Source organism: Runella sp. (genome assembly GCF_965279615.1).
GTDB lineage: Bacteria > Bacteroidota > Bacteroidia > Cytophagales > Spirosomataceae > Runella.
Genome location: NZ_OZ257252.1, coordinates 4,933,873 through 5,049,215, shown reverse-complemented (window position 1 = coordinate 5,049,215; position 115,343 = coordinate 4,933,873). Strand labels below are relative to the sequence as shown.

Here is a 115,343-nt window from a genome sequence, read left to right as displayed (position 1 = left end):
GTTTCGAGGTTGACTCGTTCGCTCAGACTCCACAACAAACTTCCGCCTACCCAAAGTTGATGAAACCGAAACGGTTTCTGTCCTCGTATCAGTGGTGGATCATGAACAAGGATCTCGGTAACCGCGTTTGCACTTACAAAAGGCGTAAGTTGATAACGTACATTGGCTCGCCCACGCACTCGACCAACGGGTTGAAAGTCATTTGCTTTAAAAAAACGTAATTCCTGCAGGAAGCGTTGCCGAAACGTGAGTTTTTCGTTTACCTCTTGGTTGAACTCCACTCCACCCGCATACCGAATTTCTTTTCCGATGGGAACGTTAAAATCCGCCGGTTTTCCCAACAACTGATTGGAAACCATGTAGCTCAATTGCGCAATATGCACCCATACGGTATTTTGAGTATTCCGATGCGTAATCAACATTTGCCCACCGATCATTAGAGGGTTATTGAGCGGATTGTAGCGGTTTTCATTAAAATTATTTTGTCGCCGCAAAAAAAACGTTCCCACAAAATTCCAGTTAGGATTTGGTTCTTTGGCAATCTGTACCCGCGACCAAAGCGTCAGGTGCGGATAATGTTCCTGTTGTGCCTGCGAACATAAAGGCCATAGCACTGCTGAAAGCAGCAGCAAGAAGAAGAAGCGTTGCAAGGGTAGAGGTGTTAAGGTATAGCTATAGGTTTAGAAAGTTCTCAAAAATACGTTGCCCTACATTTCCGCTGATCTCGGAGTGAAATTGTGCTGCAAAAAAGTTGTCTTTTTGAAGCATTGCCGAATATTCAACAATATAATCAGTTTTGGCGGCCGTTTGGTCGCAAAGCGGTGCATAATATCCGTGATTATAGTACACGTAATCATGCTCATTCACCCCCGCACAAAGCGGATTATCAAGGGCATAAATGTCATTCCAGCCCGTTTGAGGTACTTTAAAGCCATTGGTTCGGGGAAAACGTAACACATCCACGTCAAAGATCCCCATGCAGGTGGTATCATTCTCTTGCGAATAACGGCACATGAGCTGCATTCCCACGCAGGTTCCCAATAAAGGCTGTTTGAGCGATGGTATCAATTTATCCAGTCCACGTTCGCGCAGATACGCCATCGCCGTACTTGCTTCGCCAACGCCGGGAAATATTACTTTGTCAGCTGAGCGAATGGTGTCCGGGTCATCGGTCCATTCGTAATGGGCTCCGATTCGGTCTAAGGCATACATGACCGATTGCACATTGCCCGCGTTGTATTTGATGATTACGGTTTTCATAACCTCACCCCCTGCCCCCTCTCCTTAGGTAAGGAGAGGGGAATTAAGAGGAACTTATTTATTATTTTTATTAATCTTTATTGAAGACCCAGCATTTTGATGGCGGTTATGGCGGCTTCGTCGCCTTTGTTGCCGTGAATGCCACCGGCGCGGTCGAGGGCCTGTTGTAAGGTATTAGGCGTTAAGACGCCGAAAATAACAGGCTTATTGTACTTTAAGGCCACATCGGTAAGGCCATGAGCTACTGCATGATTGATGTAATCGTTGTGCTTGGTTTCTCCCTGAATAACACAGCCGATTGCGATAACAGCGTCGACATCGGGCTTTTGGGCGTATACCTGTGAGCCAAAACTTAACTCAAAACTTCCCGGAACATTGACCCTCAGAACATTTTCGGGTTTGGCTCCGTATTCAAGCAGGGTTTTGTTGGCTCCTTCGTAAAGAGCGCCGGTTACTTCGGCGTTCCATTCAGCCACAACGATTACAAATTTTTTTGCGCTAATATCGGGTAAATTTTCTGTGGAAAATACACTTAGATTTTTGTGAGCAGATGACATTAGTACCGGTCGTTTACAGTTAATCGTCAACAGCATGAAACTATGACAGGAACAAAATTAGGGTATTGATGCGAAGTTTCTATTTTTTCGTACATTCGTTCCTTTCAAATCTCATAAAATCATGCGTTTTTTAACATTTATTTTATTCAGTTTAGTTTCTCTTACCGCTGCAGCGCAAGCCGATTTTCAAAAGAAGCTTCAGCGGCAGCTCATCATGGCCGAAGATGGCGCTACTATTACTATCGAAGCAGGTACTTATACGATCAGTGGCAGCCTATCGCTGGAAGGTAAAAAGAACATCGTCATTCGCGGGGCGGGAATGGACAAAACCATTTTGAGTTTTAAAGGACAAACCGACGGTGCGGAAGGACTGCGGGTAAGTAATGCTGAACATATCGTACTTGAAAACCTGACCGTACAGGACGCTAAAGGGGATGCCATCAAAACCATGAATGTCAATGGAATAACGTTCAAAAACCTTAAAGCTGAATGGACAGGCGAGCCTAAATCTACCAACGGTGCCTACGGATTATATCCTGTCATGTGTCAAAATGTGCTGATCGAAGGTTGTATAGCCATCGGCGCTTCCGACGCAGGCATTTACGTAGGGCAATCCAAAAATATCATTGTGCGTAACTCTAAAGCGTACCATAACGTAGCCGGTATCGAAATTGAGAATTCGCTCATCGCCGACGTATATGACAATGAATCGACCGAAAATACGGGTGGAATTTTGGTCTTTGATTTACCTGACTTGGTCCAGAAAAAGGGCGGGAATGTGCGGGTTTACAATAACAATATTCACCACAACAATTTTCCCAATTTTGCTCCGAAAGGAAACATCGTTGCCGGAGTTCAGCAGGGAACGGGCGTAATGATCCTGGCGACGAACCAAGTCGAAATTTTTAACAATAAGATCATCGGCAACAACAGCATCGGTACAAGCATCATCAGTTTCCTGATGACCGAGCGGCCGATCAAAGACAAAGAATATTATCCTTATCCCACCGGTATTTACATCCACGACAACGTGTACGAACGCGACCGCGTGCGTTATCAGGGACAGGGGCGCATGGGGCAGTTGTTCAAATACAAACTGCGTTTCGGTAAAAAGGTGCCGCACATCATTTACGACGGCATCGTAGACAGTAAAACGTTGGAAAACGGTCAGGTAAAACCGGAAAGTCGGATTTGTGTTCGTAACAATCAAAACGGATCGTTTGTGAATTTGGATGCAGCCAACAATTTCAAAAATGTATCACGGGACGCTTCCGCGTTCGACTGCACTCATTCGGCGTTGAAACAGGCGGTGGTAAGCATGAAATAAAATAACTTATTTCTTAACATGCGATGCCGCATAATGCGCTTTCAGCAGGTCTTCACCCCAGTCATCGGTCAAATCCCGAACTACTGAATGGACATGGTTAGCGCCGTTTTGGGTATTATCGTACTCGATCAAAAACGTTGGCCCGTGGACGCGGAAATAATGTCCATGTCCCGCGCCGCGAAGCGGCTCCCGATCACCCATCCAGGCAAAATATATTTTGTTTATATCCGCTTGGCGAAGGCGGGCAAGTTCCTGATTTTTAAGCGTTACATGGTACTTATTCAAATAAACATTAAGCAATTCCTGAAAAATTTTCTGTTGTGCGGCGGTCATATCGCCCCATGCCAGTCCTTCCTGTTTTTCAAAACCGGCTTTTTTCGTATTGGTTGTCAGCATGTCATTGGGTGCTTTTTCGGAAAGCATTACTTTTTTCAATTGTTGTTCGTCAAACGAACCTAATAATTGAAAAGCGATGTCGGCCTCTTCTTTCAATACCTGCTTGCCTTCCTGAATATATCCGGGCAACACGATACCGGGATTGCTCCCAAAAAAGCTTGGCAAAAATTCCACTTTATTGTCCACAATGGTAAAATGCAACGACAAATGATGCCCTTCTACGCTCCAAGCCCAAGGTTGTTTGGCGTCGGGTGTTCCGAAGATCGCAAAAGCATAATTTTCGGGGTCGCGGTACGTATCATTTTCGGGACGTTTTTCTACTTGACGCAATACATATTCCAACCCAATGATCGATTCCGCTTTCTCAATACCTTTCTCGCTGAGGGATAATTTAACGAGCGTCATGGCCGCTTTTCGTTGCGCATCATTCATTTGTTTAAGCGGAAGCCCCTTGCGCTGACGCGGGGTATAATTCCAATCATAACGCCATTCCGAATCGAAAGGCAAATTGGCCACGCCTTTTTGTTCGACCGAAAGCGTTGCCAAAAACTCTTCTGAAGCTTTTTTTAAATCATTGCCGATACTTTTTTGGGCAAAACCTGACTGCAGCCACAGAAGCAGAAAAAATAAAGTTGAGGCCGTTTTTGAGCCGTTAGAAATTATTCGCGGAGAGAGGAAATATGTTTGCATGTTTGGGGCGAGCTTTAAGGAATAACAATCTGAAAATGATGTTATTGTTAAAATCTACTGCATAAAAAAACCAAAGACAGTCGTCCTCGGCTTTTTTTATAATCTGACACCAATATGAACTCTTTATATCACGGATTTCCCTTTTCAGCGGGCACCCATTCATGTATCTTTTTATCGTAGATCAACGTCGAATCCGGCCATTCTACGTAATGCTTCATGGTCACGTATCTGTCGATATTTCCGTCTTTTACCATTGCCTTAAACAAAAACCCGCCGCGCTCAAGAATCACGCTGTCACTTTTAAAATGCGGCGTACACCATAATTCTTCGTATTCCAAAGGCATTAGGTTGTTTCCCAATTTAAACTTCCCACCCACTCCTCTTCGGTACAAACCACCGCCCCCTACGGGACGGATGATGAAAAAATAATGGGTAGAATCAGCGGTAACGGTATACCCGGCAAATTTGTATTGGGGTAAACGGCTCACGTATTCTTTACGAAATCTCGGCTCAAAACGCGTCGCATTGGTCGCTTCTTTGGCGTATTGGCTCGTATAAGTGATGATATTGACCAGCAGTGTATCTTTCTCATTTTCAGAAAAATAAGTACTGATATCATTTGGGTCGTTTTCTTTACAACTCCAAATACCTACACTTGCTCCAAAGGCAATAAAAAAAAGAAAGAACGCGGTTGAAAATTGTGTTTTCATAAGTTTCGGGAAGCCATTTAAAATATAGCTCCCCGAAAATATTACTATTTACTATAATCCGTTGTACCCGGATTGAAATTTGACCATTTTGAAGTCCAGTCTTCTGAACCAAATGCACCGATAAAGGTAGCTGCGGCAAACCCTGTAGGAACTACACCGCCTGTGGCAAGTGTTCCGCCGTTGGCCAACGTAAAGGTTGGCGTAACTGCCTGGAAAACCGACTGATTTAAGCCCAGACCGGCATAAGTGGCAAGGATTTTATTACCCGGCTGAGCCGCAAACCATTCAGAAGGTTTGGCAGTTCCGACAGTGATCGCAACAGCAGGAGTGGCAGTGTTTACATCACGAACCGAGAAGCCGTTTGGCGCTACTGTTGTACCTTCTCCAAAACCACCTGTTCCCCAACCGGCTACACCGGCTAAAATAACGCGGTTTAAGACCAGTTCACCGGCACTTGCGTTGGTCTGGGTGTTAGTTCCGTCGATGAAAATACCGTTAGGATAACCGGTTACAAGTGTATTGTATACTTTGATTTTGTTATTACGACGCAGGTGCATTCCATTTTGGAATTGAGGGCTGATAGAAGTCGCATTGGTTTCTTTTGGACCGATTAAAGTCGCGTTAGAAATAGTAGGAGATGTGTAAGGAGTGGCAGCAGTTCCCTGACCGTCGTTATCCACTTCAAAGCCGTTCGAACCTGATTGATCGGCAAGAGTTGCACCACGCATACCTACGATAAATTGAAGGTTACCACGGAAACCGAAATCCATGTCGAAATCATCATCCAAACCACGGTAAGCGATCAGGTATTTTCCGTTTACCGTTCCGCCAAACCACTCAAAAGAGTCGTCCAAACCGTAAGAAGCCTGCAAATATTCCATAGTAGTTCCACTTCCTACTGAACCCATTGTGAATGAGTTTACTTCTTGGTTCGGGTTGATAGGTACCCCGGCGTATTCTACCCGTACGTATCTCAATGTACCTGAATTATCGGCATCGTTAGAGCCACCGTGCCAGCCTTTGTAGCTACCTTCCAATTGGATTCCTTTGTCACCCGTTGATTGGTTGTTTACGGCTCTTCCGCAAATAACCAAACCACCCCAGTCACCTGACTCACGCTGACCCGCAGGGCGCTCAGACGTAAATACGATAGGCGCATCTGCTGTACCGATAGCGGTGATTTTGCTACCGCGCTGTACGATCAATGTAGCTTTAGAAGCACGATCACCGATAATAGTCGTTCCGGCTTCAATGGTCAGGTTGCCGGTAGCGGCAGTTGCCGAGAAAGTTTCAACAGTATCAGCACCCAAACGTACAAAACCTATCAACTTGTAAATTTTGTTTTTTGTCCAGGAAATATTTCCCGTAAGAACGCCCGAAACATTTACTACCTCTTTAGCCGGAACAGACGTAACAGTTACTACTTGAGTAGCTACAGTTGACGATTGATTTTTTTGATCCGTGGCCTGAAAGGTAAATACTACCGCTGATCCAACGGGCAGATTTTCTACTGTGTAATCTTTGGTATAGCTATCTGTAGTTTCGCTGCCTGTATAGGTTTTGCTGTCAAACGTCTGACCGTTTTTCAAAACAGTCAATGTTTTCATTCCTTCGGGAGCGTTGATGGTAGCGGTAATTTTTGCGACCGAGCCAACGATGCCGGAAGCAGCGGTGCCGGCTGTGATCGTTGGGGCAGGTCCGATTTCTTCTTCTTTTTTACAGGCATTGAAAATCAATGCCATTGACAGAACTCCTAAAGTCAGGGCTGTCCGGGTTAGACGACGAAAGTTCATCGGTGTTTGTGTTTGGTGAAATTAATTGGAGAATAAAAAATTATAACAATCGATAAGAGAATCCTAAGCTAATTAACTGACCTGTGCGGTATTTCTGAACAAAGAAATCTTTGCCTGATTCAAATTTGTTGTCTTTGTTTGAGTCCTGCATGATTCGCCAAGGCTGGTTCAAAATATCCTGAATTCCACCTTTAAGCGTCCAACGTTGGCCAAGCCCTTTAGAGAACGTCAAATCAACCACGTTGCGGGGCATTTCGTACAAATCCGGGTAGGCTTCGAAACCAACCGCGATAATACGGCGGCCAATGACGTTATAGAGCAAATTGATCTGGAGGTCTTTTTTGGTATCGTTATAATTGATACCCACATTTATGATATAAGGCGACTGGCCCTGCAAGGGACGATTGTCCGACTGCCCTACTCCTTTCGAGCCCAAACTGACACGGCTTTGAATCAGCGCGGTATTGAATAACAAACTTGTTTTTTCGAGGATACGTGAGCCGGGCATCAACGACCCAAGGCCTTTTTTGACTTCAATCTCAACCCCTGCACTGTATGCACTTTGAGCGTTGTTAGTAATGAAGGTTTTAGACCCCAAGCCGGTAGAACCTAAATCTACTGTTGATTCGATAGGAGTGTTGAAATATTTATAAAATGCGGCAACACTGATAACCTCCGAAGGCGTTGGATAATGTTCCCAGCGCAAGTCCATGTTTTGAACGGTTGCTATTTTCAGGTTTGGATTTCCTTCGTATACCACGTTGAAATCAAAATCAAAGAAGGAGAAAGGAGCCAATTCGCGGAATTCAGGACGGTTTACCGTTACACCGTAAGCTGCGCGTAACAATGTCTTTTCCGTAAAGTTGTAGGTCAGGTTGGCGGAAGGAAGTACGCTTGTGATTTTGTTGTCCACTTTGGCAGCAGCGCCTCCCAAGTACGCGCTGTTCATTTGCTGGCGGTTGTTCTCGATCCGTACACCGACAATAGCATTGAATTTCTTGGTAAACGGCAGATTGACCAATCCATATCCTGCGATCAACGTATTCTTAGACGTGTAGGAGTCATTGGGGTTCGTTTGTTCATCGATCCGAATACCTCCGTCGTTGCGAATGTTTTGGAATAACAGATTGATGTCACCGCCCGCCAACGCCGGATTAAAGTTCCCGCCGCGTACATAGCCTAAGTTACGCGCTTTGAATGTCCGATCTTTCAATTCATAAAATCCACCAAATTTCAATTCGATTTCTTTGCCGCCGGCCGACAATTTCTGCGTTAAGTTGGCAGCACCTGTATAACCGTTCTCTTTCATTTCAGAACTGAAACGACCTAAGAAATACGCTTGTGCCTGCCCTACAGGAATATAGATCTCGGTTTTGCCCGTGGTAGGGTCAACTACATCGGAACGATAACGTTTGTAATCAGGTTGGTCGCGGTACGAATTGTTGTAACCGATCACCCAATCTACGGTTGTTTTGTCATCGTTAAATTCGTGCTTACCGGTCAATTGTCCTGAATAAATACCGCGATACACTTGGTCGAAAGAGTGGTTATTTGGGCGGTAGTTTTGGGCGATGTCCTGGCCCGAGCGGAATACATAGCGACCGTTACTGATCTGATTGTAAAGGTTCTTGAATTCAATGGAGTGGTTGCTGTTGAAGCGCGCCGCCCAGTTGTGCAAAATCCCTACACGGTTGTTGCGCGAGTATGCTTTGTCATCGTATTCAAACAACGTTTCAATCTGGTTGTTTGCGCCGATGTTATAGTCATTGCGCTTTGTATCGGTATATTGACGCGTTTCGCTATAGTTCACTGCGGTAATGTTACCGATCTGTACATTACCTAATTTCATTTTAAAATTTCCGGTCAATGACAAACGCTGATCCGGCGAAGCGGTTGAACTTACCGGCGTCCATTCATTGCGTAGTGAACGGCCCGCCAATTCGATCAAAGCAGGATTGTTGCCAACGGCCCGCAGGTCTTTTGGAAAACTTTTAGGAAGATCCAAATACCCGTTGTTAAAGCCGGTCCAGTAGTTTTCGCCCTGTTTTGAGGCCTTAAATTCATTGAAACTTGTTCCCTGACGCACCCCCAGGCTATAATCCAATACGATGCTGTTTTGGTCAGGAATGTTTTTCGTAAATATCTTAACAATCCCACCGGCAAACTCGCCCGGCAAATCAGCTGAAGGCGTTTTGTAGATCAATAAACGATCAATTTGCCCACTCGGAATCACATCAAAAGAAAATGCTTTTACGTCCGTTTCCATCGAAGGAGTAAAAGCATTGTGAAGCATTACGTTGTTGTAACGGGCATTCAAACCGCGAATCGTGATAAAACGGTCGCCGACAATGGTAATTCCCGGTACGCGTTTCACTACCTGCGCAGCGTCACGGTCAAGGGTACGGGCAATTTGTTGCGATGAAATCCCGCTTACAATATTTTGGGACGCTTTGATCTCACTGATCACCGACACTTCTGTGTTGGTTTGACGCGTAGCCACTATTCGTACTTCCTGCAGTGTAGCGGCTTCTTCCAAGAGCGACGTATTTACCTCCGTAACTTTGTCAGCCTCAACGCCTACATTTGGAATCGTTTCCGTTTTATAAGAGACATAGGTAATTTCCAAAGTATATTTACCTACAGGAACCTTGGCCAGAGAGAAAAAACCGTTAATATCAGTAGCGGCTCCCAATTGAGTCCCGGCCACTTTAACGGTAGCTCCAATAAGGGTTTCTTTATTTTTAGCGTCCGTGATCGTACCGCGAATGGTACCGGATTGGGCAAAAGTTGTAATTGAAGATAAAATAATCGCAGCAAACAGTAGTAATCTGCTCATAGATCTGTAATGTTTAAATTTAACTTTCATATCGGTGTTTTGTCGGGCACAAAAGTAGAAGTACAATGTTACGCCAGTGTTAAGCCAATATTATCAGTAGATTATTATTAAACATTACGAATCAACTTACTGAAAATCAAACAATTAAATCATTTTTTGCAAATCTTAAAATAACGGTATAAAATTCTGAGTAAAGCGTCATTGACAAAATACAAAATAGGTTTTGTACAATTTTATAAGAATAGATAACCCTTTTTTTTTATTATTTTTGTCCGCATTTACCAATACCGAATGAAAAATTTATTGATCGGCGCCTCCATTTTGGGGTGTACTCTTGCCTGCCTACTGGGCGTGACAAGCTTTAAAAGTGATACTCCACGGGGCACGTTTGTGTTTGCGGAGAATAAATGGGTAGACAGTGTTTTTAATTCGCTCACGCTCGAACAGAAAATCGGCCAGTTCTTTATGCTTGCCACGCATTCCGACCGCAGCGAGTCGTACTATCGTCATTTTGATGTATTGATTAAAAACCAACAGGTCGGGGGGCTTATTTTCTTTAAAGGAGGGCCGACGCGTCAGGCCGCTCTCATTAATCGGTATCAGGCGTTATCAAAAGTTCCGCTGATGATCGGTATTGACGGTGAATGGGGCTTGGGAATGCGGCTCGACAGTGTTGATGATTTTCCTAAGCAAATGACGTTGGGAGCCATTCAGGACAACAACTATATTTATAAAATGGGCTTGGAGATAGCGCGTCAATGTCAGCGAGTTGGCATAAATGTCAATTTTGCTCCCGTTGCCGATATCAACAGCAACCCTCGCAATCCCATCATTGGGCTACGTTCTTTTGGCGAAAACCGCGACAATGTGACCAACAAAGCGGCGGCTTACATGAAAGGGTTACAGCATCAACACATTATTGCTACCGCTAAGCACTTCCCCGGGCACGGTGATACCGATTCAGACTCTCATTATACATTGCCGGTGCTCTCGCATTCCACTGATCGATTGGACGAAACCGATCTGTACCCTTTTCGAAAACTCATTGCCGACAGCCTGACGGGCATTATTACGGGCCATTTGTACGTACCTGTTCTTGACAATACTCCCCTTTTGGCTTCTTCTCTTTCTGAAAAAGTGGTGACCGATCTGCTTAAAAACAAAATGGGGTTTCAGGGCTTGGTTTTTACCGATGCCATGAATATGCAGGGAGTAATGAAGGGGCGAACTGCCGTTGACGCCAACATCAAAGCCTTGGTGGCAGGAAATGATATTTTACTGTACCCCGAGCAAGTGGCCGAATCCATCAAACGAATCAAGATGGAGGTCGACAAAGGACGTATTTCCAAAGATATTATTGATGAAAAAGCACGAAAGATACTCCGCGCCAAATACTGGATGGGTCTGAACAAATCCCATCCTATTATAATGGAACATCTGAACGGCGATATTCAAAAAGCGGAAGTTCGGGCGCTTTCACGCGAGTTGTGCGAGCAGGCCGTCACACTCGTTCGTAATGAGAATCAACTTTTGCCCATCAGCGCCGAGGATACCTGTTCGTTTGCCTCCATTGCCATTGGCGGCGGCGGGGTCAGTCTCTTTCAGCAGACATTGAGTCGTTATGCTGCCTTTAAGCATATTTCGTATTCAGACAAGCCAACCACCAACGAAGAGGTGGAAGGTTTGCTCTCGCAAGTCGGCAACGCGAATGTGGTAGTGGTAAGCCTGCACGAAACACGCCGAAATTTCAATAAACCTTTTGTCATCACCCCTGCTACGGTCGATCTGATTACGAGACTACAGCAAAAAGCCAAGGTCATTGTCAGTTTGTTCGCCACCCCTTACGCGCTCAAACAACTTCCCGTTACGTCGGCGGTGATTTGTGCGTATGAAAACCTTCCTGATCTGGAAGTAACGGCCGCTCAACAGATCTTTGGCGGACTTCCTTTCAAAGGAAAACTTCCGGTTTCGATTGAAGGCCAATATGAGATAGGTACCGGCTATGAAACCAATACGCTTCATCGTATCGCTTTGGGACTGCCCGAACAAGTGGGTATGAGCACGCTGCTGCTCAATCGGATGGATACTCTGATTCAGAGTTCAATCACTAATCGTGTCTTTCCCGGATGTCAGGTTGTAGTGGCAAGACATGGACGGGTGGTGTACCAAAAAAATTACGGAACGCTCAGTTATGACAATCTCGGCGAGCGAGTACAGAATGAATCGCTCTACGATGTAGCCTCGGTAACGAAGGTAGCGGCCACCCTTCAGGCGGTGATGTACCTACAGGAACAGAATGTGCTTGACCTAAAACAAAAAGCGGCACACTATTTGCCTGAGTTAGTGGGGACAAACAAATCTCAGATCACCTTGGAGGACTTGTTGCTGCACCGTTCGGGAATGGTGGCCTTCTATCCAAAGCTCTGGGAACGTACCAAAACAGGCGGCGGCGGACTGATGACCGAGTATTACAGTTCTATAAAAGACAGTCTTTACTCGATGCAGATCGCCCCTAAGTTGTTTGGCAAACCGGCGCTAAAAGACTCGGTGTGGAAATGGATCATTCAATCGCCGCTGACCAATAAACGCGATCCGGGTGGTCATTATTCGTATGTTTACAGTGATCTTGGAATATTGATGTTGCAAAAGATCGTTGAACGCGTCAGCAATCAACCGTTGGATGAGTTTTTACAGCAAAACTTTTACGAACCGCTCGGCATGATGCAAACGGGATTTAAATCGTTAGAACGCTTTCCGGAGACGCAGATCGCGCCCACCGAAAGTGATTTCTCGTACCGTAATCAACTGTTACGCGGCACGGTGCACGATCAGATGGCAGCGGTTTACGGAGGCGTAGCCGGCCATGCGGGGCTTTTTACCAATGCCTTTGATCTGGCTATATTGATGCAGATGAATTTACAGAAAGGATTGTACGGCGACCGGCGTTATTTTCAGGATGCAACCGTTCCGTTGTTTACCAAATTATACGATACAGCAAACCACCGTGGCCTCGGCTGGGACAAAGCACCAAGCAACCATGAGAGCAGCTATGTGACCCCTTCGGCTTCTGCCGCATCGTTTGGACATTCGGGTTTTACGGGCACAATGGTATGGGTTGACCCAAAATACGATCTCGTTTTTGTGTTCCTTTCCAACCGTGTTCACCCCAGTGCCGAAAACAACGAAATCAATCGCCAAAAGATACGGCGACGGGTGCATGAGTACGTATATCAGGCGATTGTGAGTGACGGGAAATAAATCAAATGGACCGAAAAGTAAACTGTTTTCAATAAAGCACTAATTTTGAGCGTTTTTTAGTAAAAAAACCTATTTCTATTTAAGTTATGTTAAAACAACTACTTACTATTAGCTACGCAACTTTACTGTTTTGTGGGTTGGCATTTACCGGCGTAGCGCAGACCATCAGTGCAGTAGCCGTTACAAATACAGCAGGGACTCCTGCTTCTGATTATTGTACCGGCCAATCTGCCCGAGTATTGTTTACAAGATCAGGATTTGCAGGAACGCCTACATTTTCAGTTCAAATTTCAAATGCAAGCGGCACGTTTTCTGCTTCTTTAAGTGCTGATATCATAGGCTCAGGCACTACCAGTCCTATTTCAGTCACTCTTCCCGGGGTTGCCGGTTCAGGATACAAAGTACGTGTAATATCAGGAGCAGTGGTTTCTGCCGCCAGTACACAAACCTTACAGATAAGTGCTCCGCCATCAGGGCCACCCTCGACAAGTACAGTTGTTAATTTGTGTCAAAACCAATCTCCGTCTACGCTTTCTGCCACAGCAAGTCCGGGAAATACAGTTGTATGGTACCAAAGCGACAATGCAACAAAAATTTCTTCCGGTGCGCCGAGCCCTAACACGAATGTCGGTAGTTTTACCAGTTATACTTACTATGTAACGCAGGCCAATGCTGCAGGCTGTGAATATTCCCCCCGTACACAAATCACGGTAAATGTAAATGTAACGTCCGCTCCTACAGTTTCGCAAAGTACTTTTAACTATTGCCAGGGAGATGGCGCATCAACATTAAGTGCCAATGGAAGTAATTTGCTGTGGTATGGTTCTTCTTCCGGAGGAAGCGGCAGCGGTAGCGCACCCACTCCAAGCACCGGTGGTGCCGGAACTCAGTTGTACTATGTAAGTCAAACAGTCAATGGATGTGAAAGTAACAGTCGGGCACAAATCACCGTAAATGTCAATCAACGGGCGAGTTCCGCTCCTTCTACAGACGCCAACCCAAGCTTTTGCCAAGGACAATTTGCCTCTCCCTTAAGTGCTACGGCTACATCGGGCAATACTGTTCGTTGGTATGCAAGCAACAATTCTACTTTACTTGGAAGCGCTCCTACCCCTAATACCAACGTAGGCAGCACATCGATAAGCGAATATTACGTTACGCAGGCAACCGGTGCCGGGTGCGAATTTTCACCACGAACGAAGGTTACTGTTACGGTAAATTACACCGCGCCTCCCCAAATTTCGGGCGGTCTCCCAATTCTTGCCTGTCAAAACGTACCGGCGGCTCCTTTGTCAGATAATGTCAGCGCCACTTCGGGCAATTCATTACTATGGTACGGTACTTTGTCATCAGGTGGTTCAGGTTCGGGCACTGCAACTGTCCCAAATACTTCCGGTGTAGGACAAGCTACTTATTATGTTACCCAAAAAAACGCAGGAACGGGTTGTGAAAGCACTCCGCGAACCGGTGTCATTGTGCAGACAAACGCAATCCCCAATGCGCCATCGGTTACTTCACCTGTCAACATATGCCTTAATGCAGGTGCAAGTCCCCTTTCGGCCTCCGCTTCCGGTGGGGCAAGCCTGCTTTGGTATGGGACAAATGCATCGGGAGGTTCATCAAGCCCGTCGGCACCTACTCCTTCTACTAACAGCCCCGGTACTACCGTTTATTATGTAAGTCAGAAAAGCAGTAATTGCGAAAGCTCCAGAGCTCCGATTTCGGTTATTATTAACACAATACCGGGAGAGCCAACAGTGCCTTCAAACACAGTTCTTTACTGTAAAGATGCAACGGCCACGCCACTCGCAGCTACTGCCACCGGCGGTAACTCACTTCGTTGGTACAACGGGAATACATTTATTGGAACAACTGCCCCAACGCCTTCTACAGGCGTTGGCGGAACTACGACAACGACCTATAATGTGTCGCAGGTTTCAGGTTCGCCGGCCAATTGTGAAAGCCCTAAGGTTCAAATCACTACGACCGTTTATGTATCTCCGTCTCCGGGTACCTCTTCAGTAGCTTATTGTCAAAATGCCGGGGCAGTGGCGTTGACCGCAAATACCACTTCAGGCGCTTCTGTCAATTGGTATACGGTTCCGTCGGGAGGTTCAGGCAGCGGAGCAGCGCCAACACCTTCTACATCAACGGTTGGTTCTGTCAGCTATTACGTTTCACAGACATTGTTTGCCGGCGGAGGTTTTTCAGGTTGCGAAAGCCCACGGGCAACCCTTACCGTTACTACCAATCCATTGCCTACAGCGCCGGCGGTGATCAACCCCAATCCTTATTGCCAAACATACGGAGCGGGGCCGTTAAACGCATCAGGTTCCTCTCTCAAGTGGTATACAGTTGCCATCGGTGGAACAAGTTCTACCAACACTCCGACCCCAAGTACTGAAAATGCCGGTACAACCAATTACTACGTAAGCCAGACCAATAATTTTAATTGCGAAGGGCCACGGGCGCAAATTACGGTAACCATCAATCCTACCCCCGGAAAACCGGGGGTGAATCCGATCACGTATTGTCAAAATTACTCGGCAGTCGCTTTAAACGCCTCTGCTGATGGAGGTAATACTCTGAAATGGTACGGAACCAGTGCCTCGGGAGGAACATCCAATACCGCATCTCCTACGCCATCTACTTCCAATCCCGGCCAAACGAGTTTTTACGTTTCGCAAACAAACAGTTTTGCGTGCGAAAGTCCACGGGGGCAATTGGTCGTAACGGTCAATCCAACGCCCGGTAATCCCGGCGCAACGACACCGATCTTTTATTGCAATACTTCCAACTCACAACCATTATCTGCCAGTGGTGAGAATTTGAAATGGTACAGTGAACCCAACGGTGGTGTGGCTTCCGGGCTTGCGCCAACTCCCTCCACCGGAAACGTAGGCACTACAAGTTTTTACGTAACTCAAAGCAACCAATTCAATTGCGAAAGCCCACGTACGGAAGTAAAAGTAACCATCAAACCATTGCCTCCTTCACCGAATGTGCCTAAGCAGGAATATTTGCTGTGCCAATTTGATCAGTCTGTTACGTTGGATGCGCAATTGGCCGGTACCGGTCAAAGTTTGGTGTGGACATTACCCAACAACAACGAAACAGGTACTGCACCGACCATCACTACCGAAGCCGGCTTTGTTGGAACATTTACGGTATTGCAGGTTTTGGATGGTTGCCGAGGGCCCCGCACTGAAGTCAAAGTCAATGTACGCACTACGCCACTTCCTACGGTAAGTACGGTTCCGGTAGTAAGTTGCCAAAATTCTACACCGCAACCATTGCAGGCAGCGGGAGAAAAATTAAAATGGTATAATACCAATAAAACGGGCGGTACTCCGCAGGATACCCCCAACATTCCCCCTACCCAAACCCCGGGCACCTATCAGTTCTATGTAACTCAGACCGGTACCAATACCTGCGAAAGTCCACGGGCGGAGATCACGGTCGTTATCCAACCCCTTCCCAGTGCAACACTTACGGGTGGAGGCACTATTACGCAAGGCCAACCCACTAATTTAACGATCGCATTCACCGGTCAGGGGCCTTGGACGTATACACTTTCCAATGGATTAACCCTTACCACAAGCCAAAATCCGGTGACTATTCAAACGTATCCGCTGGAAACGACCGTTTATAACGTCACAAAAATCACCAATAATTGCGGCGAAGGAACCCCCGCCGGTAGTGCTTCGATACAGGTAAAAATAGCAACGATCGATGTGGGCAACCCAAGTGCCACCACAATCTGCGCCAGTCAAGCCTTTACAATTCCGTATTTCTCATCTGACTTTTTCCCTTCGAGCACTCAATTCAGAGTACAGATCTCTAAAACGCAGGATGATGCCGGTTTTCAAACAGTTCCAACGGAAGGAACCGGCAGCCCGATCAAAGCTACACTGCCAAATGCCACTCCGGGAGGTACCTATTATGTAAGAGTAGTGGGGCTGGCTTCGGTAGCAGGTAATAGTTTTACAATAAAAGGTAAATTAAGTCCGGTACAGATCAATGTTCGGGAATTACCGACGGCCACCATTTCAGGCCCGGTGAGAGTATATGAAAATGAGAATGCCAAGTTGGCCATTGCCTTTACAGGAGAAACGCCTTGGAAAATCACCTACCGAGACAGTCTTTCAACCAAAGATACGACGTTCTCTACTTCTGCCACTCCGTATGAGTTTACCGTAAAACCCGGCAAAACAAACACGTACAGTGTGGTCTCTATCAGCAATGGATGTGGCAACGGCCCGGCTACCTCCAAGTTTGTCCTTATTGTAGATCCTGTATTGGGGGTTGAACCTGCGCTCAGCAGCGAATGGATAAAAGTTTATCCGGTGCCGGTGCAGGCACGTTGCACCATTGAGATCGACGGTACAGGCGGGAAAACGGTTTCTATAACCATAACGGATGGCTTGGGGCGCACGGTAGTACGTCAACAGACCTCATCCAACAAAGATGAGATGGATCTGAGCGGGCTCGCACCGGGAATGTATTTCCTGAATGCAGAACGCGAAGGTCAAATTGCTCGACGAAAAATATTAAAAGTACAGTAGAAATCGTACATTCACGTTTTAAATTAGAAATACACAAAACGTTGAAGTTTCCTTTAATATGAAAATACGTATTGCTTTTCAAACCGGCTGCCTTCTATTGGCAGCCGGTTTGATTTTTTCGCTTAATGCCCAAAATACCGGCATGACCCAACTCACCACCGACGGAAACGGACCTTTTCAATTGTCGGGAGAGTGGAAAATTGTTGGTTCGACAACCATGCACCCGGAAAAATCTTCTTTCCTGAAAACCACCCCTACTACCGACAAAAGTGCCGGCATTATCCTGGGAAAAACGGGCGCTAAAGGAGTAGCTACCCTTGGTTTGGGAGATATTGTTCTGAAAATGGATTTTATGCTTGCTCCCGGCAGCAACGCCAATTTGATACTTCCCGGAGGTTATGCCATAAAACTTAATGACAGTTGGAAAAGCACTCGATCGGACGCGAATGCAGTTGGAAGTATCGGCACATTGGCTCCCCTCAAAAATGCCGCTAAAGCTCCGGGGCTTTGGCAAAGCTTAACGGTGCAATTTAAGAGAGCGGGGCAAAATACAGCCGCACAAATTGAACGGTTGACGCTGAATGGCGTGACTGTTCAGGAGAATGCGTTTCTCAGTACGCCTCCAACGACTGACATAGCGTTGTCTTTGAATGTTGTTACGGGAGCTGCGGCTTTCAGAAACATTTTTTACCAATTACTTAACGACACTCATCCGGTAACATTGAGCAATCTTTCCTATACGTTGTACAAAGCCGGCAATGACAAACCCAAGGCACTTGTGGCCGAAAACCTGATCAAAAAAGATACGACGTCGATCCTTACCCGCGAGTGGGGAATGGGAAACAACAGTTATTATTTGATCTATGACGGGCAAATGAACGTAGCGCAGGAAGCCGATTATACTTTCCAACTGGCCTACATGTCCAACGCCGCGCTTGAGATTGACGGTAATACGGTATTGCCTTATCAATGGAATGACTTTCTGCAAAACTACGTGCCTGTCACGGTACATTTAACCAAGGGCACGCACTCGTTTCGTCTGCATCATCATAAGTTTACGTGGCGTCGTAACGGTCTGGGAATGTTTGTCGTTACGCAGGGAGTACGTCAATACCCTCTGCACGTAACCTCTTCACTACCTGAACCTACCCCTATTCCAACCATTGAAGTAACGGCCAACGGGAAAGCCGAATTGGTGCGGTCGTTTATTCAGCGGGATGGTGAAAAAGGAAAGCGCACGCATTGCCTTTCGGTCGGTACACCTGAAGATATCAATTATACGTTAGACCTTAATCGCGGTTCGTTGCTGCAATTTTGGAAGGGTGGATTTGCCAACGTAACCGATATGTGGTACGAGCGCGGCGAGCCTCAACTGCTGGTTCCGATGGGTGCAGCCATTACCACAACGGGTCAAACCGATATCGCCGTTTTGAAAGACCTTAATGCCGCATGGCCTGATTCTACCGCTGATCTGACATTCAAAGGCTACCGCCTCAACGCCGCAGGGATTCCGACCGTTACCTATCGTACGGCCAATGTTGACATTACGGATGAGATAATTCCTGAAAATGGCGGACTTTCGCGTACCATCAACGGAAATCTGCCTAATACGTATGTACGTTTGGTGAGCGGAAAGAACATCACTATGTTGGAAAAAGGCCTTTATGAAATAGATGGACAACGTTATTATGTGCGTGTTGATCCAAACAGTAAGCCCGTTGTCCGTACTGTTAACGGTAAGCAGGAATTGCTCTTAGCGCTCAACGGTCAATTACATTATTCCTTGATTTGGTAAGTTTTGGGCAATGAATAAACCATTTTGCACGAAATTTGCGTTGTAAACTCATAACAATCATTAAAAACACAAATATCTAAACCGATGCAACGCTTCATCTCTGCTTTTGCGGTAGCCCTGATTATGCTGACAGGCATTGCTGCTACTACTCCTAAAGTCACAAAAGCTCCTGCCGCTGCCGGCATTCAGTTTGTTGAGCTGACATGGGCCAATGCCCTTGCAAAAGCCAAAAAAGAGAATAAACTGATCTTTTTTGATGCTTATACCAGTTGGTGCGGTCCCTGCAAAATGCTCCAGAAAAACGTATTTACCCGCAGCGATGTAGGAGAGTATTTCAACGCTAATTTTATCAATGTCAAAAAAGACATGGAAGAAGGCGAAGGCCCTAAATTAGCAACCGTATACCCTATTGAAGGTTATCCTTCGCTGTTTTTCATTAATGGCAACGGGAAAGTTGTTACGATGCATTTAGGTGCAATGGATGGCCCTGAGCTTATCAAGTTGGCCAAGATGGTGGCGAGTAAAAAATAATTTCGCGCAAAGAATCAGTGCGTTCGCCCCTTTGGCTTTAACCAAAGGGGTTTTATTTTACTTTTAAAACCGAAAGCCTTATAGGTCTCGTTATCGGTGACAATCACCTATAAGGTTTGGCGATCAAAACTCAAAACAATCAAATTGAACCTCCAACATTTACTCCTTCTACCTTCTCAGGAATTGTGCACATGGGCGTTGGAAAAAGACCAACAAGACCCATTGCGCCGGTTTAGAGACCGATTTTATCTTCCTCAGCGTAGTGGAGAACCCTTGATCTACCTCTGCGGTAACTCATTGGGCCTCCAGCCGAAGGCCGCGCGAAAAGCCATTGACCAAGAACTTACCACATGGCAAACCCACGGCGTGGAAGGATGGTTTGAAGGTGAAGAATCATGGCTTAGTTATCACCGTTATTGTCAACAATCATTGGCAAAAATAGTGGGGGCACTTCCCGAAGAAGTGTGTCCGATGAATCACTTGACGGTCAACCTGCATTTGATGTGGGCTTCTTTCTACCAACCTACGGCGCAACGTTATAAAGTGTTGACTGTTTCGGGAGATTTTCCGTCCGATCAATATGCCATCGAAACACACCTGAAATTCAGAGGCTACGACCCTGCCGACGCATTGATCGAAGTAGCCCCCAGAGAAGGTGAATTCACCGTTCGCAGTGAAGATTTGCTGCAAGCCATTGAGCAACACGCCCACGAACTGGCATTGGTCTGTACGAGTGGTTTGCATTATTATACGGGACAAGTGTATGATATGAAGTCCATCACGACGTTAGCCCAAAAGCACGGCATTTTGGTTGGATTTGACTTAGCCCACGCCGCAGGAAATATCCCAATGCAATTGCATGATTGGGGAGTGGATTTTGCGGTATGGTGTTCGTACAAATACCTCAATTCAGGCCCGGGAGGAGTATCAGGTGTATTTGTGCACGAAAAACATCATAACGCTTCTTTGCCGCGACTTGCGGGGTGGTGGGGTTATGAAGAAGCGCGTCGTTTTGAAATGACCAAAGGATTTGTGCCCATGCAGGGAGCGGCAGGTTGGCAATTAAGCACGCCAAACATTATGGCGTTGGCCGTCCATCGGGCTTCGCTTGCCATTTTTGAAGAAGCGGGCATCGAAAATTTACGCCGCAAAAGCGAAGAGCTAACAGGATTTTTAGAAATTGTTATCCAACGAATCAATCACCGGGCAGGAATAGAAAAAATCAAATTAATGACGCCAATCTCTCCTTCTCAACGCGGTTGCCAGCTTTCGTTATTGGTTGATCGTGAAGGCAAAGCATTATTCGATGCATTAACGGCAAAGGGAATCATCGGCGATTGGCGTGAACCCAATTGCATCCGCCTTACTCCTGTTCCATTGTATAATACGTTTGAAGAAATATGGAAAGTCGGTCAAGCACTTGAAAATTATTGGCAATTCTCCTCTTAATTGCTTGAGTATGCATTTTAAGCAGTAGGTCGTTCTCTGAATATGTGTCGGGTTGCGAGCAACCCTCTGCACGGTAGTGTGTGTCGGGTTACTCACAACCCGACACATAGAGCAGTATTTTTTGTAAAACCCGGCTACTCAAATACACATAAAAAATGTGCAATTATTCTCGCTCCTAACTTATTACTTGATATCCGCCAACTTATCCAAGTCAATGTCGTCCATAACTGCCTTGATTTTGTCCATATCAACGCTGTTACCTTCTACTTGTACAATGTAGCGATTGGCTACAATGACCGATATCTCACCGTGCTTGGATTGCGTATCGTATTTTTCAAAGGCTTTGTGGCCTTTGTATTCGGTTGTTTTTTCGTAGCCCGTTTCTGTTTCTTTGTCAATGGATGCCATTGACCATGCAGCCATGCCCATAAGCGCTACACCCATTCCTGCCACATCAGAAATATTGACGTCAATATCCTGTCCGTTATCGTCTCTGTACGTGGCTTTGGCTACTGAAACCCCAAATCCCATTACCGCGTTTTTCTCACTTGATGCTTCGCGACGTTTCAATCCATCGGCATCGGCGGGCAACAATTCTTTTAATAATTTGGGATCAACGGTTTCTTTCGGGCCTTCTTTTGACATTTTCTCCGCTTCTTCGCCCAATTTTTGTAAGGCTTCCAGGCCGGTCTTAGGTTCTTCTTTAGCCTCTTCTTCTTCTTTGCTTGCACAGTTCCATGTTACTACGGCCAACGACAGAAAAAGGGCAAGGAGTTTAAGCGTTTTCATATTAAGGGATGTAGTTTAGAATTTTGAATAAAAAAGGGGGAACACATTCATGTTCCCCCGAAATTACATTTTTTATAAACCCTGATGCCGGCTCAGCAGATTAAATTTACTAAGCGGTTATGATTTCGCCGGTTGTGAATCGCTGCGATTTTCTTCTTCTGCGGTTGGGTCGGTAAAAATCTCCTGTTTGGTTCCTTTTACCCGAAAAGCATGGATCAAAAACATTACACCCATTAAAACCGCCGGAATACTTAGTATCTGACCCATATTGTAGGTCAATTCGTTTTCGAAAGCAACTTGATTTTCTTTAAAAAACTCAAATACAAAGCGTAATCCAAAGACCCAAATCAGGAAGATTCCCAACAGCAAACCTTGCGGTGTTTGGGTTTTGCGTTTGTTCCAGATCCAAAACAACAAACCGCACAAAATAAAACATGCGATGGCTTCGTACAACTGCGCCGGGTGACGCGGATACTGGGTAAATTCGAAGTTGCGGGTAAATACAAACGCCCACGGAACATCCGTCACTTTTCCTACGATCTCGGAGTTCATCAAGTTGCCGAGACGAATAAAACATCCTCCCAACGCCACACCGATCACGATACGGTCAACAACCCATAAAAAATTCATTTTCTTGTTACGGGCGTAAATGTACAATCCGAGCAGGATACCGATTGTGGCTCCGTGGCTCGCCAATCCCGCAAAAGGAGGTGTGATGACCTGTAATGGATTTTTGAGCAATACTTCCGGTTCATAAAATAAAAAGTGCCCCAAACGTGCACCTATGACTGTTGCAATGACCATGGTAAGAAGAAGCGAATCCAACAACGATTCTTTGAGTCCTTCCTTGCGAAAAATATGCGTCATGATACGTTGGCCTATCAGAAAACCTGAGGCAAACAACAATCCATACCAACGAACTGAAAAACTACCGATACTGAAAATTTCAGGATTTACATCCCAGATAATATAGCCAAACATAAGTGACCGATTTTGAATGAAGGTGTTAATGAAACTAAAACCTTCACAAAAATCAAGAAAGATTATTAGAAGTACATAATTGTTGGGGGCGAAAAGTTAAAAGTTAATTACAATACATTGATAATCAACGCCTAATCAACTTTTAACTATTTCTGTATTTGCAGGTTAGCCCTAGAATTCCCACTTACCTTTGCGGTAAAAGTCTATTACCTGACGCTGAAGTGCGTATTCATAACGTGACCGAATGGCGTTGGCCTGTGCCCGTGATAAGTTTGTTTTGGCAAGAGTGTATTCAAATATGTTGATCATTCCCGCATTCAAACGACTTTCGGCGGCGGCGAAGTTGGCCTGTAACGATTCGACCTGGCTTTGAGCGGCAGCGTAGCGATCTGTTGATGCATCCAATTGTTGCACCGCTAATTCGATCGATTGACGTAAGAGTTGTTTCACCATATCTACTTGGTTTCTGGCCACTGCTTCCTGTGCCTTAGCAACATCTACGCGTGGTCGAACCTGCCAGCGTCCCATGATGGGGATATTTAAGCCTAAGCTTAACGAACCGTTCCGGGTAGCGTCTAATTGTTTGAAATAGCTGCGTTCTGAGTTAGTAGAAGCGTAAAATGCGGCAAAGTTGCCCGAAAGATTCAAGGAAGGAAGGCTATTTGCTCTTACAGCCCGAATTTGACTTGCAAAACTGGTCAGTCGTAATTCGCTGCTTTTCACTTCCGGAAACATTTTCACGGCGTCGTCATAAATACCTTCTGCCGAAGGTGCATCACTTAATGCCGTGGCTGCATCGGCAATAGGCTCAAGTATTACATCTTTTTCGGGTTGAATATTCATCAATTGAAACAGTGTCAGTTTTGCCAATTGCTCATTATTCCGCGCCGTTACTTCGTCAAACTTATCGTTGGCCAATTGGGCTTTTATTTCATACAACGTATTTTGGCCGACTGTTCCTGCCGATACCTGCTTCTCTACGCGCTCTACCTGTTGTTGCGACGAAGCCACTTGCGCCCGTGCCGCCTCGTACAATGCTTTATTGGCCAACACTTGTACATATGCCTGAAGTACCCGAATGATCTGTTGATTAAGAATCGCTTCTTGGTTTTTCAGGGCGGCATCACGCAGGGCAATTCCCTGTTGTATTTGGTGCTGAATCTGGAACCCCTGAAACAATGGCACTTGAAATCCTAAGCCAATGCCGTTGGTATTGTATAACTGGTCGATATAGGAGTTGGTAAAGCGGTCGATACTGCGGCCGAAGTTCAGATTTTGGCCGGCACTGAACGCAACCTGCGGCAATTGCTGCGAACGTGTTTGCTGCAACTGCGCACCTGTGGTTTGTGCCTGCAATTGACTTTCACGGTAGGTAAGGTTGTTTTTGGTCAATAATTCAACGCACTCGCGCAATGTCAATGTCTTTTGTGCGCTTGCATTAAAAGCAAAAAAGAAAGCACCAATGGCTATTAATCGTATTTTAGATAACTGTAACATGAAAAATTCCTTTTAAAATGACTGACTATTCTGAAACCCAACCATCTTTCAGGCGAATAACCCGGTGTCCATATTCTGCATTTAATTCGGAGTGAGTCACCTGAACAATGGAAACTTTATCTTTCTCATTGAGTTCTTTAAACAATTCCATAATTTCTTTGGCCTGTTCGGAATGTAAATTACCCGTTGGTTCGTCGGCAAAAATGATTTTCGGCTCATGAACAATGGCCCGGGCAATGCCTACCAATTGTTGCTGCCCGCCCGATAACTGGCTGGGAAAAAGGTCTTTTTTAGCTACCATATTGAAACGATCCAACAATTCAGCCACGCGGCTTTTCCGTTCCGACGACGACGTTCCTTTATACAATAAAGGCGTTTCGATGTTTTCATACACCGTCAATTCATCGATCAAATGGTAAGCCTGAAATACAAACCCGATGCGGTGACGGTGCAATTCCGTGCGTTTTTTCTCGCTGAGTTTATCTACTTTCTCGTCCAAGAATAAATATTCACCTTCTGAAGGCTCTTCCAACAACCCCAAAATGTGGAGTAAAGTGGATTTTCCCGAGCCGGAAGGTCCCATAATGGACACAAATTCACCTTCTTTTATTCCCAAATTAATATTTCGCAGTACGTACGTTTTTCCAAAACCCGCAGGATAATATTTTGAAATGCCTTTTAACTGAATCATGAACCTTGTTGCTAAGTGATTTTAAGGATACTGTATTGTATTTTGCACGAGTTATGCCAACTTAATATTTTATTGAAAATCAGCAAGTTAATTTATATTGGCCGATTAAAATCGTCCGAAAACGGACAATATTTGTACGCCTTCGGACGAAGCTTAAAAAAGACGCCGGCGCGATTTTTTAAGCAGTTAATTTACTCATTTATGGGATTTTTTCATTCACACTTATTGCCGCACCATGCTGTTTCATTCCATTATTCCGACCTCAGCTCACACCCCGATCACAACTTTTTCGATCTTCCGTTTTCCGTTGCCTCAACAATGGTGGGCATTTACCCAAATGGGATTGAAATCGTTGTTGAATCCTTTGCCCAAAGGTATACTATTTGGTAAAATGTTGGGCTGTGGACGCCAAGGTTTTAGCCTGTTACCCGACTTTTCGCACTACGCACTCATCGCTCAATGGAAAAACCAAGAGCAAGCAGAACGTTTTTTTGCTTCTGAAAAAACCAAAAGCTATCTGGAGCATACTACTGAATCTTACACCATTCAGATGACTGCGCTTCAATCGCACGGCTTGTGGGACAGACAAAATCCTTTTACCGCGACCGAAACTCCATTGCATTACAGCGGCCCAATTGTGGTACTGACCCGGGCGAGTATCAGAATAAACAAACTCCTTTCTTTTTGGCGCCATGTTCCCCAAACCCAACGTGCTATGCAGGAAGCAGTCGGCCTCCAAATGGCCGTGGGAGTAGGTGAAGTTCCGATTGTCCAACAAGCTACCATAAGTATATGGGAAAATGTGGAAGCCATCAAAAAATTTGCTTATCAAAGTGGTTTTCATAAAGAAGTGGTCAAGAAAACCCGCCAACAAAACTGGTATCAAGAAGAGCTGTTTGCCCGGTTTATTCCCATTGCCACCGCAGGAAGCTATTTCGGAAAAGACCCGGTTGCCATTAATTCTGACATTCATTTGGAAAGCAAATCTCTGCTTAACCACTAAATCAGTTGCCAACCGTTAACTAAATTCATGTTGTATCCTGTTTATAGCCCCTCTACATTTACCTACCTGTTAAAATCAGACAGGATTATTCACACTTTAAAAACATGTACAACCATGAAAAACACTTCTTTTTTCCGCTTGTTGTTGGTGGTATTGGTGATAGCCGGATGTCAGAAAAAAGACGATGCTGAGCCTTTGGACAAATTGTCTAAAATACCGCAGAATTTTCTGAATGATATTAAAAGCCGAGGCATGCTTATCCATGAAGGAAGCGAGCCGCCCGTTATTGAAGGTATATTTTTACTGAGCCCCGACCGTTTGCTCAGTCCTTATGGCTCAGATGATATCTATGAAAAAGGTGAAGTAATTACAGATCATAAGTTTCAATTTACCAATCAGCAAAGCAACCGTTTGACCTGTGAAGACAAAGAAGTGGGTACCGGTATTTTTAACAGTTTTGATGCTTACGTGGAAGGTTCCGGGAATCTGTTTACCCTGTTTGCCGAAATAAATCATAAAACCGAGAGCGTAGAGTATACCACTTTGGAGGTTATATCGGGCGAAATTACGGCTACCGGCATCAAAAATTTTCAAAAAGCAAACGTAGTCATTTCTAAAGGCGCCGATCCTGATGGAGATGTGTTGGACGTAGGCGAAGGACGCATTTGGGAAGATGGGGACGGCATCGCCGGCAAAGTCAGTGCATTTCGTATAGCTGCTCCTGAAACAGCAAGTCAACAGGCCGGTTTGCGCCGGATAACTGCTCAAAATGCTAAATAGTCGATTCCTGTTTATTGCAGCAAAACTCAAAAAGCCCGATTTACGGGCTTTTTTTGATGTTATTATTCAGAAATTCGCAAACCTTATTTCACAAAAAGCCACCAATTACCGGTTGAAATGATCGTTTCCTGCCTAAACCGTGAAACCATTTGAAGGTTCTTGACAAATTTGTCGCGGTTATTGGTTAGTGTTTCCCTGATCTCATTGTTGTGAAGAATATTGTCTGCAATGGAGATCAGTAAATTTTCACTGATACATGGAATGATAAAACGGATACCCCTGAAGTTGTCCTCAAGTGTTTTACAGAGCACAACTTCAAATCCCGTAATGGGACATATAGCGTGGTGTGGTACCATTATTTATGTTTATTAAGTTAGGGTAAAGCACTCAAATATAGCACTTTGGTTTAATTTTCACAATAAAATTTCAGAATTTATGAAACCTGCGGTTCATATCGGTTCGCTAAGGCTTTTAAAAGAAATAGAATAAGAGTGATCATACAATCTGAGAACAGGTCATTTCACGCATGAAACGCGCCATTTAAAGATTTTGCAAAGTCGCCCCAAAGATCACCGTATATTGACCAACTATTTTGATTGGCCCGTTAATTGACCTCGGAAATCAGTTTTTCAGAAAAGTTGACTGATCGTACCTTATTTTTGGGGGTCCGGAACATTTCCGGTTGCGGCTTTTCACTCTCCGGGCATCAAATCACTCTCTTTTATTCATGAATGAAGTAATCATTGATTTCAGCAAGGTTCATCAGATACACGTTTTTGGAATTACCATTTTGGAACCTTCAACCGTTCTATCCAGTCTGGCAATGACGGCGATCTGTATATATGCTTTTTGCCGCCTTAACAAACTGGGGTACGCTCACAGGATGTACAAACAGATACGATATTTCTTCCTTTTTATGGGCATTGCCACTGCGGTCGGCGGTGTGCTGGGGCATGGTTTTTTATACCTGACGGGCCAGGTTGGCAAAATTCCGGGCTGGTTTGCCAGTATGATCGCAGTAGCACTTTTTGAAAGAGCCGCAATCCGGCATATCAAACCACTTTTGCATCGACGAATTGGGTTACTGCTGGGCTGGCTTAACTATGCAGAACTTACTGTTTTCTTCGTCCTGACTTTTTTAACCCTTAACTTTATAGTGGTGGAGATACACGCCTTCTACGGTCTTTTTTTGATGCTTTTTCTAATAGAAATCTACGTTTATAAAAAGAGGAAAGACCCGGGTAGTGTAAACATTTTTATAGCCACTTTCTGGGGAGCAGTGGCGGCGGGCCTTCACGCACTTAAATTCAGTATCGGCCCATGGTTCAATTATAATGACATCAGTCACATTGCTATGTCTACTTCTATTTGGTACTACTACCAAGGCGCTACACACATGACCTATTATGGGGAGGAGATGATTGTTCCCGAGGAAATAATCAAGGACAAGGAATAATTACAGTTGAGGTTTCAATAGTAATCTACTAAATTAATTTCTCCACCTACTGCTATCACGTTGCATACGCTGTCACATAGCATTTATTTGACTTCTCAATGCATTTACTGCTTTTTCCCAAACAAAAACTGTGGTTGCTTTTTTGTTTGCCGCATTCGTAATACCCTTATTATGGAAATTATCCGCCTCGATAATGAAGGGTTCAATTTGTTTTGCCCACTTCTCAAATTGGAAAATTATTTTATTGTTTACGACGAAATTATTTCGAAAATCACTTCCAATGCTATTGTATTCCTGACCAAAACTTACCCATGCCGCCGTTAGCTTGTCGCAAGCAGCCGACCGCTGTTTTTGGCCACTCCAATACGTAAAAGGTTCGCAGTTATTTGATGTTTCTCCCCATTTATCTGCTATACCGGTATATAGATTAGCCCCTGTAATCATTTGCTCGAAAGTGCCGTCCATGTCCCATGGGATGAAGTGCATTTTCCTATTTTTTTTGTCTTCAAACCAATAGAAATTCTTACTTGCACAAGAATTTACCATCTCATCGTCACAATACCAATGAAAAGGGCCATCATCGTGTCTGATCGCTCTATCTACCACAATGTATGACATTATTTCATTGACATTCATGTATTTTCTTACCACATCTTTGCCGGTTGATGCATTAGAAGCAGCAATCGCCTGACCAAATTCTTTGATCAAATTAATATCCTGCTCTTCTTCGTTGGTTTTCAGAGCATCTATAAAAGCTTTATCCGATTGAAGTTCACCGTTGGCTTTTACCGGCCAGACTTCTTTGTAAATATTCCCTTTTCCTTCTTTATAAAAATACTCGGCAAAGCGATTGTCAATTTCTTCAGTAAGACCGTATAAACCCGAATATGTATTATTGATGAGTAACCTTGCATGAACCGAGCGAGGAGAACGAACGCCCATTTCGGCAAAAATCCAATAGGCCAAGCGTTCACGGAGCTGCGATTTATCATAGTTTTGCGAATGGAATTGAAGTTTGTTTAAGTCGAAAAAACGTTCTTTGCGACCATTCCAATTGATTTTTACCTGCATGCTGAGCTTTTCACACGTTTTTTGTCCTGCAGGATGCCCCCAATCAGGGTTCGACAAACAGCCTGCAAAAGCCCCAAGCGAACCTTTGTAGCGCACCCCAACCGGGCTGATGGTATCGCCTTCAAATATCAAAGCGCCTTCTACATATTTTTCTGCGGCGGGATCGGCATTTATTTCTGCCAAGTCTTCGCTTTTAATGATCAACTCATAAGTTCTTATTTTTTCCTGATCGTAGACATAATCAGAATTCTTTTGCAGATACTTTTCGTTGCCTTTGGGTTTGATATTGGGTAGACTTCGATCCGGAATAGTAGAAATTGGAGTCGGCCTGTCTTCTTTTGAGCAGGAAACGATTATCAGTAAGCCCAAAGTGACGAGTTTCAATAATTTATTAAACTTATTTGATCGACTGATATCCATTGATTTGTGTGATTTTATTTAAAAAAACAGTGAGGACCGAAGAGGAATAAATCGTCAATTTACTGTTTTATAAATAAACAAAGATAATTTATTGCCAAAATCATTTTACCAATAAAATAGCTCATCCAATAAGCTCATTATTCAGGCGAAATACTTCATCGGTTAACTACTTCAAATAGCATCGCATATATTGGAATTTGGAGTTAATACTGTACAACTTAAAGTATAGAAGTACATGTTCAAAATTAGTTTAAATTATTGGCGGATTGTTTGACCCCATCCGGGGTCACATGTTTGTAGAAATCGGGCTATTATCTACAAACATATGACCCCGGATGGGGTCAAACAAAATAATGCTATTTTACAAAATCCGGTTTTAAGCAGCGACATATAAAAAAAGCCCTGAAACAGGGCTTTTTTGAATCAACAAGAGAAATTGCTATTAATGCGCTTTCAATTTCTCCTTAAATACCTTTTTAAATTTATCCACTTTAGGCGCTACCACAAACGCGCAGTAGCCTTGGTTGGGGTTATTGGCAAAAAAGTTTTGGTGATATTCTTCGGCGCGGTAAAACTTCTCGGCTTTGGTAACTTCCGTTACGATCGGCTTGCTGAAAGCACCCGAAGCGTTCAGTTCTTTAATGGTTTTTTCGGCCAATGCTTTTTGCTCGGCATCGTGATAGAAAATCACGGAGCGGTATTGCGGACCTACGTCATTGCCCTGACGGTCTTTGGTAGTTGGGTCGTGAACCCGGAAGAATACTTCCAATAATTCGAGATACGTGACTTTTTTTGGATCATATTTGATCTCAACGCATTCGGCATGGCCGGTCGCTTTTCCGCAGACTTGTTCATACGTTGGATTTTCTACGAATCCGCCCTCATAACCCGATACTACGGACTCTACTCCTTCCATTTCCTGATATACTGCTTCGGTACACCAAAAACAGCCGGTACCAAACGTGGCCGTAGCCAGCCCCGTGAGGGTTTTTGCTTTTTCTTCCATTTGTTCAATCTTTTTTGCTGACTGTCCACACGAGGTAAGTGATGACAAAGTCAACGTGCCGAAAATGAGTTTTTTGATGATTGTCTTCATACTGTTTGTAACAAAAAATGTTGCTATAAAATTCTCTTTGCGGGCTTCAATCGTCCTAAAACCGTTTCCAAACGATTCTATTGATATATACGGGAAAAGCCATTCTTTTGACGAACTTTGCACCGAAAAGTTTTGTAATCCAAATTTTCAACTATTACTTTACACCAAATGTCGGGTATCCGACATCTTCCTCAAAATGACTCGAACTGAACTTGCAACATTGGGTGAATTTGGACTGATCGAACGTATAAATCAGCAATTTACGCCTGTTCTTCCCCAAACAATAAAAGGCATTGGCGACGATGCCGCCGTCATTGATACCGCCACAGAAGAGTACTTACTCGTTTCGACCGATATGCTTGTGGAAGGCGTACATTTTGACCTTAGTTACGTACCACTCAAACATTTAGGTTATAAAGCCATCGCAGTCAATGTCTCTGATATTGCGGCGATGAACGGCATTCCCCGTCAGCTGACGGTGAGCATTGGTTTGAGTAATCGTTTTTCCGTTGAAGCCATCGACGAACTTTATGCAGGTATTCAGGCAGCTTGCGAAGCTTACAAAGTAGACTTAGTTGGCGGCGACACCACTTCTTCGCGTTCAGGTCTATTGATCTCAGTAACAGCCGTGGGGGTTGTTGACAAACAAAAAATCTCGTACCGCAACGGCGCCAAACCCAATGACATCATCTGCATCACGGGCGATCTGGGCGCGGCTTACATGGGCCTGCAACTATTGGAAAGAGAAAAACGGGAGTTTTTAGAAAACCCGGATATGCAACCCCAATTGGAAGACAAATCGTATTTGGTAGGTCGTCAACTAAAACCCGAAGCGCGCACCGACATTATTTATGAGCTGTTGGAGGCGGGCGTAGTACCTACATCCATGATCGACATTTCGGACGGGCTGGCTTCTGAGATTTTGCATTTATGCAACCAATCAGGCACAGGAGCGCAGGTTTTCGAAGAAAATGTACCCATTGCAGACGATACGTTCCTGAGTGCCGAAGAGTTTAAGATCAGCCCGTTGACCATTGCCCTTAACGGCGGCGAAGATTACGAATTGTTGTTTACGATTCAACAGACCGATTACGAGAAGATCAAAAATTCTCCACACATCAGCTTTGTCGGTTTTATGACCAACGACCCTTCCAATGTGGAACTTGTAACAAAAGGGGGCAGTCGTTTTCCGATCAAAGCCCAAGGTTGGCAGCATTTGGGGAATGCACAATCCTAAAATTCATTATCCAACCTCTTCCTGTTTTTATTCATTCATATACCAAAACAATTAACTATGGAAATTCTTGTACGTGCCCACTCCGGTCTTCGATACGTAGTTCTTGCGCTGTTGGTCGCCGCGATCTATATCGCCTTTACCAAGCGCAACCAACCCAACGCCCCTTATTCCAAAGTATACTTATTCGCCATGATTTCCACGCATACCCAATTGTTGATCGGGCTTATTCTTTATGCCTTGGCTTGGGGCGTAAAAGTGCGTTTTGATATGATGAGCGATAGGTTCTACCGTTTTTACACCGTTGAACACGTTGTCGGAATGATCATTGCCATTGCACTCATTACCATTGGTCATGCACAGGCTAAGAAACTCAATCACGGCAAAGTGTTCACCTTTTATTTGGTGGCACTATTGCTCATTTTGATCTCTATCCCGTGGCCTTTTCGTAGCCTTGGAGCAAATTGGTTCTAAGGATTTGGCTTTCTGTAAGGGCTGCTTTTCAGCAGCCCTTTTTTCATTTTGGGGTATTCTTTAAATAATACTATGTTTTTTGCGAACTGAATTTCTAAATTCCGTATATTAGCCACACTTTCAGGTCATTAACGCTACCTACCCATGAAACACTGCTACGCGATAGTTGGATTGGTATGTTTGTCTGCATTGTCGGGGTTTGGTCAAAGTAAACTATTCCGCGGCAATTGGTACGTCGGAACAGACATCGGAATCTTCAGTAATTCAACCCGCATGATAGCGGGCGAGCTCACCAAATATAACCCCGGCGGGTCAGGCGTCATGCCAATGTACGGAATAAAAATAGGCAGGGTGGTAAACCCCTTTATGTCTGTCGAAACGGGTATTTATTCTCTACCGCTCAACCTCGTTTATCTTTATCAAACCAACCGTGCCATCGGCACCAATCCCCTGCATTTCATGTCGTTTCCGCTGCGGGCCAATTGGCGTGTACGGGTATTTTATGACAAACTCGAAGCCCATTTAGGAGGCGGATTACAATACGTTTGGGCAAACGGCGAGATTACTCAAAAAACATTTAACGGTGTTATTACAACGCGTGGTCATACATGGACCGATTCCCTCAGTTATTCAGGCACCGTAGGCGTGCTTCGACAACATTCCATCAATGCAGAGTTGGCGGCCAGTTTTAACTGGGCTGTCTCGCGGCGATTTACCGTGAGTCTTTATGCGCGTCAGGTAATGGGCTTAACGAGTATTGCCAACGTAAAGGTGTCCATTCGAAACAATCAGGAGCCGATAGAAAAGGCAGAATTTGTGACTCGTGGTGCAGGTTTTAACGCAGGTATCGGACTACGATACAATATCTCCCCCAAGTGGCGCATCAAATAGCAGTATTTTAATCCATGCCAACCGACCCCCATCTTTTATTAGAACAACTGACTGCTTTCCCTCACCGAGGAACCGCAAGCAAGTCCAACGCAAAAGCTGCTGATATTATCTCAAAAGAGCTGAAAGAAGCAGGTTTTGCCGTCGATTTTCAGACCTTTCGCACTCCACCGACCTATCTTCCCATTGTGTATTGGCTCATTGGGGGGCTTATTTTCGGCCTTATGACTATTCAATGGCTTGGGTGGGCTTCGGTTATTTTGGTCGCTTTTTTTGCTATTAACGGGCTGCTTTATTTTGATTGGCGCCCTTCCGTCTTTCTTTTTCTGCCGCCTTTGGTTCAAGCCAAAAATATCATTGGGCGTCATGCCCGGCCAAATGCAAAACGTAAACTCATTCTGATGGCACATTACGACTCGGCTCCGGTGTCGTCATTGTACAGTCGTCAGTCCAAAGATGGGTTTCGTAATTCCATTCGCGCTTCTATGGTTTTGATGGCGTTGGCGGTACCTATTGTAGGTTTGAGTTACCATTTACCCCAAAATATTTACCTGCTGGTGATTCGAATATTGCTTTCTGTCTATTTTATCGGGCAGGCAGTTTTGGGAACGGCCGGTTTTTGGCAGAAAGGCTACACCAACGGCGCGAGCGACAATGCTACGGGCGTAGTAGCAGCCCTGAAAACGGCAGAGTACCTTAAAACCCGCCTTAAAAATACAGAAATAGAAATCGTACTGACCAACGCCGAAGAAGTGGGAATGGTGGGCGCTTATCATTATTGGAAGTCAGTTAAACATCAATTGAAAGGAAAGAACGACGCTTTCTATCTCATCAATTTTGACACATTGGGCAGTGGTCAATTGAAGGTCATTACCCAAACGGGCAGCATGACGTTGATCGAATATGATAATGCAATAACAAAAACGGCGCTTAACATCATTCAAAATGACCGTCACTTCAGCGAGGTCAATACGGGAAGTTGGCACACGGCCGATTTTGACAGCGCTTGGTTTGTACGCGACGGCATTCCCTGCGTCACGCTCTCGGCATTGGATGAAAACGGGCTTATGCCCCACATTCACCGTCCCGAAGATACCCTTGACCACGTAGACACGCAACCAATGCTCTTAGCCATTGATCTGGCGGAAGCCATTGCCGTATCAATGGACAAAAAAGGTTAGGGATTTTCGAGCAGTTTTTCCACTTGTTTTCGCGCACCGGCAAAACGTTCTTCCCACGTTCCTTCAATCAAGACGTACGGAAGCCGGCGTTTTTGCAATTCATCTTTAAAAACAGCGAACATTTCAGCGCGTCGATGGCCCATGTCCCGCAAAGAATCAGCCACCCAAGGTGTATCAATGTTTAAGAGCAAATACAGATCGTAGGACACTTCCCGTTCCAATTTTTTCAACGCGTCAGTCACATAGCCAAAGTAGTGTCGGCTGTAGATTTGAGTTGTGATCAGATCCGTATCGCAGAAAAGTACTTTATTGGCGGTTTGCAATCGTTGTTTGACCAACGCTGTCTGTAATCTCCCGATCTCAATAATGGTTTCTACCCCAAAATCATTGGATGTCAGCACATCGCGAGCGGTTTCGTGTGCGAAGGTTGTTTGAAAATGGTCGGCAAGTTGTTGCGTCAGCGTAGTTTTCCCCGTGCTTTCGGGGCCATATACGCAGATTTTCTTCGTGAAATAGGGCTTTATCACCTCAGGAATAAAGTCCCAATGCAAATAAGGATTCGCTCGAATAGCCGTGGCCGAAATTGGAACCTGAACGCGGTTCAAGTCAAAAAACAGTACGGGGCAATTCAGATGCTGAGACAAAGGCACGCCATATTCCTCCGAACAAAAAACGCCTTCTATGTCAGGAAACGTCTGATGGATAAACGTCGCCCACAATTTGGTGGCTTCAATCAGCGGCAATTCTTCATCCGGAAAATCATCCAAGGCCTGAAAAAGCTGAATTCGTGGATCGTGATCAAAAAGTTGGTGCAGCCATTGAAACCGAATGTCGGAAGGAATGGGGTCAGTAGGCGTATAACTCATCGAAACGATCACTTTCTCACATTGCGACAATGCAAAGTCAATCAACGCCTTATGTCCTTTGTGAAAAGGCATGAATTTTCCGAAGATCAGCCCTTTTTTCATTTTCCAAGGTAGCTGCGGTACTCTTTGGTCCAATGATAAGCACCAAAGGCCGCAATGAAGCAAAACAGAAAATACAATAACGAGTACAGTTTCACTTCTTTCAAATAATACATATACGTAGCGATGGCATCTACCACCAACCACACATACCACGCTTCGATCTTTTTACGGATCAGCATAAACGTAGCCACAATGCTCATAACGGTGGTGAACGAATCCATATAGGGAAAGGCACTGGGTTTGCTGAACAGCACCGGAAAAAATTCGTGTAAATTTTGGGCAAAACTCCCCATCGCAAACGTAAAAACAAGCCCACCCGCGCCAAGCGTCAGCCATTGTTGCAGGGTCAGTTTACTGATCTTGAGTTCGTTTTTCAGGTTTGCTTCAATGGCTTTCGGGTATTTCCATTGCCACCAACCGATAAGGTTGGTGATGAAGAAGAAAACCTGTAAAAACATATCAGGATAAAGCTGTATCTGATAAAAAAGCACAAAAGCCAAGACCACGTTCAACAGCCCAACGATCCAACTCCACACATTTTCGCGCGCCGATAGCCAAACCGCCACGGCTCCCGTGACGGTAGCCCAAAACTCCAAGTGGCTCATTTTGTAGCCCCATGCTTCAAAAAGAATGGAGTTGATGTCGAAAAAATTCATAATCAAGCGGTTCTTGGTTTTGCGAAAGAGATTTCTGAAAAAAGAAAAAGATTTTTTTAGTGCATATAGTGCAATTTTGGCTCGAAAAAATCTATTTTGCACCGCACAACCTATAATGAATCATCTCCAATCCCAATATTATGGCAAAATCAGCAAAAACTAAAACAGAAGTCGTAGCCGAAACGCCCGTTCCGAAGAAAACCCGTAAAAAAGCCGAACCGGTGGAAGAAACTGTTGCCACAGAAGCTCCATTACAGGCTGTTGAAAACTATTCGCGCTTTTCAGAATTTGATATTTATTTATTTAAATCGGGCAAGCACTTTAAGTTATACGAAAAGCTGGGTTCTCACGTCGCGGAGCATAAAGGGGTTGTAGGTACTTATTTTGCTGTTTGGGCACCCAATGCACACTATGTATCCGTCATTGGGAATTTCAATGGTTGGGAACGCGGCAGTCACCCACTTAGCTCACGTTGGGATGGCTCAGGTATTTGGGAAGGGTTTGTGCCAAACATCGGTCGTGGTGAAGTTTATAAATACTTCATCAAATCCAACAATCACGGCATGGAATTGGAAAAAGCCGATCCATTTGCGCTTTGGTGTGAACTGGCACCCAAAACTGCCTCAATCGTGTGGGATACCTGGTATGAATGGCAGGACGAGGATTGGATGAAAAATCGCCGCAAGAGCAATTCATTAGCCTCTCCGATCTCGGTCTATGAAGTGCATTTGGCCTCATGGATGCGTGATCCGGCCGACCCCGAACGTTTTTTAAGTTACCGCGAAATTGCCGACAGCCTTGTACCGTATCTCAAAGAGATGGGTTTTACGCACGTGGAGTTCATGCCTATTATGGAGGCACCTTATCCGCCTTCATGGGGCTATCAGATCACGGGCTATTTCTCCTGCGCCTCGCGCATGGGGAATCCGCAGGATCTGATGTACCTCATTGAACAGCTTCATAACGAAGGTATCGGTGTGTACATGGATTGGGTTCCTTCCCATTTTCCCGGCGATGCCTACGGTTTATTCAACTTTGACGGTACACATTTATACGAACACGCCGACCCACGCAAAGGCTATCACCCCGACTGGAAAAGCTATATTTTCAATTATGGCCGCAATGAAGTTCGTTCGTTTTTGATCTCAAATGCGCTGTTTTGGTTAGATCGCTACCATGCCGATGGCCTTCGCGTAGATGCGGTAGCTTCGATGCTTTATCTGGATTATTCCCGTAAACACGGAGAATGGATTCCTAACGAATTGGGCGGACGTGAAAACCTTGAGGCCATTTCGTTGATGCGTGAAATGAACGAGGCCGTATACAAAGATTTCCCTGATGTTCAGACAATTGCCGAAGAATCGACTGCCTTTCCGGGCGTATCGCGTCCTACGTATTTAGGCGGACTTGGCTTCGGCATGAAGTGGATGATGGGCTGGATGAACGATACCTTGAAGTATTTCGAAAAAGATCCGATGTACCGTCGTTGGCATCAGGACCAGATCACATTTAGCTTGGTCTATGCCTTTACCGAAAACTTCATGTTGCCGCTTTCTCACGATGAAGTGGTGTACGGAAAAGGCTCCCTTGTAGGAAAAATGCCGGGCGATGAATGGCAACGTTTTGCGAATTTACGGTTGTTGTTTACGTACATGTACACTCATCCCGGTACTAAACTCGTTTTTATGGGTGGAGAATTCGCCCAGATCGGCGAATGGAATTTTAAACAATCGTTGGATTGGCACCTGCTCGACCGCGCTCCTCATCAGGGAATGAAAGAGTGTATGAAAGCACTCAATGCCACTTTACGCAATCAACCTGCCCTGTACGATTATAATTTTTCACCCGAAGGGTTTGAATGGATCGATTCACAGGACCGCGAAAATTGCATTGTTGCGTATATTCGTAAGGGCCTCAATCCCGATGACTCCATCGCAGTGGTTCTGAATTTTACACCTGTGCCGCAATATGGATATCGCATCGGTGTGCCGTCTGCCGGAAGATGGGAAGAAATCTTTAACAGTGATGCTTCTTCTTTTTATGGAAGCGGCGTAGGCAATACACAGGTTATAGAATCTCAACCCGAAAGATGGCAGAATCAGGCACAATCTGTGGTATTGACCTTGCCGCCATTGGCAGGGATCATCTTAAAGAAAAGTGCTAAGTAAAGCCGTTTTTATAGTTTCGTTCTGTTTTTTTTACAATATTCTCTTTTATATCTTATTGATTAAAAGAAACTTGTGTTAAGATTACTTAAATAGTTATTGGTTTCATCTTATTTCGTGAAATTTTTGTGGCTTTTTCGGCGTTAAGAAAAGGTAGATTAATACCTCAACATTAACATACAATGCCATGAAAGAACGTATTTTAACTATTTTAGACGACTTTGGCGTAGAACGCCACGCAGTCAGCGACAATGTTCATTTTGTAAAAGATCTGGGCTTCGACAGCTTAGACACCGTTGATCTGATGATGAAACTTGAACAGGAATTTGGCCTGCGAATTCCCGACGAAGATTATCACAAATTGACTACACTGAACAAGCTGATGCAATATTTGGAAGAAGAACAGAGCGTCGCTTATGCAGCATAAAGTCACTTCTCACAAACCCCTAAAAAGAGGATATAACTAACACAGTTGTATCCTCTTTTGTTATGTATTTTATAACTTTGAATGTCATATCTGTTTCCAAAATTCTACATGAACCGGTAACCCCGCTCAAACGATGAAAACCTTTATTCAACTCTTCTTTTGCATTGGCTTAAGCACGCTCGGCTATTGCACTGTATCCGATGACAAATCAACTTCCGGCAAGCAACCAACAGCCGACGCAGACAATGGCGGCATTACACTCCCTCAGGGATTTGGTGCGGTAACCGTTACGGAAGAATCCGGCAAAGCCCGGCACATTGTGGTCAATTCCAACGGCGATATTTTCATCAAACTCAGTGCGCTCAAAGACGGTAAAGGAATCTTGCTGCTCCGCGACAAAAACAACGATGGCAAAGTAGACGAAACGCAGGCGTTTGGTGACTATATCGGCACCGGTATTGCGATCTCAAACGGTTATTTATATGCTTCTTCCAATCAGGATGTGTATCGTTATAAACTCGTTAACGGAATTCCCGATGAAACCTCCAAACAAACCATTGTAAAGGGTTTGCCCGACAAAGGCCAACACGAATCTAAGTCCATTGCGTTGGATGATAAAGGAAATTTGTACGTCACCGTGGGTGCGCCTTCCAATGTTTGTCAGGAAAAAGATCGTCAGAAAGGCTCACCGGGCATGGACCCTTGTCCACTGCTGGAGCAACACGGCGGCGTTTGGCAATTTAAAGCCGACAAACTTAATCAAACCCAAGCCGATGGAACGCGCTATGCAACAGGCATTCGGAATATTGTAGGTTTGGATTGGAACAAACAAACGGGAGAGCTCTACGCCATGCAGCACGGCCGAGATATGTTTGCGGCCTATTTCCCTGAATTATACCCTCTTCCCAACGGCGACAACCTTCCTTCCGAAGAATTTTTATTGGTCAAAAAAGGGTCCGATTTTGGTTGGCCTTATTGCTATTATGACCACCTGCAAGCCAAAAAACTGATGAATCCTGAGTATGGCGGCGACGCAAAAACCATAGGCCGCTGTGAAGGAAAAGACCTGCCGTTGATGGGCTTTCCGGGCCACTGGGCACCCAATGGTTTATTGATCTACAATGGTAATCAGTTTCCGGAACGTTACAAAAACGGCGCTTTCATTGCTTTTCATGGTTCGTGGAATCGCGGTGCTAAAAACCAAGCGGGTTACTTAGTAGCGTTTGTGCCTTTGGGCAAAGACGGCAAGCCTTCGGGCAATTATGAAATATTTGCCAACGGTTTTGCAGGTACCGACACACCTTCACCGGGCGGTGCTAAATCACGCCCGATGGGTTTGGCCCAAGGCCCCGACGGTTCGCTTTATATTACCGATTCTCAAAAGGGAAAAGTATGGCGCGTAATGTATAAAAAATAGGCTGCTGCTTTCTAAGCAACTTATTAACCCACCAGTTCAATCTCTTATAATTTTCTGATGAAGTCTCTTTTTCTATTCACCTTTCTGATTTCTTTTACCGCATTTTCCCAAACCAAAAAAGCAGCACCGAAAGCATCTGCCGCTCCCGGTGCTGCGCAGTTGGCAAGGGGTAAACAGATTTATGAAAACAACTGTATGGTGTGCCATCAGGAAACCGGCGACGGCGTACCGGGGCTTAATCCTCCGTTGATCAAAACACCGTGGGTACTTGGCGAAAAACCGAAGCTTATCAACGTGATTTTGAAAGGGTTGCAGGAGCCGATAGAAATCAACGGCGAGCGTTACAATAACATCATGCCCGCCAACGATTTCCTCTCCGATCAGGAAATTTCTGACGTATTGACTTTTGTTCGTACCAATTTTGGAAATAACGCTTCCGCCATTTCGGCCGCAGAAGTAAAAGCGGTACGCGATAGGAAATAACGCCATGTACCCTCTTTTTTCTGATGAATACTACATGCAACTGGCGCTTTACGAAGCCCAAGCCGCTGCCGACTCAGGAGAAATTCCGGTGGGAGCGGTCATTGTGTGTCAACATCGTATTATTGCTAAAACCCGTAACCAAACCGAGCAATTGGGTGACGTAACAGCCCACGCCGAAATCCTTGCCATTACTGCCGCCGCCGATTATTTGGGCAGTAAATACCTCAAAGATTGTACGTTGTACGTGACGTTGGAACCCTGTGTAATGTGCGGGGGAGCCTTGTATTGGTCGCAGATCGGGCGTATTGTTTACGGTGCTTCGGACGAAAAGAGAGGCTACTCTTTATTATCCCAAAACATCCTCCATCCTAAAACGACCGTTAAAAAAGGTATATTGGAACCGGAAATTTCCCAACTTTTAAAGATTTTTTTTCTACGGCTGCGAACATAAAACGCGGGGACGGTGTTTTGCTGTCGAGTAACCAGTTAAAACTTAAATAATAACTCTCATGTCTTTTACATTAGATCCCCTGCCCTACGCTTCTGATGCGCTGGAGCCCCATTTCGACAAAACCACCATGGAAATCCACCATGACCGTCACCATAATACCTACGTGACGAACCTCAACAACGCCATTGCAGGCACTCCCAACGAAGGCAAAAGCCTGGAAGAATTGGTAGCAAGCGCAGGCGCTATTTCTCCGGCCGTTCGCAACAACGGTGGCGGACATTGGAATCACACATTCTTCTGGAACATTCTTTCGCCAAACGGTGGCGGTGAGCCGGTAGGTGAATTGGCCGCAGCCATTGATGCTAAGTTTGGTTCATTCACTGCCTTCAAAGACGAATTTAAGAAAGCAGCATTAGGTCGTTTTGGCTCAGGCTGGGCATGGCTTATCAAAACTGACGATGGCGTTGCCATTACTTCTACTCCCAATCAGGACAATCCATTGATGGACATTGCCGACGTAAAAGGCACACCGATCATTGGCCTTGACGTATGGGAACATGCCTATTACCTCAAATATCAAAACAAACGCCCTGACTACGTCGATGCATTCTGGAATGTGGTAGATTGGGAAAAAGCAGACGCTACTTTCAAAGGCTAGATCTATAGACTTTTTTTGAGGCTTGGGCTGCTGATAACCGGTAGCCCAAGCCTTATTTTTTATTCATCAAATCGGATCGAGATCTCAACTATCTTGGGATTAAGCTTCTGCATAGCGGGGTTGGACGACAGAAATGGACCTTCACCCATTACTTTTTCGGCAAACGGAGCCAGTTTTTCATCTTCTGAATTGTAGTCAAATCGAAGCGACATATTCGCTATACCGTTTTTATCTTCCAGTTTTCCTCCCTGCCAGTCGGTAGCAAAACCGCCATAGTCCCAGCCAAAACCGCCGATCTTAAAAGGTTTTCCATTTATTTTTTCCAGTTCTATAAGCGTCATTCCTATCTTGATTCCTCCTTCTACCAGCCATTGATTGGGTTTTCCTTCGGCGGGGCGTATCAGAACGTTATCAGGTTTGGCATAGTTGATTGTATCTTTCCACAAAATTTGGGCTTCTTCGGGCGTGCCTTTAAAAAGCGTCGTTCCCTTTTCATAAAATCCTTCTCCGATATAAACCGAATCACGGATCACATTTTCTGCGCCCAGTAGTTCTTTTAAAGAAGCCTCGCTGCTGTTTGCTTTTACGCTGCCTGCCTTAAGGCCGGGAATACAGTAAAAATTGTTGGGAGAACTTTCAATTTGTGAGGTGTCGGCCGCAGTTGCTGTGCTATCGGCAGAAGCAGCGGTTTGGTCGGAAGTGCCTTTGCAGGCGGCAATTGCAAGAATCAGGAAAAGTAAAAAGAGATTATTTTTCATTAAGGTTTAGGTTAAGAATTACAGCACCGGATTAAAATCAAAGTCACGGTTTTAAAATAACGTACAAATGCCTGAAACGACAAATCATTTCTTTTTTGTAACCTACTTATTTTACGTAAAATATGCTCTTACGACGCAAAAAAACAAGTGTAAATCCTCAAATTCACTCATTTCCAACGCATAATCAATAGCCCATTGCAACAACCCGCGCCGGGGGTGCGTATTCCGTTAGATAAACTAATTGGGGTTTGTTGTTGTTAAAACTTAACTTTGCAACATCAAATTTAAACATTAGGTCACTTTGACTCCTTTCATGGCAGCAATCAATTGTTCTTTTTGTGGCAGACGGAAAAATGAGGTCCAGCTACTGCTCTCGGGTATTGACGCCCACATCTGTAATTTTTGCATTGAGCAAGGCTACGGCGTAGTTCAAGAAGAATTGTATCCTAAAAAGAAAAAGGAAAAACCTTCCACTCCCAAGTTCAATCTCATCAAACCCCTCGAAATGAAGCGCTTTCTTGACCAATACGTGATCGGTCAGGACGAAGCTAAAAAGACGCTTTCGGTGGCGGTTTACAATCACTATAAACGTCTCATGCAGCCTAAATCAAACGATGAGGTCTACATTGAGAAAACCAATATCATCATGGTTGGTGAAACGGGGACGGGTAAAACTTACCTCGCACGCACCATTGCCAAAATGCTGCAAGTGCCTTTTTGCATTGCCGATGCTACCGTGGTGACCGAAGCCGGCTATGTCGGAGAAGACGTGGAAACAATCCTGACGCGACTGCTTCAGGCGGCAGATTACAACGCTGAAGCTGCCGAGCGCGGTATCGTGTTTATTGATGAAATTGATAAAATTGCGCGCAAGAGCGACAACCCATCCATCACGCGTGACGTGAGCGGGGAAGGTGTACAGCAGGCACTTTTGAAGTTGTTGGAAGGATCTGTCGTAAACGTTCCCCCGCAAGGCGGACGTAAACACCCCGACCAAAAACTTATTCCGATCAATACCGAAAACATCCTTTTTATTTGCGGTGGAGCTTTTGACGGCATTGACCGTCACATTGCCAAACGCATTAACTCACGCCCTATCGGCTTTACAAACGACCGTCGTTTGGGTGAGATATTTGATAAAGGCAACTTGTTGCGTTACGTTGCCGCGCAGGATCTGAAATCGTTTGGATTAATTCCCGAGCTAATCGGTCGTTTGCCGGCGTTGACCTATCTTAATCCATTAGACGGTGATGCATTGCGCCAAATTCTGACCGAACCTAAAAATGCTCTTGCCAAACAATACCAAAAATTGTTTACTATGGAAGGCATTAAGTTGACTTTTGACGATGATGTGCTTGAATACATTGTAGAACAGGCATTATCTTATAAATTGGGCGCACGCGGTTTGCGCTCCATTTGCGAAGCCATCATGACCGATGCAATGTTTGATCTGCCTTCTCTAAAGGACGTAACGGAGTTTACGCTCACGTTGGATTATGCCCGCGAGAAATTTGAACGTTCGTCATTATTTGTGCTGAAATCAGTCGCATAAAATATTCTTTTAGTATCTTTGGCAATAGCCTGCAGTATAAGACTGTCAGGCTATTGCCTTTTTTACGGGCTGCATAACCATTTCAACTAACATGAAAACACTCGTTCTGATCCACGGCCACGGCGTAGACGCCTCCATTTGGGAAGATGTAAAGCCTCATCTTGATGCATACCAAGTGCTCACTCCCGATATATCAACTGATACAAAATACAAAAGCATTGAAGACTATGCCGATGGTCTGTATGAGTGGCTGGAAGATGTAGGCGTTAAAAAATGTGTACTGATCGGTCATTCGATGGGCGGGTATCTTACCTTGGCATTTGCCGAAAAATACCCGGAACTTCTCCAAGGATTCGGCCTTTTCCATTCTACGGCTTATGCCGACGACGAAGCAAAAGCGGAACAGCGCAAAAAAACGTTGAAATTCATGGAAACCAACGGTGCAGCAGCCTTCATTAAGCAATCGGGGCCAACCATGTACAGCGAGGATTTTGCCAAAGAAAACCCTGCTATCATCAAAAGCCACATTGAGAAGTATTCTCAATTACCTACCGAAGCTGTCATTGCAGGCTTTAAAGCAATCATGAATCGCCCTGACCGCACCGCAGTCCTCCGAGCTGCCAATGTTCCTGTTTTGTTTATTTTTGGAAAAGAAGACAAGTTGATCTCGTTTGAGAAAAACATTGGCTTATCTGAAGTCCCTTCCAACTCTCATACCTTAATTTTAAAAGAAGCCGGCCACATGGGCATGGTCGAAGACCCTAAAGCTGCTGCTAATGCTATCAAAGAATTCATGGAAACGTTGTAAAAATTAGCCAAAAATCATTTTTTTTGATTTACTCTGCATTACAAAAAATCGGCGAAACAACTTTTAGGCCCGCTTGGGCTCAACCGCAACCATTTGTCATTGTAAAAGAATCTACGGAACTTTGGTAGCTGTTTGAGGCTTATTAGCCAATAACCATTCCCACAATTAACCCACGCGTAAGCGATGATTTCGAACGAAACTCTATTTTTTGGAGCATTTACGGTATTTGTTATTTTCGTGATGCTCATTGACCTTGGCATATTTACCAAGCAAAAAAGCCACATCGTTAGTTTTAAGGAAGCCGGTATTTGGAGTGCTATCTGGGTCGCATTGTCCATTGGATTTTATTTTTTTATTAAGAATTTCGGCTATCTCGTTCACGATGTGTCTGACATGGCGCATCTGGAATCGGTAGTAGAAAAATACGCCAAACACGTAACCCTTATTCCGGGCAATTTTGCGGCCAGTTTGCAGACCTTTCAAAACAACATGGCGCTTGAATACATTACCGGTTATTTGGTTGAATATTCGCTTTCTGCCGATAATATTTTCGTGTTCATTCTTATTTTCAATTCCTTTGGTGTTCATGAAAAATTCTACAAAAAAGTATTGATCTGGGGAATTTCAGGTGCGGTGGTACTTCGCTTTATTTTCATTTTTGTCGGTGCGGCTTTGCTGCAAAAATTTGAATGGATCATTTACATTTTTGGGGCATTTTTAGTCTATACAGGCGGTAAAATTCTTTTTGAAAAAGAAGGCGATGATGAAATTGATACCGACGGACACATTGCCGTACGATTTGCTTCAAAGTACCTGAATGTGTTTAATCGTAATGTAGTTGACCATTTTTTCATTTTTCACAAACGTTACAAAAAATGGTATATCACGCCTATTTTTGTGGTAGTGATCGTAATTTCGGTCACGGATCTGATCTTTGCCGTTGATTCCATTCCTGCCATTTTTTCCATTACCAAAGACCCCTACATTGTCTTTTTCTCCAACGTTTTTGCCATTATGGGGTTACGTTCCATGTTCTTCTTTTTGTCGAGCATTATGGACAAATTCCATTATCTCAAGCCCGGTTTGGGAATTTTGCTTTCGTTCATCGGGCTCAAAATGCTGTTGCATCATTACCTGGAAGCCTGGGGCTTTAAGACCGTCTATTCACTGTATGTTATTGTGGGAATTTTGGGTGTTGCCATCGCAGCTTCTTTATTATTTCCCAAAAAAGCAGAACCTGTTATTACGCCAAGCTGATGATCTATCACATTGTCGCGCCCGACTATTGGGCACAATTTGAGTACGCTCCGGCGTACAAAAGTGAGACGCTGGATGTTGAAACGTTTATTCATTGCAGCACACAATCGCAAATAGCGGGCGTTTTGGAGCGATATTATGGCGGAGTTACCGATTTATTGTTGATCCATATTGATGAATCCAAGCTTACCTCACCGCTCATTTACGAGCCTTCACCTCATAGTACCGAAACCTTTCCACACGTGTACGGGCCTATTAATTCTGAGGCAATTGTGGAAATAAGTTGGATAAAAAAAGGCGGAAAAATAATGTAGTCATTGTAAATAGAGAGCCGCAAAATTTTGCGGCTCTACAATATGATCACAAAGGTTGTTCCTTTTCCTACTTCCGACGTAACACTAAGCTGACCACCGTGCTGTTGCATAATTTGGCGCGAAAGACTTAATCCAATCCCGGAACCTGTTTTTTTGGTGGTATAAAAAGGGATAAAGATCCGCTCCAACGCTTCGGGTTCAATGCCAAGACCATTATCTGCTATTTCGATATAAACACGCTGATTCATATCGGAGTAAGCTCGAATTGTTAACGTTGCATTCGGATGGCCCTGCAAGGCCTCAATGGCATTCTTGATAAGGTTGATAAGTACCTGCTCGATCTGGTCCGCATCTGCTGTAATGACAAGTGTTTCAGGGACAATGGTCAACGTTGTTTTAACAAAAGCCTCCTGCAAACTTTTCTGAAATAATTGAAGTACTCCGCTGAGCAATTCGCGCGCCGGGATCTCTACAAACGTAGGTTTGGGCAACGTGGTAAAATCGCGGTAGGCATTCACAAATTGGATGATACCCGCGCTGCGTTTTTCCAACGTCTGGAGTGCCTCCTTCAAATCCTGAACACCTTCATTGTCAGGCGCAACGGGCGCAATGTCCAGTTGTACGATCTCTTTCATGGTTCCTACCAACGATAATATCGGCGTGAGCGAGTTCATGATCTCGTGTCGCAATACGCGCGTAAGGTTCTGCCAAGCTTCGATCTCTTTCTGTTGAAGTTCAGATTGAATATTTTGAAGCACCAAAATGCGTAATACCTTACCGCGCAGTTGAATCTGCGTTGCCTGCACCGACAATGATTCGTCATCGGAAGTTTGGTACAATTGGCGCACTCCCGTACGAAGCGTAGCGATCAACGTAAAGAGCTGAGGGTGAGGCTCTCGTAAATCATCCAGTTGGCGCAATCGATAAATACCTAACATTTTGAGCGCTGCGCTGTTGACGAGTTCTACCCGTCCATCGCTGCCAAAACTGATCAATCCCGTGCTGATGTGTTGCACAATGGTATTGAGATACTGAAGATTCGCTTCTTTTTCTGCCCGGGCTATGCGAAACGCCTCCAAGACTTCATTAAATTGCTGATTGATCTCGCGAAAACTCTCGCCCATTTTATCATCAGAGCGAAACTTTACGGCAAAATCCGAATAGCGAACAGACTCGAAGAATCGCGCCAATTTTCGGTTAGTGCTCGTGGCATAATAATACAACTGAAACACCGAAATGGCGCTCACAAAAGCCGTCAACGCCGATAAGACCCACTGTTCATCGGGGACAAAGTAGAGCAATGCGCATAGACTTAGGGTCAGTAAAAAAACACGCCACAAAATGCCGATTGAGAAGTGTTTCATAACCCGTATTTTTCCATTCTACGGTACAATGCCTGCCGCGAAAGCCCCAATTCTTTGGCTACTTCAGTGATATTGCCGTTGTATTTTTTCATTGCTTTTACGATCAATTGTTTTTCCATTTCTTCCAATTGATACGTTTCGGTAAACTGCGAGGTTTCCGTAAAGGCATTTTGGAAGAAATCTTCGGGCTGTAACGTGTTTTGATGGGTCAAAATAACGGCACGTTCTACCGCACTGCGCAATTCCCGTACATTGCCCGGCCAGTGATACCGCTGCAACTGTTTGACCAACGCCGCACTGAGCGTAGTCACAACGCGCTTGTACTGATGGCGGTATTGTTTCAGGAAAAGCTCTGCCAACGGCACAATATCTTCGGGGCGCTCCCGCAAAGGCGGAATGCGTAACTCAATCGTATTGATACGATACAGTAAATCCTGACGGAAAGTACGGTCGGCCACCATTTGACCAATGGGCTGATTGGTGGCACAAATGATGCGTACATCAACCTGTTTTGGTTTATTGGAACCTACCCGTGTAACGGTTCTGTTTTGCAGCACCGTCAGGAGTTTGGCCTGCATGGGCAGCGACAAATTGCCGATTTCATCCAAAAACAACGTACCTCCGTGTGCTTCCTCAAATCGTCCTGCCCGATCTTCTTTGGCATCGGTAAAAGCTCCTTTGACGTGACCAAACAGTTCACTTTCAAACAAACTTTCGGGGATTGCTCCCAAATCTACAATGACAAAAGGTTTATCAATACGATTGGATTTTTGGTGAATAAGTTGAGCCAGATCGCTTTTTCCCGTTCCATTTTCTCCCAAAACCAACACCGTTGCGTCCGTCACCGCTACTCGTTCTGCGGTGGCGTACAATTGTTGCATGATGGCACTGGAAGCCACAAAATTGGCTTGCGGCAGGATGCGGCCGGGCACGGGTTTACTGGCCTGAGCAGCTACACTGACACCTGCATTGGCTTTATTGGCTTCTCTTTTGTGCACTGCCGCCTGCATGGTTGCCAGCAATTTGTCGTTTTCCCACGGTTTCAGCACAAAGTCCATCGCACCTGCTTTCATGGCACGTACGGCCATTTCGACGTCGCCAAAGGCGGTAAAAAGCACTACAACCGCCAGTGGATCAATGTCTAAGACACGATCAAGCCAATCGAAGCCTTCTTTTCCGCTGATGACATCGCGGGTAAAGTTCATATCCAACAGGATGGCATCGTAGCTGCCGTTGGTAACCAAAAAGGGAATACGTTGAGGATTTTTTTCAATATCCACTTGACTGAAATGTCGTTTTAGAAGCAACTTAGCGGCACTCAAAACGTCGACATCATCGTCAACAATTAATACTTTGGCTGTGAGCATTTGAAATATTTGTAAATGAGGGAATTAGTAATTTTGGCAAAATACAACTCTTTTGACGGTCTATCTAAATTTACCCAATAAGAGTGCCAAAATACAAAATACCTCATTATCAACCAGTAAGATAAAGCCCTCTTTTTATTCTTGTCCAAAGCCGTACAACCCATGTCCGTTTTCGGACAATTTTAAAATTGATTCACAATACCAATCCATTCATAACCAATAACTTACGTTTCCGGCACGGGTATTGGCAGAATACTGAACAGACACATACAGCCATAAAAAAATTGAAGCAGTAAGGGGTCTGACAAATGTCAATTCCTTACTGCTACCCCAAACCAGTAATTCATCAATTAGTATAAAAAACAATGGAAGTTAAGAATCCAATTATCGGTCAAACCAATAACGCTCATGGTACAATGGACCGCGTACGTAAAAAGAAATTTTGGAATGCCCAACGCTTAGCCATTTTCGCAGGAGGCGGGGCTTTGATCGCTTTTATCGTCTATCAGTTATTTTTCTCCGATAAACGCTCCAAACTGAATGTAGAGGCTGAAAAACTCACAGTATCTGCTGTTTCGACAGGCTCTTTCGACGAATTTATCGTAGTAACCGGCGTTGTGCAACCGCTTAAGATCATACGTTTGGATGCCATCGTTGGGGGATATGTGCGGGAAAAGATCGTAGAAGGCGGCAGCATGGTCAAGCAAGGTCAAGTGCTCTTGAAATTGGAAAACCAAAACCTTAAGCTCAACTTCCTTCAATCAGAAACGGAAGCCAGCCGATTGGTGAACGACCTGCAAAATACGCGTCAGCAATTGAAAGTTGCCCGCTTTAATGTGCAAAGAACCCTCAACGATCTGGAATTTAAGATTGACCAAGCCAAGGATCTGTACGAAAGGAATCAAAAATTATACAAAGATAAAGTTGTTCCCGAATCTGATTTCCTGAAGTCAAAACGTGATTATGAAGTTTTGGTAAAACAAAAAGCAATCGAAACCGAGTCGCAAAACTATCAGGAAGAAAACGCCAAAATGCAGATTACCCAACTTGAAGGAACGCTTGTACGCACGCAACGCAACGTAGATCTGTGGCGTCAGACGCTTGATAACCTGGTCGTTAAAGCGCCGGTTGGCGGCTTGCTTTCATCCATTGATGTAGAGGTAGGATCTAACATCAGCCAAGGCCAAAACATCGGGCAGATAGACGACCTTAACGGTTTCAAAATGCGTGTAGCGATTGACGAACACTACGTATCACGGATATTTGTAGGCCTGGGCGGTAGCTTTGAATTCAACGGAAAAGACAATCCATTGACTATTACCCGCATTTATCCGGAAGTAAAAAACGGTCGTTTTGAAGTAGACATGAGCTTTCCTAAAGGCACTCCCGATGGAATCAAACGCGGACAGTCAACTCCAATTCGCTTAGAATTAGGGAAAGCCGAGAAAGCAGTGCTCTTGCCGGTCGGTGGATTTTTCTCCGATACGGGCGGCAACTGGGTATATGTGCTGGATAACAGCGGTAAAAGAGCCATCAAACGTAACATAACGTTGGGTCGTAAAAACCCTGAATATTACGAAGTATTGGAAGGTCTGCAAACGGGTGAAAAGGTAATTACCAGCAGCTACGCAAACTTCGGAGACAAAGAAGTGCTTGAGTTAAAATAATAAAATGCAATAGACGCAACATACTTTACCCTGCTTGTGTCTATTGCATTATACCTACAGCAAATTACATACAGTCCATCTTTAGAATCCATAATTTTGACTTAACAATGATAAAAACTGCTAACCTCCAAAAGATCTTCACTACTGAAGAAGTTGAAACAACAGCCTTGAACGGAATTGATTTGGAAGTAAAAGACGGCGAGTTTGTTGCCATCATGGGGCCTTCCGGATGCGGCAAATCTACGTTGCTGAATATCCTGGGACTCTTGGACAACCCCAGCGAAGGCAGCTACGATTTTCACGGTACCGAGGTGGCTAAATTATCGGAACGTCAACGGGCGCAATTACGCAAAGGAAACATCGGATTTGTGTTTCAGAGCTTTAACCTCATCGACGAACTCACCGTTTATGAAAACGTTGAACTTCCTTTGCTTTACCTCAAAGTCCCTGCCGATCAACGCAAAGAAATGGTAGAGACTGTATTGACCCGCATGAACATCATGCACCGTCGCAATCACTTCCCTCAACAACTTTCGGGTGGACAGCAGCAGCGTACCGCTATTGCCCGCGCCGTAGTTGCAAAACCAAAACTGATCCTTGCGGATGAGCCTACAGGTAACTTGGACTCCGCCAACGGAGAAGAAGTAATGAAGCTCCTCTCTCAACTCAACGACGAAGGTACCAGCATTATCATGGTAACTCACTCCCCTTACGACGCAGGATTTGCTCACCGAATTATCAACCTTTTTGATGGTAAGGTAGTGACTGAGAAAATGCGCGTATAAGTATATTCAACATTAAACCGGTAAGCGTAAAGGCATAGGGCAACGTTCCTCTGCCTTTTTCGCTATGCCCAAAAATTCGTACAGCCATGTTAAGCAATTACCTCACTATCGCTTTCCGCAATCTGTGGAAAAACAAAGTTTACAGCTTCATCAACATCATGGGTCTGGCCTTGGGAATGGCTTGTAGCCTGATAATCATGCTCTGGGTTCAGGATGAAGCCGCCATGGATGCTTTTCATGAAAACGGCCCGCGTCTTTACCGCGTAATGGAAAATCAATTTTATTCCGGCAAAATTGAAACGTACGCTTCTACGCCGGGAATTTTGGCCGATAATATCGTCAAAGACATTCCTGAGATCGAAAAAGCCAGTCAAATGCTGTGGGAAGAGGAACCGCTTTTTACCGTTGGCAATACTTTTGATAAGGAAAAGGGACGATATGCTCAGGGAGATTTTCTGAACATGTTCAGTTTCAAATTGGAAAAAGGCGATGCTCGCACTGCCTTAAAACGGCCTGAAGGATTGGTTATCTCCAAAAAGTTGGCTCAAAAGTATTTCCCCAACCAAAATCCACTGGGCAAGTCTATCCGAATAGACGGTAAGGATGATATGATGGTAACGGGAGTTTTGCAGGACATTCCTCAAAATTCGTCGTTGAAGTTTGACTTTTTGATGAGTTACGACCGTTGGCTCAAAAACAGCCCCTGGGCCAAAGAATGGGGCAATAACGGGCCGCGTTGCTACGTAATGCTTTCCAAAAATGCTTCGTTGGCAAAGGTAAATGCCAAGATCAAAGGCTACATTAAGACCAAAAATAAAGACAGTAATGTCGAACTGTTTTTGCAATCATATCCGGAATCGTACCTGTATTCCAACTGGGATTCGGGCAAACAAAACGGCGGCAGAATTGATTACGTTCGTATCTTCTCCATCATCGCCATTGTGATCCTGATCATTGCCTGCATCAATTTTATGAATCTGGCCACGGCCCGTTCCGTAAAACGCGCCAAAGAAGTAGGTGTTCGGAAAGTGATCGGGGCGGTCAAAGGCATTTTGATCGGGCAATTTATGGGAGAAGCTATTCTGATCGCCTTCTGTTCACTGCTGTTTTCCATTTTGTTGGTATTTTTACTCTTGCCAACATTTAACCTGTTAACCGAGAAAGAGCTTACGCTCAACTTTTCCGACCCAACTTTCCTATTGGTTTTGCTTGGTTTGACGTTGGCAACGGGTTTGGTGGCCGGTAGCTATCCGGCTTTGTTCATGTCGTCGCTTAATCCGGTAGTGGTACTCAAAGGAGCGTTGAAATTCAAGCCAAGCGCTACGTATTTTCGGAAAGGGCTGGTGGTATTTCAGTTTGCGTTATCAATTACGCTGATCGTGGGAATGATCATCGTTCACCAACAGATCAACTATATCCAAACCAAAAATGCGGGTTTTGACCGTGAGAACCTGCTCTATATGCCGCTTGAAGGCGATCTGCAAAAAACGTTCGCTTCGTTTAAACAAGAGTTGCAACACCAACCCGGCATCAAATCGGTTACAAATTCACAATCCAGTCCGTTGGAAGTGGGTTCTTCTACCCAAGGAGTTCGTTGGCCGGGAAAAGATACGACCCAGCTAATGTTATTTGCCAACAATGCCATCACCTACGATTACATCAAAACGATGGGCATCAAACTCCTCGACGGACGTGATTTCAGCGAACAATACGGAACCGACACCACCAATTACATCATCAACGAGGCCAGCGCCAAGAAGATGGGTTACAAAGATCCCGTTGGCAAAGAAATGACCATGTGGGGACGAAAGGGCACCATTGTGGGTTTGATGAAAGACTTCCATTATAACACGCTCCACTCGGCCATTGAACCGTTGATCCTGCGTTTGCAGCCCAAAACGAACAACTGGGGCGTCGTCATTATTCGTGCCGAAGGCGGCAAAACTCCTCAAGCCATCGCCAATACCGAAAAAATATTTAAGAAATTCAATCCTAATTTTCCATTCAAATACCTGTTTGCCGATCAGGAATACGCCAATCAGTATAAAAGCGAAAATGTGGTCAACAAGCTGTCTAACTTCTTTGCGTTTTTGGCCATCTTTATCTCGTGTCTTGGATTATTTGGATTGGCAGCATTTACCGCTGAACAACGTACCAAAGAAATCGGCGTCCGAAAAGTGTTGGGAGCAAGTGTGACCAATTTGGTAGGAATGCTGTCGTTGGATTTCATTAAATTGGTACTTATCGCTACGCTTATTGCGTTTCCGGTGGCGTGGTATTTCCTTAAAAATTGGCTTGACAAATACGCATATCGCATTGAGATTGAGTGGTGGTATTTTGCCATTGCGGCCGTTGCGGCTGTAGCCATCGCTTTGATGACAGTGAGCTATCAGGCTATTAGAGCATCGTTGATGAATCCGATAAGATCATTAAAAACAGAATAGCATTTAACCATAGAACACTGATTTTTAAGACCTTTATAAAAATCAGCGTTCTATCATTCATTATAAATTTAACAGACCATCCCAACAATGAAAACAATCGCACTTCTCAGTCTCAGTCTTGCCGGCACATTGGCAATGGCGCAACATCGCTCTATCAGCAGCAGCACCAACGACAACGGCAAAAAGATGTCAATCAGCATCCACGGCACCATTGACGGGCGCGCTATTGATTTTGACCGTACGTACGATGTAGCACATATGAGCAAAACAGAACGTAATGAGCTTCGTACCCATATTCTTGATTCATTGGGGCTCGAAGCGCCAAAACCACCCATTCCACCAACTCCTCCAACACCACCAACTCCTCCAATACCACCAACTCCTCCAATACCGCCCGTTCCACCGGTACCACCCACTGAATTGACCCTCGAATCGTCTTCTGACAGGCCGACAATTTCTTCTAAAAGCGGTCACAATCAAACCGAAATAATCGGTGGCGATCAACCTTTTGTCAAAGAAGTAAAATACAGTCCGGAATCGGGGCAGATGTTTGTACGCTATCGTTATATGAAAAACGGCGAAGAAATTCTGTATGAACGTACCCTCAATGCAGCCAACAAGTCAGCGCAGGAAAGGCAAAAAATTGTAGATGGAATTGAAAAAGAGTTGGAACTGCCTACAAAAAAGAAATAGCTCATTTTAAATAGTCAGGCAAAATTTTCAGATTTTACGGTCGGGTTGTGAGCAACCCTTGGCACAGAGAAAATTTCCCCGTGTGGAGGGTTGCTCACAACCCGACCGGCGTCCCCTCCGACCGTTAACAAAAGCTAATCCGGTTTGTGCTCAGGCACTTCACTCAGAAAACAAAAACGGTCCCGAAGCATTTCGGGACCGTTTTTGTTTTTACTGACTAAGAATACTTCCCTTCACTATTGAAGAATCCACATTGTTTGATTATAGTCATCATTGCCGCTGTATTGGGACTTGATGGCATTATTCACGTTTTCCGTGTTATAATCGAGTTCCTTTTGAGGATAAATCCAACGGATAGGGAATTTATCGGAAGGCACGTTCAGGTTCGATTTAGGGTTGATCGGAAAAACGGGAAAACCTGTACGGCGGTTCTCAAAAAAGGCATCATACGGAGCGTGCAACATGAATGTACTTAGGTAGCGTTGATTGATGATCTGCTCCAATTGTACGGCCACACTTTGCGTTGTTTTCAATTTTACTTTATCAGAAGCGATGTACGTTTCGATATAACTGTCCGTCAATTTCCGGTTATGGTGGAAAAGCACATTGTCGGGCGTATTGCCGGCTGTGAACTTCATGCTTGCTCTGATACCGTCTGAGTAGTAGGTACTTGCAGCACCCGTAATCCAACCGCGAACGGATGCTTCAGCCAACATAAATCTCGACATTGCATAGCTAAGTACATAAACAGGCTCGGCATTAGCCAATTCCAAATAACGGCTGTTTACATTCGAATAATCTTTTCCCGCATAAATAACGGTCAGATCCGCATACACCATAGAAGGATCGTATCCGGCATACGCATCCCAACTGTCTACCGCAGCTCCCTTGGCTGTTCTGATGGGTGAAGGGTCGGCATAGTAGAACAAACGATAATCGTCCAATGCTTTCAGTTTATCGACTACAACATTGCTCACCATAGTATAGATACGGGTTGTATTTCCCAATTTATAGAATGGATAACGCTGTCCGGCAAGGTCTGAATAGACTACTTGGAAGTTGTCACTATTGCTGTCGAAGATCGGTTTGCCGGTCACAATGGCGCTGAACCGCTCCTTTACTTTCAGGTCGGTATCTGCGGTTTTACGGTACAAATGAAGAAGAACCTGAAGTTCAAACGTATTTACAAATTTTCTCCATTTTGTAATGTCTCCACCGTAGATAGGATCACCGTCGAACTTGATACCGGCAGCAAAAAGTTTGTCGGCTTCTTCGAGGTCGTTCAGTACACCCACCATTACCTCTTTTTGAGGTGAGTAAGCCGGATTAAGTGTTCCTTTTTCGCCCAACAATGCTTGAGTATAGGGGATGTCACCCAACTGCATTGATAGCCAGAAGAACTTATACGCCTTGACGAATTTACCCAATGCGGTATACGAATTCTTATACGCGCCTTCCGGAGACAGGGCGACCATCTTTTCTATATTGTTCAGTACCGTAAGCCCGTCGAAGCTTGTTCTTCCGAGGTAATTGTACTGCGCGTTTTCGGGAAATTCCATCCGGATAATGGACTTATCGTTCATCATCGGTGAAATGCTTCCGAGAGCATTTTTCGAAATATCGAGAATCAGCGTAGTGGCCAGCATGGAAGCCGACGCTTTGGTCGCTGCATTCGGATTGGTATTGATCTCCTCAAAATTTGAGCAACTGCCCAACGTGAGACCGGTCAATACAAGAAGTAAATATTTTTTCCAACTTGAGTTCATAAATAATACTTTTAGATATGATGGTAGTATATCGATCAAACCTGTGTGCTTAGAACGTCAACGTAATGTTACCGCCCATGTAGCGAACCGACGGAGAGGTAAGCTGCGTATCATCAGCCTTATCAGGGTCAGCAAAGCGGAAAGCTTTGGTCCACATCCAAACGTTTTGACCGGTCACTGAAATGGAACCTGAACGAGCTCCGATAAGCTTCGCAATGGATGCCGGTAGGTTATACCCCAATGAAACTTCTCTCAATTTGAGGAAAGTAGCATTGGTAACTCCCCGGGTTCCATCGCCGTAGGAACGTGAATAATCCTGATAAGATACTTTGGCCTCATTAGGTGCGTATTTCCGGGTATCGGCGGTGATGTTACCATAACTGTCGAATGTTACCGTTCCTGACGTAACAATTACTCCTTTCCCAACGAAAGACTTGTTTTTGTTTACGACCTCATCATATCTCCATTGATTATCCGAATCCGGGTGCGAACCGGTATCCCACATTTTATAAGATGAGTAGTTGTTCAGGTAGCCACCCACACGTCCGTCGAAATTGACCATCAGATTAAATTGCTTATACTTGATCGTATTGGCAAAGCCCCAAAGGAATGTTGGGTCGCTATAACCCCGCAGGTAGCTGTAATCGCTGAGCAGCGGCAAGCCGTTTGCACGGTGGATCAGGTTGCCGTCGGGGTCGGTCAGCCAGATACGGTCAGTGTAGGTATCTACACGGCCGCCGGGGGTTGTCCACGTATTTTTTGCGGAGTTTGCAGCGATATCCTTATAGTATCGGTGGTTAAATGAGTAGTTTGCAATCGCATCCCACTGCCAGTCATTCTTTTTGAGAATCGTAGCATCCAGGCTAACTTCAAGTCCGCGTCGTACAAGCGTTTCGTCCCAGTTGATCAGTGTATTGACAAATCCTGAGGCAGAAGAAATGTTGGCGTTGGTTTGGCGGTTGTAGTTGTACTTATTAAAGTAAGCAATGTCCAGTTTCAATCGTTTTTTCAGGAAGTAAGCCGCCGTTCCGATCTCCCAGGTTCTGTTGGTTTCAGGAAGGATGTTTTCGGCGTTACGAATTGTAGTAGGATAAGCGGCCGAGTTGAATGAATTAAAGGCGCCGATGGTAGTGCTGTACGTCTGATTGGTGGCATAGATACCTAAATCCGACTTAGAGAGCGTCCAAGATCCGCGCAACTTCCAGAAATCAAGCCAGGAAGGCAGACTCGTAAACAATTCACTGACCACGAAGCTTCCTCCCAACGATGGATAGAAGTAAGAGCGCGAGTTTTTGGGCATGGTTGAGCTCCAGTCATTTCTGCCCGTGGCATCCAAAAACAGCATATTTTTGTAAGAAAGCGTCAATTTTCCGTAGACACTGTTCACCTGCTTTGCACTGGCTCCTACTGTCACATTGGGTCTTTCAACGGAATTGTTGAGCGAGTAATAACCGGGAATCAAAATTCCGCTCCGCGTAGAGCTGTACAGGTTGTTGTTGCTCAAGGCATAGATCGCCCCTCCGGCCAATGCGTCGATTCCCAGATCACCGATGGTTTTGTTGTAGGTGATCAAAGCGTCGCCGTTAAAACTCCAACCGGTACTTTTGTTGATAGAATACAAACCGGGGGTATCCCAACCACGATTTGAGAGAATGTTTGGCGGGTTACGTTTGGTTTCGTCGTTGCTGTACATGTCAAAGCCGGGACGAACGATCAGGTTTGCTCCTTCAAAAAGTTTATACGTAGCCGTAAGGTTGGCGTTATATTTGTTTTCATAAACACCCCACAGTTTTTCGTTCGCAATAAGGTATGGGTTATCGTACCAAGCCTTGTAATGCCAGTTTTGCTGCACATCAGGGATCAACCAGTAATTATCTTTGTAATCGGACAATCGGTACTCGGGACCCATCCAAACCAAGATATTATAGATATATCCCTGATCGCTGTAGCCGGCACCGGTTATTTGCGGCGCACTGCGCTTATTATAACCCATTTGGCTGGATAGTTTGAAGCGCTCACCTACTTTCATTTCACCGCTGAGTGTGAAATTGAGTGCATTGGATTTCAGGTTCGGATACTGTCCTTTGTTGTAAATATGGGTCACAGAAGCCCGGAAACTACCATTTTCACCGGTTTGAGCAACGCTGATACTGTTGTTGGATATCACTCCCGGAACCAGAAAATCTCTGAAGTTATCCTTTCCTCTTGAGGTAAGCTCCTGCATTTCCATTTGTTTCGTAATGGGATTCCACTGATTGGCCATGATACCCGCGTCCAACTTTTGGCCCCACACATAATCGGTTGGGTCGTATACACCACCCATACCGACACTATAACCATGCTGCACTTCCGGAAGCATCAGGAAACCTGCATTGGCCATGTTGTTGGTATTAACGGTCACCGTCAGCCCCTTGCTGCTGCTTCCTTTTTTGGTAGTAACGATAACAGCTCCGCTACCTCCGCGTGAACCGTACAAAGCCGAAGCGGTGGGTCCTTTCAGTACGTCGATACTTTCGATGTCATCTTGTGCTATGTTGTTGAGCGAAATGTTATTATAAGGAACCCCGTCAATAACCAATAACGGAGTTTCACCGCGCAACGTCAGGGTTGGCATCTGGTTAAATTCGGTACTGTTGCGTACCCACAAGCCCGCTACTTTGCCGGTAAGTGATGTACCCACACTTACCCCCTTAACGGTTTGCACGGAAGGCCCTGCCACCTTTTGGACGGCATATCCCAACGATCTTTCCTCACGCTTAACGCCAAGCGCCGTAACGATTACTTCATTCAATATTTTAGTATCCGTCGCCAATTTAATGGATATAGACTTTTTGGATCCAACTTCTATATCTTGAGAAATATAACCGATCGAGGAAATGGAAAGGACTGATTTTTCACTCTGTACCTGCAGGCGGAATTTTCCTTCCGCATCGGTGAGTGTTCCATTGGTAGTACCTTTTTCAATCACGTTGACGCCGGGGAGAGAGGCCCCGCTTTCGTCTGTTACAGTACCGGTAACCTCCCGGGCAGTAACCTGAAGATGCCCTTTGTGAATTGGCGGAGTTGAGGCATAAGCTCCCAAAATTCCGGAGCCGGTTAACATAGCGAGGGAAAGCATTGAACCGGTCAACAGCACGAACCGACTCCTGCTTTTCACCAAAGTGCAGGGAAATAGTTGTTTTCGCATTTGTTTTGTGTTAGAATTAGAGAGAGAAATAGGTAAAGGCAAACCCACCGTGGTCTGTAACGATGGTAACGTAGTGCGAGCAAATAGTGCGGGAATAGTGCCGAGTGCCGCAATCAGCGACAGGACGACTGAATTGAGCGTTGAGTTTCAGTTAAACGTGTTGAGGAAAAGGGGGGTTAGAAAATGGACAAGTTTTATTAATAAAAATCGTCATCGCAAGTTATGGCTTCCCTGTTATCGAATTTTGTCGATACTGCAACCGTACTACTGCTATAGCCGTCAGATGTACTACTTGGATAAATACTATTTTTATACCTTTTTAAGATCGCCCAAAATTAGCGGCATTTGATCGGCGTCCAAAAAACACACAGGTAAGTTCCTAAATTTAACGATGAAAAAAAAATTTAAAACGCAAAAAAATAATGATTAAATAACATAGGCTATCTCAATGTTTAGCAGGAATTAACATACACTAAAAATACCCTATTTTATCATTAAATACTTTTTTGGTTTATATCCAGTCAATTGTTATGAATGATATAAAAATAGTTATATAACCGCCGGGCAACGTTGAAGCAGTTTCGAAAAAATGTCCGGTACAATAACCCTTGATTGAAAAAGGGAAAAGGCAATATTAATTTTTTGTAATATCCTACATCGGCACAAATTCGGTCGATTGATACACTGAGGCTGATCATAAAATACCTGAAAGGCAAAATGGTGCAATAACAGGTCATTTATCTACGGCATTTTCGGAATTTGTCTGCAAGGTTCGTACTAAGTTCGAAAGCGTTTCTTCCCGTTTTGCGGGTTTAAGTTCGCATTCATAGACAGTAATAACTTCCCAACCGGCGGCCAGAAGTTTAGTCCTGTTTTCAATATCACGTCGGCGATTGCCACTTATCTTTTCTTCCCACCATTCCGTACGGGTTTGGGGTATAGTAGCGTAGCGGCATCCTTCATGTCCGTGAAAGAAACAACCGTGGACAAAAATCGCGGTTTTGTATTTAGGCAGAACGACATCGGGTTTACCGGGCAATTTTTTATCGTGCAGGCGGTAACGGAAACCGTGCGAAAACAGAAACTTTCGCACCATCAGTTCGGGTTTGGTATTCTTGTTCCGCACCTGTGACATATTGTAGCTGCGCTGTTCGGGGGTGTGTCTATCGGCCATTTTACCAATGGGTTTGCGTTGTCATAATCGTTTTCTTATCGCTATACATTTAGTCCGGTAATAGTTAGCATTAGCCATTAAAATATCATTCCGGCACTTCAAAATGCTTTTATCTCTGTTCAGTTCCGGACATAAAGTGTACGATTTCGGACAATCTATAGCTTCTAAAATAGGTTAATTTACTCAAAAAGGCACTTTTAGGGTGCCGGCAAAGTATTTGTTCTACAAAAGTTAATTATATCTCTTTTTATGAAACGGACGTACTTAGGCGAATTTGAAGAACTTGTACTCTTAACCGTTGCCGTACTTGGCCAAGGTGCTTACGGAGTTGCGATCACCGACGAATTGGATCGTCAGACGGGACGGGCAGTGAGTATCAGTGCCGTACACGCTGCTTTGCATCGCATGGAAGAAAAAGGAATGCTTTCTTCTCACATGGGCGATGCCACCGCCGAACGCGGCGGACGCCGCAAGCGGCTTTTCAGCGTAACAGCCCTCGGCAGCCGAACACTACAGGAAGTCAGAGAACAGCGCAACCGTTTGTGGGATTCTATTTCGCCCCAAGCGTTACCCGCTTTTGGTCTATAAGTGCAAACCGGCAAAAGTGAGCTATGAAACCGATTCAACCGCCCCGCTGGGCCGACAAGTTGCTGAAATTTTTCTGCGCTCCTCACCTATTAGAGGAAGTACAGGGAGATCTGTATGAGCGATTCGAGCGACAGTCGTTGCTTTTTGGAGTAAAAATAGCCCGCCGCCAATACGCATGGAATGTCCTGAGCTTTATTCGTCCTTTTGCCCTCAAACGTAAAAAAGCGGTTCGCCGCACCGTTTCGTATCCAACAACCTTTTTATACAGCCCCACTATGCTACTTAACTATTTAAAAATCGCCTTTCGCAATCTTGTTCGCCACAAGATGTTCAGTTCGCTCAACATTCTCGGCCTGACGGTCGGGACGGTGTGTTGTTTGTATATTTTGGTGTATGTAAAAGACCAATTTGGCTACGACATTCATCACAAAAACGCCGAAAATATCTATCGGCTTCAAACCAATATTGAGTTCAAGAGTGGTGACCAGCCGATCTTTAACAGCGGCACCAGTTCACCCATCATTGCGCCAACCATGAAAAAGGATTTCCCCGAAGTCATGGAGTATACCAGAGTGCTTAGTTTTTTTACGACAAAAAATAACGTTTTGGGAGTAGAAGGAAAAACCGAAACCTTCACTGAAGACAAAGGCTATTTGGTGGATTCTACTTTTTTCAACGTGTTCAATTACCGTTTCGTAGAGGGTTCACCGGAACACTCCCTGGATGCGCCTTATACGGTGGTACTTTCGGCAACAGTTGCCAAAAAGCTGTTTGGCAATGAAAAGGCCATTAATAAACGTATCAAAGTAGGTAATAACGTAAACACCACAACCTACACCGTTACAGGGGTTTATGATGAAAACTTCGGTAAGTCGCACCTTCGCCCCGGCTTTTTGGTGAATTTGAACAGCGGAGGCTTCGGAGAATTTGCCCGCAACAACACCGAATGGGGCGGCAATAATTTTATTTATGCCTATGTAAAGCTCAAACCAAATGCGAATCCTGAAAGTTTGAACGCAAAAATGCCCGCATTGTTGAAGCGCTACGGCGAAAAAAGATTGGCAGAATTGGGGATGAACAAAAAGGTCTCCCTTCAAAAGATCACCGATATTCATTTGCATTCAAAAGGCATTGCCAACCAAGCCGATAAGGTTTCTGACATCTCATTTTTGTATATTTTACTGACCATTGCGGCCTTTATTCAGCTAATTGCCTGTATCAATTTTGTAAATCTTACTACGGCTCGCTCGGTGCGTCGCGCCAAAGAAGTCGGGGTCAGAAAAGCAGTTGGAGCGTTTCGGTCGGTGCTGATCGGGCAGTTTTTGGGCGAGTCAATGCTTATTGCCTTTATTTCGATCTTTTTGGCTTTGCCTATTGTCAAAATTCTTTTGCCTTTCCTCAATTCACTTACCGACAGCACCTTAGAACTCAACATTACCCAAAATCTTGATATTTTATTGATTACGGTGCTCGTGGCTTTATCGACCGGTTTGCTGGCCGGCATTTATCCCGCCCTCTATTTATCAAGTTTCAAGCCGGTAAGTGTCCTGAAAGGCACGTTCAAATTCAATCCTGCGTCCGTTTTTCTTCGCAAAGGCTTGGTCGTTTTTCAGTTTTCGATTGCCATTGTGCTTATCATCGGTGTTTTGGTCATTTCAAAGCAGTTGGATTACATGCAAAACAAAGATCTGGGTTTTGACCAAAAACAAAAGATCGTTGTATCTCTGTCTAATGAAAACGCCAAAAGCCAATTTACGGCGTTGAAAAATGAATTACTGGCCCAAAATCAGATCAAAAGCGTAGGCGGAGCGCGGTATTATCCTTCTGCCCAATTTTTTGAAGATATGCTGGTTTTTAAGTCAGGCGGCAGCATGGACAAAGGCATGTTGATCAAGAATAATTTTGCAGACGAAGGTTTTTTCAAAACACTCGGAATCAAACTCATTGCCGGAAGGAATTTCACACCGGCCGATACCAACCGACAAGTGATTTTGAGCGAAAAAAGCGTAAAAGATTTAAAATTAGCGGTCGAAACAGCAGTGGGAACCCAAGTTTTTACCGGTACCGGAAATGACATCAGGACGTATACAATTATTGGAATTCATAAAGACTACATCAATAATTCGCTGAAAGATGAAATTGTGCCTGTAATGACTCATTATATGTCTCAACCGGATTACATGATTCTCGAAGCGCAAACCAATGATTATGCAGGCTTGTTTGCCAATGCCGAAAAAATCTGGAAAAAGCTCATTCCCGAAACTCCTTTCCAGTATTCATTTTTGGATGAGGATATTCAGAAACAATACGTAGAAGAAAAAACACTTCGCAAGATCATCAACTCTTTCACGTTCATCGCCATTTTGATCAGTTGTTTGGGACTTTTTGGGTTGGCCATGTTCACCGCCCAACAACGTACCAAAGAGATCGGTGTCCGCAAAGTACTGGGAGCAAGCGTGGTGAGTATCACTGCTTTACTCACCAAAGAGTTTCTGAAACCCGTTTTGATCGCCCTTATCATTGCTTCACCGTTGTCCTATTATGCCATGAGCAAATGGTTGGAAGGCTTTGTATATCGCACGGATGTCGGTTGGGAAAATTTCATTTTTGCGGGAATAGCCATTTTTGCAATATCCTTATTTACGGTAAGTTACCAAACCATAAAAGCCGCTTTATTAAATCCGGTAACGACATTGAAAACGGAATAAATGCAACCACATAGGCACATAGGACACATAGGTCTGAGCTTCGTTCAGCATTTTTTCTATGTGCTCTATGTACCTATGTGGTTGCAAAATTGACTTATGAAAAAGCTACACCCGCCCCGCTGGGCCGACAAGTTGCTGGAATTTTTCTGCGCTCCTCACTTATTGGAAGAAGTGCAGGGAGATCTGTATGAGCGATTCAAGCGACAAGCGGTGCTTTTTGGGGTAAAAATAGCGCGACGACAATATGTGTGGAATGTCCTGAGTTTTATTCGCCCCTTTGCCCTTAAACGTAAACCAAGTCCGTACCCAACCACCTTTTTATACAGCCCCACTATGCTACGTAATTATTTCAAAATCGCCCTGCGCAACCTTGCCAAAAACAAGGTGTACTCTTTCATCAACATCGGTGGCTTGGCCGTAGGAATGGCCGTAGCAATGCTTATTGGTCTGTGGATCTACGATGAATTGTCGTACGACAAATACCACCAAAACTACGACCGCCTTGCGCAGGTGATGCAGCATCAAACCTTCAACGGACACAAAGGTACCGAACGCTCTATTCCCATGCCGTTGGTGGCCGAACTCCGCACCAAATACGGCAGCGATTTCAAGCATTTGGCCATGGCTACTTGGCAGGGAGACCGTATTTTGACGTATGGAGAGACAAAAATCACGCGCCCGGGCAATTACATGGATGCAGCTATTCCTAAGATGTTGTCGCTGAAAATGCTGAAAGGAACTCACGAAGGCTTGAACGAACTCAATTCTATTTTGCTTTCCGAATCTACCGCTAAAGCACTTTTCGGAAATGTAGACCCGATGGGCAAACTCATGAAAATTGACAACAGAGAGAATGTTAAAGTAACGGGTGTTTACGAAGATCTGCCATTCAATACGGAGTTTCGTGAGCTGAATTTTATTGCGCCCTGGAAGTTGTACGTTTCTACTCAAAAATGGGTACAACGAGCGCTCGATGAAAATCAATGGGATAACAATTCATTTCAGCTGTATGCTCAGATCGCTGATAATGCCAACATGGATAAAGTGAGCGCCAAAATCAAAAATGCCAAATTGGACAAAGTCAGCGCCGAAGAGAAGAAGTTTAAAGCTGAAATTTTTCTCCAACCGATGAGCGATTGGCATTTACGGTCTAATTGGGAAGAGGGCATTAAAACGGGTGGTTTTATTCAATACATTTGGCTGTTTGCCATTGTCGGCGCATTTGTGTTGTTATTGGCCTGTATCAATTTCATGAATTTAAGTACGGCTCGCAGTGAAAAACGCGCCAAAGAAGTCGGTATTCGTAAAGCCGTAGGTTCGATCCGTGCTCAGTTGATCAATCAATTTTTCAGTGAATCCTTTTTAGTGGTGACGTTTGCGTTTATAGGAGCGGTGGCGCTTATTTTGGCTTTATTGCCGTGGTTCAACGAAGTCAGCGACAAGAAAATGGTTTTTCCTTGGACAGAACCTGTTTTCTGGCTCATCAGTCTTGGGTTTATTTTTATCACCGGTCTATTGGCAGGGAGTTATCCTGCCCTCTATCTTTCTTCTTTTCAACCCATTAGAGTTTTAAAAGGCACATTCAAAGCAGGGCGTTTTGCGGCGGTTCCGCGCAAAGTGTTGGTCGTAATTCAGTTTACCGTTTCCGTTACGTTGATTACAGGCACCATCATTGTTTATCGGCAAATCCAACACTCTAAAAATCGACCTATGGGTTATACTAACGACGGGTTGATCATGATGCAGATGATGTCACCGGAGTTTTATGGTAAATACGACGTATTGAGAACAGAACTTAAGAATAAAGGGGCGATTGTCGAAATGGCCGAGTCTTCCAGTCCGTTAACGGGCGTTTGGTCTAATAATGGCGGTTTTAGCTGGAAAGGAAAAGACCCAAGCCTGCAAGCAGACTTCGCTACTATCTGGGTCACGCATGATTTTGGAAAAACGGTCGGTTGGCAATTCAAGCAAGGGCGGGATTTTTCAAGGGAATTTTCGACCGATACAGCAGCCATCGTCATCAACGAAGCGGCGGTTAAATTTATGGGTATCAGTGATCCTGTCGGCAAGGTGGTACAATGGGGAAGCGGTAAAGATGCCGAACATTTTACCATTGTGGGCGTTATCAAAGACATGCTCATGGAATCGCCTTACGAGCCTGTAAAACAGACGATTTACCTCATGGATTACGAAAATGTCAATTGGATGACACTCAAATTGAATCCCAACAAAAGCGCCACCGAATCCATGGCTACCATTGAGGCAACCTACAAAAAAATCATCCCATCGGCTCCCTTTACGTACAAATTTGTCAATGAAGAATTTGGTAAAAAGTTTGTTTCGGAAGAACGCATCGGTAAACTGGCAGGCGGATTTGCCATTCTGGCTATTCTCATTTCCTGTTTGGGATTGTTTGGTCTAGCTTCCTTTACGGCCGAACAACGCACCAAAGAAATCGGCGTTCGTAAGGTTTTGGGTGCTTCGGTATTCAACTTGTGGGGATTACTTTCCAAAGACTTTGTCGTTTTGGTCATCATTTCCTGCTTCATTGCCACGCCCATTGCCTACTATTATTTGAACGACTGGTTGCAGGATTATAAATACCATACCGAGATCTCGTGGTGTATTTTTGCAATGGCCGGCGTGGGTGCTCTGATGATCACGCTGTTGACCGTCAGCTACCAATCCATCAAAGCGGCATTGATGAACCCGGTGAAGAGCTTGAAAACGGAATAAGTAACCACATAGGCACATAGGACACATAGCCGTTGAGCTTCGCTCAATGCTATAATTCATTTTTCTCTATGTGTCCTATGTGCCTATGCGGTTGCAAAATTGACTATGAAAAAACCTCCTCAATTTGCCGAGCGCTTACTGGAATTCTTTTGCGCGCCTCATTTATTGGAAGAGATTCAGGGCGATCTGCACGAACGTTTTGAGCGACATGTATTACTCTTTGGGGAGAAAATCGCCCGGCGGCAATACGTGTGGAATGTCCTGAGTTTTATTCGTCCTTTTGCCCTCAAACGTAAAAAATCTGAGTTCCCAACCCCTAATTCATTCAGCCCTGATATGATACGCAACTATTTTAAGATCGCCTTCCGAAATCTTGTTAAAAACAAGGTTTATTCATTTATTAATATTGCCGGTTTATCGGCCGGTATGGCCGTGGCGATACTCATCGGTCTTTGGATATGGGACGAAGTATCGTTTAACAAATACCATCAAAATTACGACCGCATCGTACGGGTTATGCAACACGTAACCAACAACGGCGAAGTGCAAACGTGGCCCAATACGCCACTTCCTTTGGCCGAAGAACTCCGCAAAAGCTACGGCAGCGACTTTAAATACGTGACTGTGGAACAAGATGGATACAGTATTCTGTCATATGGTGAGAAGAAATTCAGTAAGAAAGGGTCCTATTTTGAACCTCAAATCACCGAAATGCTGACACTGAAAATGCTGAAAGGCACGAGAAACGGCCTCAAAAACCCCAACTCTATTCTACTTTCTGCATCTGTAGCCAAGACCTTTTTCGGAGATGCCGATCCGCTGGATAAAATCATGAAAATGGATAACCAAACGGATGTAAAAGTAACGGGAGTGTATGAAGATCTGCCTGCTAATTCTGAATTTCATGACATAACATTTATAGCTCCGTGGCAATTATATTACAATAACAATGAATGGGTACGGACAATGGAAAACCCATGGCGACCCAATGCGTTTCATATTTATGCTCAACTCATTCCAAACGCTGACGTAGCCACCGTTTCTCACAAAATCAAAGACGCTAAGCTGAATAAAGTCAGTAAAGAATTGGCCAAGAAAAAACCGGAGGTTTTTCTGCATCCGATGAGCAAATGGCATTTGTATTCTGACTTTAAGAATGGTGTAAATGTGGGCGGCAAAATCCAATATGTGTGGCTGTTTGGCATTAGTGGGGTATTTGTGTTGCTGTTGGCCTGCATTAATTTCATGAATTTGAGTACGGCTCGGAGTGAAAAACGTGCCAAAGAAGTGGGAATCCGCAAAGCCGTAGGCTCGGTTCGCGCCCAAATCGTTTACCAGTTCTTTTTTGAATCCCTTTTAATGGTGTTCTTTTCCTTTGTTTTCGCTTTGCTTTTAGCGCAACTCATTCTGCCTTTTTTCAACAGCGTAGCCGACAAAAGCATGTCTATTCCGTGGGGCAACCCTTTGTTTTGGCTGACAGGTTTAGGCTTCAGTTTACTTTGCGGATTGGTGGCGGGAAGCTATCCGGCGTTTTATTTATCTTCATTTCAGCCCATAAAAATCCTGAAAGGTACCTTCAAAGTAGGGAAATGGGCATCGATACCGCGTAAGGTGTTGGTCACCATCCAATTTACTGTTTCGGTAACGCTGATCATCGGTACCATCATTGTATTTCGTCAAATTAAGTTTGCGCAAAATCGTCCTATGGGTTATGACAGTAACGGCTTAGTTGTGCTTCCAATGTATACAGCCGAAATTCATACCCATTTTGACGCCGTAAAAAGAGAATTGACCAAATCAGGAACAATTTCAGAAATGGCCGAAGCGGGAAGCCCTCCAACGGAGAATTATTCAAGCACCAGCACAATAGAATGGAAAGACAAAGACCCGAATTTATCCGTCGATTTTCAGACAATTTCTATTTCATTTGACTATGGAAAAACTATCGGTTGGTCGTTTAAAGAAGGACGTGATTTCTCCAAGGAATTTTCCACAGATTCTTCGGGGTTGATTTTGAATGAAGCGGCGGTAAAATTCATGGGCTTAAAGAACCCGGTAGGCGAAATCATTAAGTGGTATGGAACTTCCAACAAAGTAATCGGCGTGGTGAAAGACCTAATTATACAATCTCCTTATCAACAGGTAAAGCCTTCTATTTATCATTTGGCTACGGAGCCGGGAGGAGTTATGATCGTAAAAATCAATCCTTTGGCAAGTGCGAGAAAAGCATTGAGCGAGGCAGAAACGATTTTCAAAAAGTTTAATCCTGCCCAACCATTTGAGTATCAATTTGTGGATGAGGAATATGCCAAAAAATTCGACAACGAAGAGCGTATCGGCAAACTGGCAACTTTCTTTGCCATTCTTGCTATCTTTATCAGTTGTTTAGGAATTTTCGGCTTGGCCTCTTTCATCGCCGAACAACGCACCAAAGAAATCGGCATTCGCAAAGTACTGGGTGCTTCGGTGACCAATCTATGGCAAATGCTTTCTAAAGACTTTGTCATTTTGGTCCTGATCTCGTGCGTCATTGCAGCACCTATTGCCTATTATTTCTTACAGGAATGGTTACAGAAATATACCTATCGCACCGAAATTTCGTGGTGGATCTTTGCGGTGGCAGGCATTGGGGCATTGATCATTACACTCTTGACCGTCAGCTTTCAGGCCATTAAAGCGGCTTTGATGAATCCGGTCAAGAGTTTGAAAACAGACTGAAAAAGAGTGTTGGGTAGAAAGTGTAAAGGATAAAGTAAAATGAGTACTTTACACATTAACCTCTACACTTTCTACTCTATTGAAATTTCCTGTCCACGGCAGGACAACGGTTGTCCGTAAACGGACATATTATACACGATAAAATTCACAAAAAATGCCTTCAATCGCCCCTGAAGGCATTTTTTGTGTCTTGGCAAACTATTTGTACGATAAAATAGAAACTAATACCCAAGAGTTATGCGTCGCACTTATTTAGGCGAGTTTGAAGAAGTGGTTTTGATGATGGTAGCCATTTTGGACGGAGAGGCGTACGGTGTCACCGTGAGCCAGGCGTTGGAAGAACATACGGGACGTATTGTCACTTTTGGCACCGTGCACAATACGCTTATTCGTTTGGAAGAAAAAGGGTTTGTCAGTTCTCAACTCGGCGGTGCCACGAATGAACGGGGTGGACGACGCAAGCGAATATTTCAGGTAACAGCTTTAGGGAATCGCGCTTTGCAGGAGATACAACAACTGCGTCAGGAACTTTGGCAGTTAATGCCACCAACCAAACTTCGACTGAGCAGCTTATGAGTTCGCCCAAGCCAAACCAATCTCACGGCTTGCCGCCACGTTGGTTACACAAGCTACTCGTTTGGTTTCATCCCGAAAATACTCTGGAAGAGGTTGAAGGTGACTTGGACGAACTCTATGCCTATTGGTATAAACGGGCAGGAAAACGCGAGGCAAGTGTACGCTATTTACTCAATGTGCTATCGGTTTTACCTCCTTTTGTGCGAAGACGTAAACGAAAAAATGAACACAAACACCCTTCCATTCTACAGCCTACTATGATACGCAATTATGTCACTATCGCCTTCCGCAATCTGATGCGGCACAAATTGAACAGTTCACTGAATCTGGCCGGTCTGGCTATCGGGTTTGCCGCCGGTTTGCTGATCATTCTGCATGTCAGAGAAGAACTTCAGTATGACAAAGGATTTACTAAATCCAACCGAATTTTCCGGCTTAACTCCGAAAACTTTGGGGAAACCACCCGGCGTTGGGCGGCTACGTCGCCCGTTCTGGCGTTGGAAATGCAACGGCAGCTACCGGGCATCAAACAGGTAGCACGTTTTCAGCGCCATCCGTCGGGGCAGATATTGAGTTATACAGAATCCGTTACGGGCGATGTCAAGCGGTTTGAAGAGAAAAAAGGATTCTTTGCCGATTCAACGGTAGTTGATGTATTTGACATTGCATTCGTCAAAGGCAACCCGAAAACAGCATTAGTTCAGCCGAATACCATTGTGCTGACAGAAGCGACCGCAAAACGCTATTTCGGCGATCAGGAGCCGATGGGGAAATTGATACAGGACGATCAAACGAAACGTCAACTAACCGTCAGCGGCGTGATTAAGGCATTTCCTTTTCCTACCCACCTCAATTTCGATTACCTGATTTCCATGACAACGTTGTATCAACTCATGGATAAACAGATGCTCGAGCGCCGCAGCTGGTCGGGGTTTTATAACTATGTTGTATTGGATAGTCCGGAAAGGCGGACGGTCATCGAAGCTGCCCTCCCCGAATTTACCGTTCGCTACTACGATCCGACCGGAGATCACCGAAAAGAAATTTTGGCAGGCAACAAACTTCATCTTCAGCCCATTCCCGACATCCATTTACACTCGCGACTGGAGAAAGAAATGGGTCCGAACAGTGACATCATGTATGTATACATTTTCTCAGCAGCAGCCCTGTTTATTTTGCTGGTTGCCGCCGTCAATTTCATCAATATGGCCACCGCGCAGGCATTCAACCGCATGAAAGAAGTAGGTATTCGCAAGGCGTTAGGAGCACGTAAAGCCGAATTGATCAATCAATTTCTGGGCGAATCGTTCCTGCTCACGTTGGCCGCTTCGGCATTGGCATTGCTGCTGTTTTGGTTTTCCATACCATTTTATAACACACTGGCCGCCAAAAACTTACAGTTCAGCGAATTATTCACTCCTACGAACGTAGTGACCATGTTGCTGCTGACAGGCATCATCAGTTTTCTGGCCGGTGTTTACCCTGCTTGGTTTATCGCCAATTTCGATCCTGTGCAGTCACTGAAAGGGAAGAAAATCACGGTTTCATCCGTTACGTTTGTGCGTAAAAGCCTGATCGTGTTTCAATTTGCAGTATCTGTCTTTATGATTTTCAGTACACTGATCGTTTACAGACAAATGCAGTTTTTTCAGGCTAAAAACCTGGGTTTCAATCAGGAACATTTGGTCGCGGTGAAGCTGTACAATCAGGAGATGGGCGAAAAAGCAAGAACACTCCAAAGCGAATGGCAGAAAAATTCAGCCATCAGCGATATCGCCCTGATCTCGACCCTGCCCGGCGACCGATTCAGCATAGAAGATGTGATTCCGCTGCAAGCTCCGGACAATGCAATGTCCATACGCCATTTGTGGGGCGACGAAAACCTGTTAAAAACCCTTCAGGCCCAAATCAAAGAAGGTCGCAACTTTGTAAAGCAAGCTTACAATGCCCGTCCGGTTTTTATTGTGAACGAAGCCGCCGTTAAAGCACTGAAACTGGCTGATCCGGTCGGGAAGCAACTGGTCGTTCGCGGCGATACCGGTCAGGTAGTAGGAGTTGTAAAAGACTTTAATTTTGCTTCTCTTCACTCCGGCATCGACCCGTTGATCGTCGTTCAGAATCCGCGCGAAACCAATCAGTTTTTGTTAAAAATAAAGGGAGGCAAGATTGCGCAAACCCTCGAATCGATGAAAGCAACGCTCGCGCAGATTTCTCCGTCGAGTTTATTTATTTACACGTTTATTGACGAAAAATTAGCCCTTCTTTACGAATCAGAGCAACGGATGAGCAACGTTCTGAAAGTGTTTGCCATACTTGGCATTCTGATTTCATGTCTGGGTTTATTTGGTTTATCGACCTACGCCATTCAGCTTCGTACCAAAGAGATCGGCATTCGTAAAGTGGTGGGGGCCAATATTGCCGGCATTGTATTTCTACTCTCTAAAGATTTTCTGGGATTGGTTCTTCTGGCGATTGTGTTGGCGTCTCCCTTGGCAGGTTGGGTGATGAATCGCTGGTTACAGAATTTTGCTTATCATGTTTCGTTGGAGTGGTGGATTTTTGTCTTGGCAGGGGTTTTAGCCATTGGAATCTCTCTGCTTACTGTGAGTTATAAGACAATAAAAGCCGCTTTGATGAATCCCGTAAAAACATTACGAAGTGAATAATTCATGAGAGATAATGTATGCTTACCGCCTTATTGGGCAAAGAAATGCCTTATTTGGCTTCATCCCGAAGATACCCTCGAAGAGGTCGAAGGTGACTTGGACGAGCTATATGTGTATTGGTACCGTCGCGCAGGCAAGCGGCAGGCTACGTTTCGGTATTTGCTCAATGTACTTTCGGTATTGCCACCTTTTGTACGCCGTCGCCAACGAAAAAATGATTATACACAACCATCCCTTATTCAGCCATCTATGTTTCGCAACTATCTAACCATCACCCTCCGCACCTTGGCACACAACAAGGTGTATTCAGCCATTAATGTCATTGGACTGAGTATCGGCTTAGCTGCCGCCATGCTGATCATGCTTTATACCAAAGATGAGGTCAGCTATGATCAGTTTCATGCCAATAACCCTCACATTTATCGAATAACGAGCAAATCCATTACGCCTGAAGGTGTGGAAAGTGTTCATGGTAATACAGGGCATTTCCAAGGCCCTAAGTTCAGCGCCGGCGTTCCGGAAATACGTTCCTATGTCCGTTATAAAGGCGACCGCAGCGACATTAAGAAGGGAACAGAAGTCAAAAGCTATGAATCTTTTGCCGCTGACAGCAGTTTCTTTTCCATTTTCTCGTTCTCTCTGGTAAGCGGCGATCCCAACACGGCGCTGAAAGCGCCTAAATCAGTGGTGATCTCCGAAAAAATGGCTAAAAAATATTTCGGAAAAACGAATGCTTTAGGAAAAACCATCCTCGTAAAAGATACGTATGGAGATGAACTTAAATTTGAATCTTATACAGTTACCGGTGTTTCCAAAAATTGCCCTCAAAACTCTTCCATCAAATTTGATCTGCTGTTTCCTAACATCGTGAGTGAGAAAGAAATGGCGACCAACGAAAACTGGTTCAATTTTTTCCAGAACACCTTTGTAGTGCTTCAACCCAATGCCAATCTCACAAAAGTTGAGGCAACAATGAACCGTATTTATCAAAAAGATGCTAAAGAAGCACTCGAAGAAGAGACGAAAAGGTTTGGCCCACAAGGCAAGGTTGAATATAGGTTGCAACCATTTACAGACATGCACTTGAGCAAAGATTTGCCGGCCCAAAACGGTTTGCAAGACAGCAGCAATCCCATGTTTTCGTACATTCTGAGCGGAATTGCCCTCTTCATTTTGCTCATTGCCTGCATCAATTTCGTGAATCTGACCGTAGCGCGCTCACTCAAACGTGCTAAAGAGATCGGCGTTCGTAAAGTAGTGGGCGGTGGAAGGTGGCAGTTGATAATGCAGTTTTTGGGCGAGTCATTCATTTTGTGTTTTGCCGCTTTTGCTTTTTCATTGGCTTTGGTTCAACTGGTATTACCTACGTTTAATGAACTTTCTAACAAAGCGTTGTCATTTTCCTACCTGCTTGATGCAAAGCTGGTGTTGGGATATATAGGAATATTCATCGTTACGGGTTTGCTGGCCGGGTTTTATCCGGCGTTGGTATTATCCAATTACAGTCCTGTACAGACCCTCTACAGTCGCTTTAATCTTTCGGGTAAAAATTACCTGCAAAAAGGCTTGGTCATTATTCAATTTTCGCTGGCCTCATTTTTGATCATTGCGACCCTGACAATCTACTCCCAGTTCAATTACCTGACAAACAAAGACTTGGGATACAACGACAAAAACGTGATCACCATTGGCAAATCACAGATGAATCGCAAGGAGGCAAAACTGTTAAAAGAAGAATTGTTGAAAAGCCCTAATATCGTTGACGTCGCTCCCAAAAACGGAGGGGGTTGGTACACTGTCGGCAAAGTAAACGGCGAAACACAGCAGAGCTTTGCTTACGAAACGGTGGATGCTTCCTATTTCCCACTGTTACAAATTCCCATTGTCAAAGGACGCAATTTCTCGGCTGATTTCCCTTCGGATTCCACCAAAGCCGTATTGGTCAACGAAACATTTGTTAAAAAAGTGGGTTGGAAAAATCCGCTGGGACAAGTGGTAGATTTCTGGTACAACGAGGGAGAAAAATATACGGTTATCGGCGTGGTAAAAGATTATCATTTCGAGTCATTGAACGCCGAAATCAAACCGCAGGTGTTCACCATGAAACCCGGCAACAACTACGGCAAGGCATTCATCAAAATCAAACCCGGGACAGAGACGGCAAGTTTAGCCCACATCGGTAAAGTCTACAAAAAACTGTTTCCCATCAACCCGTATGAATACAAATTCATGGATGAAGAAAACATCAAACGGTATGAGTCAGAAGCCAAATGGAAGCAAATCATGTTGTTTGGCGCGATTTTGACCATTTTCATTTCCTGCATTGGATTGTTTGGTTTGGCAACTCTTTCGGCCGAGCGACGCACCAAAGAAATCGGGATTCGGAAAGTACTGGGCGCTTCAGTGGCGAGCATTACAACCTTGCTTTCTTCCGATTTTCTGAAACTCGTAAGTTTCTCCTTTATTTTCGCCTTTCCTGCCGCTTACTATGCCATCAAAGAATGGCTGCAAAATTATCCTTATCGCATTGACATCAGCGTGTGGACATTTGTGATAGCGGCCGTTGTGTCTATTTTAATTGCCTTTTTTACCGTGAGTTTCCAATCCATCAAAGCAGCTCTCGGTAATCCTGTAAAATCATTGAAATCGGAGTAAAATTGGAATGAAATTGGAGAAAGGAGCACGAATTTCATGTTCCGTTTTCCTTTCTCCATTTCTTTCCTGTTTCCGATTCTTCTGTTTCCGAAAGAACTTTGAACTTTTCCAACTTTCCGCTTCTCCGGTGCGTCTTTTGAGAAAATGATACTGCCTCATGAAAATCATTTACATCTTCCTTGCGCTTTGTTTTTGTTTTGTTGGGTGTAAAGACAAGACCAATCCAACGGATATGCTTGAAAAAGCACCCATGATCAGTCAAATTAAGGTCAATGGAAAACTTCAAACCGAGTTTGTTTACAACGGCGAAAATAAGCCGGTTGAAATCAGAAAGTATTTTGATGACGGCATAAATATTTGGTAATCAAGACGCTACACTTACACCGGAGATCAAGTTGTACGTCAGGAATTTTGGTCTTCTCATCCGCTCTATTTAAGCTCATGGCCTGCGCCGGGCAAGCCTCTTACGCTACAGTCAGTGACCGGTTATGAATATGTTCCCAATCAGTCTTCTCCGATCAAAGAATTACATTATGCCGCAGATGGTAAACAGTTGGTATCTTACACAATACATACTTATAAATTGGCGGGCGGAAAAATCAAAAGTCAGACGTTTGCACCTGATGGCAGGGAAACGTTGACCTATACCTACGAATACGATACCCGAGGAAATTTGACAAAGTGGGCAAGTTCGTATTGGCAATACGATACACACTCCAATCCCCTTCAGATTCTCCAAATCCCTTATATTGACCCAAGTTGGGGAAGTCCTAACAATGCGACCGAAAATTTCGGCAAAGATGCCAATGGAAATAAGACCAATGTATGGCGCTACGAATACACCTATGACTCAAAATTTGACTTCCCCCTTAGCATGAAAACCTTCGTTGACAATAAGTTAACAAGCCAATCAGAGTTTATCTATCGGTAATTGCCGAACTGATTTTCGTCTGTGTTCATCTCCGAACAATGCCTGTCCATTTTCGGACATTCGTTTACCGGAAAAATTTCACAAACCTCTAAAAATCAGTTCCTTTTATTGCATGGCATGAAGTATGCGGTTAATTTAAATACATCTTTTTAACCTATACTTTCATGCTACGCAACTACCTCAAAATCGCCCTGCGCAATCTCTGGAAAAATCGACTTTTTACGACGATCAATATCGTAGGTATGTCAGTAGGTATGGCTTGCGTGGTAGTGATGGTGCTTTTTGCTCAAAAGTGCCTCACCTTCGACGCTTTTCACGAAAAAGGCGACCGAATTTACTACGTTCAAACCGAATCCAACGGTCGTAAACATAGCCACACCGTCTACCCGATCTTAGACCAACTTCTGAAAGATTATCCCGAAATCGAAACCGGCACGCACATTCAGAATTGGTACAGGCCGTGGATTCATTATGGAACCAAAGATGTACAGGAAAGCACCGTTTTTGTAGATTCCACTTTTTTCCAAGTATTCAGTTTTCCCCTCAAATACGGCAACGCCGCTACCGCCCTTAAAGGGCGAAACTCCTTGGTAGTAAGTGAAAAAATAGCTCAAAATTTGTTCGGCACCATTGATCCCGTTGGCAAGGTCGTCACGCTTGATGATACGGTTCAATTTAAAATCTCGGGCGTATTGGCCGAGATTCCCGCCAACTCATCGCAGCAATTTGACGTAGTGATGCCGGCTGAATTACTTATGTCAAACCGCAACTTTAAAGAAAGCGCCGATTGGTACAATACCTTTGCTTCCGTCTTTGTATTGCTAAAAAAAGGAGCCAATAAAGACGCCCTGGAAGCTAAACTTCCTCAATTGGTCAAAACTCATTTCGCTGCCGAATCTCAGAAGCAGATCATACGCCTGAGTGCCTTCACAAATTTCATTCACGACCAAAATCCTACCTTCAAAGGCCTCATTTACGGAGCTATTGCCATTGCCGTTTTTCTATTGCTCATTATCAGCATCAATCTTGTGAATCTCAACATGGCTTCGGCATTGCCTCGCATCAAGGAAGTGGCCGTAAAACAGGTAGTTGGGGCAACGAAGCGCATTATTCTGAATCAATTTTGGACCGAGTCAGGCCTTGTGATGGTAACTTCATCGCTCTTAGCGGTATTTTTTGCGGTGTATTATCTGATTCCTTCCTTCAATCAGTTGCGCGATGGACGCATGCAGTTGGATATTACGTTTGCCAATGATTATCCTACGATGGCAATCGTTTTCAGTATTTCGTTGTTCGTAGCGCTCATTGCAGGAACGTATCCGGCGTATTACCTCATGCGACTGAAAACCACCGATGCTGTAAAGGGAAAAGTCTCAACAGACCCGCGCCGTGGTCGTTTGCGCCAAAACAGCCTGATTGTATTGCAGTTTGCGTTGGCGATTGTGCTGATCGTAGGCACCATTGGGTTGAGACAACAGATCGATTTCATGAAAACCGCCGATGTTGGGTACGACAAAAACAATGTATTGGTTTTTAAAACCGATCTGGCCTATCGAAACGAAAAAGCGGCCATTTCGGAAGGGAGGGTCATTTTGAATGAACTTCGACAAAACCCGAACGTGGTGTCGTTTGCCGTTTCAGAACTCACTCCGATACAGTATTGGCAAAATTTCAATAACTATTTTCCCGAAGGCAACGAAGCAAAAAAGATAATTCTGCGTCATGTAAGCGCTACTGAAAATTACTTTGAGGCGTACAAAATCCCATTCCTCGAAGGACGCGGCTTCTCCGATAATTCTCCCGATTCGGTCAATCATTCCGTGGTCATCAACGAAGCCGCCATGAAAGCCTTCGGTTGGACTACCGGCGTAGGAAAACGTTTACGTCAAAATAACGATGACCAAATCTATACGGTCATTGGCGTGACTAAAAATTTCCATTATCAAAGCCTCAAAGACGATGTAGAGCCGCTTTTGCACTGGTACGCCGGCAAGCAGCAACTCAGCAGTTTTTTAACGGTTCGTCTGACAGATGAGTCAAAAGGCAAAGCGCTGATAAGCAACATGGAAAAACGGTTTAAAAAGATTCCTTCCCGCAGAGCATTGGGTCATTTTTACCTCAGCGATGAAGTTGCCAAATCGTATCAAGCCATCGACAACATCTGGCGCATGACCGGTTTTGTCACGATCCTCGCTATTTTGATCGCCTGCGCGGGTATTTTCGGCCTGATCTCGCTTGTGGCTAAACAACGCACCAAAGAAATCGGGGTCAGGAAAGTATTGGGGGCGAGCGTAAGCAGCATTGCGGCCCTGCTTTCCGGAGATTTTTTAAAGCTCGTCGGACTCGCTTTGCTCATTGGTTTGCCGATTTCTTATTGGCTGGGCCAAAAGCTGCTGCAAACATTTGCGTACCGCGTCGAGGTCAAATGGTGGTATTTGGGATTAGCGTCTGCCTTTGCCTTGGGCATTGCGTTGTTTTCGGTCAGTTTCCAAGCCATCAGAGCCGCATTAAGCAATCCGGTAGAATCGTTGAAAACGGAATAACAACCCCTATCCCCAGCCCTTTCCCCAGTAAGGGAAAGGGGGTTTCTATCCCCCTCCCTCACAGGGGAGGGGTTAGGGGTTAGGGGTGGGGTTGCCCCTCCGTCCATCACCGTACGCAATCTGTCCGTTTTTGGACATTCAGATTTTATAGTTTTTCCAAAAAGAGGCGATTTCTCACTGAAATCGCCTCTTTTATTTTCCGGCAAGGTATTTTATATACAGAAATAGATATAATAAAAATAACCTTCGAAACAACCACTAAACCCATGCGACGAAGTGATCTGGGCGAATTTGAAGAGGTAGTGCTGCTGACTGTAGCTGTGCTGGCTCCTACAGCTTATTCAGTATCGGTAGCTGAAGAATTGGAAAAAGAAACCAACCAAACTGTGAGTACCGGGGCGGTTCATGCCGCGCTGCAACGTTTGGAGCAAAAAGGCTATGTTACTTCCCATTTGGGGGAAGCTACCGCCGAGCGGGGAGGCCGCCGCAAACGCCTTTTTGCGGTTACGGCACTGGGTGGACGGGTGTTGAATGAAGTACGTCAGGTACGGAATGGGCTTTGGGATCGTATTGTTCCCCAAACCATCTTGAAGTGGAGTTAAAACGGCCATTTTATGAATCATAATGAATCTAAAAAATCAACCCCACCCACCACATGGCTTGACAAGTTCATAACGTGCCTCATCGCTCCACACCTGCGCGAGGAGGTATTGGGCGATTTGCATGAGCGCTTCGCTTTGCGGGCCCGGCGTTTGGGTGAAAGCAAAGCCCGGCAACATTATTGGCGAGATGTACTGACGTATCTGCGCCCTTCCAACATAAAACGTAAACCAACAGTCCAAGAATTTCCAAACACCTATTCATACAGCCCTCTTATGATACGCAATTATTTTAAAATCGCCTTTAGAAATCTTCAACGCAACAAAGCTTATGCCTTCATCAACGTGTTGGGTTTGGCATTGAGCATGACGTGTGGCATCCTCATTTTTACGTTGGTCAACTATCACCTGAATTTTGACAATTTTCACAAAAACTCAGACAGGATATACCGCATCGTCACTGAAATGCACCGTGAAAACGTTTCTTATGACCGAAGTGTACCGGCTCCTCTGGGAAAAGTGTTTAGAGATGAACACTCTTTTGGTGAAAAAACGGCCCGAATAGCTACTTTTACCAACCGCCTCATTACCCTAAAAAAAGGAAACGAACTCATAAAGTTAAAGGAAACGGAAGGGATTGCTTTTACGGAGCCAAGTTTCTTTGATATTTTCAATTACCCTTTGCTTCAGGGAAACAAAAACACCGTATTAGCTGAGCCAAATACGGCTATTTTGACCGAAAAATTGGCAAAAAAGTATTTTGGAGACGAAAATCCGATCGGTAAGGAATTTTGGTTGGGAAATAGAATTGTGTTTACCGTAACCGGAATCCTCAAAGATTTACCTCCCAATACGGATAGAAAAACCGAGATCTATGTTTCGTATCCTACCCTAAAATCATACAATTCGTGGTTGGCAAGTGATGATTCATGGGGAGGGATTGACGATGCGATGCAATGTTTTACACTGCTTCGCCCTAACGTTTCGGCAACACAGGCAGAAAATGCGATGGCTCCTTATCCAAAAAAATACCGTCCCAACAGCAAAAACGTCCACCATTACAAATTACAACCTTTAGCTGACATCCATTTCAGCGCACTTTATGATGGCTCAATGGATAAACAAAATCTCTGGATATTATCCATCATCGGCTTTTTTTTAATCATAACCGCTTGCGTAAATTTCATCAATTTAGCCACCGCCCAAGCACTTAAAAGGTCAAAAGAAGTGGGCGTACGGAAAGTACTGGGAGGATTTAAAGGACAGCTTTTCGGGCAATTTATTACAGAAACCGCCATTATTTCGGCGGTTAGCATTGTGATGGCGATTTTGCTTTCATTTTTGATCTTGCCTTATGCAAATAATTTTTTTGGCTCTCAAATGTCGCTCAATTTATTCTCTGACAGCCAATCAGCACTGTTCATTATAGCATTGGGAGTCATAGTCACCTTTTTTGCGGGTTCTTATCCCGGGCTTATTCTGGCGGGTTTTCAACCAGTTATTGCCTTAAAAGGAAAACTGTCTCATCAAACCATCGGCGGTTTCAACACACGACGCGCATTGATCGTTACCCAATTTGCCATTTCGCAGGTATTGATTATCGGTATGGTGGTCATTATCAAACAGATGCAATATGCCAAGCAATCAGACTTAGGGTTTGACAAAGATGCCATTGTCATGGTTCAGGTAGGGGCTGACTCAACGGACGTAAAAATGAAGTCGTTGAAACATGATCTTTCAACCATTGCCGGTGTAGAAAAAATATCACTTTGCCGGGCAGCGCCTTCTTCCAATAATGTTTGGACCAATAGTATACAATTTGATAATCAGACCGAACAGGTAAATTTCGGAACAAATATGAAAGCGACCGACGAAGCCTATCTTTCTACTTTTGACTTGGAATTGGTTGCCGGCAGAAACCTTTTTCCATCCGATTCAGTAAAGGAATTTTTGGTCAATGAGACTTTTACACGAAAACTCAACTTCAGTTCTCCCGAAAAAGCCATTGGGAAAACAATTGCGGCCAATGGAGGCTCAATGACCGGTCCTATTGTTGGTATTGTCAAAGATTTTCACGATCTGTCTTTTCACGAAGAAATCAATGCGGTAGCACTCACAACTAACAAAGGCGATTATTCAAACTATGCCATTAAATTAAATATGGCAAACGCTAAAACAACGTTAGCCGCTATCGAAAAAGCATGGACAGCCAAATTCCCCGACCAAATTTTTGAGTATGAATTTTTAGATGAAAGCATTGCTCAGTTTTATGAAACAGAGGAACGATTTTTGAGCTTAATGACCCTGTTTTCGTTCATCGCTATTTTTATCGGTTGCTTGGGACTTTACGGTTTGGTGAGTTTTATGGCCGCTCAAAAAACCAAAGAGATCGGTATTCGGAAAGTATTGGGAAGCAGCCTGTCGCAAATACTGTGGATATTCGGAAAAGAATTTGCCCGTCTGATCCTGGTCGCTTTCTTCATTGCAGCACCTATCGCTTGGTGGGCCATGAACAATTGGTTACAGGACTTTGAGTTTCGCATTGAAATGAACGTTTGGATTTTCCTTTCGGCCATTTTGACCACCTTACTCATAGCCGCATTAACGGTAGCGTATCAGGCCATGCAAGCCGCTTTAATGAATCCGGTGAAGAGTTTGAAAACAGAGTAAAAGGGAGTTAAAAGGTTAAAGTGTAGAGTAACTTTTCACTTTAACCTCTACACTCTAATCACAACACCATGAAACCCCAAATCAAACCTCCTCAATGGCTCGACAAACTGCTCAATCGACTCATCGCTCCGCATCTGAGGGAAGAGATAGTGGGCGATTTGCACGAGCGCTTCGCTTTGCGGGCTAAGCGGTTAGGCATAAACAAAGCCCGACAACGCTATTGGCGTGATGTACTGACCTATCTGCGCCTTTCTAACATCAAACGCAAACCTTCTGAATTTCCAACAACCTACATATACAGCCCAATTATGCTACGCAATTATTTCAAAATCGCTTTTCGTAACCTCTTGAAACACAAAGGTTACTCTTTCATCAATATTTTTGGTTTAGCGACCGGGATGGCCGTCGCGATGCTCATTGGTTTGTGGGTATGGGACGAATTGTCGTTCAATAAAAACCACAAAAATTACGACCGTATCGCTCAGGTATGGCAATTTGTGAATTTTGACGGCACCATTTCTTCGTACAATTCCGTGCCTATCCCAATGGCGGAAGAGCTTCGCGCTCATTACCCCGATTTTCAGGCTACCAGCGTTTCTACGTATACCCGCGACGTGATTTTGGCGGCGGGTGACAAGAAATTGACCAAAAGCGGCAATTACGTACAGCCGGACTTCATCGACATGATGTCGTTTAACATACTGGCGGGCAGCCGTGACGGATTGAAAGATGTCCACTCTATTTTGCTTTCAGAGTCGTTGGCTAAAGCCTTTTTCGGCTCCGAAAATCCCCTGAATAAAATCATTAGAATGGGAAACAAAACCGATGTGAAAGTTACGGGTGTGTATGAAGACATGCCTTACAACAGTGCTTTCAGAGAGGTACTTTTTCTGGCACCTTGGGATTTGTTCGTTGCCAATGATGGTTACGCCAAACGAGCATCAGATCAGTGGGATGAAAACTCGTTTCAACTATTTGCTCAATTGAAAGAAGGTCCAAGTGTGGAATCAGCCTCTGCTAAGATCAAAGATATTCGGATGAAAAGGGCAGATCCACCTAAATACAAACCTGCGTTTTTCCTGCATCCCATGAATCAATGGCATTTGTACACCGATTTTAAAGACGGCAAAAATGCAGGCGGAATCGTTTATTTCGTTTGGCTTTTCGGCATCATCGGCGTGTTTGTATTGCTGTTGGCGTGCATCAATTTCATGAATTTGAGTACAGCTCGCTCCGAAAAACGCGCCAAAGAAGTCGGCATTCGTAAAGCCGTTGGTTCGATTCGCGGGCAGTTGGTGTTTCAATTTTTGAGCGAATCGCTGGTCATTACTCTCATCGCTTTTGTATTTGCCTTGATTTTTACCCAACTCGCCCTTCCGCTTTTCAATGAAATCGCGGATAAAAGAGTAGCTATCTTATGGTCAAATCCCTTATTTTGGCTATTTGGGCTCGGTTTTAGTGCCCTTACGGGACTGATTGCCGGCAGCTATCCTGCGCTTTATTTATCTTCTTTTCAACCCATTAAAGTGCTGAAAGGCACCTTTAAAGTGTCTCGCTTAGCTTCAGTTCCCCGGAAGGCGTTAGTAGTTTTCCAATTTACAGTTTCCATCACCTTGATGATTGGCATCATTACCGTTTTTCGCCAAATCCAACACGCCAAGAATCGCCCTGCCGGCTATGAGCAAAGTCGCTTGATTGAAGTAAATATGAATACGCCCGAACTCTACGGGCATTATGAAGCCATGCGCACTGATTTGCTCAATACCGGCGCGGTGGTTGGATTTTCCCAGTCGGGTGGGTCAATCACGAGCCAGTACGGTGGTACAACCAATGTGTCCTGGAAAGGTAAATCTCCTGACTCACAGCCACTACTCATGGCCAGCCAAGTAACGCATGATTATGGCAAAACAGTAGGTTGGAAAGTGATACGGGGGCGCGATTTTTCCAAAGATTTCTCCACGGATTCGTCCGCCTTAATCATCAACGAAGCGGCCTTACAACTCATGGGGCTTAAAGAACCCATCGGCGAAATAGTTAGTCATAATGGAAAAGCCTATAAAGTGATCGGCGTGGTTAAAAACATGATTCGGCAATCTCCCTTTGAACCGGTCAGCCCTTCCTTTTTTACCGTCAACTACAATGCCGTTAATGTCATTAGCCTCAAACTTGCTCCTGCATTGGCTACCCATGAGGCGCTTGACAAAGTAGCCGGCGTATTCAAAAAATATAATCCCGACGCTCCGTTTGAGTATCAATTTGTTGATCAAGTATACGGACGTAAATTCAGCGACGAGGAACGTATCGGTAAATTGTCGGCCTTCTTTGCCATTTTGGCCATTTTTATTTCGTGTTTAGGCTTATTTGGATTGGCCTCTTTTGTGGCCGAGCAACGCACCAAAGAAATCGGTATCCGAAAAGTATTGGGGGCAACGGTTGCCGGGCTTTGGCAAATGCTCTCCAAAGATTTTGTGCTTTTGGTCTTGATTTCCTGCTTTATCGCGGCTCCAATTGCCTATTATTTCCTGAATAATTGGTTGCAACATTACGATTACCGCACCGAACTATCGTGGTGGATTTTTGCCGCCGCAGGCTTGAGCTCTATCGTTATCGCTTTGCTGACCGTCAGTTACCAAGCCATCAAAGCGGCTTTGCTGAATCCGGTGAAGAGCTTGAAAACAGAATAAAAGAACGTAGGGGCGGGGCTTGCCTCCGCCCTCAACTTGCCTCTGTCTTCACCTTTCAACTTAAAAGCCATGAAACCCCATACTGAACCGCCCCGCCTGCTCGACAAGCTCATCAACCGGCTTATCGCTCCGCACCTGCGCGAAGAAGTGCTGGGCGATTTGCATGAACGTTATGCTTTGAGGGTCCGGAGGTTGGGAGTTAACAAAGCCCGACAACGCTATTGGCGAGATGCGCTGACTTATCTGCGCCTTTCCAACATAAAACGTAAACCTGCGGAATATCCAACAATTCATTCATACAGCCCAACTATGCTACGCAACTATTTTAAGATCGGTTTTAGAAACCTTATCAAGTATAAGGCGTTTTCGTTGATCAATATATTCGGACTGGCAGTGGCAATGTCGGTTTGTATGCTGATGATACTTATGTACGCCGATCAGCTTTCTTATGATCAGTTTCATAAGAACAAAGAAAGGGTATATCGTATCAATTCCAGCCCGATGAGCAACAGCAATTTAAGAGCCACGATTCCTTTCCCGGTTGCGGACAAATTGAAGGCCTATCCTTTCATTGAGGAGATTGCACTTCTGAGACGCGGTTTTGGAGGCGATGCCGTTCATAACCTTAATTATTCAGAAATGAGAGGTTTTTTTACCACTTCATCTTTTTTCAAAGTCTTCAGTTATGACCTTGAAGCAGGTAATGCAGCTACTGCCCTTGAAAAACCCAATAGCTTAGTGATTACCCATAAAATGGCGAAGAAATTATTCGGCAAACAGGACCCCATTGGCAAAACAATTCAATTTTCACAAAGAGGTCTGGATACTTGGAGTGAAGAAAGCCATTCACCGGTCGATTGGGGCTTATTTACCGTTACCGGGGTTTTTGCTGACCACGAGTACAAGTCACATCTTAGTTTTGATGCCATCGTATCTGCCTCTACGTTGGAGCACTTGTATAAAGAAAAGAAAATTGAAGACCTTGTCGACGATTGGACCACCGACCATCAGGCATATACGTATATACTTTTAAGTAAAACTGCCGACGAAAATAAGCTTAACGATGCCCTTGCTCAGGTTTCCAAAAATTTTAAACTGAGTAAATATCCCGCTATACAAAAATCAAAATTGGTCTTTCAGTCATTGACCAAAATCAACCCCGGCCCTGTTGTGAACAATAGCCCGACAAACTCGTTGCCACTGTTTGTTTATTACATACTTGGGGGCTTGGTGTTGGTCATTATGTTTGCTGCCTGCTTAAACTATACGAGTCTATCCATTGCCCGCTCAATTACTCGCTCAGGAGAGATCGGTTTGCGGAAGGTCATTGGTGCACAAAGCAAAGACTTAGTACTCCAATTTTTGAGCGAGACTTCCATCACCGTTTTATTTTCATTGGTACTGGCCAATTTCTTTTTACTGTTTCTCAAAACTGCTTTTTTAAATCTTTGGATCAATAAATACCTGAATTTTGATTTGAAATACAACCTCTATGTTTATTTGGCTTTCGTTGGTTTCAGTTTGATCATCAGTTTTATCTCCGGGATTTTCCCCGCCCTCCGATTGTCAAAAGCCAGCCCGATGGCTGCCATGAAAAAATGGAGTTTGGGTTCTGCCAAAAAATGGAGTTTTCGCAGTGTATTGACCGTAAGCCAGTTTACAATATCACTGATCTTTATCATTACTTCCATTGTGATCTATGACCAGTTTAAACATTACAGGCAGTTTGATTACGGCTTTAATCCCAAAAATATTATCAACATCAATTTACAAAGCAATGATTTTCAATTAGTTAAAAACAGATTGAAAGATGTAAAGGGAGTAAAAGAGCTGTCGGGATGCGCCTATCTGCCTGCTACCGGCCGCAATGACAACCTCGAACTGAAAATACCCGGAAAAGAAAAAACATTCAATGCCATTAGCCTCACCACTGACGACAATTTTATTAAAACCTTAGATATTAAACTATTATATGGCAAAAACATAAAATCCACCACAACGGGCAAATCTGATTTAATATTGGTCAATGAAGAAGCTACTCGAAATTTCGGTTTCAAAAACCCAAGCGAAATTCTTGGGCAAACCTATGAATTGAATGGACAATCGGTACAGGTTGCCGGGGTTTTTAAAGACATTACCTTTTACCTGCTTTTTGCCGGCAGACCTACAGGACCCATTGTTTTACACACAAATCCGGAAGAACTGAAATATATTACTGTAAAAATTGAAGGAGGAGCTACCAATGCCGTACTCAAAGAGCTGACTGATAGCTGGAAAACAATTGACCCCATCCACCCCATACAGTACGAATTTTATGAAGATACCTTATCCAACACCAATCAGGGGATTTATGATTTGGCATCTGTGGTCAGCCTCCTCGCATTTTTAGCCATTACGATCGCTTGTTTAGGATTATTAGGAATGGCGATTTATACTACCGAACGTCGAACCAAAGAAATTGGCGTAAGAAAAGTGCTTGGCGCGAGCGAATGGAGTTTAAATTATCAACTGGCGAAGGAGTTTTTAATTATGATCGCAATAGCAGTTTTGATCGCTGCTCCTTCGGCCTATTTTGCAAATAACCTTTGGTTGAATTTCATGGTAGTCAGAGCGGATTTGACCATCGGAACACTGGTACTTGGGTCGCTTATTTTATTGATTCTGGGTTTGCTCACCATTGTGCCGCAAACCTACAAAATTGCCAAACGAAATCCGGTAGAGAGTTTGAAAACAGAATAAAAACGAGTGTAATGTGGAAACGTGGAAAGTGTAAAGACCATTTCACTTTACACTTTCAACCCAAAAGCCATGAAATTCCAAAACAAACCGCCTCGCCTGCTCGACAAGCTGCTTACTCGGGCCAATTGACAAGCAACATTGCCCTTTGCCTGCTTTAACATTTTTTAACGGGACGTTCTTTTCATTCCTCTGTACCTTGTACCTAAAATCCGTTACAGCTTCCGGAAATGCTCAAGAACTACCTGAAAATCGCTCTGCGAAATCTCCGCGCCAAGCGGGTGTATACCACACTGAATATCATTGGTTTATCGGTCGGTATGGCAAGTGGATTGCTTATCTTTCTGTTCATCAATTACCACTTGAGTACCGACCGACACCATCGTAAATTTGACCGTATTTACCGCGCGGTCGTAGACCTTCATCTGGAAGACGGTTCTGTTGAATACTATCCGGAAGCCCCCTTGCCTATGGCAAAAGCCTTTCGAAGCGACTACTCACAAGTAGAACAGGCCGCTTACTTAAAAATGAACCGTGAACTTACGGTCAGCGTTCGGCTTCCCGATCAATCTTCTGCAACGCGTTTTTTGGAGCTTAATACAACCGCCCTTGTTGAAAGAGAACTGTTTGATATTCTGGACTATCAATGGTTGCAGGGCAATTCAAAAACAGCACTTCAGGAGCCTAATACCGTAGCAATTACGCAATCATTGGCAAAAAAATACTTCGGCAGTTTGGACCCTATGGGTCGAACGATCAATTTAAATAATTTGACCGAAGCTAAAATAACAGGCGTTCTGGCCGACCCTCCCAAAACCACCAATATGGACATTCAACTGTTCATCTCCATTGCTACCTTACCTCGACTTATGCCCGATTTCAACGTCAATGATTGGGGATGGTTGAATTCTACCGACCGAGTTTATTTTACTCTCAAAAATCCGCTTTCTGCCCCTCAACTGGAAGCCGCATTGCCGGCACTTTCCAAAAAGCATTTTGGTGAAAATGCCTCTGTTTTTCAGTTTCATGTGCAACGATTAGCCGATGTTCATTTTGATGTCAGACGAGTTGGCGGAAGTCCGACTGTCAGACCTTCACTGCTTTGGTCTTTGGGGGTTATTGGTCTGTTTTTGATTCTGATCGCCTGTATCAATTTCATCAATATGGCAACAGCGCAAGCGCTTAGTCGAGGCAAAGAAATAGGGATTCGCAAGACACTTGGCAGCACCAAACGTCAGGTCATGTTTCAATTTTTGCTCGAAACAGCCCTTATCGTGTTGGCGGCAGCCGTTTTAGCCTTCCTTTTTACGTTGATTTGCATTCCCGTTTTTAATCAATGGCTGCCCAACGATTCGCCCTTTCAATTCAATACACAGGCTATCGTTTTTTTGTTGTTGCTTATCGGGACAGTTACTTTATTGGCAGGCGGTTATCCCGCGTTTGTATTGTCAGGCTTTAGTCCGTGGGCTGCGTTGAAAGGTCAATTGAATAAATCAGGGAAGAATTTGCCGTTGCGAAAACTGCTGATTGTATTTCAGTTTGGCATTTGTCAGGCGCTTTTGGTAGGAACCTTAGTAGTCACCCATCAAGTCCGATATTTACATGAGTCGGACTTGGGTTTTACAAAAGACAATGTTGTAGTTATTAATTTACCCGACCCCTCAAAAACCGCTTTTGAAGCCTTTCGGAATGACTTGCGCCAATCGCCTTCCATAAAATCGGTAAGTGCTGCTTACCGCCCGCCGGCAGCAACGGTCATGAATGGCGGCTCATTCAAATTCGGAGGAAAATCCAGTTGGGAGACGTTTCCGATTCGGGAACGATTAGCCGATTCGGACTATTTGGAAACCTATGGTTTGCACTTGGCAGCGGGGCGAAATATCTCGCCCGGCGACACTATCCGGGAGTATTTGGTCAATGAAGCATTACTCAAAAAACTGAACATTCAGGATCCGCAACAAATTTTGGGTCGTAAAATGGAAACCTACCTCTCGCCCATTGCTTTGCCCATTGTCGGGGTAGTTAAAGATTTTCATCTGCGCTCGTTTCATGAAGAAATCCAACCCTGTTTTATTGCAACCCAATCAGATAGATATAAAAAAGTGGGCGTTAAAATCGCGGGTCAAGGTTCAAAACAAACATTACAGTTTATTCAGCAATCATGGCAAAAACGCTACCCGAATGAGGTTTTTATGTACGAATACTTAAATGACCAATTGGCCAAATTCTACGAAACAGAAACATTGGTATTTCAATTATCCGTTGTTTTTGCCGGAATTGCCATTCTGATCAGTTGTCTTGGTTTGTACGGATTAGTACTGTTTACCATGACGCAGCGCACCAAAGAAATCGGCATTCGCAAAGTGCTGGGCGCTTCGTTGGCGAGTATCATCGCCTTGCTTTCCACTGATTTCCTCCAATTGGTAGCGTTAGCCATTTTCATTGCTTCGCCTTTGGCTTGGTACGCCATGAATCAATGGTTGCAGGATTTTGCGTACCATATTGACGTTGAGTGGTGGATGATTGCCTTGGCGGCAACATTGGCAACAACCATCGCGCTGACAACCGTTAGTTTCCAGAGTGTTAAGGCAGCGCTGATGAATCCGGTGAAATCGTTGAAGGTTGAATAACGTAGGGTAGGGGCGGGGCTTGCCTCCGCCCGATAACCGCGAATCATTTAATCGCAAATGTAAGACGCAAACGACAATTTGTAGAGGCAGGGTTTACCTCCACCCGATAATCGCAAAATATTATACGAAAAAAAGGGCAAAACGCACAAAAAAGGGCAGACGCAAGGCCTGCCCCTACAGGATTTTATTTCGTCCGGCTATAGATTTCTCTAAAATTCTTCACACTTTCAGCGATTTCGGGACCGTTGTTTTCCCAGTGGTATTCGTATTCGACTGAGATAGGGCCTTTAAAATTTTGGCGTTTCATTTCGGCAATGACCTCTGCTACTTTGCAATCGCCGGTGCCCCAAACAACGTCGTGATAGCGGCCTTCAGGTGTGTCTTTTTTTACATCTTTAAAGTGCATTCCCAATACGTGTCCGTTCAGTTTTTTAAGACATTCCACCGGGTCAAGACCGGAACGCACCCAGTGCCCAATGTCGGAGCAGGAACCTACATATTTACTACCGCCAATCGCCGCCAAAACGGTATCCGGATGCCAGTAACGCGAAGGCTTGGGGTGATTGTGCAGTGCCACATTGATCTTGTATTGGTCGGCCAATTTCCGCACCAACGGCATTTGCGCCGGCGAAGGCTCGGTGTTGATGTTCAAAACGCCCATGTCTTTGGCAAACTCAAACAAAGTTGCCCATTCAGCATCCGTTTTAGGGTTGACCACACCGTACGCCACAATCGTTAAGCCTTTGTCTTTTACTAATTTCTTCACTGCCGTACGTGTAGCGGCGTCCATGGTGAAATCCATTTTTCCTTCAATTCCGCCGCCGATGGTTTGGCCGGGGAAGGATTCTACGTATTTGAGGCCGCAGCTGTCAATTTTGCGGATAGCATCAGCAAAAGTAAACAACCGAAATGAATAAGATTGAGAGCCGAGTTTCCAGCCCGCTTTGTCTTCAGGTGTTTTCTGTGCCTGCCCTGAAAAAGCCCCCAATGAAAGCAGGAATCCGCACAGGAGGTATTTGGTGATATGTTTCATAGAATCAATGATTTGTTTTTTGATAAAAGGGCTTGGTTGCCTGCCTTTACCTATACGTCGATTTTTTAACCGCAATAGACGCTATGGAATCGCAAGGGACGCAAGGAAATTTTGACTATTCTCTCTGTCCTAAAGCGTACAAAGTTGTCCGATTATGGACAATCAATACAACTCTTTCTTTTTTATAAAAACTTAATAATCAATTATTTAACAATACTGCTTTTCAATGGCAAACTATTTGCTCAGCAAAAATAGAAATAATGCAAACCGATGAAACGGACGTATCTGGGAGAATTTGAAGAAATCGTTTTACTGACCGTTGCCGTACTGGATGGACAGGCTTACGGCGTAGTGCTCATGCACGAAATCATTGAACAGACGGGCCGCAGCGTGCGTCTGAATCAAGTGCATTCGGCATTGCAACGTCTGGAAGAAAAAGGAATGGTTCGGTCGGAAATGGGCGAACCTACCAACGAACGCGGCGGCCGTCGCAAACGCCTGTTTTCGGTCACGGCTTATGGGCACCGCACGTTGCAGGAAATTCAGGAAGTACGGGTTAGTTTTTGGAGTCGTCTTAACCCATTGAAGTTAACGATGCCTATCTAAAATCCATTGGCATAGACGTCAGGAAACATGAAATTCCAAAACACAAAACCGCCGCGCTTCGCTGACTACCTCCTTCAATGGTTCTGCGCGCCCCACTTGCTGGAGGAAGTGCAGGGCGATTTGCGTGAGGAGTTTGACTACCAAGTGAAACGCATTGGCTTACGACAAGCCCGTTGGCGTTACTGGCGGGACGTAATGGGGTTTATAAAACCAAGATACATGAAAAGGCAACCTACGCACTACGGCACCTATCCGACAACCTATTCATATAGTCCTGATATGTTACAAAACTATTTCAAAATCGCGGTTCGGAACCTATTGAAAAACCGTACCTTCTCGCTCATCAACATCACCGGACTGGCCGTCGGGCTGGTTTGCTGTCTGGCCATCGGGCTGTACGTGTGGGACGAATACCAATACGACCGCGCCGTACCGCAATTGGAGCAAACATATCGCATAACGGAAAGGCAAAAACAGGCCACCGGTCTTTATGACATTGCCGTAACACCCGGCCCGCTGGCGCCCGCACTCAAAAATGATTTTCCCGAAATCACCGAAACGGTTCGAGTCGGGGCGTGGTCGGGATTGCTTCAATACCAACAAACGGCGGTTGAACCCGAAGCCATGCGAGTAGTTGATGCTTCTTTTTTATCCTTTTTTGGGTTTAAACTTTTGAAAGGGGATCCTCAAACCGTTTTATCATCGCCCGACGAAATTGTGATCAGTGAAGCCGTGGCCGAGCGTTTTTTTGGAAAAGACTGGCGAACTCAATCCGTTCTGGGAAAAACCATTCAGTATAATCGGGAACGACCGGTGCGTTTGACAGGCATTGTTGAAAACGCGCCGGCGCGTTCGCACCTTCAGTTTGATGTGTTGTTGCCCTTTAAATATTTTGAATTAAATGATAAATGGAGTTACAATTGGAGCAGTAATAATTATCATACCTATCTCAAAATCAGGCGGGATGCCAACGTGGCCGCTTTCAGTCAGAAGTTGGCAGGACAGTTAAAAAAATACGACAAAGGCAACGAAACGCCGCTCCTGCTGCAACCCCTGCGTGACATTCATTTGTATTCCGACTTCGATTTCGGCACGGATTGGGGCAAACACGGAAACATCCGCTACGTCCGGATTTTTATCATCGTGGGGCTGATCGTACTGCTCATTGCCCTATTTAATTTCATCAATTTATCCACCGCACGGGCTATGCAACGGGCCCGGGAGGTAGGGGTTCGCAAAAGTGTGGGCGCGTTACGCTCAAGCCTGATCGCGCAGTTTTGGGGCGAATCGTTGTTAATGACCGGTTTGGCCTTGGGAGTTGGGTTACTCCTGCTCAACCTGCTGATGCCTTTTTTCAATGAGTTGTCCGGAAAAGTAATGGTCGTGCCTTTTCAACAACCGCTTTTTTGGGCTTCCATGGTCGGTGTACTACTGTTTATCAGCTTTTTAACCGGACTTTATCCTGCTTTCTATCTTTCCTCTTTCCGTCCGGTCAGCGTGTTGAAAGGTGTTTTCGATAAAAAATCAGGCGCGGGTTTTCGGAAAATATTGGTAGTGACCCAGTTTGTGATGTCAATCGTTTTGATCATTGGCACAGTGGGGTTATACCAACAGTTACAATTCATGCAAAACAAAAAATTGGGGTTTGATAAAGAGCAGTTGCTTTATGTACGCCTCAAAGGCGATGTGTGCGAAAAAGCCATGATACTGAAAGAGTTACTGACAAAGCAAGTCAGTATTGCATCGGTATCGGCTACCACGAGTACGTTGGTAGATATGCAAAACACTTCGCAAATAGAATGGGCCGGGAAGACTCCCAAAGACGAGTTTCTGATCACTCAAATGAACGTTGACGCCGATTTTCTGAAAACAACCGGTATGACCTTAGCCGCCGGGCGCAACTTCTCTGCCGCCATTGCAAGCGACACAAGTAACAAGTACGGCACTTATCTTCTCAACGAAACCGCCGCCCGCCGCATGGGTTGGACGCCTCAACAGGCGCTTGGCAAAAAAGTGAATTTTTGGGGTTTGGACGGAGAGATCGTAGGTATATTGCGCGACTTCCATTTCCGTCCGATGAGCGTTAAGATCGAACCGTTCATTGTTCGTTTTCGTCCTAAAGAGAGGTATTTCAACCTGCTGGTCAAAACCCGTCCCCGCCAAACACAGCAAGCGTTAGCCGATATTGCCCGAATTTATAAAAAATTTGAGCCGAATCATCCTTTCAGTTATGGGTTTGTCAATCAGGACTTAGAGCGGCAATACGTCGTTGAGCAACGCACCGGACAACTGCTTTTAAGCTTTTCTATCCTTGCTATCTTGATTGCCTGCTTGGGTTTATTTGGGTTAGCCACTTTTACCGCCGAGCAACGCATCAAAGAAATCGGCATCCGAAAAGTGATGGGGGCTTCCATTGCAAATATCACCGGTTTATTATCCAAAGATTTTGTAAAACTGGTATTGATCGCCAACGGCATCGCGTTTCCCTTAGCTCACTACGGACTGAATCACTGGTTGCAGGATTTTGAGTACCGAATCGGTATCGAATGGTGGATTTTTGTGGTTACGGCCATCTTGGCCGTCAGTATTACTTTATTGACGGTCAGCTTTCAAGCCATTAAAGCGGCGTTGATGAATCCCGTGAAGAGTTTGAAAACAGAGTAAGAAAAACGTAGGGGCGGGCCTCGCGTCCGCCCGCCACTTGCGTCCGTCCACTACCAAGCCTTATCATGAAACCCCGAATTGAACCACCTCGCTCTGCCGACCGTCTCCTTGAATGGTTTTGCGCACCGCATTTGCTGGAAGACATTCAGGGAGATCTGCACGAGGAGTTTGCATACCAAGTCAAGCACATCGGCGAGCGTCGCGCTCGGTGGCTTTATTGGTGGGAAATACTGGGATTTGTACAACCAAGATATATCAAAAGGAAATCGGCACCATATCCTAAAATCTATTTAATCAGCCCGAATATGATACGCAGTTATTTCAAAATCGCCTGGCGTAATTTGGTTGCCGGAAAAAGTTTCTCTTTCATCAATATTGTCGGGTTGGCCATTGGAATGGCGGGTACGTGCCTGATCGTGTTGTGGTTACAGAATGAAATCAGTTTTGACACCTTTCATGCCAACAAAGACCGTATCTATCAGGTATATGGCTTATCAGGCAACGTAGATGGCGAAGCTTTTGCGATTTCGGTCACGTCGCAACCGCTTGGCCCGGCCCTGAAAAAAGACTATCCGGAAGTGGAAGCCGTTGCCCGTGTGAAGGGAATCAGCAGCTTTTTGGTGACCGCCAACGACAAGAGCATTACCGGCATTGAAGGAAATATTGTTGATCCTTCTTTCCTCCAACTATTCAGTTTTCCTTTGTTAAAAGGGGTTGAAAACAAACAATTAGGCAATCTTCATTCTATTGTAATCACTGAAAAGCTCGCAAAAAAACTGTTTGGAGAAGAAGAGGCGTTGAACAAAACCATTCAAATTGATGTAGCGGACAATTTCATTGTGACCGGCATTTTAAAAGACCTGCCCCCCAACACCGATTTTTCCTTTGAGTATTTATTGCCTTGGGATTATCTGAAAAAACGCGGTGAAGGCTACAACAATGAAAGCTGGCTCAGCAACAATACGCCTACCTATGTGCTGTTGAAACCCAATACGAATGCCGCAGCCTTTGAGGCAAAAATCAAAGACATGACGCGCCGCTACGCCGGGCGGGATGACGTATGGACGCATTTCATTTTTCCACTCAGTCAATGGCATTTATATTCCGAATTCGAAAATGGAAAATCGGTGGGAGGACGCATCGAAACGGTTCGGACGTTTGGATTGATCGCGGCCTTTATTTTGCTGATCGCCTGCATCAATTTCATGAACCTAAGCACAGCCAGAAGTGAAAAACGCGCCAAAGAAGTGGGTATTCGGAAAGCGGCGGGCGCGGGCAAAGGATTGCTGATCGGGCAATTTATGATGGAAGCATTTCTGACGGCCGGCATTGCGGGAATCGTTGCGTTGCTCATCGTGCAGTTTGCCTTGCCTTCTTTCAATACGCTCATCAATACCCAACTCGTCGTTCCGTACTCCAACGTGTCTTATTGGCTTTGGGCACTGGCGTTTCTGGTCTTTACGAGTTTATTGGCAGGAAGTTATCCGGCGTTTTATCTGTCGTCTTTTAATCCCATCGGTATTTTCAAAAAGCAATTCAAAAAAAGTCAGGCCGCCGTGTCTCCTCGTAAAGTACTGGTAGTGATACAGTTTACCTTTGCCATTTTACTCATTATCTCTACGGTTGTAGTCAGGAATCAGATACAATATGCGCAGGACCGAGAAATGGGTTATTCCAAAAACAATTTGATTCACGTCGATTTTGTGGGTGATATTGATAAAAATTACTCGCTTATCAAGCAGGAATTGATCAATTCGGGAAGTGTGACCTCGGTGACCAAAACCATGGGCGGAATAACGCAAAACGGATGGCACACGTGGGGACTGAGATGGCCCGGTGAAGCACCGAAAGATACCAATACGACCCTCACGTTATTCAGTTCGGATGCCAATTTTGTAAAAACAGCCGACCTCAAATTAATCGAAGGACGAGATATTGATATTACTAACTACCCGACCGACAGTTTCTCGGTACTTCTCAATGAAACAGCCGTCAAGCTGATGAATTTTAAAAATCCGGTGGGACAACTGATTTTCAGCAAGGATGCTAAAACCAAATGGCAAGTCGTTGGTGTGGTGAAAGATTACGTTTCCGGCTCGCCTTACGAAGACATTCCACCCATCGTGATTCAAGGCCCGGGCGCTTGGTTTAATACCATGCACATAAAATTAAATTCAGCCCATTCCACAGCCGACAATCTTGCCAAAGCCGAGCAGGTTTTCAAGAAATACAACGCCGCTTATCCATTTGATTATCAATTCGTTGATCAAGAATACGCCAATCAGTTTGAAAACGAACAACGTACCAAAACTTTATCAGGGCTATTTGCGACCTTGGCTATCTTTATTTCATGTCTGGGCTTATTTGGCTTGGCTTCGTTTGTGGCTGAGCAACGCACCAAAGAAATCGGTATTCGCAAAGTATTGGGCGCTTCCGTTCCTAATCTTTGGGGGCTATTGTCCAAAGACTTTGTGGTGTTGGTACTCATTTCACTGTTCATTGCCTCGCCCGTTGCGTATTACTTTATGAATGGCTGGCTGCAACAATACAGTTATCGAACCGAAATTTCTTGGTGGATTTTTGCAGCGGCGGGCGTGGGTGCGTTGTCTATAACCTTGTTGACCGTTAGTTTCCAAGCCATTAAAGCGGCGTTGATGAATCCGGTGAAGAGTTTGAAAACGGAATAAGGAAGAGTGTAAGGTGTATTTTTTGGCAATACTTAAATTGACTCTTTATAATTCAAAGATGAAAAGTAGCTTAATCCTATTTTTGTTTTGTTTTTACTCAACGTTTAGTATTGCTCAAACAAAACCTTTAGCAAGTGACAATTTATTTCATACAAAAGCAGATAGTATAACTGACAAATTTGTGAAGGAATTCTTTTTCAATTCTCATTCTGTAGGTCTTTCCATCGGCATTTATTTCGATGGGCAATTTTGCACTTACAATTATGGTGAAACAAATAAGATTACTCATAATTTACCAACTGCAAATACTTTATACAATTTGGCATCAATTACCAAAACAATAACAGGTGTATTACTTGCCCAAGCACAAATTGAAGGTAAACTTAACATTGATGATGATATTCGTAAACACCTAAAAGGCAGTTTTCCAAATCTTGAATACGATGGTCACCCTATAAAAATTTATCAACTTTTAAACCATACATCAGGTCTGCCGTTTTTCCTTCCAAATAAGCCGAATGCTTTTAATGACACCACTATATCACCTAACTTAATTTCAGCTCAGTTACTTAAAAATTACTCAAGGCAGAATTTTTACGAGGATTTACGAAAAGTAAAACTTGATACAATACCGGGCTTAAAAGAACAATATTCAAATGCAGCAGGGCAACTGGCCGGATACATTTTAGAAAATATTTATAGCAAAACTTATGAAAGTTTAGTGAAAATGTATTTAAAAAAACTGGCAAAAATGAATGATACCAAAATCACTATAACCCCATCTGACAAAACCCGTTTTGCATCAGGTTATGATAAGTTTGGAAATGAAACCTCACCCGGTCCAGACCAATTTCAAGCGGCAGGTTCTTTAAAATCTACAGTAAATGATATGTTAAAATATATAAAATGGCAATTGAATGAAAAAAATAAAGTAGTTCAATTAACACATAAACCCACGACCTCAATTAGTAAAGGTGGATTTTCAGTAGGACTTAATTGGAGTATGTATAAAACAACAAAAGATATTAGAGTTATTTGGCAAAATGGTAATGTACCGGGTGCGAGTAGTTGGTGCATATTGTACCCCGAACTAAAAATGGGAATCATTTTATTCACAAATCAAACTGACCAAACCTCATCTCATCGCTTAGCTGTTTTGGGTGAAAGTATTATGATTTCTCTGAATTCGAATGCACCGGAATTTTAAAATGAAGTCAAAAAATTACAGCTAATATGGTATCGCCAATAGTTGGCATTAGGCTTTTTTCATCAGCTTTTGTAAATCCATTGGGATTTTGTTACGGGCTGACGAATTCCAAAATCCCAAACATCAGCAATACATATACGTAAGGTGTAAAGGAAGAAACAGGGCAGCTTCGGCGGTCTCGTTTTCTCCTTCCCCTTTCAACCTAAAAACTATGAGACCCCGAATCGTCGGACCGCCCCGCTTAGCTGACAAATTCCTTCAATGGTTCTGTGCGCCGCATTTGCTGGAAGACATTCAAGGTGACTTGCATGAGGAGTTTGACTACCAAGTCAAACGCATTGGAGAGCGTCGCGCCAAATGGCATTATTGGTGGGAAATAGTGGGATTTATGAAACCAAGATACATCAAACGTCAAAAAATTCTATATCCAAAAACTTATTCATACAGCCCGACTATGCTACGCAACTATTTTAAAATCGCCTGGCGAAATTTGTTGAAAGACCGCCAATTTACCCTTCTTAATTTGATGGGCCTTTCTACTGGTTTGGCCTGTACTTTATTGATCTACCTGTGGGTCAATGATGAATTGCAGGTTGATAAAGACAACGAAAAAGACGCGCAGCTTTTTCAGGTGATGGCCAATCACAAACACGAAGACGGCATTCGCACCATCAACCACACTCCCGGCCTTTTGGCAAAAGCGTTGGCCGCCGAAATCCCGGAGATTGAACATGCGGTTTCGGTCGTTCCTGCTTCTTGGTTTTCCAATAAAGGAGTCATTTCTTTTGGCGAAAACCATCTGAAAGCGGGCGGGCAATTTATCGGACAGGATTATTTCAATGTTTTTACCTGTCCGTTTATTCAGGGAGATGCCAAAGGATTGCTTTCAGATAAAAGCACCGTTGCCGTATCGGAAGACTTGGCTACGAAATTGTTCGGTTCAACCAACGGCGTCGTCGGAAAAGCAATAAAATGGGACAATGGTGAGTTTAGCGGCAACTACACAGTCGGTGGTATTTTTAAAGACAATCCGGCTATTTCCACCAATAAATTTGACGTTTTGTTCAACTTTGATCTGTTTGTTGAAAAGCGTCCGTCCATGAAATCCTGGGGAAACAGCGACCCCAGTACGTTCGTAATTTTAAGAAAAGGTACTAACCTTGACCAATTCAACCAAAAAATCAAACATTACATTTCTTCAAAAGAAAAGGGTCTGACGCATGAATTGTTGGCCATTCGCTATTCGGACAAATACCTGCACGGACAATTTGAGAACGGCGTACAGGCCGGCGGCAGAATTGCGTATGTGAAGCTGTTTTCGATTATAGCGCTGTTTATCCTGGTCATTGCCTGCATCAATTTCATGAACTTATCGACAGCCAAAGCCTCGGGAAGAATCAAAGAAGTGGGCATCAAAAAAGTAGTCGGTGCGCTCCGCAGTTCACTTATTTTTCAGTACTTGGGCGAATCCGTTTTATTGGCATTTTTGTCTTTAGGCTTGGCCGTTCCCCTGCTTTTTTTGCTGCTTCCTGAATTTAACAGCATTACAGGAAAACAAATCAGCCTGCAATTTGAACCTTGGCTTATCCTCTCCATCGTTGGCATCACCTTTATTACCGGCTTGCTTTCAGGAAGTTACCCCGCCCTGTATCTTTCGGGTTTTAATCCTATTGCGGTACTGAAAGGAAAACTCAAAACGTCCATTGGCGAAATTTGGGTGCGAAAAGGGTTAGTGGTGTTTCAATTCACTGTTTCGGTCGTATTTATCGTATTGGTTTTAGTGGTTTATCGGCAAATCGAATACATCCAAACCAAAAATTTGGGCTATAACCGCGACAATATCATCCATTTTGAAATTCCGTTGGAAATGGATTCCGTCAAATTACGAACTGCCGAGGCATTTTTGAATGACGTTAAAGCTATTTCGGGGGTCGTCAGTGCTTCCAGTTATTACCACAACCTAACGGGTGCACACGGAGCTATTTCCGGTTTTGAATGGCCCGGCAAACCTCCCGGTAAAGACATTGAATTCTCAAATTTGGAAGTCGGCTACAATTTCATTGAAACAACGGGAATAAAACTCAAAGAAGGGCGCAATTTTTCCCAAAATCAGAATGCTCAAAATGAAATCATTTTCAACGAAGAGGCTATCAAAAGCATGGGTTTGAAAGACCCGATTGGTAAAACCATCAAATTTTGGGGAAGGGAGCGACAAATTATCGGTGTAGTGAAGAATTTCAATTTTGAATCGCTTTACGAAACGGTCAAACCTTGCTTTTTTCAGGTATATCCCATTATGCCCAACGTAATGGTGAAAATTCAGGGCGGAACGGAGCGACAAACTATCGCTCAGGTGCAGGCGTTGTTTCAAAAATACCACAAAGGGCTGGTATTTGACTATCAGTTTTTGGACGAAAATTACAAAGCCCTTTACGAAGCCGAACACCGGGTTGGTGTTTTATCACGCTATTTTGCCGGACTTGCCATTCTTATTTCCTGCCTCGGCCTGTTTGGTTTGGCGGCGTTTACGGCACAACGACGTCAGAAAGAAATCGGTATCCGAAAAGTTGTGGGCGCTACGGTAGGAAATGTGGCCATCATGCTGTCCATGGATTTTCTGAAACTGGTATTGATCGCTGTTTTCATTGCTTTTCCCTTGGCTTGGTGGGCCGCCGATGAATGGCTTCAGGCGTTTTCGTATCACATTACCGTTGGGTTGGATGTGTACCTAATTACGGGCGCATCCATTATTGCAATCACCTTATTTACCATTGGTTATCAAGCGGTTAAAGCTGCCTTGATGAATCCGGTGAAGACGCTGAAAGCAGAATAAAAAAGTGTAAGCGGGGCCGCCCGTGCGGTGTAAAGGGCGAAAGTGTAACGGCCCGTTTTCCTTTACACTTTTACCCTTCCACTTTACACTTAAGAAGCATGAAATCCCAAATCAAACCGCCTCGCTTAGCTGACCGTCTTCTGGAATGGTTCTGCGCACCTCATTTACTGGAGGATGTGCAGGGCGATTTGCATGAAGAGTTTAACTACCAAGTCAAGCGCATTGGTGAGCGCCGCGCCCGTTGGCTTTATTGGTGGGAAGTGCTGGGGTTTGTCAAGCCGGCTTATATCAGAAGATTACAAAGTGAATTTCCACAAACGTATTTATACAGTCCAAACATGATCCGCAACTATTTTAAAATCGCTTTACGTAACCTATTGAAACACAAAGGCTACTCTTTTATCAACATCTTTGGATTGGCAACCGGGATGGCCGTCGCCATGCTCATCGGTTTGTGGATCTACGATGAATTAGCTTACAACAAAAGCTACCCAAATTACGAACGCATCGCTCAGGTAATGCAACATCAGACGTTTGACGGTGAGATCAATACCCAAACGGCCAATCCGTACCTGATGGGCCCTGAGATATTGGATAAGTACGGCAGTGATTTCAAGCATGTGGTCCAATCCTCATGGATGGGAGATCATCTACTGACTTTTGAAGAGAAGAAACTGACCAAAACCGGTAATTTCTTCGAACCGGCCATTACCGAAATGTTGAGCCTGAAAATGCTTCAGGGAACGCGGTCGGGTTTGAAAGACATGAATTCCATTTTGCTTTCCGAGTCGGTAGCGAAAGCGTATTTCGGCGACGCCGATCCCGTGGGGAAACTCATGAAAGTGGATAACAAACTGAACGTAAAAGTGACGGGCGTGTACGCGGATTTGCCTTACAATTCCGATTTCAGGGATTTATCGTTCATTCTTCCGTGGGAGTTGTACCTTGACAGCAATCCGTGGATCAGGGAAAAAACCAATCCGTGGCGCAGCAATTTTACTCAGACCTATGCACAATTGGCCGACAATGCCGACATGGCACAGGTATCCGCCAAAATCAAAAATGTAAAGTTCAACAAAATCCGCCCCGAAGAAAGACCTTTTAAGCCCGTAGTTTTTCTGCATCCGATGAGCCAATGGCATTTGTACTCCGAATTTAAAAACGGGATAAATACAGGAGGGCGCATTGAATTTGTATGGTTGTTCGGGATTGTTGGGGCATTTGTACTGTTGTTAGCCTGCATTAATTTCATGAATTTGAGTACGGCCAGAAGTGAAAAACGCGCCAAAGAAGTCGGTATTCGCAAAGCGGTAGGCTCAGTGCGCGGACAGTTAATCAACCAATTTTTCAGCGAATCGCTTTTAGTAGTGGTGGTGGCTTTTGTGTTGTCTTTGCTTTTGGTACAACTTATATTACCTGCTTTCAATGAAGTTGCCGACAAGCAAATGTCCATTTTGTGGACAAACCCGCTGTTTTGGCTCTTAGGAATCGGTTTTACGTTATTGACCGGTTTGATTGCAGGCAGCTATCCGGCCTTGTATCTATCTTCCTTTCAACCCATAAAAGTGCTGAAAGGCACTTTCAGAGTGGGGCGTTTTGCAGCGGTGCCTCGTAAAATTTTGGTAGTGGTACAATTTACGGTTTCTGTTACGCTGATTATTGGCACGATTGTAGTATTTCGTCAAATCCAATACGCTAAAAGCCGACCTATCGGCTACAGCCGCGACGGATTACTAACGGTGCCAATCAATACGCCCGATCTGGTGGGCCATTACGATGTGCTTAGAAATGATTTATTGAAAACGGGCGCCGTCACTGAGATGTCGGAATCATCCAGCCCGATCACTTCCATTTGGGCAATTAATAACGGCTACGATTGGCGCGGCAAAGACCCTTCCATTCAGGGCAATTTTGCGGCCGTATCGGTCACGCACGACTTTGGAAAAACCATTGGTTGGGAGTTTAAAGAAGGCCGCGATTTTTCGAGAGAATTTGCATTGGATTCTTCGGGAATTATTTTGAACGAAACGGCCATCAAATTTATGGGGCTTAAAAAGCCGATTGGTGAAATCGTAAAAATCAACGAAAAATCGTTTCACGTCATTGGCGTAGTGAAAGATTTGGTGATGCAGTCTCCGTACAGCCCTGTTTTTCGTACTTCCTTTGTGTTGGATTACAATGATGTCGGTGTCATTAATATCAAAATCAATCCTGCCATCAGTTCGCGCGAGGCATTGGCGAGGCTTGAGGTTGTTTTCAAGAAGCATAACCCTTCAGCCCCTTTTGACTACAAATTTGCGGACGAAGAATACGCTAAAAAATTCAGCGACGAAGAACGCATCGGCAAACTGGCTACCTTCTTCGCCGTTTTGGCCATTTTCATTTCCTGTTTAGGTCTGTTCGGATTGGCCTCTTTCGTGGCCGAGCAACGCACCAAAGAGATCGGCATTCGCAAAGTATTGGGCGCTTCGGTAAGCAATTTGTGGGGTTTGCTTTCCAAAGACTTTGTATTGTTGGTCATCATTTCGTGCCTGATCTCCTCTCCGATTGCTTACTATTTCATGGATAACTGGGTTCAAAAATATGAATACCATACCGACATCAGTTGGTGGGTCTTTGTGCTATCGGCTGTGGGTGCTTTAGCCATTACGCTATTAACCGTTAGTTTTCAAGCCATTAAGGCCGCGTTGATGAATCCGGTGAGAAGTTTGAAAACAGAATAAGTGAGAGGTAAAAGGGTAAAGTAAAATAACCCTTCCACTTTTACCTCTACACTTTCAACCTAAAAATCATGAAACCCGGAATCGTAAGACCGCCTCACTTAGCTGACAAATTCCTTCAATGGTTCTGCGCACCTCATTTACTTGAAGATATACAAGGTGATTTGCACGAGGAGTTTGCTTACCAAGTCAAGCACATCGGAGTGCGCCGCGCCCGTTGGCTGTATTGGTGGGAAGTACTGGGATTTATGAAACCGAGCTATGTTAAAAGAAAGCCATCAATCTATCCAACAACCTACTTATACAGCCCGACCATGTTACAAAACTACTTCAAAATCGCTTTTCGTAATCTGTTGAAACACAGAGGTTACTCGTTCATCAATATCTTCGGATTAGCTACCGGCATGGCCGTGGCGATGCTCATCGGTTTATGGATATATGATGAATTATCCTTCAATACCTACCACAAAAACTATGATCGTATCGCACAGGTAAGGTCGCGTACTTTTGGGGAGCACGGCATTGGTATCAATAGCTCATTGCAGTATCCTTTGGGAACTGAGCTTAAAACCAATTACCAAAATAATTTTAAACACATTGTCATGGCTTCGTGGGAGGTTGATAATGTGCTTTCGGCAGGAGAAAAGAAACTATCACGAAAGGGGCTGTTCATGGAGCCTAACGCGCCCGAAATGCTTACCCTGAAAATGCTCTATGGCTCTCGGGAGGGGTTGCGTGATCCGCACTCTATCCTGATTTCGGCCTCAACTTCCAAAGCACTTTTTGGAGATGCCGACCCCATCAATCAATTTATGAAAATCAATAACAAGATTGATGTCAAGGTGACGGGCGTATACGAGGATATGCCGCTGAATACTCAATTCAACCCTATTAAATTCCTCTCTCCTTTCGACTTATGGGTTTCTGAAAATCCGTGGATCAAAGAACGCGCTATGACAGACTGGGATAATCATTTTTTGAAAATCTACGTTGAAATTAAGCCGGGTACTGACTTTGAAAAGATCTCTGCCAACATCAAAGAGGCCGAACTGAAAAATCTTGCCAATTTTAAAGAGCAGCAAAAATTAAAACCGGAGGTATTTCTGCATCCGATGAGCGATTGGCATTTGCATAATTATAAGCGCGGGCTGTTAGATCCGGAGCCTATGAAAATGGTTCGGCTCATCGGTATCATCGGCGCATTTGTACTGCTGCTGGCGTGCATCAATTTTATGAATTTAAGTACAGCCCGCTCCGAAAAACGCGCCAAAGAAGTAGGTGTTCGTAAGTCTGTTGGTTCGATGCGTGGACAATTGATCGGGCAATTTTTCAGCGAGTCTTATTTAGTGGTCATTTTTGCTTTCCTCTTATCCCTGCTTCTGGTCGCGCTGAGTTTGCCGTGGTTCAATGATTTGTCAGCCAAACAAATGACAATGCCTTATCAGCATCTTTCTTTTTGGCTTATCAGTTTGGGCTTTATTTTCATAACCGGTTTATTGGCAGGAAGTTATCCGGCGCTGTATTTATCTTCTTTTCAGCCGGTAAAAGTATTGAAAGGTACACTTCGAGTGGGGCGTTTTGCTTCCACTCCGCGCAAAGTATTGGTAGTAACTCAGTTTACGGTTTCCGCAACGCTGATCATTTGCACCATTATCGTTTATCGGCAAATTCAGTTTGCTCAAAATAGGCCCGTGGGTTACAGTCGAGATGGATTACTCATGATGGAAATGAAATCCGGTGATTTTTATGGAAAATATGACTTGCTCAGATCTGAATTGAAAAATACGGGAGTGGTTAATGAAATGTCTCAATCCATGGGGAAAGTGACCGAAGTATGGTCAGGAAATGATGGTTTTGAGTGGAAAGGCAAGCACCCATCCGCCGATGAAAGTTTTGGAACGCTGGTCGTGACGCCCGAATACGGGAAAACCGTAGGCTGGCAATTTGTACAGGGAAGAGACTTTTCACGAGCATTTACCTCCGATTCGGCCGGAATGGTCATCAACGAAGCCGCCGTTAAGTACATGGGGCTAAAGCATCCTGTTGGAGAACATGTCAGTTGGAAATTTCAGGACCTTGAAACAAAGCATTTTACTATTTTAGGAGTGGTGAAAGATATGGTTATGGAATCTCCTTATGAGCCCATCAATCCAACCATTTTTATGATAAAAGGCCACGGCGGAGTCAATTGGATAAACATTAAGATCAATCCTAATGTCAGTGTAAGTGAAGCATTGCCAAAAATTGAAGCTGTTTTCAAAAAACTGATTCCATCGGCTCCCTTTGACTATAAATTTGCTGATCAGGAATACGCCTTGAAATTCGCCACCGAAGTACGTTTCGGTAAACTGGCCGCCTTTTTTGCCATACTTGCTATCTTTATTTCATGCCTTGGGCTTTTCGGGTTGGCGTCGTTCGTGGCTGAGCAGCGCACCAAAGAGATCGGAATTCGTAAAGTATTGGGCGCTTCCGTCACTAACCTTTGGAGCCTACTGTCCAAAGATTTTGTGGTCTTGGTGATCATTTCCTGTCTTATCTCGGCTCCCATTGCCTATTACTTTATGAGTGACTGGATACAAAAATACACGTACCGAACGGAAATTTCGTGGTGGATCTTTGTGGGTACGGCCATCTTGGCCGTTAGCATTACCTTACTGACGGTGAGTTTCCAATCCATTAAAGCCGCATTGATGAATCCGGTAAAGAGTTTGAAAACGGAATAAAAGAATGAGTGTAAAGGTGAAAGTAGAAAGTGTAAAGTACCTTTTTACTTCTCACCTTCCACTTTCAACCTGAAAACTATGAAACCGCCCCGCTTAGCTGACAAACTCCTTGAATGGTTCTGCGCACCTCACTTATTGGAAGACATTCAAGGAGATTTGCACGAAGAATTTGACTGCCAAGTCAAGCGAATCGGTGTGCGACGCGCTCGTTGGCTGTATTGGTGGGAAGTCCTGGGATTTATAAAACCGAGATATATCAAACGTAAACCAACGGAATTTCCAACCACCTACTTATACAGCCCGACCATGCTACGCAACTACTTCAAAATTGCATTTCGTAACCTGCTGAAACACAAAGGTCACTCGTTCATCAATATCTTCGGATTGGCTACGGGAATGGCGGTGGCTATCCTGATTGGGCTTTGGGTTTGGGACGAGTTGAGTTTCAATAAATATCACCAAAACTATGAGCGAATAGCCCAAGTGATGATAAAAGAAACAGACGAAGGAAAAGTTGGATATTCGACCTCTGTGCAATATCCGCTGGCAACTGAATTAAAAACAAACTATCAAACTAATTTTAAACACATCGTAACGGCCTCAAATGCAGCGGAATATATATTGACGGCCGGTGAGAATAAATTTACAAGAAAAGGGCAGTTTATGGAAACAGAAGGCCCTGAAATGCTTTCACTAAAAATGGTTTACGGCAATTGGTCCGGCCTTAAAGACCCTCATTCCATTTTAATTTCGGTCTCTACGGCACAAGCACTGTTTGGTGCTGCTGACCCGCTTAATCAGTTGATGAAGATCAACAATAAGTTAGAGGTAAAAGTAACGGGCGTTTATGAAGACTTACCGCTTAACTCAGATTTCAACGACATCAAATTTCTCGCCCCGTTTGATTTATGGGTTTCGGACAATGATTGGGTAAAAAAAGCTATTCAAGATTGGCATAATCATTTCTTAAAAGTTTATACAGAGATTTTACCAACTACTGACTTTGAGAAAGTTTCCAAAACAATCAAAGAGGCCGAACTGAAAAATATCGGCGAACTGAAAGACAAAGTTGCCGAAAACCCGCAGGTATTTTTGCACCCAATGCGGAATTGGCATTTATATCCTTTTAAGAACGGGGCCGTAAATGCTGAACCTACCCAAATGATTTGGCTTATCGGCATTATCGGTGCCTTTGTGCTGCTGCTGGCTTGTATCAATTTTGTGAATTTGAGCACTGCCCGTTCTGAAAAACGCGCCAAAGAAGTAGGCATTCGCAAAGCGATAGGTTCCGTTCGGGGGCAACTGATCAACCAATTTTTCAGTGAATCCTTTTTGGTGGTCTTTATCTCCTTTTTTCTCGCCCTTTTTCTGGTAGCAATTTCGATCAATGGGTTCAACGATTTATCCGCTAAAGCGATAATCGCACCTTGGGGAAATGCCTATTTTTGGTTGCTTTGTCTTCTTTTTATTCTCATAACCGGGCTCTTGGCGGGAAGTTACCCTTCTTTTTATTTGTCTTCTTTCCAGCCTATCAAAGTTCTGAAAGGCATCAACTCAGTCGATCGCTTTGCCTTTAAACCGCGAAAAGTCTTGGTCGTTTTTCAATTTACCATTTCGGTTACCCTCATCATTAGCACCATTGTGGTATATCGTCAGATTCAATTTGCCAAAAATCGTCCCGTGGGCTACACACGCGAGGGCTTGTTGATGCTCGCCATGAAATCAGATGCTTTTGCAGGCAAATACGAAATACTCAGAACCGAACTGAAAAATATGGGTGCGGTAAGTGAAGTATCCGAATCAATGGGGCGAATGACACAAGTGTTTTCAAGTAATGACGGTTGGGAATGGAAAGGGAAAAAGCCTGAGCAGGATAAAAGTTTAGGCACATTGACCGTTACTCACGAACACGGGAAAACCGTAGGCTGGCAGTTTATAAAGGGAAGAGATTTTTCAAGGGAGTACTCCACTGATTCCTCGGGCATCGTCATCAACGAAGCAGCGATGAAATACATGGGATTACAAAACCCGCTTGGCGAAACGATCAGTTGGAAATTCAGAGAAAATACCGCCTATTTTCAAGTGATAGGCGTCATAAAAGATATGGTGATGGAATCGCCTTACGAGCCCATCAAGCCGACTGTTTTTTATATAAAACCCATCAATGGAAAACCCAATTGGGTGAATATCAAGATCAATCCATCTATCAGTATCAGTCAGGCACTACCAAAAATTGAGACTGTTTTTAAGAAAATTGTTCCCTCCGTTCCTTTTGATTACAAATTTGTAGATGAAGAATACAATACGAAGTTTAAAGCCGAAGAGCGCATCGGTAAACTGGCAACCTTCTTCGCTATTCTGGCCATTTTCATTTCCTGTCTGGGCTTATTCGGGTTGGCTTCTTTCGTAGCCGAGCAACGCACCAAGGAAATCGGAATCCGTAAAGTGTTGGGCGCAACGGTAGCCAATCTGTGGCAATTATTATCCAAAGATTTCGTGGTGTTGGTGATTATTTCCTGCCTGCTCGCCGCACCGATTTCTTATTATTTCATGAACGAGTGGTTACAAAAATATACCTACCGAACGGAAATCTCGTGGTGGATTTTTGCTGTATCAGCCGCAGGGGCGCTGACCATTACGTTGCTGACGGTGAGTTTTCAAGCGATTAAAGCCGCCTTAATGAATCCGGTAAAGAGTTTGAAAACAGAATAAGAAGAAGTGTAGAGGTCAAAGGCGAAAGTGTAAAGTACCAATTTTACTCTCGCCTTTAACCTCTTCTACACTTTCAACCTAAAAACCATGAGACCGCCCCGCTTAGCTGACAAATTCCTGAAATTCTTCTGCGCTCCTCACCTGTTGGAAGAGATTCAGGGAGACCTGCACGAGGAGTTTGACTACCAAGTCAAGCGCATCGGCGTGCGCCGCGCCCGTTGGCTGTATTGGTGGGAAGTACTGGGATTTATGAAACCGAGGTACCTTAAAAGAAAACCAACGTCCTATCCAACAACCTACTTATACAGCCCGACCATGTTACAAAACTATTTCAAAATCGCTTTTCGTAACCTATTGAAACACAAAGGTTATTCATTCATTAACATCTTCGGACTGGCTACCGGGATGGCCGTCGCTATACTTATTGGTTTATGGGTTTGGGATGAATTATCCTTCAACACCTACCATAAAAATTACCCTCGAATTGCACAGATAGTGCAAAATCAGGAAATGAACGGAGAGATAAAAACGAATACCTCCGTGCCTTATCCTTTTATTAATGAGTTGAAAACCAATTATGGCGAAAGTTTTAAACACATTGTTACCTCAACGCATACAAGCGAGTATATTTTGACGGCCGGCGAAACGAAACTTTCCGGCAAAGGGCAGTTTATGGGAACCAAAGCCCCCGAGCTTTTCACCTTTGAAATGAAGAAAGGCGATTGGGAAGGATTGACTGATCCGCAATCCATTTTGCTTTCGGCTTCCCTTGCCAAGGCTTTGTTTGGCGATACTGATCCCATGAATAAGCCGCTCAAAATCAGTACTGACCTAAATGTAAAAGTAACGGGTGTGTACGAAGATTTCCCGCAAAACTCTGCGCTTTATGGCCTACAATTTGTGGCTTCCTGGGATTATTTTTTGGCTACGAATCGGTTTATGAAAGAAAAGAAGTGGGATAATCATGCCCTTTGGATGTATGTTGAAATCAAGCCTGAAACGAATTTTGCAAAAGCAACTGCCGTCATTAAAGACTCCGAAATCAACGTAATTAAAGGGCTGGATGACATGCAGGAGGAGGAGGCTACCCATCCGCAAATGTGGCTGCATCCAATGAGCGACTGGCATTTATATTCCACATTCAAAAATGGGTTACTCGATAATGGCCCCGTACAATACGTTTGGCTTACAGGAATGATCGGCTTTTTTGTGTTGCTGTTGGCCTGTATCAATTTTATGAATTTGAGTACCGCCCGTTCCGAAAAGCGAGCCAAAGAAGTCGGTATTCGCAAAGCTGTTGGCTCCTTGCGTGCGCAGTTGATAGGACAGTTTTTTGGCGAATCGTTTCTGGTCGTTATCATCGCCTTTGTCATTGCCTTAACCATGGTTTTGTTATCCTTGACAGGCTTTAATCAACTGGCCGATAAGCAAATGGCGCTGCCATTGACCAATGTATATTTCTGGCTATTCAGTTTGGGCTTCATTTTTCTGACCGGGCTGGTGGCGGGCAGCTACCCGGCATTTTATTTGACTTCTTTTCAACCTGTTAACGTCTTAAAAGGCGCCGGTCTCCAATGGGGACGCATGGCATCGTTACCTCGTAAAGTATTGGTAGTCTTACAGTTCACGGTCTCCGTCACGTTGGTTATTTGTACCGTTATCATCTATCAACAAGTGCAATTTGCCAAAAACCGTCCCATCGGTTACTCACGTGACCGACTGTTGATGGTTCAAATGAAATCCGGTGATTTTTACGGAAAATCAGAAGTCCTGCGCAGTGAATTGAAAAACACGGGCGTTGTGGTGGAAATGGCCGAATCCCAAAGCCCGATCACCGGCGTATGGAGCGCCAACACCGGTTTTAGCCGAAAAGGCCAATCTTTAGATAATGAAAATTTTGCTACACTTTCCATCACTCCCGAATATGCCCAAACGGTAGGATGGGAATTTTTAGCGGGTCGAAATTTCTCCAAAGCCCTTGCTTCCGATTCGGCGGGTTTTATCATCAATGAAACCGCCGCGCGGTTGATGGGTTTTCCGAAAAATACGCCGATGGTTGCCCTCGGGGAAATCGTTCATTGGAAAAGCCAATTTATGACCAATGATGTAGAAAAACCGTTCAAAATTGTAGGCGTTGTGAAAGACATGGTCATGGAATCACCGTTTGAACAAGTGAAGCCTACGGTCTTTCTTATGGCCGGCAACCCTAATTGGTTGAACATCAAAATTAATCCGGAAGTCAGTGCAGCAACGGCGCTTCCCAAAATCGAAGCAGTCTTTAAAAAACTCATTCCGACCGCGCCATTTGATTATACATTTGCCGATGACGAATACAATGCCAAGTTCAGATCGGAAGAACGGGTCGAAAAACTGTCGAGCCTATTTGCGGTGTTGGCCATTTTCATTTCCTGTCTGGGTTTATTCGGATTGGCTTCGTTCGTAGCTGAACAGCGCACTAAGGAAATCGGAATCCGTAAAGTGTTGGGAGCAACGGTGACCAATCTGTGGCAATTGTTATCCAAAGATTTTTTGATATTGATCATTATTTCCTGCCTGTTTGCCGCGCCGATTTCTTATTATTTCATGAACGAGTGGCTACAAAAATATACGTACCGAACCGAGATTTCGTGGTGGATTTTTGCTGCATCCACAGCAGGAGCTTTGATAATAACATTGATGACGGTAAGTTTTCAAGCTATTAAAGCAGCATTGATGAATCCCGTGAAGAGCTTGAAGACGGAATAGGAAAAAGGGAAAGAAAGAATAGGCATTCATGCAACTATTTTGTTGAGTTTATCATCTTGCCGTAAACTTAACGCCATGAAAACATTTTTTCCTTACTTATTTTTATTTGCCGGTTCTGCTGCCCAAGCCCAGGAATCCAAACCAATTCCAACCATTGACGATGCCCTAAAAAAATACGATTTTATACAGGGCCAAGTGGTTGATAACAAGGACACTATCATCTATTATTTGAAGAATTATCAAAAGAAACCAACCAAGCTGGTGGTATATATTCAGGGGACCGATCCAAACCCTATTTTTTCTTATTCACAAAACAAGGGGGAATATTCTGTTTCCAGATGGTTTGGAGACGATTATAAACTCTTAGACTCCAATTACACCTACGCCATCATCCCAAAACCGGGTATAGCAGGTATATTTGATAAAAGTAAACTTTCAGTACCAAAGGAATATCAGGAGAAAAATTACCTCGAATACCGAGTAAAACAAATTGACCTTTCCATCAACGATATAATCAAAAGGCATTTAGCAAAGCCCGAGAAAATAATCGTTTATGGGCACTCGGAGGGAGCCACCATTGCGGCACCATTAGCGTTAAAAAATAAAAGTATAACTCATCTGGGATTTTGGTCAGGAAACGTATTGAATAATTTTTACGAATTTTCGCTCTTTAACAGAATCGAATCATTGGCCGGAAAACAATCGGATTCTCTTGCGCATCAACATATTATGGGAATTATTGATTGGTATAGCTCGGTGATAAAAAACCCAAATTTGACAGATATTGACCAAATGGGGTACACAAATAAGCGTTGGTCTTCCTTTGAAAAAGCGCCCATAGAATATTTGTTGAAGTTGGATATTCCGATTTATGCCTATTTCGCTACAGAAGATGAAAGCACTCCTATTGAAACCGCCTATTTGCTTCCCATACAATTTATGCAAAACAGGAAAAACAATCTGACCTTTAACGTTTGTATAGGCTGTAACCATTCGTATGAGAAAGAGATAAACGGCAAAAAAATAAAACTCTGGCCTAACGTATTTGAAGAATTCCTTCATTGGACCGACCATAAGAAATAGCGAAGTCTCAGCGAATCTGCCTATCACAAGTTATTTTTCTATTTTAACAAGGCAATCTATGCGGGTTGCCTTGTCCGTTTTTACGCTGAAAGGTGTCCAAAAGCGGACACTCCTATTTTCCATTTTTCATAAAAAAGTGCTGTAAATACCGGATTCAATGGGTTTACTTTCGTTGGCACGGCATTTTATCGACATTATCGTATCAAATATAAACAAGACATGAAACGAACCTTTTTGGGAGAGTTTGAAGAGATAGTTTTACTGACCGTTGCCATTCTTGGGGAAGAAGCCTATGGCGTTACCGTAACCCAGGAACTCGAACAAAAAACGGGTCGGGCGGTTGGGTTCAGCAGCATACATACCACGCTGCAACGGCTGGAAGAAAAAGGCTTTTTGTCCTCGAAAATGGGCGGAGCCACGGCCGAGCGAGGTGGACGCCGTAAACGCTTTTTTGAAGTCACCGCGTTGGGGCGAAGAGCGTTGATGGAAGTAAAACAAGTGCGCGAAGAGTTGTGGGGAGCATTGCCTCCTAATATGTTGCAATTGATGGGAGGATAATATGGGCACGAATAAGCCTAAATCCCCTTTACCGCCGCGCTGGGCTTCAAAACTTCTGAGTTGGTGGGCTGACCCCAACACGGCAGAAGAAATACACGGCGACCTGCTGGAACTGTACTACTATTGGATACAAACGGTGGGGAAACAAAAGGCCAATTGGCGGTATGCACTGAGTGCTCTCAAACTGTTAAGACCCTTTGCGAAACCAAAAGAATCGACACATTACCCAACTGACAACTTATACAGCCTTATGATAAATAGTTATTTTAAAATCGCCTGGAGGAATTTATTAAAATATAAGCTCTTTTCCCTGATCAATATCGTGGGGTTAAGCCTTGCCATTCCTTCCGCTTTGATGGCCTTAATTCAAATTGTCAATTATTACGAATACGACAATTTTCACCAAGATGGCGAACGGATAGTGCGCGTAATAACCGACGAAAATCGGAAAGAAGGTGAAATAATAAACTGGGCTTCAAGTCCGGTGCTATTGGCCAAGCATGTCAAAGAAAATCTTGCGGGTATCGAAAACGCAGCAACGGTAGTGCGAGATCCTAAGTGGGTTTTGAGCAATGGGATAAAAACAAAAAACATAAAGGCCATTTATACGGATGCTTCTTTTTTCCAACTCTTTTCTTTTCCATTGGAAAAAGGAACGTATCCCGTTGAACCCAAAACCATTGTTCTCACCCACGAAACTGCCCAATGGTTTTTTAGAGATGCCAATCCCATCGGCAATTTTTTAGAGCATCCAAAGTATGGCGGTTTTAAGATCGTCGGGGTTTTAAAACCATTTAATCAGCAAAAAACGCAGTTCCGTACCGATGTCATCTTACCAATCGTCGATTATTTAACCCTCAATGACAAAAAAACGGATTGGTCAACGCTAACTGCACATACCTTTTTAAAATTAACAAAAGGCAGAACGGCCATCGACCTTGACAAACAGCTTTCAAAAACTTCCACCGAAATCAATAAATTAATCGGAACGACGGCCGGCAAAACCCTGCATTTCAAAGCCCAAAATCTGGCCGACATTTCACCGTCGAAGGAAATATTAGAAAATGACCCCTACATCCAAGACCTCAGAAGCATCTACATAAATTTAGGGTTTCAGCTCATTCTCATTTTACTGGCCTCCTTAAACTACATCAATCTTACCCTTGCCCGCTCCATGAACCGAGGCCGCGAAGTAGGGGTGCGGAAGGTAGTGGGTGCTACAAAACCTCAGCTTATTCTTCAA

77 protein-coding genes (2 of these 77 only partly in view) are annotated in these 115,343 nt (G+C 44.3%); 54 read left to right on the top strand and 23 right to left on the bottom strand.

What is annotated here, in order from left to right:
* The 3 genes from ACQY73_RS21285 to ribH all read right to left on the bottom strand — a co-directional run.
* On the bottom strand, positions 1-650 hold the 5' portion of the coding sequence (locus ACQY73_RS21285) for a DUF2490 domain-containing protein (protein ID WP_428654698.1). 91 nt of this gene lie to the left of the window's left edge; the window shows 650 of its 741 coding nt (coding positions 1-650); its start codon is at positions 648-650; its stop codon lies beyond the left edge, outside the window.
* A 22-nt stretch (positions 651-672) separates the two neighbouring features.
* Positions 673-1,260, bottom strand: coding sequence for an imidazole glycerol phosphate synthase subunit HisH (hisH, locus tag ACQY73_RS21280; protein WP_428654696.1), 588 nt, complete (start codon positions 1,258-1,260; stop codon positions 673-675).
* A 77-nt stretch (positions 1,261-1,337) separates the two neighbouring features.
* Positions 1,338-1,817 carry a 6,7-dimethyl-8-ribityllumazine synthase gene (gene ribH, locus ACQY73_RS21275; protein ID WP_428654694.1) on the bottom strand — a complete coding sequence of 160 codons (480 nt, stop codon included), beginning with the start codon at positions 1,815-1,817 and terminating at the stop codon, positions 1,338-1,340.
* A 121-nt stretch (positions 1,818-1,938) separates the two neighbouring features.
* Here ribH and ACQY73_RS21270 point away from each other — a divergent pair, with 121 nt between their 5' ends.
* Complete coding sequence (locus ACQY73_RS21270; protein ID WP_428654691.1) at positions 1,939-3,144, top strand: parallel beta-helix domain-containing protein; 1,206 nt, start codon at positions 1,939-1,941, stop codon at positions 3,142-3,144.
* Between the two features lie 6 nt (positions 3,145-3,150).
* Here ACQY73_RS21270 and ACQY73_RS21265 read toward each other — a convergent pair whose 3' ends face one another.
* The 4 genes from ACQY73_RS21265 to ACQY73_RS21250 all read right to left on the bottom strand — a co-directional run bounded on the left by ACQY73_RS21265 (position 3,151) and on the right by ACQY73_RS21250 (position 9,569).
* Positions 3,151-4,230: a DUF3500 domain-containing protein gene (locus tag ACQY73_RS21265; protein WP_428654689.1), complete on the bottom strand. Its 1,080-nt coding sequence runs from the start codon at positions 4,228-4,230 to the stop codon at positions 3,151-3,153.
* A gap of 128 nt (positions 4,231-4,358) precedes the next feature.
* The gene (locus ACQY73_RS21260; protein ID WP_428654687.1) at positions 4,359-4,940 is read right to left on the bottom strand and encodes a hypothetical protein; all 582 of its coding nucleotides are present in this window, start codon (positions 4,938-4,940) and stop codon (positions 4,359-4,361) included.
* Between the two features lie 44 nt (positions 4,941-4,984).
* Positions 4,985-6,733, bottom strand: coding sequence for an Ig-like domain repeat protein (locus tag ACQY73_RS21255; protein WP_428654685.1), 1,749 nt, complete (start codon positions 6,731-6,733; stop codon positions 4,985-4,987).
* Positions 6,734-6,773: 40 nt separating this feature from the next.
* Positions 6,774-9,569: a TonB-dependent receptor domain-containing protein gene (locus ACQY73_RS21250; RefSeq protein WP_428654683.1), complete on the bottom strand. Its 2,796-nt coding sequence runs from the start codon at positions 9,567-9,569 to the stop codon at positions 6,774-6,776.
* A gap of 291 nt (positions 9,570-9,860) precedes the next feature.
* Here ACQY73_RS21250 and ACQY73_RS21245 point away from each other — a divergent pair, with 291 nt between their 5' ends.
* From ACQY73_RS21245 to kynU, 5 genes are all read left to right on the top strand, one after another.
* Complete coding sequence (locus ACQY73_RS21245; protein WP_428654681.1) at positions 9,861-12,827, top strand: glycoside hydrolase family 3 N-terminal domain-containing protein; 2,967 nt, start codon at positions 9,861-9,863, stop codon at positions 12,825-12,827.
* Positions 12,828-12,913: 86 nt separating this feature from the next.
* Positions 12,914-17,392: a T9SS type A sorting domain-containing protein gene (locus tag ACQY73_RS21240; RefSeq protein WP_428654679.1), complete on the top strand. Its 4,479-nt coding sequence runs from the start codon at positions 12,914-12,916 to the stop codon at positions 17,390-17,392.
* 58 nt (positions 17,393-17,450) lie between these two features.
* Positions 17,451-19,187 carry a family 16 glycoside hydrolase gene (locus tag ACQY73_RS21235; RefSeq protein ID WP_428654678.1) on the top strand — a complete coding sequence of 579 codons (1,737 nt, stop codon included), beginning with the start codon at positions 17,451-17,453 and terminating at the stop codon, positions 19,185-19,187.
* A gap of 84 nt (positions 19,188-19,271) precedes the next feature.
* Positions 19,272-19,718 carry a thioredoxin family protein gene (locus ACQY73_RS21230; RefSeq protein ID WP_428654675.1) on the top strand — a complete coding sequence of 149 codons (447 nt, stop codon included), beginning with the start codon at positions 19,272-19,274 and terminating at the stop codon, positions 19,716-19,718.
* A 144-nt stretch (positions 19,719-19,862) separates the two neighbouring features.
* Complete coding sequence (kynU, locus tag ACQY73_RS21225) at positions 19,863-21,167, top strand: kynureninase (protein ID WP_428654673.1); 1,305 nt, start codon at positions 19,863-19,865, stop codon at positions 21,165-21,167.
* Positions 21,168-21,350: 183 nt separating this feature from the next.
* Here the strand turns inward: kynU and ACQY73_RS21220 are convergent, their stop codons facing one another.
* The 4 genes from ACQY73_RS21220 to ACQY73_RS21205 all read right to left on the bottom strand — a co-directional run bounded on the left by ACQY73_RS21220 (position 21,351) and on the right by ACQY73_RS21205 (position 25,125).
* Positions 21,351-21,956 carry a transposase gene (locus tag ACQY73_RS21220; protein WP_428654671.1) on the bottom strand — a complete coding sequence of 202 codons (606 nt, stop codon included), beginning with the start codon at positions 21,954-21,956 and terminating at the stop codon, positions 21,351-21,353.
* A gap of 117 nt (positions 21,957-22,073) precedes the next feature.
* Positions 22,074-22,937: a prolipoprotein diacylglyceryl transferase gene (lgt, locus tag ACQY73_RS21215; RefSeq protein ID WP_428654669.1), complete on the bottom strand. Its 864-nt coding sequence runs from the start codon at positions 22,935-22,937 to the stop codon at positions 22,074-22,076.
* A 171-nt stretch (positions 22,938-23,108) separates the two neighbouring features.
* Positions 23,109-24,434: a TolC family protein gene (locus ACQY73_RS21210; protein ID WP_428654667.1), complete on the bottom strand. Its 1,326-nt coding sequence runs from the start codon at positions 24,432-24,434 to the stop codon at positions 23,109-23,111.
* A 25-nt stretch (positions 24,435-24,459) separates the two neighbouring features.
* A complete protein-coding gene (locus ACQY73_RS21205) occupies positions 24,460-25,125 on the bottom strand; it encodes an ABC transporter ATP-binding protein (RefSeq protein WP_428654665.1) in 666 nt (221 codons plus the stop codon).
* A 235-nt stretch (positions 25,126-25,360) separates the two neighbouring features.
* Between ACQY73_RS21205 and ACQY73_RS21200 the strand changes: the two genes are divergently transcribed.
* Together ACQY73_RS21200 and ACQY73_RS21195 are read left to right on the top strand one after the other, a co-directional pair.
* The gene (locus ACQY73_RS21200) at positions 25,361-26,128 is read left to right on the top strand and encodes a spheroidene monooxygenase (RefSeq protein ID WP_428654663.1); all 768 of its coding nucleotides are present in this window, start codon (positions 25,361-25,363) and stop codon (positions 26,126-26,128) included.
* Between the two features lie 114 nt (positions 26,129-26,242).
* Complete coding sequence (locus tag ACQY73_RS21195; RefSeq protein WP_428654661.1) at positions 26,243-26,908, top strand: hypothetical protein; 666 nt, start codon at positions 26,243-26,245, stop codon at positions 26,906-26,908.
* An 83-nt stretch (positions 26,909-26,991) separates the two neighbouring features.
* Here ACQY73_RS21195 and ACQY73_RS21190 read toward each other — a convergent pair whose 3' ends face one another.
* Complete coding sequence (locus tag ACQY73_RS21190; protein ID WP_428654659.1) at positions 26,992-27,264, bottom strand: hypothetical protein; 273 nt, start codon at positions 27,262-27,264, stop codon at positions 26,992-26,994.
* 371 nt (positions 27,265-27,635) lie between these two features.
* On the opposite strand from ACQY73_RS21190, the gene ACQY73_RS21185 reads away from it, so the two are divergent.
* A complete protein-coding gene (locus ACQY73_RS21185; protein WP_428654657.1) occupies positions 27,636-28,364 on the top strand; it encodes a DUF6962 family protein in 729 nt (242 codons plus the stop codon).
* A 72-nt stretch (positions 28,365-28,436) separates the two neighbouring features.
* On the opposite strand, the gene ACQY73_RS21180 is transcribed toward ACQY73_RS21185, so the two are convergent.
* Both ACQY73_RS21180 and msrA read right to left on the bottom strand, forming a co-directional pair.
* Positions 28,437-29,855 (bottom strand): CotH kinase family protein, encoded by a 1,419-nt coding sequence (locus tag ACQY73_RS21180; RefSeq protein ID WP_428654655.1) that lies wholly within the window; start codon positions 29,853-29,855, stop codon positions 28,437-28,439.
* A 442-nt stretch (positions 29,856-30,297) separates the two neighbouring features.
* Complete coding sequence (gene msrA / locus ACQY73_RS21175; RefSeq protein WP_428654652.1) at positions 30,298-30,951, bottom strand: peptide-methionine (S)-S-oxide reductase MsrA; 654 nt, start codon at positions 30,949-30,951, stop codon at positions 30,298-30,300.
* A gap of 196 nt (positions 30,952-31,147) precedes the next feature.
* Here msrA and thiL point away from each other — a divergent pair, with 196 nt between their 5' ends.
* The 4 genes from thiL to ACQY73_RS21155 all read left to right on the top strand — a co-directional run bounded on the left by thiL (position 31,148) and on the right by ACQY73_RS21155 (position 34,728).
* Entirely contained in the window at positions 31,148-32,188 is a 1,041-nt protein-coding gene (gene thiL / locus ACQY73_RS21170) for a thiamine-phosphate kinase (RefSeq protein WP_428654650.1), read from the top strand.
* Positions 32,189-32,245: 57 nt separating this feature from the next.
* Positions 32,246-32,659, top strand: coding sequence for a cytochrome B (locus ACQY73_RS21165; protein WP_428654649.1), 414 nt, complete (start codon positions 32,246-32,248; stop codon positions 32,657-32,659).
* Positions 32,660-32,803: 144 nt separating this feature from the next.
* Positions 32,804-33,550 carry a hypothetical protein gene (locus ACQY73_RS21160; RefSeq protein ID WP_428654647.1) on the top strand — a complete coding sequence of 249 codons (747 nt, stop codon included), beginning with the start codon at positions 32,804-32,806 and terminating at the stop codon, positions 33,548-33,550.
* Positions 33,551-33,564: 14 nt separating this feature from the next.
* Positions 33,565-34,728 (top strand): M20/M25/M40 family metallo-hydrolase, encoded by a 1,164-nt coding sequence (locus tag ACQY73_RS21155; protein ID WP_428654645.1) that lies wholly within the window; start codon positions 33,565-33,567, stop codon positions 34,726-34,728.
* On the opposite strand, the gene ACQY73_RS21150 is transcribed toward ACQY73_RS21155, so the two are convergent.
* Together ACQY73_RS21150 and pnuC are read right to left on the bottom strand one after the other, a co-directional pair.
* Positions 34,725-35,696: an AAA family ATPase gene (locus tag ACQY73_RS21150; RefSeq protein WP_428654643.1), complete on the bottom strand. Its 972-nt coding sequence runs from the start codon at positions 35,694-35,696 to the stop codon at positions 34,725-34,727. The genes ACQY73_RS21155 and ACQY73_RS21150 overlap by 4 nt on opposite strands.
* Positions 35,693-36,352, bottom strand: a complete 660-nt coding sequence (gene pnuC, locus ACQY73_RS21145) for a nicotinamide riboside transporter PnuC (RefSeq protein WP_428654641.1) — start codon at positions 36,350-36,352, stop codon at positions 35,693-35,695. Before pnuC ends, ACQY73_RS21150 begins: the two co-directional genes overlap by 4 nt.
* Positions 36,353-36,492: 140 nt before the next feature.
* Here pnuC and glgB point away from each other — a divergent pair, with 140 nt between their 5' ends.
* From glgB to ACQY73_RS21115, 6 genes are all read left to right on the top strand, one after another.
* Positions 36,493-38,520: a 1,4-alpha-glucan branching protein GlgB gene (gene glgB / locus ACQY73_RS21140; protein WP_428654639.1), complete on the top strand. Its 2,028-nt coding sequence runs from the start codon at positions 36,493-36,495 to the stop codon at positions 38,518-38,520.
* Between the two features lie 184 nt (positions 38,521-38,704).
* The gene (locus ACQY73_RS21135; RefSeq protein ID WP_428654637.1) at positions 38,705-38,944 is read left to right on the top strand and encodes an acyl carrier protein; all 240 of its coding nucleotides are present in this window, start codon (positions 38,705-38,707) and stop codon (positions 38,942-38,944) included.
* Positions 38,945-39,077: 133 nt separating this feature from the next.
* Positions 39,078-40,361: a PQQ-dependent sugar dehydrogenase gene (locus ACQY73_RS21130; RefSeq protein WP_428654635.1), complete on the top strand. Its 1,284-nt coding sequence runs from the start codon at positions 39,078-39,080 to the stop codon at positions 40,359-40,361.
* A gap of 57 nt (positions 40,362-40,418) precedes the next feature.
* Positions 40,419-40,844: a c-type cytochrome gene (locus tag ACQY73_RS21125; protein ID WP_428654633.1), complete on the top strand. Its 426-nt coding sequence runs from the start codon at positions 40,419-40,421 to the stop codon at positions 40,842-40,844.
* 4 nt (positions 40,845-40,848) lie between these two features.
* Entirely contained in the window at positions 40,849-41,295 is a 447-nt protein-coding gene (locus ACQY73_RS21120; RefSeq protein WP_428654632.1) for a nucleoside deaminase, read from the top strand.
* A 58-nt stretch (positions 41,296-41,353) separates the two neighbouring features.
* Positions 41,354-41,953, top strand: a complete 600-nt coding sequence (locus tag ACQY73_RS21115) for a superoxide dismutase (protein WP_428654630.1) — start codon at positions 41,354-41,356, stop codon at positions 41,951-41,953.
* A 59-nt stretch (positions 41,954-42,012) separates the two neighbouring features.
* Here the strand turns inward: ACQY73_RS21115 and ACQY73_RS21110 are convergent, their stop codons facing one another.
* Entirely contained in the window at positions 42,013-42,711 is a 699-nt protein-coding gene (locus tag ACQY73_RS21110; RefSeq protein WP_428654628.1) for a hypothetical protein, read from the bottom strand.
* A gap of 313 nt (positions 42,712-43,024) precedes the next feature.
* Here ACQY73_RS21110 and clpX point away from each other — a divergent pair, with 313 nt between their 5' ends.
* The 4 genes from clpX to ACQY73_RS21090 all read left to right on the top strand — a co-directional run bounded on the left by clpX (position 43,025) and on the right by ACQY73_RS21090 (position 46,642).
* Positions 43,025-44,263, top strand: a complete 1,239-nt coding sequence (clpX, locus tag ACQY73_RS21105) for an ATP-dependent Clp protease ATP-binding subunit ClpX (protein WP_428654625.1) — start codon at positions 43,025-43,027, stop codon at positions 44,261-44,263.
* Between the two features lie 91 nt (positions 44,264-44,354).
* On the top strand, positions 44,355-45,071 hold the full coding sequence (locus ACQY73_RS21100) for an alpha/beta fold hydrolase (protein ID WP_428654623.1): 717 nt from the start codon (positions 44,355-44,357) through the stop codon (positions 45,069-45,071).
* 183 nt (positions 45,072-45,254) lie between these two features.
* A complete protein-coding gene (locus ACQY73_RS21095) occupies positions 45,255-46,328 on the top strand; it encodes a TerC/Alx family metal homeostasis membrane protein (RefSeq protein ID WP_428654620.1) in 1,074 nt (357 codons plus the stop codon).
* Positions 46,328-46,642 carry a DUF952 domain-containing protein gene (locus tag ACQY73_RS21090; protein ID WP_428654618.1) on the top strand — a complete coding sequence of 105 codons (315 nt, stop codon included), beginning with the start codon at positions 46,328-46,330 and terminating at the stop codon, positions 46,640-46,642. Before ACQY73_RS21095 ends, ACQY73_RS21090 begins: the two co-directional genes overlap by 1 nt.
* Positions 46,643-46,677: 35 nt before the next feature.
* On the opposite strand, the gene ACQY73_RS21085 is transcribed toward ACQY73_RS21090, so the two are convergent.
* A complete protein-coding gene (locus tag ACQY73_RS21085) occupies positions 46,678-48,006 on the bottom strand; it encodes a sensor histidine kinase (RefSeq protein ID WP_428654616.1) in 1,329 nt (442 codons plus the stop codon).
* The gene (locus tag ACQY73_RS21080) at positions 48,003-49,373 is read right to left on the bottom strand and encodes a sigma-54-dependent transcriptional regulator (protein ID WP_428654613.1); all 1,371 of its coding nucleotides are present in this window, start codon (positions 49,371-49,373) and stop codon (positions 48,003-48,005) included. Before ACQY73_RS21080 ends, ACQY73_RS21085 begins: the two co-directional genes overlap by 4 nt.
* Positions 49,374-49,789: 416 nt before the next feature.
* On the opposite strand from ACQY73_RS21080, the gene ACQY73_RS21075 reads away from it, so the two are divergent.
* The 4 genes from ACQY73_RS21075 to ACQY73_RS21060 all read left to right on the top strand — a co-directional run bounded on the left by ACQY73_RS21075 (position 49,790) and on the right by ACQY73_RS21060 (position 54,962).
* A complete protein-coding gene (locus tag ACQY73_RS21075; RefSeq protein WP_428668515.1) occupies positions 49,790-51,040 on the top strand; it encodes an efflux RND transporter periplasmic adaptor subunit in 1,251 nt (416 codons plus the stop codon).
* Positions 51,041-51,147: 107 nt separating this feature from the next.
* On the top strand, positions 51,148-51,825 hold the full coding sequence (locus ACQY73_RS21070; RefSeq protein WP_428654611.1) for an ABC transporter ATP-binding protein: 678 nt from the start codon (positions 51,148-51,150) through the stop codon (positions 51,823-51,825).
* Positions 51,826-51,911: 86 nt separating this feature from the next.
* Positions 51,912-54,269, top strand: a complete 2,358-nt coding sequence (locus tag ACQY73_RS21065) for an ABC transporter permease (protein ID WP_428654609.1) — start codon at positions 51,912-51,914, stop codon at positions 54,267-54,269.
* Between the two features lie 87 nt (positions 54,270-54,356).
* Positions 54,357-54,962, top strand: coding sequence for a hypothetical protein (locus tag ACQY73_RS21060; protein WP_428654607.1), 606 nt, complete (start codon positions 54,357-54,359; stop codon positions 54,960-54,962).
* Between the two features lie 236 nt (positions 54,963-55,198).
* On the opposite strand, the gene ACQY73_RS21055 is transcribed toward ACQY73_RS21060, so the two are convergent.
* The 3 genes from ACQY73_RS21055 to ACQY73_RS21045 all read right to left on the bottom strand — a co-directional run bounded on the left by ACQY73_RS21055 (position 55,199) and on the right by ACQY73_RS21045 (position 61,089).
* Positions 55,199-56,728: a SusD/RagB family nutrient-binding outer membrane lipoprotein gene (locus ACQY73_RS21055; RefSeq protein WP_428654605.1), complete on the bottom strand. Its 1,530-nt coding sequence runs from the start codon at positions 56,726-56,728 to the stop codon at positions 55,199-55,201.
* A 49-nt stretch (positions 56,729-56,777) separates the two neighbouring features.
* Positions 56,778-59,915 (bottom strand): SusC/RagA family TonB-linked outer membrane protein, encoded by a 3,138-nt coding sequence (locus ACQY73_RS21050; RefSeq protein ID WP_428654603.1) that lies wholly within the window; start codon positions 59,913-59,915, stop codon positions 56,778-56,780.
* 733 nt (positions 59,916-60,648) lie between these two features.
* On the bottom strand, positions 60,649-61,089 hold the full coding sequence (locus tag ACQY73_RS21045; RefSeq protein ID WP_428654601.1) for a very short patch repair endonuclease: 441 nt from the start codon (positions 61,087-61,089) through the stop codon (positions 60,649-60,651).
* Positions 61,090-61,338: 249 nt separating this feature from the next.
* Here ACQY73_RS21045 and ACQY73_RS21040 point away from each other — a divergent pair, with 249 nt between their 5' ends.
* The 15 genes from ACQY73_RS21040 to ACQY73_RS20970 all read left to right on the top strand — a co-directional run bounded on the left by ACQY73_RS21040 (position 61,339) and on the right by ACQY73_RS20970 (position 90,529).
* Positions 61,339-61,677, top strand: a complete 339-nt coding sequence (locus tag ACQY73_RS21040; RefSeq protein ID WP_428654599.1) for a PadR family transcriptional regulator — start codon at positions 61,339-61,341, stop codon at positions 61,675-61,677.
* A 23-nt stretch (positions 61,678-61,700) separates the two neighbouring features.
* Positions 61,701-64,385 carry an ABC transporter permease gene (locus ACQY73_RS21035; RefSeq protein WP_428654597.1) on the top strand — a complete coding sequence of 895 codons (2,685 nt, stop codon included), beginning with the start codon at positions 61,701-61,703 and terminating at the stop codon, positions 64,383-64,385.
* 96 nt (positions 64,386-64,481) lie between these two features.
* Positions 64,482-67,121 carry an ABC transporter permease gene (locus tag ACQY73_RS21030; protein ID WP_428654595.1) on the top strand — a complete coding sequence of 880 codons (2,640 nt, stop codon included), beginning with the start codon at positions 64,482-64,484 and terminating at the stop codon, positions 67,119-67,121.
* Positions 67,122-67,226: 105 nt separating this feature from the next.
* Positions 67,227-69,839, top strand: coding sequence for an ABC transporter permease (locus tag ACQY73_RS21025; RefSeq protein ID WP_428654593.1), 2,613 nt, complete (start codon positions 67,227-67,229; stop codon positions 69,837-69,839).
* Between the two features lie 237 nt (positions 69,840-70,076).
* Positions 70,077-70,415, top strand: coding sequence for a PadR family transcriptional regulator (locus tag ACQY73_RS21020; RefSeq protein ID WP_428654590.1), 339 nt, complete (start codon positions 70,077-70,079; stop codon positions 70,413-70,415).
* A complete protein-coding gene (locus ACQY73_RS21015; RefSeq protein WP_428654588.1) occupies positions 70,412-73,081 on the top strand; it encodes an ABC transporter permease in 2,670 nt (889 codons plus the stop codon). Before ACQY73_RS21020 ends, ACQY73_RS21015 begins: the two co-directional genes overlap by 4 nt.
* A 3-nt stretch (positions 73,082-73,084) precedes the next feature.
* A complete protein-coding gene (locus ACQY73_RS21010; protein WP_428654585.1) occupies positions 73,085-75,736 on the top strand; it encodes an ABC transporter permease in 2,652 nt (883 codons plus the stop codon).
* Between the two features lie 157 nt (positions 75,737-75,893).
* On the top strand, positions 75,894-76,100 hold the full coding sequence (locus tag ACQY73_RS21005) for a hypothetical protein (RefSeq protein WP_428654583.1): 207 nt from the start codon (positions 75,894-75,896) through the stop codon (positions 76,098-76,100).
* 114 nt (positions 76,101-76,214) lie between these two features.
* On the top strand, positions 76,215-76,667 hold the full coding sequence (locus ACQY73_RS21000) for a hypothetical protein (protein WP_428654581.1): 453 nt from the start codon (positions 76,215-76,217) through the stop codon (positions 76,665-76,667).
* A gap of 164 nt (positions 76,668-76,831) precedes the next feature.
* Positions 76,832-79,210 carry an ABC transporter permease gene (locus ACQY73_RS20995; protein ID WP_428654579.1) on the top strand — a complete coding sequence of 793 codons (2,379 nt, stop codon included), beginning with the start codon at positions 76,832-76,834 and terminating at the stop codon, positions 79,208-79,210.
* Positions 79,211-79,476: 266 nt separating this feature from the next.
* Positions 79,477-79,812, top strand: a complete 336-nt coding sequence (locus tag ACQY73_RS20990) for a PadR family transcriptional regulator (protein WP_428654576.1) — start codon at positions 79,477-79,479, stop codon at positions 79,810-79,812.
* 12 nt (positions 79,813-79,824) lie between these two features.
* Positions 79,825-82,479, top strand: a complete 2,655-nt coding sequence (locus ACQY73_RS20985) for an ABC transporter permease (RefSeq protein ID WP_428654573.1) — start codon at positions 79,825-79,827, stop codon at positions 82,477-82,479.
* A gap of 68 nt (positions 82,480-82,547) precedes the next feature.
* The gene (locus tag ACQY73_RS20980) at positions 82,548-85,163 is read left to right on the top strand and encodes an ABC transporter permease (RefSeq protein WP_428654571.1); all 2,616 of its coding nucleotides are present in this window, start codon (positions 82,548-82,550) and stop codon (positions 85,161-85,163) included.
* Between the two features lie 69 nt (positions 85,164-85,232).
* Positions 85,233-87,902: an ABC transporter permease gene (locus tag ACQY73_RS20975; protein ID WP_428654569.1), complete on the top strand. Its 2,670-nt coding sequence runs from the start codon at positions 85,233-85,235 to the stop codon at positions 87,900-87,902.
* 227 nt (positions 87,903-88,129) lie between these two features.
* The gene (locus ACQY73_RS20970; protein WP_428654567.1) at positions 88,130-90,529 is read left to right on the top strand and encodes an FtsX-like permease family protein; all 2,400 of its coding nucleotides are present in this window, start codon (positions 88,130-88,132) and stop codon (positions 90,527-90,529) included.
* Between the two features lie 184 nt (positions 90,530-90,713).
* Here the strand turns inward: ACQY73_RS20970 and ACQY73_RS20965 are convergent, their stop codons facing one another.
* Positions 90,714-91,562 (bottom strand): sugar phosphate isomerase/epimerase family protein, encoded by an 849-nt coding sequence (locus ACQY73_RS20965; RefSeq protein ID WP_428654565.1) that lies wholly within the window; start codon positions 91,560-91,562, stop codon positions 90,714-90,716.
* Positions 91,563-91,832: 270 nt separating this feature from the next.
* Here ACQY73_RS20965 and ACQY73_RS20960 point away from each other — a divergent pair, with 270 nt between their 5' ends.
* The 12 genes from ACQY73_RS20960 to ACQY73_RS20905 all read left to right on the top strand — a co-directional run.
* Positions 91,833-92,168, top strand: a complete 336-nt coding sequence (locus ACQY73_RS20960) for a PadR family transcriptional regulator (protein WP_428654563.1) — start codon at positions 91,833-91,835, stop codon at positions 92,166-92,168.
* A 27-nt stretch (positions 92,169-92,195) separates the two neighbouring features.
* Complete coding sequence (locus ACQY73_RS20955; RefSeq protein WP_428654561.1) at positions 92,196-94,832, top strand: ABC transporter permease; 2,637 nt, start codon at positions 92,196-92,198, stop codon at positions 94,830-94,832.
* A 65-nt stretch (positions 94,833-94,897) separates the two neighbouring features.
* Positions 94,898-97,519, top strand: coding sequence for an ABC transporter permease (locus tag ACQY73_RS20950; RefSeq protein WP_428654559.1), 2,622 nt, complete (start codon positions 94,898-94,900; stop codon positions 97,517-97,519).
* Between the two features lie 58 nt (positions 97,520-97,577).
* Complete coding sequence (locus ACQY73_RS20945; RefSeq protein ID WP_428654557.1) at positions 97,578-98,726, top strand: serine hydrolase domain-containing protein; 1,149 nt, start codon at positions 97,578-97,580, stop codon at positions 98,724-98,726.
* A 211-nt stretch (positions 98,727-98,937) separates the two neighbouring features.
* Positions 98,938-101,559 (top strand): ABC transporter permease, encoded by a 2,622-nt coding sequence (locus ACQY73_RS20940; RefSeq protein ID WP_428654555.1) that lies wholly within the window; start codon positions 98,938-98,940, stop codon positions 101,557-101,559.
* 98 nt (positions 101,560-101,657) lie between these two features.
* Entirely contained in the window at positions 101,658-104,282 is a 2,625-nt protein-coding gene (locus tag ACQY73_RS20935) for an ABC transporter permease (RefSeq protein WP_428654554.1), read from the top strand.
* A gap of 68 nt (positions 104,283-104,350) precedes the next feature.
* Entirely contained in the window at positions 104,351-107,002 is a 2,652-nt protein-coding gene (locus ACQY73_RS20930; protein ID WP_428654552.1) for a permease prefix domain 2-containing transporter, read from the top strand.
* Between the two features lie 78 nt (positions 107,003-107,080).
* Entirely contained in the window at positions 107,081-109,714 is a 2,634-nt protein-coding gene (locus tag ACQY73_RS20925; RefSeq protein WP_428654550.1) for a permease prefix domain 2-containing transporter, read from the top strand.
* An 87-nt stretch (positions 109,715-109,801) separates the two neighbouring features.
* Positions 109,802-112,459 carry an ABC transporter permease gene (locus ACQY73_RS20920; RefSeq protein ID WP_428654548.1) on the top strand — a complete coding sequence of 886 codons (2,658 nt, stop codon included), beginning with the start codon at positions 109,802-109,804 and terminating at the stop codon, positions 112,457-112,459.
* Between the two features lie 75 nt (positions 112,460-112,534).
* The gene (locus ACQY73_RS20915; protein ID WP_428654546.1) at positions 112,535-113,542 is read left to right on the top strand and encodes a hypothetical protein; all 1,008 of its coding nucleotides are present in this window, start codon (positions 112,535-112,537) and stop codon (positions 113,540-113,542) included.
* 219 nt (positions 113,543-113,761) lie between these two features.
* Positions 113,762-114,100, top strand: coding sequence for a PadR family transcriptional regulator (locus ACQY73_RS20910; protein ID WP_428654544.1), 339 nt, complete (start codon positions 113,762-113,764; stop codon positions 114,098-114,100).
* A 1-nt stretch (position 114,101) separates the two neighbouring features.
* Positions 114,102-115,343 carry the 5' end (the start) of a permease prefix domain 2-containing transporter gene (locus ACQY73_RS20905; RefSeq protein ID WP_428654542.1) on the top strand. 1,368 nt of this gene lie beyond the right edge of the window, so 1,242 of the gene's 2,610 nt are visible here — the first part of the coding sequence; its start codon is at positions 114,102-114,104; the stop codon falls past the right edge of the window.

Bases quoted from the DNA above. Each gene is read 5' to 3' on its own strand.
- ACQY73_RS21080 (WP_428654613.1), bottom strand. From the start codon at position 49,373: ATGCTCACAGCCAAAGTATTAATTGTTGACGATGATGTCGACGTTTTG.
- ACQY73_RS21135 (WP_428654637.1), top strand. From the start codon at position 38,705: ATGAAAGAACGTATTTTAACTATTTTAGACGACTTTGGCGTAGAACGC.
- ACQY73_RS21055 (WP_428654605.1), bottom strand. From the start codon at position 56,728: ATGAACTCAAGTTGGAAAAAATATTTACTTCTTGTATTGACCGGTCTC.
- ACQY73_RS20935 (WP_428654554.1), top strand. From the start codon at position 101,658: ATGAAATCCCAAATCAAACCGCCTCGCTTAGCTGACCGTCTTCTGGAA.
- glgB (WP_428654639.1), top strand. From the start codon at position 36,493: ATGGCAAAATCAGCAAAAACTAAAACAGAAGTCGTAGCCGAAACGCCC.
- ACQY73_RS20990 (WP_428654576.1), top strand. From the start codon at position 79,477: ATGCGACGAAGTGATCTGGGCGAATTTGAAGAGGTAGTGCTGCTGACT.
- ACQY73_RS20960 (WP_428654563.1), top strand. From the start codon at position 91,833: ATGAAACGGACGTATCTGGGAGAATTTGAAGAAATCGTTTTACTGACC.
- thiL (WP_428654650.1), top strand. From the start codon at position 31,148: ATGACTCGAACTGAACTTGCAACATTGGGTGAATTTGGACTGATCGAA.
- ACQY73_RS21210 (WP_428654667.1), bottom strand. From the start codon at position 24,434: ATGTTACAGTTATCTAAAATACGATTAATAGCCATTGGTGCTTTCTTT.
- ACQY73_RS21255 (WP_428654685.1), bottom strand. From the start codon at position 6,733: ATGAACTTTCGTCGTCTAACCCGGACAGCCCTGACTTTAGGAGTTCTG.
- ACQY73_RS20945 (WP_428654557.1), top strand. From the start codon at position 97,578: ATGAAAAGTAGCTTAATCCTATTTTTGTTTTGTTTTTACTCAACGTTT.
- ACQY73_RS21045 (WP_428654601.1), bottom strand. From the start codon at position 61,089: ATGGCCGATAGACACACCCCCGAACAGCGCAGCTACAATATGTCACAG.
- hisH (WP_428654696.1), bottom strand. From the start codon at position 1,260: ATGAAAACCGTAATCATCAAATACAACGCGGGCAATGTGCAATCGGTC.
- ACQY73_RS21160 (WP_428654647.1), top strand. From the start codon at position 32,804: ATGAAACACTGCTACGCGATAGTTGGATTGGTATGTTTGTCTGCATTG.
- ACQY73_RS21220 (WP_428654671.1), bottom strand. From the start codon at position 21,956: ATGAAAACGCTTAAACTCCTTGCCCTTTTTCTGTCGTTGGCCGTAGTA.
- ACQY73_RS20955 (WP_428654561.1), top strand. From the start codon at position 92,196: ATGAAATTCCAAAACACAAAACCGCCGCGCTTCGCTGACTACCTCCTT.
- ACQY73_RS20920 (WP_428654548.1), top strand. From the start codon at position 109,802: ATGAGACCGCCCCGCTTAGCTGACAAATTCCTGAAATTCTTCTGCGCT.
- ACQY73_RS21075 (WP_428668515.1), top strand. From the start codon at position 49,790: ATGGACCGCGTACGTAAAAAGAAATTTTGGAATGCCCAACGCTTAGCC.
- ACQY73_RS21030 (WP_428654595.1), top strand. From the start codon at position 64,482: ATGAAAAAGCTACACCCGCCCCGCTGGGCCGACAAGTTGCTGGAATTT.
- ACQY73_RS21070 (WP_428654611.1), top strand. From the start codon at position 51,148: ATGATAAAAACTGCTAACCTCCAAAAGATCTTCACTACTGAAGAAGTT.
- ACQY73_RS21235 (WP_428654678.1), top strand. From the start codon at position 17,451: ATGAAAATACGTATTGCTTTTCAAACCGGCTGCCTTCTATTGGCAGCC.
- ACQY73_RS21010 (WP_428654585.1), top strand. From the start codon at position 73,085: ATGAGAGATAATGTATGCTTACCGCCTTATTGGGCAAAGAAATGCCTT.
- ACQY73_RS21095 (WP_428654620.1), top strand. From the start codon at position 45,255: ATGATTTCGAACGAAACTCTATTTTTTGGAGCATTTACGGTATTTGTT.
- ACQY73_RS20995 (WP_428654579.1), top strand. From the start codon at position 76,832: ATGCTACGCAACTACCTCAAAATCGCCCTGCGCAATCTCTGGAAAAAT.
- ACQY73_RS21085 (WP_428654616.1), bottom strand. From the start codon at position 48,006: ATGAAACACTTCTCAATCGGCATTTTGTGGCGTGTTTTTTTACTGACC.
- ACQY73_RS21265 (WP_428654689.1), bottom strand. From the start codon at position 4,230: ATGCAAACATATTTCCTCTCTCCGCGAATAATTTCTAACGGCTCAAAA.
- ribH (WP_428654694.1), bottom strand. From the start codon at position 1,817: ATGTCATCTGCTCACAAAAATCTAAGTGTATTTTCCACAGAAAATTTA.
- ACQY73_RS20980 (WP_428654571.1), top strand. From the start codon at position 82,548: ATGAAACCCCAAATCAAACCTCCTCAATGGCTCGACAAACTGCTCAAT.
- msrA (WP_428654652.1), bottom strand. From the start codon at position 30,951: ATGAAGACAATCATCAAAAAACTCATTTTCGGCACGTTGACTTTGTCA.
- ACQY73_RS21270 (WP_428654691.1), top strand. From the start codon at position 1,939: ATGCGTTTTTTAACATTTATTTTATTCAGTTTAGTTTCTCTTACCGCT.
- ACQY73_RS20985 (WP_428654573.1), top strand. From the start codon at position 79,825: ATGAATCATAATGAATCTAAAAAATCAACCCCACCCACCACATGGCTT.
- ACQY73_RS20930 (WP_428654552.1), top strand. From the start codon at position 104,351: ATGAAACCCGGAATCGTAAGACCGCCTCACTTAGCTGACAAATTCCTT.
- ACQY73_RS21100 (WP_428654623.1), top strand. From the start codon at position 44,355: ATGAAAACACTCGTTCTGATCCACGGCCACGGCGTAGACGCCTCCATT.
- ACQY73_RS20910 (WP_428654544.1), top strand. From the start codon at position 113,762: ATGAAACGAACCTTTTTGGGAGAGTTTGAAGAGATAGTTTTACTGACC.
- ACQY73_RS21200 (WP_428654663.1), top strand. From the start codon at position 25,361: ATGCTGTTTCATTCCATTATTCCGACCTCAGCTCACACCCCGATCACA.
- ACQY73_RS21190 (WP_428654659.1), bottom strand. From the start codon at position 27,264: ATGGTACCACACCACGCTATATGTCCCATTACGGGATTTGAAGTTGTG.
- ACQY73_RS21150 (WP_428654643.1), bottom strand. From the start codon at position 35,696: ATGAAAAAAGGGCTGATCTTCGGAAAATTCATGCCTTTTCACAAAGGA.
- ACQY73_RS21120 (WP_428654632.1), top strand. From the start codon at position 40,849: ATGTACCCTCTTTTTTCTGATGAATACTACATGCAACTGGCGCTTTAC.
- ACQY73_RS21245 (WP_428654681.1), top strand. From the start codon at position 9,861: ATGAAAAATTTATTGATCGGCGCCTCCATTTTGGGGTGTACTCTTGCC.
- pnuC (WP_428654641.1), bottom strand. From the start codon at position 36,352: ATGAATTTTTTCGACATCAACTCCATTCTTTTTGAAGCATGGGGCTAC.
- ACQY73_RS20975 (WP_428654569.1), top strand. From the start codon at position 85,233: ATGAAACCCCATACTGAACCGCCCCGCCTGCTCGACAAGCTCATCAAC.
- ACQY73_RS21250 (WP_428654683.1), bottom strand. From the start codon at position 9,569: ATGAGCAGATTACTACTGTTTGCTGCGATTATTTTATCTTCAATTACA.
- ACQY73_RS20940 (WP_428654555.1), top strand. From the start codon at position 98,938: ATGAGACCCCGAATCGTCGGACCGCCCCGCTTAGCTGACAAATTCCTT.
- ACQY73_RS21180 (WP_428654655.1), bottom strand. From the start codon at position 29,855: ATGGATATCAGTCGATCAAATAAGTTTAATAAATTATTGAAACTCGTC.
- ACQY73_RS21115 (WP_428654630.1), top strand. From the start codon at position 41,354: ATGTCTTTTACATTAGATCCCCTGCCCTACGCTTCTGATGCGCTGGAG.
- ACQY73_RS21040 (WP_428654599.1), top strand. From the start codon at position 61,339: ATGAAACGGACGTACTTAGGCGAATTTGAAGAACTTGTACTCTTAACC.
- ACQY73_RS20950 (WP_428654559.1), top strand. From the start codon at position 94,898: ATGAAACCCCGAATTGAACCACCTCGCTCTGCCGACCGTCTCCTTGAA.
- ACQY73_RS21050 (WP_428654603.1), bottom strand. From the start codon at position 59,915: ATGCGAAAACAACTATTTCCCTGCACTTTGGTGAAAAGCAGGAGTCGG.
- ACQY73_RS21130 (WP_428654635.1), top strand. From the start codon at position 39,078: ATGAAAACCTTTATTCAACTCTTCTTTTGCATTGGCTTAAGCACGCTC.
- ACQY73_RS21230 (WP_428654675.1), top strand. From the start codon at position 19,272: ATGCAACGCTTCATCTCTGCTTTTGCGGTAGCCCTGATTATGCTGACA.
- ACQY73_RS20925 (WP_428654550.1), top strand. From the start codon at position 107,081: ATGAAACCGCCCCGCTTAGCTGACAAACTCCTTGAATGGTTCTGCGCA.
- ACQY73_RS20970 (WP_428654567.1), top strand. From the start codon at position 88,130: ATGCTCAAGAACTACCTGAAAATCGCTCTGCGAAATCTCCGCGCCAAG.
- ACQY73_RS20915 (WP_428654546.1), top strand. From the start codon at position 112,535: ATGAAAACATTTTTTCCTTACTTATTTTTATTTGCCGGTTCTGCTGCC.
- ACQY73_RS21165 (WP_428654649.1), top strand. From the start codon at position 32,246: ATGGAAATTCTTGTACGTGCCCACTCCGGTCTTCGATACGTAGTTCTT.
- ACQY73_RS21020 (WP_428654590.1), top strand. From the start codon at position 70,077: ATGCGTCGCACTTATTTAGGCGAGTTTGAAGAAGTGGTTTTGATGATG.
- ACQY73_RS21125 (WP_428654633.1), top strand. From the start codon at position 40,419: ATGAAGTCTCTTTTTCTATTCACCTTTCTGATTTCTTTTACCGCATTT.
- ACQY73_RS21005 (WP_428654583.1), top strand. From the start codon at position 75,894: ATGAAAATCATTTACATCTTCCTTGCGCTTTGTTTTTGTTTTGTTGGG.
- ACQY73_RS21060 (WP_428654607.1), top strand. From the start codon at position 54,357: ATGAAAACAATCGCACTTCTCAGTCTCAGTCTTGCCGGCACATTGGCA.
- ACQY73_RS21195 (WP_428654661.1), top strand. From the start codon at position 26,243: ATGAAAAACACTTCTTTTTTCCGCTTGTTGTTGGTGGTATTGGTGATA.
- ACQY73_RS21015 (WP_428654588.1), top strand. From the start codon at position 70,412: ATGAGTTCGCCCAAGCCAAACCAATCTCACGGCTTGCCGCCACGTTGG.
- clpX (WP_428654625.1), top strand. From the start codon at position 43,025: ATGGCAGCAATCAATTGTTCTTTTTGTGGCAGACGGAAAAATGAGGTC.
- ACQY73_RS21035 (WP_428654597.1), top strand. From the start codon at position 61,701: ATGAAACCGATTCAACCGCCCCGCTGGGCCGACAAGTTGCTGAAATTT.
- ACQY73_RS21090 (WP_428654618.1), top strand. From the start codon at position 46,328: ATGATCTATCACATTGTCGCGCCCGACTATTGGGCACAATTTGAGTAC.
- ACQY73_RS21185 (WP_428654657.1), top strand. From the start codon at position 27,636: ATGAATGAAGTAATCATTGATTTCAGCAAGGTTCATCAGATACACGTT.
- ACQY73_RS21110 (WP_428654628.1), bottom strand. From the start codon at position 42,711: ATGAAAAATAATCTCTTTTTACTTTTCCTGATTCTTGCAATTGCCGCC.
- ACQY73_RS21065 (WP_428654609.1), top strand. From the start codon at position 51,912: ATGTTAAGCAATTACCTCACTATCGCTTTCCGCAATCTGTGGAAAAAC.
- ACQY73_RS21260 (WP_428654687.1), bottom strand. From the start codon at position 4,940: ATGAAAACACAATTTTCAACCGCGTTCTTTCTTTTTTTTATTGCCTTT.
- ACQY73_RS21205 (WP_428654665.1), bottom strand. From the start codon at position 25,125: ATGATTCAGTTAAAAGGCATTTCAAAATATTATCCTGCGGGTTTTGGA.
- ACQY73_RS21025 (WP_428654593.1), top strand. From the start codon at position 67,227: ATGAAAAAACCTCCTCAATTTGCCGAGCGCTTACTGGAATTCTTTTGC.
- lgt (WP_428654669.1), bottom strand. From the start codon at position 22,937: ATGTTTGGCTATATTATCTGGGATGTAAATCCTGAAATTTTCAGTATC.
- ACQY73_RS21155 (WP_428654645.1), top strand. From the start codon at position 33,565: ATGCCAACCGACCCCCATCTTTTATTAGAACAACTGACTGCTTTCCCT.
- ACQY73_RS21240 (WP_428654679.1), top strand. From the start codon at position 12,914: ATGTTAAAACAACTACTTACTATTAGCTACGCAACTTTACTGTTTTGT.
- ACQY73_RS20965 (WP_428654565.1), bottom strand. From the start codon at position 91,562: ATGAAACATATCACCAAATACCTCCTGTGCGGATTCCTGCTTTCATTG.